At 44.7% G+C, this 97,410-nt stretch carries 83 protein-coding genes (1 of these 83 cut by a window edge); 58 read left to right on the top strand and 25 right to left on the bottom strand.

Annotated features, from left to right (window positions below; genetic code table 11):
• Positions 1-636: 636 nt before the first annotated feature.
• The gene (gene wrbA, locus DFP75_RS15035; protein ID WP_110576877.1) at positions 637-1,233 is read left to right on the top strand and encodes an NAD(P)H:quinone oxidoreductase; all 597 of its coding nucleotides are present in this window, start codon (positions 637-639) and stop codon (positions 1,231-1,233) included.
• Between the two features lie 101 nt (positions 1,234-1,334).
• Here wrbA and DFP75_RS15030 read toward each other — a convergent pair whose 3' ends face one another.
• Positions 1,335-2,294 (bottom strand): class 1 fructose-bisphosphatase, encoded by a 960-nt coding sequence (locus DFP75_RS15030; protein WP_110576876.1) that lies wholly within the window; start codon positions 2,292-2,294, stop codon positions 1,335-1,337.
• A gap of 148 nt (positions 2,295-2,442) precedes the next feature.
• Between DFP75_RS15030 and DFP75_RS15025 the strand changes: the two genes are divergently transcribed.
• The gene (locus tag DFP75_RS15025; protein WP_110576875.1) at positions 2,443-3,411 is read left to right on the top strand and encodes a zinc transporter ZntB; all 969 of its coding nucleotides are present in this window, start codon (positions 2,443-2,445) and stop codon (positions 3,409-3,411) included.
• Between the two features lie 85 nt (positions 3,412-3,496).
• On the opposite strand, the gene rpiA is transcribed toward DFP75_RS15025, so the two are convergent.
• Positions 3,497-4,168 carry a ribose-5-phosphate isomerase RpiA gene (rpiA, locus tag DFP75_RS15020; RefSeq protein WP_110576874.1) on the bottom strand — a complete coding sequence of 224 codons (672 nt, stop codon included), beginning with the start codon at positions 4,166-4,168 and terminating at the stop codon, positions 3,497-3,499.
• A gap of 298 nt (positions 4,169-4,466) precedes the next feature.
• On the opposite strand from rpiA, the gene ilvA reads away from it, so the two are divergent.
• The 11 genes from ilvA (at position 4,467) to DFP75_RS14960 (ending at position 20,661) form a co-directional block, all read left to right on the top strand.
• Complete coding sequence (gene ilvA, locus DFP75_RS15015) at positions 4,467-5,972, top strand: threonine ammonia-lyase, biosynthetic (protein ID WP_110576873.1); 1,506 nt, start codon at positions 4,467-4,469, stop codon at positions 5,970-5,972.
• 134 nt (positions 5,973-6,106) lie between these two features.
• A complete protein-coding gene (gene argS, locus DFP75_RS15010; RefSeq protein WP_110576872.1) occupies positions 6,107-7,840 on the top strand; it encodes an arginine--tRNA ligase in 1,734 nt (577 codons plus the stop codon).
• Between the two features lie 134 nt (positions 7,841-7,974).
• Positions 7,975-8,943 carry an asparaginase domain-containing protein gene (locus tag DFP75_RS15005; protein WP_110576871.1) on the top strand — a complete coding sequence of 323 codons (969 nt, stop codon included), beginning with the start codon at positions 7,975-7,977 and terminating at the stop codon, positions 8,941-8,943.
• A 23-nt stretch (positions 8,944-8,966) separates the two neighbouring features.
• A complete protein-coding gene (locus tag DFP75_RS15000) occupies positions 8,967-9,836 on the top strand; it encodes a DMT family transporter (protein ID WP_110576870.1) in 870 nt (289 codons plus the stop codon).
• Positions 9,837-10,026: 190 nt separating this feature from the next.
• Positions 10,027-11,769: a PAS domain S-box protein gene (locus DFP75_RS18715; protein WP_110576869.1), complete on the top strand. Its 1,743-nt coding sequence runs from the start codon at positions 10,027-10,029 to the stop codon at positions 11,767-11,769.
• Between the two features lie 339 nt (positions 11,770-12,108).
• Complete coding sequence (locus tag DFP75_RS14985) at positions 12,109-13,398, top strand: HlyD family secretion protein (protein WP_110576868.1); 1,290 nt, start codon at positions 12,109-12,111, stop codon at positions 13,396-13,398.
• Positions 13,399-13,418: 20 nt separating this feature from the next.
• On the top strand, positions 13,419-13,610 hold the full coding sequence (locus tag DFP75_RS18810) for a response regulator transcription factor (RefSeq protein WP_110576867.1): 192 nt from the start codon (positions 13,419-13,421) through the stop codon (positions 13,608-13,610).
• 263 nt (positions 13,611-13,873) lie between these two features.
• Positions 13,874-14,185, top strand: a complete 312-nt coding sequence (locus DFP75_RS14975; protein WP_110576866.1) for a hypothetical protein — start codon at positions 13,874-13,876, stop codon at positions 14,183-14,185.
• Positions 14,186-14,502: 317 nt separating this feature from the next.
• Complete coding sequence (locus DFP75_RS14970; protein WP_220032645.1) at positions 14,503-15,816, top strand: JmjC domain-containing protein; 1,314 nt, start codon at positions 14,503-14,505, stop codon at positions 15,814-15,816.
• Positions 15,817-15,820: 4 nt separating this feature from the next.
• On the top strand, positions 15,821-17,905 hold the full coding sequence (locus DFP75_RS14965) for a peptidase domain-containing ABC transporter (protein ID WP_110576865.1): 2,085 nt from the start codon (positions 15,821-15,823) through the stop codon (positions 17,903-17,905).
• Positions 17,906-18,039: 134 nt separating this feature from the next.
• Positions 18,040-20,661, top strand: coding sequence for a M16 family metallopeptidase (locus DFP75_RS14960; protein WP_181417038.1), 2,622 nt, complete (start codon positions 18,040-18,042; stop codon positions 20,659-20,661).
• Positions 20,662-20,727: 66 nt separating this feature from the next.
• Here the strand turns inward: DFP75_RS14960 and DFP75_RS14955 are convergent, their stop codons facing one another.
• The 6 genes from DFP75_RS14955 to DFP75_RS14930 all read right to left on the bottom strand — a co-directional run bounded on the left by DFP75_RS14955 (position 20,728) and on the right by DFP75_RS14930 (position 26,804).
• The gene (locus DFP75_RS14955; protein WP_110576863.1) at positions 20,728-21,351 is read right to left on the bottom strand and encodes a ubiquinone biosynthesis accessory factor UbiJ; all 624 of its coding nucleotides are present in this window, start codon (positions 21,349-21,351) and stop codon (positions 20,728-20,730) included.
• Positions 21,352-21,389: 38 nt separating this feature from the next.
• Positions 21,390-21,773: a gamma-butyrobetaine hydroxylase family protein gene (locus DFP75_RS14950; protein WP_110576862.1), complete on the bottom strand. Its 384-nt coding sequence runs from the start codon at positions 21,771-21,773 to the stop codon at positions 21,390-21,392.
• A 73-nt stretch (positions 21,774-21,846) separates the two neighbouring features.
• Positions 21,847-23,169 carry an ATP-dependent protease ATPase subunit HslU gene (hslU, locus tag DFP75_RS14945; RefSeq protein WP_110576861.1) on the bottom strand — a complete coding sequence of 441 codons (1,323 nt, stop codon included), beginning with the start codon at positions 23,167-23,169 and terminating at the stop codon, positions 21,847-21,849.
• A 60-nt stretch (positions 23,170-23,229) separates the two neighbouring features.
• Positions 23,230-23,781, bottom strand: a complete 552-nt coding sequence (hslV, locus tag DFP75_RS14940) for an ATP-dependent protease subunit HslV (RefSeq protein WP_110576860.1) — start codon at positions 23,779-23,781, stop codon at positions 23,230-23,232.
• A gap of 120 nt (positions 23,782-23,901) precedes the next feature.
• The gene (locus DFP75_RS14935) at positions 23,902-24,507 is read right to left on the bottom strand and encodes an SPOR domain-containing protein (RefSeq protein WP_110576859.1); all 606 of its coding nucleotides are present in this window, start codon (positions 24,505-24,507) and stop codon (positions 23,902-23,904) included.
• Positions 24,508-24,572: 65 nt separating this feature from the next.
• Positions 24,573-26,804 (bottom strand): primosomal protein N', encoded by a 2,232-nt coding sequence (locus DFP75_RS14930; RefSeq protein WP_110576858.1) that lies wholly within the window; start codon positions 26,802-26,804, stop codon positions 24,573-24,575.
• Positions 26,805-27,072: 268 nt separating this feature from the next.
• On the opposite strand from DFP75_RS14930, the gene rpmE reads away from it, so the two are divergent.
• From rpmE to DFP75_RS14915, 3 genes are all read left to right on the top strand, one after another.
• The gene (gene rpmE / locus DFP75_RS14925) at positions 27,073-27,288 is read left to right on the top strand and encodes a 50S ribosomal protein L31 (protein WP_110576857.1); all 216 of its coding nucleotides are present in this window, start codon (positions 27,073-27,075) and stop codon (positions 27,286-27,288) included.
• A gap of 8 nt (positions 27,289-27,296) precedes the next feature.
• Entirely contained in the window at positions 27,297-28,079 is a 783-nt protein-coding gene (locus DFP75_RS14920; protein ID WP_110576856.1) for a thermonuclease family protein, read from the top strand.
• 170 nt (positions 28,080-28,249) lie between these two features.
• Entirely contained in the window at positions 28,250-29,518 is a 1,269-nt protein-coding gene (locus DFP75_RS14915; protein ID WP_110576855.1) for a malic enzyme-like NAD(P)-binding protein, read from the top strand.
• Positions 29,519-29,675: 157 nt separating this feature from the next.
• Here DFP75_RS14915 and DFP75_RS14910 read toward each other — a convergent pair whose 3' ends face one another.
• Complete coding sequence (locus DFP75_RS14910) at positions 29,676-32,123, bottom strand: penicillin-binding protein 1A (RefSeq protein ID WP_110576854.1); 2,448 nt, start codon at positions 32,121-32,123, stop codon at positions 29,676-29,678.
• A 160-nt stretch (positions 32,124-32,283) separates the two neighbouring features.
• On the opposite strand from DFP75_RS14910, the gene DFP75_RS14905 reads away from it, so the two are divergent.
• The 9 genes from DFP75_RS14905 to DFP75_RS14865 all read left to right on the top strand — a co-directional run bounded on the left by DFP75_RS14905 (position 32,284) and on the right by DFP75_RS14865 (position 45,101).
• Positions 32,284-33,258, top strand: a complete 975-nt coding sequence (locus DFP75_RS14905) for a hypothetical protein (protein ID WP_110576853.1) — start codon at positions 32,284-32,286, stop codon at positions 33,256-33,258.
• Entirely contained in the window at positions 33,230-33,940 is a 711-nt protein-coding gene (locus tag DFP75_RS14900) for a hypothetical protein (protein ID WP_110576852.1), read from the top strand. The genes DFP75_RS14905 and DFP75_RS14900 overlap by 29 nt, the downstream gene beginning before the upstream one ends.
• Entirely contained in the window at positions 33,933-35,114 is a 1,182-nt protein-coding gene (locus tag DFP75_RS14895; RefSeq protein WP_110576851.1) for a type IV pilus secretin PilQ, read from the top strand. The genes DFP75_RS14900 and DFP75_RS14895 overlap by 8 nt, the downstream gene beginning before the upstream one ends.
• A 42-nt stretch (positions 35,115-35,156) precedes the next feature.
• On the top strand, positions 35,157-35,705 hold the full coding sequence (locus tag DFP75_RS14890) for a shikimate kinase (protein WP_110576850.1): 549 nt from the start codon (positions 35,157-35,159) through the stop codon (positions 35,703-35,705).
• The gene (gene aroB, locus DFP75_RS14885; RefSeq protein ID WP_110576849.1) at positions 35,705-36,817 is read left to right on the top strand and encodes a 3-dehydroquinate synthase; all 1,113 of its coding nucleotides are present in this window, start codon (positions 35,705-35,707) and stop codon (positions 36,815-36,817) included. The genes DFP75_RS14890 and aroB overlap by 1 nt, the downstream gene beginning before the upstream one ends.
• 26 nt (positions 36,818-36,843) lie before the next feature.
• Complete coding sequence (locus DFP75_RS14880) at positions 36,844-38,385, top strand: SPOR domain-containing protein (RefSeq protein ID WP_110576848.1); 1,542 nt, start codon at positions 36,844-36,846, stop codon at positions 38,383-38,385.
• Positions 38,386-38,795: 410 nt separating this feature from the next.
• Complete coding sequence (gene gltB, locus DFP75_RS14875; RefSeq protein WP_110576847.1) at positions 38,796-43,247, top strand: glutamate synthase large subunit; 4,452 nt, start codon at positions 38,796-38,798, stop codon at positions 43,245-43,247.
• Positions 43,248-43,365: 118 nt separating this feature from the next.
• Positions 43,366-44,787, top strand: coding sequence for an FAD-dependent oxidoreductase (locus DFP75_RS14870; protein WP_110576846.1), 1,422 nt, complete (start codon positions 43,366-43,368; stop codon positions 44,785-44,787).
• Positions 44,788-44,930: 143 nt separating this feature from the next.
• Positions 44,931-45,101 (top strand): DUF6435 family protein, encoded by a 171-nt coding sequence (locus DFP75_RS14865; protein WP_110576845.1) that lies wholly within the window; start codon positions 44,931-44,933, stop codon positions 45,099-45,101.
• A 72-nt stretch (positions 45,102-45,173) separates the two neighbouring features.
• Here the strand turns inward: DFP75_RS14865 and DFP75_RS14860 are convergent, their stop codons facing one another.
• Positions 45,174-46,760: a cation:proton antiporter family protein gene (locus DFP75_RS14860; protein WP_110576844.1), complete on the bottom strand. Its 1,587-nt coding sequence runs from the start codon at positions 46,758-46,760 to the stop codon at positions 45,174-45,176.
• Positions 46,761-47,049: 289 nt separating this feature from the next.
• Between DFP75_RS14860 and chvE the strand changes: the two genes are divergently transcribed.
• The 7 genes from chvE (at position 47,050) to DFP75_RS14825 (ending at position 56,220) form a co-directional block, all read left to right on the top strand.
• A complete protein-coding gene (chvE, locus tag DFP75_RS14855) occupies positions 47,050-48,111 on the top strand; it encodes a multiple monosaccharide ABC transporter substrate-binding protein (RefSeq protein WP_110576843.1) in 1,062 nt (353 codons plus the stop codon).
• A 133-nt stretch (positions 48,112-48,244) separates the two neighbouring features.
• Positions 48,245-49,783 carry a multiple monosaccharide ABC transporter ATP-binding protein gene (gene mmsA / locus DFP75_RS14850; RefSeq protein ID WP_110576842.1) on the top strand — a complete coding sequence of 513 codons (1,539 nt, stop codon included), beginning with the start codon at positions 48,245-48,247 and terminating at the stop codon, positions 49,781-49,783.
• A gap of 13 nt (positions 49,784-49,796) precedes the next feature.
• Complete coding sequence (mmsB, locus tag DFP75_RS14845; protein ID WP_110576841.1) at positions 49,797-50,996, top strand: multiple monosaccharide ABC transporter permease; 1,200 nt, start codon at positions 49,797-49,799, stop codon at positions 50,994-50,996.
• Positions 50,997-51,020: 24 nt separating this feature from the next.
• Positions 51,021-51,989: an AraD1 family protein gene (araD1, locus tag DFP75_RS14840; RefSeq protein WP_110576840.1), complete on the top strand. Its 969-nt coding sequence runs from the start codon at positions 51,021-51,023 to the stop codon at positions 51,987-51,989.
• On the top strand, positions 51,986-52,753 hold the full coding sequence (locus DFP75_RS14835) for an SDR family NAD(P)-dependent oxidoreductase (protein ID WP_110576839.1): 768 nt from the start codon (positions 51,986-51,988) through the stop codon (positions 52,751-52,753). Before araD1 ends, DFP75_RS14835 begins: the two co-directional genes overlap by 4 nt.
• Positions 52,750-54,510 (top strand): L-arabinonate dehydratase, encoded by a 1,761-nt coding sequence (gene araD / locus DFP75_RS14830; RefSeq protein WP_110576838.1) that lies wholly within the window; start codon positions 52,750-52,752, stop codon positions 54,508-54,510. The genes DFP75_RS14835 and araD overlap by 4 nt, the downstream gene beginning before the upstream one ends.
• A 201-nt stretch (positions 54,511-54,711) precedes the next feature.
• Positions 54,712-56,220, top strand: a complete 1,509-nt coding sequence (locus DFP75_RS14825) for an aldehyde dehydrogenase (NADP(+)) (protein WP_110576837.1) — start codon at positions 54,712-54,714, stop codon at positions 56,218-56,220.
• Between the two features lie 143 nt (positions 56,221-56,363).
• On the opposite strand, the gene DFP75_RS14820 is transcribed toward DFP75_RS14825, so the two are convergent.
• Positions 56,364-57,308, bottom strand: coding sequence for a LysR family transcriptional regulator (locus DFP75_RS14820; protein WP_110576836.1), 945 nt, complete (start codon positions 57,306-57,308; stop codon positions 56,364-56,366).
• A gap of 270 nt (positions 57,309-57,578) precedes the next feature.
• Between DFP75_RS14820 and DFP75_RS14815 the strand changes: the two genes are divergently transcribed.
• The 9 genes from DFP75_RS14815 (at position 57,579) to DFP75_RS14775 (ending at position 65,637) form a co-directional block, all read left to right on the top strand.
• On the top strand, positions 57,579-58,823 hold the full coding sequence (locus DFP75_RS14815) for a multidrug effflux MFS transporter (RefSeq protein WP_110576835.1): 1,245 nt from the start codon (positions 57,579-57,581) through the stop codon (positions 58,821-58,823).
• Between the two features lie 101 nt (positions 58,824-58,924).
• Entirely contained in the window at positions 58,925-60,259 is a 1,335-nt protein-coding gene (locus DFP75_RS14810; RefSeq protein WP_110576834.1) for an MATE family efflux transporter, read from the top strand.
• Positions 60,260-60,622: 363 nt separating this feature from the next.
• A complete protein-coding gene (locus tag DFP75_RS14805; protein WP_146219964.1) occupies positions 60,623-61,009 on the top strand; it encodes a hypothetical protein in 387 nt (128 codons plus the stop codon).
• A gap of 105 nt (positions 61,010-61,114) precedes the next feature.
• A complete protein-coding gene (locus tag DFP75_RS14800; RefSeq protein ID WP_110576832.1) occupies positions 61,115-61,750 on the top strand; it encodes a DUF305 domain-containing protein in 636 nt (211 codons plus the stop codon).
• 269 nt (positions 61,751-62,019) lie between these two features.
• Positions 62,020-62,973, top strand: a complete 954-nt coding sequence (gene corA, locus DFP75_RS14795; protein WP_110576831.1) for a magnesium/cobalt transporter CorA — start codon at positions 62,020-62,022, stop codon at positions 62,971-62,973.
• Between the two features lie 208 nt (positions 62,974-63,181).
• Positions 63,182-63,859, top strand: a complete 678-nt coding sequence (locus DFP75_RS14790; RefSeq protein WP_110576830.1) for a MotA/TolQ/ExbB proton channel family protein — start codon at positions 63,182-63,184, stop codon at positions 63,857-63,859.
• Entirely contained in the window at positions 63,849-64,274 is a 426-nt protein-coding gene (locus DFP75_RS14785) for an ExbD/TolR family protein (protein WP_110576829.1), read from the top strand. The genes DFP75_RS14790 and DFP75_RS14785 overlap by 11 nt, the downstream gene beginning before the upstream one ends.
• Positions 64,271-64,702 carry an ExbD/TolR family protein gene (locus DFP75_RS14780; protein WP_110576828.1) on the top strand — a complete coding sequence of 144 codons (432 nt, stop codon included), beginning with the start codon at positions 64,271-64,273 and terminating at the stop codon, positions 64,700-64,702. Before DFP75_RS14785 ends, DFP75_RS14780 begins: the two co-directional genes overlap by 4 nt.
• Positions 64,699-65,637 (top strand): energy transducer TonB, encoded by a 939-nt coding sequence (locus tag DFP75_RS14775; RefSeq protein WP_110576827.1) that lies wholly within the window; start codon positions 64,699-64,701, stop codon positions 65,635-65,637. Before DFP75_RS14780 ends, DFP75_RS14775 begins: the two co-directional genes overlap by 4 nt.
• Positions 65,638-65,643: 6 nt before the next feature.
• On the opposite strand, the gene mltA is transcribed toward DFP75_RS14775, so the two are convergent.
• Together mltA and DFP75_RS14765 are read right to left on the bottom strand one after the other, a co-directional pair.
• The gene (gene mltA, locus DFP75_RS14770; RefSeq protein WP_110576826.1) at positions 65,644-66,831 is read right to left on the bottom strand and encodes a murein transglycosylase A; all 1,188 of its coding nucleotides are present in this window, start codon (positions 66,829-66,831) and stop codon (positions 65,644-65,646) included.
• Between the two features lie 144 nt (positions 66,832-66,975).
• On the bottom strand, positions 66,976-67,554 hold the full coding sequence (locus DFP75_RS14765; protein WP_110576825.1) for a DNA-J related domain-containing protein: 579 nt from the start codon (positions 67,552-67,554) through the stop codon (positions 66,976-66,978).
• Between the two features lie 113 nt (positions 67,555-67,667).
• On the opposite strand from DFP75_RS14765, the gene DFP75_RS14760 reads away from it, so the two are divergent.
• Positions 67,668-68,345, top strand: a complete 678-nt coding sequence (locus tag DFP75_RS14760; RefSeq protein WP_110576824.1) for a zinc metallopeptidase — start codon at positions 67,668-67,670, stop codon at positions 68,343-68,345.
• A 489-nt stretch (positions 68,346-68,834) separates the two neighbouring features.
• Positions 68,835-70,769, top strand: a complete 1,935-nt coding sequence (locus DFP75_RS14755) for a bifunctional 2',3'-cyclic-nucleotide 2'-phosphodiesterase/3'-nucleotidase (protein WP_110576823.1) — start codon at positions 68,835-68,837, stop codon at positions 70,767-70,769.
• 85 nt (positions 70,770-70,854) lie between these two features.
• Here the strand turns inward: DFP75_RS14755 and betA are convergent, their stop codons facing one another.
• From betA to DFP75_RS14740, 3 genes are all read right to left on the bottom strand, one after another.
• The gene (gene betA / locus DFP75_RS14750; RefSeq protein WP_110576822.1) at positions 70,855-72,522 is read right to left on the bottom strand and encodes a choline dehydrogenase; all 1,668 of its coding nucleotides are present in this window, start codon (positions 72,520-72,522) and stop codon (positions 70,855-70,857) included.
• Positions 72,523-72,583: 61 nt separating this feature from the next.
• On the bottom strand, positions 72,584-74,041 hold the full coding sequence (betB, locus tag DFP75_RS14745; protein ID WP_110576821.1) for a betaine-aldehyde dehydrogenase: 1,458 nt from the start codon (positions 74,039-74,041) through the stop codon (positions 72,584-72,586).
• A gap of 285 nt (positions 74,042-74,326) precedes the next feature.
• Positions 74,327-74,632, bottom strand: a complete 306-nt coding sequence (locus DFP75_RS14740; RefSeq protein WP_110576820.1) for an isoamylase early set domain-containing protein — start codon at positions 74,630-74,632, stop codon at positions 74,327-74,329.
• Positions 74,633-74,929: 297 nt separating this feature from the next.
• On the opposite strand from DFP75_RS14740, the gene DFP75_RS18460 reads away from it, so the two are divergent.
• Positions 74,930-75,073 carry a hypothetical protein gene (locus DFP75_RS18460; protein WP_175404968.1) on the top strand — a complete coding sequence of 48 codons (144 nt, stop codon included), beginning with the start codon at positions 74,930-74,932 and terminating at the stop codon, positions 75,071-75,073.
• 15 nt (positions 75,074-75,088) lie between these two features.
• On the opposite strand, the gene olsF is transcribed toward DFP75_RS18460, so the two are convergent.
• The 5 genes from olsF to DFP75_RS14715 all read right to left on the bottom strand — a co-directional run bounded on the left by olsF (position 75,089) and on the right by DFP75_RS14715 (position 78,835).
• Complete coding sequence (olsF, locus tag DFP75_RS14735; protein WP_175404967.1) at positions 75,089-76,807, bottom strand: bifunctional ornithine lipid synthase OlsF; 1,719 nt, start codon at positions 76,805-76,807, stop codon at positions 75,089-75,091.
• 148 nt (positions 76,808-76,955) lie between these two features.
• Positions 76,956-77,165 (bottom strand): hypothetical protein, encoded by a 210-nt coding sequence (locus DFP75_RS14730; protein ID WP_110576818.1) that lies wholly within the window; start codon positions 77,163-77,165, stop codon positions 76,956-76,958.
• A gap of 81 nt (positions 77,166-77,246) precedes the next feature.
• Entirely contained in the window at positions 77,247-77,429 is a 183-nt protein-coding gene (locus DFP75_RS14725; RefSeq protein WP_024025667.1) for a hypothetical protein, read from the bottom strand.
• 126 nt (positions 77,430-77,555) lie between these two features.
• Complete coding sequence (locus DFP75_RS14720) at positions 77,556-78,254, bottom strand: ChrR family anti-sigma-E factor (protein ID WP_110576817.1); 699 nt, start codon at positions 78,252-78,254, stop codon at positions 77,556-77,558.
• A gap of 5 nt (positions 78,255-78,259) precedes the next feature.
• On the bottom strand, positions 78,260-78,835 hold the full coding sequence (locus DFP75_RS14715; RefSeq protein WP_110576816.1) for an RNA polymerase sigma factor: 576 nt from the start codon (positions 78,833-78,835) through the stop codon (positions 78,260-78,262).
• A gap of 190 nt (positions 78,836-79,025) precedes the next feature.
• Between DFP75_RS14715 and DFP75_RS14710 the strand changes: the two genes are divergently transcribed.
• The 11 genes from DFP75_RS14710 (at position 79,026) to rlmF (ending at position 88,856) form a co-directional block, all read left to right on the top strand.
• Positions 79,026-79,469 carry a nuclear transport factor 2 family protein gene (locus DFP75_RS14710; RefSeq protein ID WP_245927070.1) on the top strand — a complete coding sequence of 148 codons (444 nt, stop codon included), beginning with the start codon at positions 79,026-79,028 and terminating at the stop codon, positions 79,467-79,469.
• A 13-nt stretch (positions 79,470-79,482) separates the two neighbouring features.
• Entirely contained in the window at positions 79,483-80,256 is a 774-nt protein-coding gene (locus DFP75_RS14705; RefSeq protein ID WP_110576814.1) for an SDR family NAD(P)-dependent oxidoreductase, read from the top strand.
• Between the two features lie 37 nt (positions 80,257-80,293).
• Positions 80,294-81,544 (top strand): NAD(P)/FAD-dependent oxidoreductase, encoded by a 1,251-nt coding sequence (locus DFP75_RS14700; protein WP_110576813.1) that lies wholly within the window; start codon positions 80,294-80,296, stop codon positions 81,542-81,544.
• Positions 81,538-82,317, top strand: a complete 780-nt coding sequence (locus DFP75_RS14695) for a DUF1365 domain-containing protein (RefSeq protein WP_110576812.1) — start codon at positions 81,538-81,540, stop codon at positions 82,315-82,317. The genes DFP75_RS14700 and DFP75_RS14695 overlap by 7 nt, the downstream gene beginning before the upstream one ends.
• Before the next feature lie 47 nt (positions 82,318-82,364).
• Positions 82,365-83,624 (top strand): SAM-dependent methyltransferase, encoded by a 1,260-nt coding sequence (locus tag DFP75_RS14690; RefSeq protein WP_110576811.1) that lies wholly within the window; start codon positions 82,365-82,367, stop codon positions 83,622-83,624.
• A gap of 17 nt (positions 83,625-83,641) precedes the next feature.
• Entirely contained in the window at positions 83,642-84,154 is a 513-nt protein-coding gene (locus DFP75_RS14685) for a DUF2878 domain-containing protein (protein WP_110576810.1), read from the top strand.
• Between the two features lie 5 nt (positions 84,155-84,159).
• A complete protein-coding gene (locus DFP75_RS14680; RefSeq protein WP_110576809.1) occupies positions 84,160-84,909 on the top strand; it encodes a hypothetical protein in 750 nt (249 codons plus the stop codon).
• A 39-nt stretch (positions 84,910-84,948) separates the two neighbouring features.
• A complete protein-coding gene (locus tag DFP75_RS14675; protein WP_110576808.1) occupies positions 84,949-85,500 on the top strand; it encodes a DUF3833 domain-containing protein in 552 nt (183 codons plus the stop codon).
• A gap of 185 nt (positions 85,501-85,685) precedes the next feature.
• Entirely contained in the window at positions 85,686-87,239 is a 1,554-nt protein-coding gene (locus tag DFP75_RS14670) for an EAL domain-containing protein (protein WP_110576807.1), read from the top strand.
• A gap of 100 nt (positions 87,240-87,339) precedes the next feature.
• Entirely contained in the window at positions 87,340-87,690 is a 351-nt protein-coding gene (locus DFP75_RS14665; protein WP_110576806.1) for a DUF6164 family protein, read from the top strand.
• A gap of 185 nt (positions 87,691-87,875) precedes the next feature.
• Positions 87,876-88,856 carry a 23S rRNA (adenine(1618)-N(6))-methyltransferase RlmF gene (rlmF, locus tag DFP75_RS14660; RefSeq protein WP_110576805.1) on the top strand — a complete coding sequence of 327 codons (981 nt, stop codon included), beginning with the start codon at positions 87,876-87,878 and terminating at the stop codon, positions 88,854-88,856.
• 28 nt (positions 88,857-88,884) lie between these two features.
• Here rlmF and DFP75_RS14655 read toward each other — a convergent pair whose 3' ends face one another.
• Both DFP75_RS14655 and DFP75_RS14650 read right to left on the bottom strand, forming a co-directional pair.
• Positions 88,885-89,790, bottom strand: a complete 906-nt coding sequence (locus tag DFP75_RS14655) for a pseudouridine-5'-phosphate glycosidase (RefSeq protein WP_110576804.1) — start codon at positions 89,788-89,790, stop codon at positions 88,885-88,887.
• The gene (locus DFP75_RS14650) at positions 89,787-90,863 is read right to left on the bottom strand and encodes a carbohydrate kinase (RefSeq protein ID WP_110576803.1); all 1,077 of its coding nucleotides are present in this window, start codon (positions 90,861-90,863) and stop codon (positions 89,787-89,789) included. Before DFP75_RS14650 ends, DFP75_RS14655 begins: the two co-directional genes overlap by 4 nt.
• Before the next feature lie 170 nt (positions 90,864-91,033).
• On the opposite strand from DFP75_RS14650, the gene DFP75_RS14645 reads away from it, so the two are divergent.
• On the top strand, positions 91,034-93,340 hold the full coding sequence (locus tag DFP75_RS14645; protein WP_110576802.1) for a putative bifunctional diguanylate cyclase/phosphodiesterase: 2,307 nt from the start codon (positions 91,034-91,036) through the stop codon (positions 93,338-93,340).
• A gap of 52 nt (positions 93,341-93,392) precedes the next feature.
• The gene (locus tag DFP75_RS14640; protein WP_110576801.1) at positions 93,393-94,112 is read left to right on the top strand and encodes a 1-acylglycerol-3-phosphate O-acyltransferase; all 720 of its coding nucleotides are present in this window, start codon (positions 93,393-93,395) and stop codon (positions 94,110-94,112) included.
• A 10-nt stretch (positions 94,113-94,122) separates the two neighbouring features.
• Here DFP75_RS14640 and DFP75_RS14635 read toward each other — a convergent pair whose 3' ends face one another.
• Complete coding sequence (locus DFP75_RS14635; RefSeq protein WP_110576800.1) at positions 94,123-95,490, bottom strand: DUF3482 domain-containing protein; 1,368 nt, start codon at positions 95,488-95,490, stop codon at positions 94,123-94,125.
• Between the two features lie 3 nt (positions 95,491-95,493).
• The gene (locus DFP75_RS14630; protein ID WP_110576799.1) at positions 95,494-96,819 is read right to left on the bottom strand and encodes a DUF2868 domain-containing protein; all 1,326 of its coding nucleotides are present in this window, start codon (positions 96,817-96,819) and stop codon (positions 95,494-95,496) included.
• Positions 96,820-97,164: 345 nt separating this feature from the next.
• Here DFP75_RS14630 and DFP75_RS14625 point away from each other — a divergent pair, with 345 nt between their 5' ends.
• Positions 97,165-97,410, top strand: the beginning of a protein-coding gene (locus DFP75_RS14625; RefSeq protein WP_110576798.1) for a methyl-accepting chemotaxis protein. Its footprint extends 1,368 nt past the window's final position; the window shows 246 of its 1,614 coding nt (coding positions 1-246); its start codon is at positions 97,165-97,167; the stop codon falls past the right edge of the window.

The raw sequence follows: 97,410 nt of genomic DNA, 5'->3' as shown, positions 1-97,410 counted from the left end.
CATGTGATTACACGATGCACCGAAGGTGCTAGTGGAAGACATCCGCAGGATGCCCGAAGGGGATGAAGCACCGCTTCAGATCATTGTGGTCGTCGTATCGTGCTCCAAAGCCAGGTTTTTTCGTTTTGGTGAATCAATAGGCTACGCTGTAATGGCTTGCTCTTACTGCAACTGTGGCCTTGCTCCTGCAGCAATGGCTTGCTCTTTTGTGCCCCGCTTGCGCCTGTCTCATTCTTCGACGCGTCTGCGCGGGTCATCAAAAGAGCGCGCCTTATGTCGTCTATCTGAATTCATGCCACGTAGTAATGGCTTACCCTCTCGTACTCAGTTTGTGCCTGTTTCATACTCCGACGCGTCTGCGCGGGTCATCAAAAGAGAACGCCTTATTTGTCTATCTGGGCGCGTCATTAAAAGAGATTGCCTGTGCCATCTATCAGAATAGGTTGTCCCTTATTACTCGCTTCTCTATTTGCTCACCAATTCACTTATGTTTGTCTTGTTAGGTTGGTTTTTGAAGATAGTCTTCATTAATGTCCAAATAAAGTTCAAATAAGTTTGAACTCTAACTATTCCCTTTAATTTTTGGAAATCAGGTCTACAATGAAATGACATTTTAAATAAAGGAAGGAGTTTGAGATGACAAAAGTATTGGTTCTTTACTATTCAAGCTATGGTCACATCGAAAAAATGGCACAAGAGGTTGCCGAAGGTGCTCGCAGTGGCGGTGCGCATGTCGATGTTAAGCGCGTGCCTGAGTTGATGCCGGAAGATGTGGCGAAGAATGCGGGTATCAAGTTGGATCAGCAAGCTCCCGTTGCTAAGCCTGAAGAGTTAGCGGATTATGATGCTGTTATTTTTGGCTCGCCAACCCGCTTCGGTAATATGGCGTCTCAAATGCGTAACTTCCTAGATATGACTGGTGGTTTGTGGGCTCAAGGCAAGCTCGTTGGTAAAGTGGGCAGTGTCTTTACTTCCACTGGTACGGGTGGCGGCAATGAAACCACTGTACAGTCTTTTCATACGACTTTATTTCATCATGGTTTTGTCGTTGTGGGATTACCTTATTCTTGTCCAGAATTGGCGGATATAAGTGAAGTCAAAGGGGGATCACCTCTAGGAGCGGGAACCATTGCAGGTGCTGATGGTAGTCGTATGCCTTCAGATAAAGAAATAGCGATGGCTCGATTCCAAGGTAAGCATGTGGCTGAGATTGCGGCTAAATTAAGCGCATAAAGCAATTTAAAATAAAAAAGGGCAAACGGAAACGCTTGCCCTTTTTTGATTTGGTCAACCTATCCACAATGGACTACAAAAAGCCCATTATTTCTGTTTTGTTAATAACTTAGGCACTTATCCACTTCATTTGCTGCGCCTAGAATGACGGCGACACGTTGGTGAATGGCCTCTGGTTGGATATCTAGAATACGCTGCGTGTGCGAGTGTGCTTTACCGCCAGCTTGTTCTAGCAGCATGGCCATTGGGTTAGCTTCATACATTAGACGTAGCTTGCCAGCTTTAGATGGATCTTTGTTATCCCAAGGATAGATGAAGATACCGCCACGACAAAGAATACGATGTACGTCACCTACCATGGCAGCGACCCAGCGCATGTTGAAGTTCTTAGCACGTGTTCCATCTTTGCCTTTTACTAAATCATTCACGTAGTTCTGCATATTGGCAGACCAGAAGCGCTGGTTCGACATGTTGATGGCAAATTCTTGGGTGTCTTTTGCTACTTGAACGTTCTCGTTAGTCAGTGTAAAAATCTGATTAACTGGGTCGAAAGTAAACATGTTTACGCCATTGCCAGTGGTAAGAACTAACATGGTTGATGGGCCATATAGAACATAGCCAGCAGCTACTTGTTCTTTACCAGGGATCAAGAAATCTTCTTCAGTTGCTGGCTTATCACCCGTTTGGCGGTAGATGGAGAAAATGGTTCCGACCATAGCGTTAATATCGATATTCGATGAGCCGTCTAATGGGTCAAAGGCGATAAAGTATTCACCATCCGTGTTAGCAGGAACAATGTAGTCCTCTTCTTCTGAGGCAATGGCTCTAACAGCAGGGCAGGCAAGTAGGGCGTCTTTTAGCATGTCGTTAGAAATAACATCCAGTTTCTTTTGTTCTTCACCCTGAACATTTTCATTGCCGGCCATACCTAAAATTCCTGCTAGCGAGCCTTGTTTTAGTGCGTCAGATATCGCGATACAGGTATCAGTTGTTACTGTTAACACGGCTTGTAATGACGTTGGTGTCGCGCTGGATGCTAAAACATCAGGTAGGTTTTGCATGATCTGGCATTTCCTTGTTATTTGAAGTTGTTTAAATTATGCCACTCTAGACATTGGGTGTCAGCCAAGGTAGGAATATGTAGGCAAAATAAATAGGGGAAACAGATGTTTTCGGATAATCTATGCAAAATACTGAAAAGGAATCTTTATGCCTGATTTTATCGTTCATCATTTAGAATTAAACGGTCAAGGTGGCGCGACGGCTTTATCGCCACTTGATTTGCCAACAGTTGTTCCTGAAAGTGGTTGTCGCTGGATACACTTAGATTGTCTTGAAGAGGCAGGGTTCGATTGGCTTTCAAGTTTAGAGGGGATTCCCGAGACCGCAGTAGAAGCGTTATTCGCAGAAGAAACGCGTCCTCGCGCAGTGAGAATGGGGAACGGTTTATTGCTGACATTACGAGGGGTGAATTTAAATCCTGACTCGAATCCTTCAGACATGGTGTCATTACGTCTGTGGGTAACGCCTAACTTTATTGTTTCTAGCCGTCGCCGTCGGTTGTTGTCTGTGCAAGATACCGTGAAGAATCTTGTTAATAACGAAGGTCCGCTGAATACCGGCGACATTGTGGCTACGTTAACCGAAACGCTGACTGGCCGAATGGCGAAAATAATCCATGATCTTGAAGATGAATTATCAGACTTAGAGGAAAGTATTGGAGAGGGAATTGAAGCTGATCAGCGTGATTCTCTTGTACAGCGTCGACTTGAAACTATTCGTTTAAGACGTTTTCTTGTACCGCAGAAAGAAGCCATTAATAAATTAGCACAAGAGTCGCTTACTTGGATGACACCGGATCAAACGTCACAAGTGCATGAAGCTGCCAACGATATAACACGATATGTTGAGGGGCTAGAGTCGCTACGTGAGCGTTGTTTGTTAATGCAAGAAGAGTTTGCCAACTTACAAGGCGAGAAGATGAATGCTCGTATGTATGTACTGTCTATTCTATCGGGTATTTTTATGCCACTTGGCTTTTTAACGGGGTTGTTTGGTATCAATATTGGCGGCATGCCAGGTACAGACAGTGGTGCAGCTTTTTGGGTGTTCTGTGTGGTTTTGGTGGCACTAGGCGGCGGTCAGTTTATATTGATGCGCAAAAGCCGCTGGTTTTAAGTCATTTTAGGCGCAGCGTGCTAATGCTGGATTATTAAAGTATTGCAAAGCCTCAATAACTTTCGAGGCTTTGCATGCAGTCAGGTTACTTTTTGATTGTCTTGATGCCGTCTTTTGTCGCCAGCAACAAAATGTCCGCAGAACGCTTTGCGAACAAGCCATTTGTAACCACACCAACAATACCGTCGATGCTTTTTTCAAGCGCAATAGGATCAAGGATTTCTAAATTATAGACATCCAAAATATGGTTGCCGTTGTCTGTAACAACGCCTTCACGATAAACCGGATCCCCACCTAGTTTGACTAATTCACGTGCGACGTGACCGCGAGCCATTGGAATGATTTCTACAGGTAGTGGAAAATCACCCAGTAATTTTACTAGCTTGGATTCATCTGCAATACAGACAAACTCGTCACTGCATGCTGCCACGATTTTCTCTCGAGTTAATGCAGCACCACCGCCCTTAATTAAATGTAGATGATCATTTGATTCATCCGCACCGTCAACGTACACACGAATGCTATCCACGCTGTTGAGGTTATAAACAGGGATGCCGTGTTTTTTAAGTCGCTCTGCTGACGCTTCTGAACTTGCTACTGTGCCATCAAATAAATTTTTGTGTTTGGCCAGTTCGTCAATAAAAAGATTGGCAGTGGAACCCGTGCCAACCCCAACGATGGTGTCGGTCTCTAACATTGGCAGAATGTAAGCTACCGCAGCTTCAGCAACGGCTTGTTTTAATTCGTCTTGGGTCATGGCGGTGTGCACCTTTTATTTATCATTTTCTAGGGGGCGGTCAATTTGACTTATCTTTGTTGGTAAGTCACCTCTTATGGTGACGACATTATAGGCGCTTAAACAGGCGATTGTTACCCCTCCTTGATCGCCCAATTTAACGATTCTATGCTTTTTTCATATCGATTTAGAGGTTATCTGTCTTTGCGCCAAGAGAGTTGAAAGAGTATATTTCCTACTCGGTTTTTTTTGACTAGCAGTCAGCTTAGATGTCGCTAAGAACATCATGTTGTCGATTTATATTCGTTTAGGAAGCACTATGCCTCATACCATGATTAAAAAAATTCTACAGGCACGCGTTTATGACGTTGCTGTAGAAACACCACTGTCTCGAGCCAATCAATTGTCTAACCGATTGGGCAACGAGATTATTTTGAAACGAGAAGATTTACAGCCAGTTTTCTCTTTCAAAATTCGTGGGGCATACAACAAGATTTGTCAGTTAACGCCAGAAGAACGTGCTCGTGGTGTGATTGCGGCTTCAGCAGGTAACCATGCCCAAGGTTTGGCATTGGCGGCGAAGAAATTAGGGATTCACGCCACTATAGTAATGCCTGCAACTACGCCAGAAGTAAAAGTTAGCGCGGTAAGAAATCATGGCGCAGAGGTTGTGTTGTTCGGTGATGCCTTTGATGAAGCGTCGGCTAAGTCTCGCGAAATTATGGAGCAAACAGGCCAAGTTTATGTTCATCCATTTGATGATTTAGACACCATTGCAGGCCAAGGTACGATTGGCATGGAAATTCTGCATCAGCATGAAGGCAATATCGACGCTATCTTCATTCCTGTTGGCGGTGGCGGTTTGATTGCAGGTGTTGCGGCATATGTAAAATATTTGCGCCCTGATATTAAAATCATCGGTGTTGAGCCAGAAGACGCTGCTTGTTTGAAAATTGCTATGGAAAAGGGTCAGCCTACACGCCTGCCTACTGTAGGCATTTTCGCAGAAGGTGTGGCAGTGGCGGAAATTGGTCAAAATACTTTTGCTATCGCCAAAGATACTGTCGATGAAGTCATCACAGTGACGACGGATGAAATGTGTGCCGCGATTAAAGATATTTACGATGATACTCGTGCGATTACAGAACCTGCAGGTGCGTGTGCTTTGGCAGGTTTGAAAAAATACATCGAGCGAGAAGACGCGAAAGGCCAAACGTTAATCGCCATTAACAGCGGTGCGAATGTGAACTTTGACCGCCTCCGTCACGTGTCTGAGCGGGCGGAGTTGGGTGAAAAGCGTGAAGCCATCATTGCGGTAAAAATCCCAGAGCAACCTGGTAGCTTTAAAGATTTTTGCCAAGCCTTGGTGGGGCGTAACATCACTGAGTTCAATTACCGTTATGGAGATGACCAGCAAGCCGTTATTTTTGTTGGCGTTGCTTTGGGCGGAAGCCCACACAGCCGTAAAGAATTACTGGAAGACCTGAAAGACTATGGAATAGTCGACCTAACCGACGATGAAACCGCCAAAGTGCATGTGCGTCATATGATCGGTGGGCATTTACGCAGCGATAAAGGGGAGTTGTTGTACAGCTTCGAATTTCCTGAGCGTCCTGGTGCTTTGCTGAAGTTTTTGAACACTCTAGGCGGACAATGGAATATTTCCATGTTCCATTATCGTAATCATGGTGATGCTTATGGCCGAGTACTGGTGGGATTACAAGCGGTAGGTGAAGAAACAGATGTGACGCAATTTTTAGATGAGTTGGGCTATCCGTATCAAGACGAAAATAACAACGAAGCCTGTAAGCTGTTCTTTCGCTAAAAGCGTGAAAATCGGTTATCATTAGCGCAACGTTTTTTTGAATTCAGCCCTCTGACTGTCACCAGTCAGAGGGCTGTGTGATTCTGATGTGTCGCCATCACTAGCGGCATATATACTGTTTAAAGGTCTCCCTTGTGAATATTCAAACTCTTCTAAATCAGCGCATTCAAGCGGCTATGGTTGCGGCTGGCGCACCTGATACTGCGCAAGCGTTAGTTCGCCAGTCGGCAAAAATTCAATTTGGTGATTACCAAGCCAACGGCATTATGGGGGCAGCTAAGGCGCTGAAAATGAACCCGCGTGACTTCGCTCAAGCCACTTTGGATAAGTTAGATCTCTCTGACCTTACCGATAAGGTCGAGATTGCAGGACCAGGGTTCATTAACATTTTCCTGAAAAATGCGTGGCTAGGTGCTGAGCTGAAGCAATTACGCACCAGCGAGCGTTTAGATATTCCAGTGGTAGAAGCGCCAGAAACTGTTGTTGTTGATTACTCTTCGCCAAACCTTGCCAAAGAAATGCACGTTGGTCATCTTCGTTCAACGGTTATTGGTGATGCTGTTGTTCGTACATTGGAGTTTTTAGGCCATCACGTGGTTCGCCAAAATCACGTGGGTGACTGGGGAACTCAGTTTGGTATGTTGTTGGCGTACATGGAGCGTTTGCGAGCACAAGACGCTAAGATCAGCATGGCCTTGTCGGACTTGGAAAGCTTTTATCGCGCGGCGAAAACCTGTTTCGATGAAGATGAAGCCTTCGCTACTCGCTCTCGTGAGTTAGTTGTTGCCCTTCAATCTGGTGATGAAGAGTGTTTGGCGCTTTGGGATGAGTTTATCAATATCTCTCTTACGCACTGTGAAGAGACTTATAAGATGCTCGGCGTGTCTTTGGAACGCCAACACGTGATGCCAGAAAGTGCTTATAACGATGATTTAGCGAATGTTGTTAACGAGCTGAAAGAACAAGGTATGCTGCAAGAATCCAACGGTGCACAGTGTGTATTCATGGAAGAGTTTGCCAATAAAGAAGGCGAAATTACGCCTGTTATCGTTCAGAAAACTGGTGGCGGTTTCTTGTATGCCACCACTGATTTGGCGGCCGTGCGCTTCCGTCAGCATACGTTGAATGCTAATCGTGTGTTGTATTTCGTTGATGCTCGCCAGTCTTTGCATTTCCAACAGATCTTCACTTTGTCTCGTAAAGCCGGCTTTGTGAAACCAGAAACACAATTGGAACACATGCCGTTTGGCACCGTGATGGGCAGCGATGGCAAACCCTTCAAAACTCGTTCTGGTGGCGTAGCGAAATTGTCATCTTTATTGGAAGAAGCGCAGGAACGTGCTTACCAATTGGTGGCGTCGAAGAACCCAGAAATGAGTGAAGAAGAACTTCGTAACATTGGTCGTGTGGTCGGTATTGCGTCGGTGAAATACGCGGATTTGTCGAAAAACCGTACCAGTGATTACGTCTTCAATTGGGACAGCATGTTGAGCTTTGAAGGCAACACAGCGCCTTACTTGTTGTACGCTTATTCACGAGTGGCAAGTATTGTTAAACGTTCTGAGATCGATCTAGCGAGCCTGACAGGTGATATTTCTGTTGAAGAGCCGCAAGAGCGAGCCTTGGCGATGAAATTGTGTCAGTTCGAAGAAGCTATTCAACAAGTCGCGAACGATGGTATGCCACACTTCTTGTGCTCTTACTTGTACGATTTAGCCGGTACCTTTATGACTTTCTACGAAGCTTGCCCAATTTTGAATGCCGAAGACGACGTGAAGCATAGTCGTTTACAATTGGCGTTGAATACCGCTTCTACACTGAAGCTTGGCTTATCTTTGCTAGGGATTGAAACACTAGAGCGTATGTAAAATCTCTCTATCGTTCTGTTTTAATGAAGATAATAAAAGGCGCTTTTCTAGTGGATTAGCGCCTTTTGTATTTTTAATCTTAAGTGACATAATCCGCACATAAAAGAGGATTAACAAAGAGGAAGAATCAGCAGATGAAGATTTATATTGCCTATACAGGCGGCACGATTGGTATGGTGCCTTCGGATCAAGGCTTAGTACCCGATGCGGCATTTGCTGACCATCTAGCTCAACACTTAAACGCATCCGATGAGCTTGCCCACGACTTTGTGATTGCCAGTTATCCAACTTTGATCGATTCATCCAATGCGACGCCGAAAGACTGGCAAACCATTGCCCGTGATATTGAAAGCAAATGGCATGATTTCGATGCCTTTATCGTGCTGCATGGCACTGACACAATGGCGTACACATCGGCGGCGTTGTCTTTTATGTTTGCTCACAGTAATAAACCCATTATCGTGACTGGCTCGCAAGTACCTATGTATAAAGTGCGCACCGATGCAATGATTAATGTGATGGGTGCGATTTCAGCGTGTGAGGAAGGCGTGCAAGGTGTCTTCTTGTTTTTTGCAGGACGCTTGATAGAAGGTGATCGCGCCCATAAAGCGCACACCAGTGACTGGCAAGCTTTCAGTTCTCCGAACTGCCCAGAGCGCGGTGTATTAGGCATTGATTGGCGTTGGGGATCTAATGAGAGTGCGCAAAAGCCAGTGGTCATTCAAATCCCAGAGATGGAAGAGGGCGCTGTGACTATTTTGCCGGTGTTTCCTGGGGTTCAGGTTGCGCACTGGCAAGGCTTGCTTAACGACCAGGTAAAAGGTGCTGTGCTATTAAGCTATGGTGCAGGCAACGCTCCGGATAAGGACCCAGCTCTGCTAGCACTGTTGAGCACGGCCACAGAGCGCGGTGTGGTCATTGTGAATGTGAGCCAATGTGGCGCAGGTAGTGTGGCGGCTGGAGCTTATGCTGCAGGATCAGCTTTGGTTAAGGCAGGAGTGGTTTCTGGGCAAGACATAACCTATGAAGCCGCGTTTGTTAAGTTGAGTTTTTTGATAGGGTTGGGTCTGTCGAGCGAAGAAATTAAACACAGCTTCGTATAAAGAAAAGCGAAAAGGGATTTTGCATGGCATTTTTATATGTGCTTTTAGTACTGATTTGGTCAACTGGTTTTATTACGGGCAAACTCATCGTCGGTCTGATTGATCCTAACGTTTTTTTGAGTATCCGTTTCGTTTTGTCGGGTTTGTTATTTCTTGCTATTGCCCTAGGGCAGCGTCGGCGCTTTCCAATGTGGAATGAGCTTCCCAAGCACATTATTGCGGGTATGTTGATGAATGGTTTTTACTTGGGCTTTGCCTATGTGGCCATTGCAAAAGGCTTGCCCGCTGGCGTTATGGCCTTAATTGGGGCGTTGCAGCCTGCATTGGTGACTTTGCTTGCCTTCTTGTTGATCAAAGAGAAAACCTCTCTGAAAGGCGTAATCGGCATGTTGGTTGGTATTGTTGGGCTAGTGTTAGTAATCAGTCCCGCGCTAGAGCTGGATATGAGTCATGGCGGCGTGACTTTGCTGACGTTTGCCTTAGCGTGTGCAGCGATATTTACCTTGTCTCTTGGTGTGACCTATCAAAAGATGTCCATCTCATCGTCTGATATTTTCAGTTCCATGGCGATTCAAAACCTCGCTGCGAGTGTCGTCTCGATTGGCTTTATGCTGTTACTCGGTGAGACGTTGTTTGTCGTGCAGCTGGAATCTTTCTTATTAGTAATTTGGGGTGTGCTGGTGTTATCTGGCGGTGGTGTTTTCTTAATGGTGTGGTTATTAAGAAAAGTCCGAGCATCACAAGTTTCCACTATGTTGTTATTAGCGCCCCCGCTAGCGGCACTAGAAAGTTATTTTTTATTTAGTGAGTCCATGACAGCGGTTCAGATTATCGGTTTTGTGATTACGATTCTTGGGGTTTACTTTAGTCGGGCAAAATCCAGCGATAAATGAAAGGGAAAAGAACGTGTTTTCCTATGATAATCCATTGAGCTTCGTTTTGGTGTGTTTAAATAAAATCACGATATGCTTTAGCTTCTTATAAAAAAACTACATTGCTTAACATGCTATTTGTTATTAAACGACTACTATTAAATTTGTTTGCATTTTATGTTTTTAATGATGGATTTTAGTAGGTGGGTATATGGGGTTGTTTGCAAATAGTAGTGAAAAACAAGCGCTAGAGCAGAGTATTATTGCGGTCATTACAATCGATACGAAAAATACGGTGACTTTTTTTAACCCCGCTGCAGAGAAACTGTGGGGTTATAGCCGTAAGGAAGTGATTGGGCAAAATGTAGCGATGCTTATACCTCATGAACTAAGAGCAAATCATGATGGGTATGTTCAACACCATAGAGACTCTGGCGATGATAAAATTGTCGGCAGTTCCCGAGAAGTACAACTACAAAGAAAAGACGGCGTAAGAGTTTGGGTGCAATTATCTTTATCTCAGGTGCTGGTGGGTAAACAGAAACATTACACGGCATTTGTTAGAGAAGTCACCAATGAACGACGTGAACAAGAGATAACAAGGCAAACGCTAGAACAAGCATTAGACGCGGTTGTCTGTATTGACTTAAAAAACTGTGTGACGTTATACAATAAAGCCGCTGAGAAACTTTGGGGTTATACGAAAGAGGAAGTGATTGGCAATAATGTTAAAATGCTTGTGCCTGCCGCAATACAATCCCAGCATGACGAATTAATTGATCGAAACCGCCGTACAGGTGTCGATAAAATTGTTGGCACTAGCCGAGAAATTAAAATCGAACGCAAAGATAAGCAGGTGGTCTGGGGGCAATTATCGCTATCAAAGATTGAGCTTGATGAAGGTACGTTGTACACGGCTTTTGTCAAAGACGTTACCGAAGAAGTTAAACAACGAGCTGAGCGAGAAATGTTGTCCTTGGTGGCAAATGAGACCGATAACGCCGTTATTATTACTAATGCTTCAGGTTTGATTGAATATGTTAACCAAGGGTTCGAACGTTTAACTGGCTATGAAATGGATGAAGTTCGTGGCAAAAAGCCAGGGACTATTTTACAAGGTCATGAAACTAATCCTGCAACAGTAGACAATATACGCCGCCATATTGCTAAAAAAGAGCCTTTTTACGATGAAATCCTTAACTACGCTAAGAGTGGTGATCCGTATTGGGTTTCTCTTTCAATTAACCCAGTATTTGATGATGAAGGAAACGTTAAAAACTTTATTTCCGTGCAAGCAAATATTACCCAAGTTAAGCAAATGGCGCTGGATTTTACACGCAAGCTAGATGCCATTAGTGAAGCGTTGGTAATGATTGAGCTTGATACGAAATTCTCCCTAATCAAAGCGAATACCCTGATAGAGAGCAAACTTCAAGGTCTCATGAAAGCCGCAGATTTTGGTTTGTATATCATGAACAGATTAACGGACAACCAGAAATCAGAGCTAAACAAAAAGGGTAGTTTAAGTTTACAGACGGATATAAAGAGTAATGGCGAGGTACTCAGTATCGATGCCAAATTATGTGTTTTGCGAAACTTTAAGGGTGAAGTAACCCAATATGTTTATTTTGGTATTGATATTACAGATCGCAAATTGACGGTTATCAAAACTCAAGAAGCAATGTCTGAAGTGGTTGCGGTGAGTAATAAAATCAGTGAGATGGTTAGCACCATCAACGGCATTTCTGAGCAAACTAACCTACTGGCTCTAAATGCGGCTATTGAAGCCGCGAGAGCAGGAGAGATGGGGCGAGGTTTTGCTGTCGTTGCTGACGAAGTGCGATCTCTGGCTGCTAACTCTAAGAATTCAAGTAATCAAATTGACGGTTTAGTGAGTGATACGCTCTCAAAAGTGGATGAGCTTGCTGAGCTACTGAAGAAGATAGACAACTAAGTTCTGAGTGAAGAATCAAAAGTCAGGCTAACTTAGTTAGCCTGACTTTTTCTTTTTTCAAGGATTCTCAACTTAGCTTCAGCGCGATCAATCAAGGTGCCGAAGCGTTCTACTCTTCCCAGTTAAAATTATTCTATGCCTTGTCATTAGGGCTTGAGCATTACCTTGAAAGTGTAGGTCACCGTCAAAGAAACCATCGCCATTCAATAATTTTCGATAGGACGAACTTGGTTTTGCGCCAGTATGCGAGATGATGAACTTAATGATAATGGGTTTTATTACCATTATATTTATGTAAAACTATCAAAATTGATAGGATGTCATTAGTAAATTGTATTTATGGATAAAACAAATCGCCAACCAAACTCTTCTCTATTTAGGCAAGAAGTCTTACATGAGAAGCAGCGCTCTCATATGGGGCAAGTGCTTATTCATCAGCCTGCAAACTATGTATGGGTTGTACTCGTTGCAGTTTTGCTCGTTATTCTTGTAATAGCATTTGTACTCTTTGGTATTCATACTCAAAAGGTGAGGGCTCCGGGTATTCTAGTTCCAAGTCAGGGTGTGCTTAGAATTCTAGCTCCAGTACAGGGCCAAGTCGAAGAGGTAAAGGTCAGAGAAGGTCAGTTTGTTAACGCTGGTGATCCCTTATTCACAGTCGCTGATGAGCGAGTTTCCAGTATCGGTGAATTACAAAACCTTTTAGCGGAAACGCTGGCACTGCGAGAGTCTTTAATAAAACAAGACAAAGAACAGGCCAAAGTCAGATTTGCTCGCCAGAAAAAATTATTCGCACTTCGCCTTTCTTCGATGGAATTGGAAAAATCGCAATTTGACGTTGAAATTGATTTGTTAGAGCGAAGAGAGGGGCTAGCAGAAAAGAGTCTTAACCGTTTGCGAGTCCTACATGATCAAAGGCATGTTGCTGAATTTGAATTACAAAATGCAGAAGCAGAGTTATTAGTTTTAGCTAGCCAGAAGCAATCTCTCATACGTAGCCAAAGTAGCTTAGAAAATAATCGTTTAGAGTTAATCGCTCAACGCCAAGATCAAGAAGAGCAATATCAACGTCAGATGACGGACGCTGAACAAAGATTGGCGTTATTACAGCAGGAAATAGCTGAGAACACTGTGCGCTCAAAGCAAATAATACAAGCGCCTTTTAGTGGAAAAGTAACAGGTTTAAATATTCAAGCAGGTCAGCAAGTCACGATCAATACTTTAATGGCTAGTCTAGTGCCCCAGAATAGTAAGCTACAAGCTGACCTATACATCACTCCCAGTCAAGTGGGTTTTATAGCCATTGATCAAAGTGTTTCGCTCCGTTACACAGCCTACCCATATCAGAAATTTGGCATGGCGCAAGGACGTATTATGAATATTGCCAGCAGTCCATATTCACTCCAAGAACTCCCCACACACATTGCTAGTATTCTGCAGAATACTGTAGTCACGCAAAATCAAGCGCAGAACTTTTATAAGGTTACTGTGGCGATAAACTCCCAGCATCATGGGTATTCTCAGCCTTTACTCCCAGGTATGCAGCTTGAAGCCGATATTAAGCAGGATACGCGCAGAATTTATGAATGGATACTCGATCCTATTTATTCAGTTGTACGAAAGATTTGAATTGAATCAGTGAGAAAATAATGAATTTAACAAGTCGGGAAAAGGAAGTTCTACAGATTTTAGCCGAGGGGAAAAGCAATAAAAAAATTGCTGCTGAGCTTAATATCAGTCATTTCACAGTGAGAGATCATATTTCCTCACTGCTTCGAAAGAAGCGGGTTTCATCTAGACAGCAGCTGGTATCAATTTATTACGGTGAATATTTTAAATAACGACGACTTTAAACCCCCTACATCTGTAGGATTTTATTTTAATTTTATGTCTGTAATAATACATTCTTTATGACTAGTGTTAGTGATATTTTTACGAAAATATAGTTTTTTATTTTGGAGTCACCTTTGGGAATTAAAAAAAATATTTTTTTTAAATCGGTTTTAAAGGTTTTATTAAGAATTATTTTTGTAGGTGTGATTAGTGGGGTCTTAGGAAGTCTCATTGTTGATTTTTTATAAATGTTTTCTTGATAGGGGGATAAATGAGAGAGCTTAATATAGCTGATTTAGAGTGTGTTGGCGGAGGTGTTGGTCCATTAGTTACGGTTCCTGTAAAAATGGCTGTAGGTGGTGTGTCGAGTGCTTTGGGTTATACCATAACTAATGCAATTCAAGGTCAAGAGATAACACAAAAAGGCCTTATTACATCTTTTTCAGTTGGGGCTTTGTCAGGAGGCGGGGCGAGTTCTCTTAGAACGTCTGTACTTTCTTCTACTGGTGGAGCGGTAGCTGGAAATGTTTTGGACTCTATGGATGGCTCGAATTATTGTTCTAGCGATGGTACAAGCTACTAAATATATGATGAATTCAATGCATTAAATTTTCTAAAGGTAGTGCGCTTTGAAAAATAAGTCATATGATCTTTTTATAATGGTTTTCAAGGTAATTCTTGGTGGTGTCGTCGGAGGTATCATTTTATCTTTTACTAGTTTCTTTGTTTTTTATTGTAGTGGCAGTTAAAGCAGTAGTAGCTGATGTCGATTATCTAACTAATAGTTAATTCAATTCAAGGTAATCAGCCAACAGTGCAAGGAGCTACGACAGCTGCAGTTGTTGGTGGAACTGCTGCTTTGGTAAGCCCCTTATCCCCCATATTCTTAGGACGACAGTGTTGTCTTCTATTGCTGGAGGGGCTGCAGGAAATGTAGCTGATGGCTCTGATTATTGTTCGGATGTTACAAAATATAATCAGTATGATTTTCTTATTGATCTTAAAAGGATTTTGATTTTGTTCGATATCTATAGGGATAAATTTTTTTCTAACCATATTTATAAAAAACCTTTCCTTTTTAAAAATATCGTATCTGATATTGATTTGTCTTGGAAAGATATTAGTGAAATGTATGAGAGGGCAGACGCATCTGATCCTAGCTTTAAACTAATGAATGGTCATGAGGTACCAAAATCAAAGTATTTAGAGTCCTATATTAATGTAGGAAGAGTGGAATATCGTTATATAAAACCTGTTATTTATGATTATATGAGAAATGGGGCAACTCTGGTTTATAATCGTATTCGAAATGAGCCCTTTATAAGCAATATTTCTCGGGAAATAGCTAATTTCGCTCAAGCGCAGGTCATTACCAGTGGTTATGCTGCATTCAGTGCTAAGCCCTCCTATCGTTGTCATTGGGATACGCGTGACGTCTTTGCGGTTCAGTTAAAAGGCCGTAAGCGTTGGATTTTAAAAGAACCAACCTTCAAACTCCCTTTGTACATGCAGCAAACGAAAGATATGCCAGATGCTGAGGAACCAGAAGAGGTTTATTTAGATGTTGTGCTTGAAGAGGGCGATATTTTATATGTACCTCGAGGCTGGTGGCATAATCCTATTCCCATGGGAGAAGAAACGTTTCATTTAGCTGTTGGAACTTTTGCACCAACGGGTTTTGACTATATTAATTGGCTTATACGAAAAGCTCCTAATATTATCGATGGTCGTCATAATTTACATGGTTTTCAAGAAAGTAAGAAATTATTAGATCGATTCGGAAAAGAGTTTGCCTTATTAATGTCTGATGAATCGACTTATGAACAGTTTATGGAAGATTATATAGGGCAGCATCGAGTTGATTCGCCAATATCACTTGGTACTCTTGCCAATGGTAAGATAAGTCAACTGGAAATGACTCAAAGAATTAGACTTAATGTGAATTTACTCTATCCGTTTTCTAATAACTTTGTGATAGTGAATGGTAACAAAATAAACTTAGATGAGATTAGTCAGAAGCTTATTAACTATATAAATAAGCATCAGGCTTGTACCATCAGCGATGTTCTATCTGTATTCTCAAACTATCCTAGAAATAAACTTCACGAATTATTATTTCAACTTGCATTGAATGATGTACTAGAGTTGATTTCAGTTTCTGACAGTGTGGTCATTGGTTCGGAAGACAATAATGCTACCCTGAACATGGTTTGATAAAATGAAAGCTATTCTTCAATCAGAAAGCCATGAATGCGGACTTGCTTGTCTTGTTATGATTGCCAGTGCTTATGGCTCGTACTTAGATCTTCCAACCCTACGGCGACGCTTTTCTATCTCAGTTAAAGGTACCAGTCTTCCACAAATCCTTCATTATGCGCAGTCATTAGATTTTTCTAGTCGCCCAGTTCGGTTGGAATTAGATGAGTTGAAGCAACTTCGTCTGCCTTGCATCCTCCACTGGAGCTTGAATCATTTTGTTGTGCTAGAAAAGGTAGGGGCGCAGAAGGTGACGATTCTGGACCCTGCTGCGGGACGAAGAACATTAACAATGGACGAGGTCTCTCGTTGCTTTACTGGGGTTGCTCTAGAACTGACGCCAAATTCAAGATTCCAGTCTGCAGAAAAGAAGCCTCGTTTACGACTTCGCGAATTAACTGGACATGTTCTTGGTTTAAAACGGGCTCTGGTAAATATCCTTATGCTTGCTTTGGCTTTAGAAGTTGTTGCTCTGTTATCGCCACAAGTTATGCAATGGGTTGTTGATCATGCCTTAGTTTCGGCTGATTATGATTTATTGTTGTTAGTTGTCATCGGTGGTTGCCTTTTGTTGGTGATTGACTTTGCCTTGCGTATGGCAAGGGGATGGATGGGGCTCAGGCTAAACCAACAGCTGACGCTGCAATGGACCAGCAATTTCTTTCACCATTTATTGAGACTACCTTGGTCTTTTTTTGAAAAACGGCATTTGGGTGATATTACGGCCCGCTTTCAATCCTTAGATGCTATTCGTGCCGTTATTACAAATGGTGCTGTGACTATCTTGCTTGATGCACTGGTTGCCTTGATCACGCTCACACTGATGACACTCTACAGTAAAATGTTGACTGTTATCGTTCTGACTGCGGTTGCGTTATATGTGCTTCTTCGTTGTGCTTTTTATGTGCCCTTACGACATGCTATGGAAGAGCGTATCGTTTTAGCGACAAGAGAAAATGCGTATTTTTTAGAAACTATTCGTGCTGTCCAGCCTCTGAAACTCTTCAATTCAACACCCTTACGATTGGCTACCTGGCAAAACTTACTGACCGATGTGCAGAATCGAGATCTTAGAACCCAAAAAATGTTGTTGGTATTTGGTGGCTGCAATACGTTGATTTTTGGTTTAGAGGGAATGTTGCTTCTGTACGTCGGTGGAGTTGCGGTTTTAGGTAACACCCTAACGTTAGGGATGTTGTTGGCGTTCCTTGCTTACAAAAGTCAATTTACTACTCGCGCAAGCAAGCTGATCGATCTTGGAATTGAAATCAAAATGCTATCTTTACATGGAGAGCGCTTGGCTGATATTGCTCTTGAAGCACCAGAGTCAGATATTGCAATCGAAACGGACCTTAGCAGGATAGAGCCACGTATCGAGTTTAAAAATGTATCTTTTCGATATGCTGATGGCGAGCGTTGGGTCATTAAAGATCTATCCTTCACAATTGAGGCTGGTGATGCGGTTGCCCTAGTCGGTCGTTCTGGCTGCGGCAAGTCTACTTTATTTAAGCTCATGTTAGGGCTGTTAGAACCAACCGAGGGTGATATTCGTATCGGTGGTATTTCGATTCGTCAGCTGGGACCAACGGCTTTAAGGAATATAGTTGGTGTGGTGATGCAGGATGATCAGCTCATGGCTGGTTCTCTTGCTGAAAATATAGCGTGTTTCGAGGCTGGCTCAACCCAAGAGCGTATCGAAACCGCTGCACAGCAAGCCAATATTCATAAAGCTATTATAAATATGCCAATGGGCTACCAAACGTTAGTCGCTGAAATGGGGAGTGGTTTATCTGGTGGACAAAAGCAGCGGCTTTTATTAGCAAGAGCGTTGTATAAGCAACCTAGTATTTTGGCATTGGATGAGGCGACCAGCCATTTAGATTTACATGGCGAACAGCATGTTGTGAGTAACTTACAGTCATTGTCCATGACACGAGTCGTTATTGCCCACCGTAGAGAAACGGTTGCCATGGTTTCTCGGATTATTCATCTCGAGCAAGGAAAGATAACAGAAGACATTCGTCTAGATGCGGACGAAGTTGCATAATAGCTAATAAGGATAAGCTAATGTTGCGGTATATAGTGTTTGTTTTATTCGTTTTTGTTTTTTCTCAAACAAAAGCCTCACCCGAGCTGATCAGAAGTTGGGATGGAATTTACGAGTACCGGTTAAAAAATGGCATGAGCATTTTGTTAGCCCCCGATTCTGATCAGAAAGTCATTCATGCCGACCTTGTGTATTTGACAGGCAGTTTAGCTGACCCTGAAGGCGCTTCTGGTACGGCGCATTTTCTTGAGCACATGATGTTTAAGGGTACAACGCAGCGCAAAGGGCCGCAGCTTCTGGCGGGTTTGCAAGAGCAAGGCATTCAGTTCAATGCAACGACCAGTTTTGATCGAACTCGCTATTCCGCTAGATTAAATGCAGATTATAGAAAGTTGGATTTTCTGTTAGAGCTGGAAGCAGAGCGTATGTCGGCTCCCGTTTTTTCAGAATCTGATATGAATGTCGAAGTAGAGGTTATTCGTCAAGAGATTGCTAAAGCAAAAAATGATGTGGTAGCCATGTTTAGTCAGCAGTTGCTAGCAGAGGCATGGAGTGGAAAAGGATACGGACGTTCTGTTCTTGGCAGCTATGATGAATTACAAAGTGTTAAGCTGCAAGACCTGCGTCAATTTCATACCAACTATTACCATCCTAATAATGCTGTGCTTGTGTTAACAGGTGGTTTTGACTTAGATCAAGCCCTTTCATCCGTGCATGATCGATTCGCGAAAATTAAGCCTTCTGCTCATGCTATCCACAGCATCAAATATATTCCTTCGAAAAATACAGAAAGTACTATTCACGTTCAGCAGGGAGGGCTGAATATATTGGCTTTGAGTTATGAGTTACCACCTAGTCAGGATGAGCGTAATACCGCATTGGTTGCACTTGCCGAAATGTTAGCAGGTGAACCTCATGGACGGCTTTATCAATCACTTGTTGTCCCAGGAAAAGCCCAATCTGTTTTTGTCATTCCCCAATTTTTTCGGCAAGGAGGGCAAGTGATAATTGGGGCAGTATTAGGGCAAGGGCAATCGCCGCAGGTTATTCAGCAAGAGTTTATCGCTCAAATAGAACGGCTACGAGAGCAACCAATACCGATGGAGGAATTAGCGCGTATTCAGACGATGAGACGCCCACTTAAAAACTTGATCTTAAATGATGCTGCCAGCCTATCGGACGTACTGTCTGAAGCCGCTGCACAGGGGAATTGGTTGCTCAACTTTCAGCGCCATGATCAAGTTGAGAAACTCACACCTGTACAATTACAAGTTCACGTTGAGACTCTATTGGCTGATAAAAAGCCTGTTGTGGGTTATTTGCTAGCGCTGCAGGAAGAGAATAGTGTTTCAGATAATACTAAAGAGCCGCTAAGTAGTGACAGAAGTGCAACATCAACAAAGAGGCATTCAGGGGTGTCTGCTGGTGAAAAAGCAGCGATAGAGTTAGATATGCCAGATGTTGAGGAGTTTAATGCTTATATTAGAACAATAGAAAATAGCATTCTGCGTGATAAACTGAGCAATGGCATGAAAGTGGCGTTACGTCCCTTACCAGACAGTAAAGACCTGATTAGAGGGCATCTTAATCTACGTTTTGGTAACCCAGACACTCTGAAAGGAACCCAAGCTGTATCAGACCTTGTTGGCACTTTGCTGATCAGAGGAACACATAAGCGCAGCTATCAAGAACTGATAGATAGAGTGAATCAATTGGGCGCAGGTTTTCATGTTATGCCTAAGCGCGGAATGTTAAGTGTTCGCTTTGCTAGTCCACCTGGTAAGGTAACAGAGGTGCTAGGCTTGATCGCTGAGGTGTTAAAAGTTCCTGCTTTTACTGAGAGAGAGTTTGATCTGGTTAAAAGGCAGCAAATGCAAGCCTTAATGACTCCGGTTACTCAGCCTGTAGATATCGTAAATAGAGCGTTGCGACGCTATACAGAACAACACTATTCGCAACAGGATGTTAGACGCCATCTAGAGCCAAAGGAGATGCAGCAGCAGCTTGAAAAGGTAACTCGAGAAACGGTACAACAATTTCATAGAGACTATTATGGTGCCCAGCATGGGGAGGTGGCGATTAGTGGGAATTTTGATTCTGAGCAAATAAAAGAAGCGCTAGAGGTACTGTTTGGCAACTGGATGAGTCGATCAACCTACGAGCCAATCGTCATAATGCATAATAATCATATGCCTATTCGTCAGTCACTCAAGTCGAGCTCGAACTCTGGTTACTACAATGGACGTATTTACTTTGCAGCAAATAGTAAGTCGGTAGAAGATGCTGAGCTTTTTATTATCGAGCATGTGCTCGGTCGACATCCACTAGCGTCTCGTGTGAGTAGACGATTGCGTGAGCAAGAACAACTTTCCTATGACATTCGCTCATCGATACGTGTACCAACTCAAGGCGACTATGCTTTTGTGAGTATCCGAGGAGACTTTTCCGCTGGGCAAGGTATGCGGTTAGCCGATGCTGTTAAAGAGGAAGTTGCTCGAATAGCGGACTTTGGTATCTCTCAATATGAGTTGGATCTAGCCAAATCAACGATATTGGATAGTCGCCGTCAAACCTTAAACAACGAAATTAAGGTTCTTGGTCTATTATCAAAACAACTGGCTGAAGGGACGACAATGGAATCTTGGATTGACCGCAACAATGAATACGCAGGCGTGACTTTAGACGGAGTCAATGAAGTAGCTAGTCGTTATTTTAAAGTGGATGAAATGGTAGAGATTTTGGCTGTGCCGAAGTAAGGTTAACGTTTAAACGCATTTCCAGCATGAGAGTCATACATTACTTTCATGCTGGCTAATATTACTTTAAAGACGGCCTCTCTCAAGTATTCTCAACTTAGCTTCAGCGCGATCAATTAAGGTGCCGAAGCGTTCCATTTCATCGACGAAGTGGTCGAATTCAATTTTGCTTGGTAGCAGTTGGCTATCGGTTTGTAGATGCTGAACTAGTTGCATTCTAGCATTGGTGGTGAATTCTTTGCTCCAAGACCACTGAGCGCGAAGCAAGCGTGCTAGGGTTGCTGCTGGTAAGTCGCCGATGTGATCTGCTAGCAATCCTTCCCAATCGAATTCGAAGTTTTCCATTACTTTGTGAAGTGTCATCAAGGCTTGAGCATTACCCTGTATGCGTAGGTCGCCATCAAAGAAACCATCGCCTTCTAGCAGTTTTCTGTAGGCTGCACTCGGGCCTTTAACAAGGGTATCTAGTCGTGGGTCGAGCTCGATTTCATCCAAACTTTCTGGGCGGTCTAGCATCACTCCCTGTTCGAGGATATGAATTTGCAAAATAAAAGAGAAGTCTTCTATATAAAGAAAAACTTGTTGTCCTGCTAATTTGCTTAGACGTTCTTGGGACGGTGTGTCTTGTTTAAGGGCGAGGTTGATCGCATTTTCAATGGCGCTGAGTGCCGATAAACTGAGTGAGCCCATAAAATATCTTCCCAATAGTGGCTTGAATACGGTTAAAACTAAAGCTGGTGGATTTGAATCACTGAAGTGTCACGCGTCTGACCTTCTTTTTCAAGGCGGTCTAGGTACATTTGCCACAGCTCATCATGATTTTTGCCAATGTTGTAGAGATACTCCCAAGTATAGAGTCCAGTATCGTGCCCGTCATCAAAGGAAATTTTTAGAGCATAATTGCCTGCGCCTTCGATGTTATTGATAGCCACGTGTTTTTTGCCATATTGCAGAATGGGCATTTGTAACCCATGCCCACGAACTTCGGCTGAAGGTGAATGCACTCGCAGATATTCAGCACTAAGGCGAAAGCTCTGCCCATCCGCAAAGGTGATGGCCAATTCACGGGATTGCTTATGATAGTTAATCGACGTTGGCGCAGGTGTTGCCATGGTTTTGTCCTATAAAGCCCCTTAACGGGGCTGTTTTTCAAGAAGAACTTGTCTTTTTAGAAAGATGAGTCAATTACAGTATGTATTGGCTCAAATCTTCATTTTTAACAATCTCACCAAGCTGCTCATCAACGTATGCCGCGGTAATATCGACAACTTGATCATCAGGCATGTCGCTGGCGGAATAAGAGACTTCTTCAAGCAAGCGTTCAAGCACCGTATGCAAGCGGCGAGCACCGATGTTTTCTGTACGCTCGTTTACTTGAAAGGCGATCTCAGCAATACGATGAATCCCTTCTTCAGTGAAGTTCAAATTGATATTTTCTGTTTTTGCCAGTGCCACATATTGTTTCGTTAGAGAGGCGCTTGGCTCGACCAAAATACGTTTGAAATCGTTGACTGTAAGCGCATCTAGCTCAACACGAATCGGTAGACGGCCTTGTAGCTCAGGAATCAGATCTGAAGGCTTTGATAAGTGGAAAGCACCAGACGCGATAAATAGGATATGATCGGTTTTTATCATGCCGTATTTGGTGCTGACAGTACAACCTTCGACTAATGGTAATAAGTCACGTTGTACGCCTTCACGTGATACTTCACCACCAGAACGTTCTGAACTTTTGGCAACTTTGTCGATTTCATCTAAGAAGACGATACCATTTTGCTCCACAGCTTCGACGGCGCGGGCTTTCAATTCTTCTTCGTTGACCAGTTTTGCCGCTTCTTCATCACGAACCTGACGCAAAGCTTCTTTTACTTTCATTTTGCGCTTTTTGGTTTTTTGCGAGCCAAAATTAGAGAACAGGTTTTGCAATTGGCTGGTCATTTCTTCCATGCCTGGTGGGGTCATGATTTCGACGCCCATTGGCGCATCGGCCACGTCAATGTCGACTTCTTTATCGTCTAGTTGGCCTTCGCGTAATTTCTTACGGAAGGTTTGACGTGTGCTGTTGTCTTCTAATTCTGGGTCGCCGCCACGGGCAGGTGGCAATAGCACATCAAGAATGCGGTCTTCTGCGGCGTCTTCGGCTTTGTGACGCAACTTGGCTGTTTCTTGTTCGCGCAGCATTTTAATTGCCATTTCAACTAGATCACGAATAATGGATTCTACATCGCGACCCACATAACCCACTTCGGTGAACTTAGTGGCTTCGATTTTAATGAAAGGCGCATTGGCCAGCTTCGCTAAGCGACGAGCAATTTCGGTTTTACCAACCCCTGTTGGTCCTATCATTAGAATGTTTTTAGGGGTGACTTCTGTTCGCATCTCTTCTGGAAGTTGCATGCGACGCCAGCGATTGCGCAGCGCGATAGCAACAGCGCGCTTGGCTTTTTGTTGGCCAATAATGTGGTTGTCTAAGGCGTTAACCGTCTCTCTTGGGGTCATGCTGCTCATTATCAATTCTCTTCTCTATTCTTGAATTATGTTGACTACGTCGCTTTGTTAGCAGACATCCTAGGCGGATTTGTCTTCAAGCTGTGGGTCTATTGTAATTTCTTCGATGGTTAGACTGTGGTTGGTAAAGACACAGATGTCCGCAGCAATGTTAAGGCTTTTCTCGACGATGTCTTTGGCGCTTAACTCTGTGTTGTCAATTAAAGCGCGCGCAGCGGCTTCTGCGTAATTGCCACCTGAACCAATGGCTAATGCACCGTGTTGTGGCTCGACTACATCGCCAGTCCCTGTGATGATTAGGGTGCTTTCTTTATTGGCGACGATGAGCATGGCTTCTAATTTGCGTAGTGCACGGTCTGATCGCCAGTCTTTAGCAAGATCGACGGCAGCACGAACAAGATGGCCTTGGTGTTTTTCAAGTTGGCCTTCAAAGCGCTCGAATAGGGTAAAAGCATCCGCTGTACCGCCAGCGAATCCAGCGATGACTTCACCATGGTATAAGCGGCGTACTTTACGTGCGTTGCCTTTCATCACAGTGTTGCCTAAAGATACTTGTCCATCGCCGCCTACGACGACTTGGTTGCCTTTACGTACAGTTAGAATCGTTGTCATGGGTCTACTCCAGTTTCGATTCTAATAAAGTGGGGGCGAGCAGAAGGATTTCAAGCAAGGATTGCATACAGAATCTGTTTCCATTTTCTGTATGCAATCTATACGAGATGGAGAGGAACGTTATTGTTCTTTTTTGACCTTGTAAGAATAGGGTGCGATGTCCATTGAAACGAGCTTGTCTTCGGCGCGATTCATTTTGGAGCGCGATTCATAAGGGCCTAATACCACGCGGTACCAAGGTTGTTCATCTTGCCCTATGGTTTTACGTATGCTGCTTTCAACAAGTCCAGATAGGATGAGTTGCGCTCGCATGCGATCTGCGTCTTCAGGGTTTCTGAAAGAAGCCGCTTGCAGCATGTAATAAAAGTCTTGCTCGCCACGAGGCGTTGATTGATAAGCGTCTACATGACTGGTATCCACTTTGCTGTCTTGCAGTATTTGGTAGAACTCGAAGGTGTCTTTCTTCGGAACAACCTTGATAGGCTCTTCTTTCGCCGGTGTTGGCTTAGGTTTAGGCGCTACTTTCGTTTTCTCTACTGGTACAGAGACCGATTTTGGCGCGACTTGGTTAAGTTGCATTAGACCATAAATAAATGCGACAAGGATGGCGGGTACTAGCAGCCATAACCACCACGCTGTTTTGCGTTTTTGTGGGGGAGGCGTTCGACGAGTCGCCCCTTTTTTGGGACGGCTGCCTTTTGCTGCAATTTGAATGGGGCTAAACATAATTTGGGCTTTTTGCTATGTGTAAATAGGGTGCTGAATCGATTGCGCACATTATGCGTGCAAGATCAGTAAGTTTCCAGTGGATCTACATCAATTGCAAAACGAATTCTATGCTGTCGAGTCGACAGCTCTAGCCAATCGCTGATCATTTGGGTCGCTTGATGCAAAGGTGCTCGGTTAGCCGCTTTAATCGAGATCAGTGCTCGGTGTTGCCCAGCCTTACGAACAATGATGGCTGCATAAGGCCCAACCAAATAAACTTCTTTTGCGAAGTGGGGTTCAAGGTCATTTCTCATAGCGGATAATAGCTGCATAGCTTCTTGTTCATTACCCGATTCGGCTCGCACTATAACTTGGTGATAAAAGGGTGGAAGCGCAAGCGATTTTCGCTCTGCCAAGCCGTCTATAGCAAAATGCTCATAGCCAAGATTGCACAAAGATTCGATCGCGGCATGGTCTGGGTGATACGTCTGTAGCAAAACGTGCCCAGGTTTTTTGGCGCGACCAGCACGCCCTGCGACTTGGGTAATAAGCTGAGCTGTTCGCTCCATACCCCGAAAATCAGACGAAAATAACCCCGCATCAGCATCCATGATGATCACCAAAGTGACGTTGGGAAAGTGATGGCCTTTGGCTAGCATCTGTGTACCGATGAGAATCGCTTGGTCATGTTCATGAATTTTTTGGGTGAGCTTCGCCATAGCCGATTTACGCTGAGTGCTGTCGCGGTCAATACGTAAAATGGGCACGTCTTTAAAAAGCGTGCTGAGCTGAGTTTCAATTTGCTCTGTGCCTTCGCCAACAGTAAACAGTTCTTCTGATTGGCACTCTGGGCAAGTATGGAGAAGTGCTTTTTGCGTGTCACAATGATGGCAATGTAGCTTATTCGCGCGTTTGTGCACGGTGAGATTAACATCACAATGATCGCATGCCGCGATCCAGCCACATTGGTGGCACATTAATGTGGGCGCGTAACCTCGACGGTTTAAAAAGACTAGGACTTGTTCTTTGCGTTCTAAGCACAATTTCATGCTCGCAAGCGCTTGTTCGCTGAAACCATGAACGAGGCTTTTCCCTCGCAGGTCGACTCTCTCCATTTCTGGAATATGTGCATTGCCTGCTCGTTGACGCAGTTTTAACCAAGCAAAACGTTTTTGCAGTGCATTGGTTAGGCTTTCATATGATGGCGTGGCGGAGGCCAGTAGTACGGGAACATTTAGTGTTTGAGCCCGCTTTATCGCAAGGTCCCGAGCATGGTAGCGAAAACCCTCGTGTTGTTTGTAAGAGGTATCATGCTCTTCATCGATAACGATCATGCCAAGGTTGGGGGCGGGAATAAAAGCGGCAGAGCGTGTGCCTATAATGATTTTTGCATGGCCACTGGCAGCTAATAACCAAGCGTCTAAGCGCTCTCTATCGCTCATGTTGGAATGCATTAAGACGATGTCAGTGTTAAACCGAATTTCAAAGCGCTTTAGGGTCTGTGGGGTTAGACCGATTTCTGGCACCATCACCAGCACTTGTTTACCTTCTTCAATCAGGCGCTCCATAACGCGCAAAAAAACTTCTGTTTTGCCGCTGCCCGTCACGCCATCCAATAAAGAGACATTAAACTGATGGCGATAATCTAATAGATGTTCAGTTGCTCTCATTTGCTCTGGGTTAAGCGTTGGTGGAACCTGAGTTTGGTGTGCGTGCTTTTCTCCACCTTTGTTGAAGGAGCGAGGTTCGCGCCGTAATAAGCCTTTTTCTTCTAAACTTTTGCCTGCCGCCGGAGCAAGGTCTAATACTGACGCCGCATGTTGGCTTAGGCCGTTTGGGTGCTGTTGCACTGCTTTTAGAAAATCTTGCTGACGGGGCGCTCTACTTAGCTGTTCAAGATCGAGAGATTGTCCTTGTGGCGTGGTGAACCACCAATTTTCCGTGCGAAACTCTGCGTTTTCACCTTTACGAAGTAGGACTGGCAAGGCATGAAATATCACATCGCCAATTGGGTGGTGATAGTATCGTGCAGCCCATTCACACAGTGCCATTAACTCTGCAGTAATGACCGGACTTTCATCTTGGAGAGAGGTTAGCGGCTTAACTTGTTCAGGATCCCAGTCACAAGTGTCGCTAAGGGCTACGATAACACCAAGACGGCTGCTTTTACCGAAGGGAACTTTCACGCGCATGCCTGGCTTTAACTCATGCCTCAGCGCTATCGCTTTGGGTACTTTATAGTCAAAGAGTGTCCGCATTGGCACGGGCAAAGCGACTTTAATGTATGGGGGAAGTGTAAGAAGCGCTTCAGACATGCGTTAGATTGAACCTTTTAGTAGAGCAAAAATGACAGTTCTTAATGATTTAGATAAGTGTACGTCAGAGTGGTGACTAAGGGCGAGTCACAATTTTATAAGAAAAGCGTTATAAAAAGGTTGCTGATTGGATCATAGATCCCTAAAATACGCCGTTCTTGGATCCACTGTACAATGTCTGTACAACGAAACGTGCGGTGCTTGGCGAGGCGATAGCCCATTTATATATCGATCAAGTGGCGGCACACCAAACTTTAAGGTAACTACGATGAAAAAAGATATCCACCCAGCTTACTCTGCGCTTACTGCAACTTGTACTTGTGGTAACACTTTGAGCTTGAACTCAACACATGGTCAAGACATGCACATCGACGTATGTAGCAAATGTCACCCTTTCTACACAGGCCAGCAAAAAATGTTGGACACTGGTGGTCGTGTTGATCGCTTCAACAAGCGTTTCGGAGCGCGTCGTACTACTAAGTAATTGGTGGAATGACTGTGATCCCTTTAAAAAAGCGCCAAGTTCTCTTGGCGCTTTTTTTGTTTTTGTCCTTTGTGGTTCAAGCAGAGGCGCTTTGTGTCGCGAATGGTCCGCTTGAAAAAGCCAAGATAAAACGCATTGTCGATGGCGATACAATCCATCTTGTTGATGGCCGAAAAGTCCGGCTGGTGGGAATCGATACTCCCGAACTCGATCACAAAAAAGGCAATCATGAGCCTTTTGCGGTTGAGGCAACAGAGTTTGTCCGCTCTCGTCTCGACCAATTTGTTTATATTCAAACGGCAAAAGTCGACAAAGATAGATATGGTCGTAATTTGTACTATCTTTTCGATAAAGATCGTATTTCGTTGACAAGTCAGCTACTATCCGAAGGCCTTGGTTATCGTATTGCAATCCCTCCAAACTTAGCTTATCAGGCTTGTTTTGAGGCATCTGAAAACATAGCTCGCAAAGCACATAAGAAATTATGGCAGCAATCTTTGCAGTGGCAGCCAAAAGCTGGTTTTGCAATTTCTCGTGTTAACATCACCTCAATTACTAAGAACCGAGGGGGTTGGTGGCTAGAAACCGATCAGGATCTAGTAATCAATTTGCCACCTAGTGTTATCGACTATTGGCCAGCTCAAGAAATATTTTATCTTGAGGGGCGAGAGATAGAAGTACGTGGTTGGCAGCATCGAAGGAAAAGTCGACATTCAGACTTTAAATCTTGGGTACTTTCGGTAAGGCACCCTAATGATTTGCTTGAGGTGAAAGACTCTGTCAGTCCTTGATTAATAGGATATTCCTATGGTCTTACGCTTTAAAGTATTAGATATATCGATTATTCTGACGACACAAAATTATAAGGTGCCACTTTCGAAGCTTTTGTAGGCTTGGGAACAAGGCCCAATTTGGCTATGATAAAACTAATGAATTACACCAAATAGACGGAAACATAATAATGGCAGAAGACATAAAACAAGCTGCACTGGACTACCATGAGTACCCAGTTCCAGGAAAATTGAGCGTTACTATTACTAAGCCAACAGCAACGGCTCGTGATCTTTCTCTTGCATACAGCCCAGGTGTGGCTGAGCCTTGTCGTGAAATTGCAAAAGATCCAGAGAATGCATATCGCTATACTGGAAAAGGCAATTTAGTCGCTGTTATTTCTGATGGTTCAGCGATTCTTGGTTTAGGTAACCTAGGTCCATTGGCGAGCAAGCCAGTTATGGAAGGTAAAGGTTTATTGTTTAAACGCTTCGCTGGCATTAATTCTGTTGATGTGGAAGTTGAATCTGAAAGCCCACAAGCCTTTATTGATACCGTTGCTCGTATTGCGAACACATACGGCGGTATTAACCTAGAAGACATCAAAGCACCTGAGTGTTTTGAAATTGAACGTCAATTGATCGAACGTTGTTCTATCCCAGTGTTCCATGATGACCAACACGGCACAGCGATCGTTACGGCAGCAGGCCTTTTGAATGCGCTTGAGCTTCAAGGCAAAGACATTGCTGAGGCTAAAATTGTTTGCTTAGGTGCTGGTGCGGCGGCAACGGCTTGTATGAAACTGATCATCGCTTGTGGTGCGCAACGTGAGAATATCTTCGTTCTAGACCGTAACGGTGTTATCCATTCTGGTCGTACAGACTTGAACCAGTTTAAAGCAATGTTTGCGATTGATACTGATAAGCGCACGCTTGATGATGCTATTGATGGTGCTGATGTATTCATCGGCGTATCTGGTCCAGATCTATTGTCTGCTGATCAGCTTGCTAAAATGGCGGCTAACCCAATCGTTTTTGCTTGTTCAAACCCAGATCCAGAAATCAATCCAGAGCTTGCTCGTGCAACTCGTGACGATTTGATTATGGCAACAGGCCGCTCTGATTATCCAAACCAAGTGAATAACGTGCTAGGTTTCCCTTTCATTTTCCGTGGTGCTTTAGACGTTCGTGCGACTAAGATCAATGAAGAAATGAAGATTGCTGCGGTTCACGCACTTAAAGATCTTGCGAAAGAAGAAGCGCCAGCGGATGTTGTTGCAGCATACGGCGGCGGTGCATTGACGTTTGGTAAAGAGTACATTTTGCCAAAACCAATGGACTCTCGTTTGCTTAACGTAGTGTCTGCAGCGGTTGCACGCGCAGCGGTTGATTCTGGTGTGGCAATGCTTCCATACCCAGATTTCTACCCACTAGAGAACCTTGATCACTTCGGTGCTTAATCGAATCGTGATCTGCTAAAAAGGCGACTCCCTAATAAGGAGTCGCCTTTTTTATGGCTGTGATTTTCGATGAACAAGCAGCAATAGCTTGGATAGTGTTGGAGGCCATAAAAAATGCCAGCATAAAGCTGGCATTTTCACATCTTACCAAGGTGTATTAGAACAAATTCTCTAATACGTTATTTTCTCGTTTCTCTTCTTGTGCTTCGTTGTCATTACTAGAGTTATTGGATTGTGGTAAATCCAGCTCTCTTTGTGCTGGCACGTGGTCTCTTCTAAATATTTCGAAAATGGCATTAGACTGCCCAGGCAGTGCTCGTTCGCCTGTGTTCGGGTCGATTCTGACGGTAACCAAAGAAGACGGTTTTGCAACATAGGAAGGCTCTGTGCCTTTCAGTGCTTCGCGCATGTAATCAATCCAAGGCGGCAGCGACACAGAGCCACCCCATTCACCGCGACCTAGCGGAGATGAGTTGTCAAAGCCACTCCATACGGAGGTGACTAATTCGCCATTAAAGCCAGAGAACCAAGCGTCGCGTCCATCGTTAGTGGTACCTGTTTTGCCGGCAATATCATCTCGTTGGAGCACACGAGCACGTCGCCCTGTACCGTATTTGATGACATCTCTCATCATGTCATAAGTGATGTAGTTCACTTCTGGGTCAAGCACTTGCGGTGCGACTGGTAAGCTCTTAATGCCTTCAGGAGTGCTAAACAGCCCCATCTGCTGTTCGTCATCATTGGTTTTTTCCAGCATAGTACAGGTTTTACAAACGGTGACTGGGCTTGCTTGGAAAAGCGTTTCATTGTTGCGGTCTATCACTCTATCAATAAGGTAAGGCTGTACTTGGTAGCCACCATTGGAAAACACGGCATAACCTGTTGCGATCTGTAGTGGCGATAGGTTGGCACTGCCCAATGATAATGACAGGTTATGTGGTAGCTCATTTGGATCAAAGCCAAAGCGTCTTAAGAAATTAAGAGTAGGCCGAACGCCCAGCTCATCCAATAGACGAACAGAGACGATGTTTTGTGAGCGATACAGTGCTTGGCGTAAACGTGTCGGCCCATAGAATTTGCCGCCGTCGTTGGTTGGACGCCAAGCGGATGCCAAGTTTGAGTCATTAAATACAACAGGCGCATCGTTGATAATGCTGGCTGCTGTGTAGCCTCTATCTAATGCGCTGGCATAAATAAAGGGTTTAAAGTTGGAACCAGGTTGGCGCTTAGACTGAGTGATACGGTTGAACTTGTTTTCATAAAAATTAAAGCCACCGACAAGTGCTTGAATTGCGCCATCTTTACTGTTCAAAGAAATTAATGCGCTTTGAACGGTTGGCTTTTGGGCCAATATCCAGCCAAGTTGGGCGTCTGGTCGCAGGCGCACAATATCACCGGGAACTAAGACATCAGCGACGGTCGTTGGCGCTGGACCCTGTGAATCTTCATTGATATAAGGTTTCGCCCATTTTATTGCATCCCACGCTAGCGTGGCGCGTTTACCATCTGCTAGTCGAACGTCGGCTGTCTTGTTGTCGGTGCTAATAACCAGAGCGGTTTGCCAATTATAAAAGCGCTCTATGTCTTGTAAGGCTTTTTCTTGTTCTTCGAGCGGTGCTTCAACCAGGTCCACTCGGGTATCAATGGAGCCTCGGTAGCCATGACGAGTGTCGTAGCTTAAAACCCCATTAAAAATAGCGCTGTTAGCGGCTTTTTGGCGAGTCGAATCGATGGTTGTATAGACGGTCATTCCCGTGCTGTAAAGGTCATCGCCGAAGGTGCTGTATAGTTCTGCTCGAACCATTTCTGCAATGTAACCTGCTTCAATGTCTGGCATGACGCCGTGGTTCTTAGCGGTAATAGGTGCTTCAACGGCTTCTTGGTAGGCATCTTTATCAATCATGCCTAGGGACAACATGCGTTGTAGAATCCAGTTGCGGCGGATCAAGGCGCGAGAAGGGTTTACGATAGGGTTAAAGCGAGAAGGTGCCTTTGGTAGGCCCGCTATCATTGCTAGTTGCGCAAGATTCAGCTCGTTGAGATTCTTACCATAATAGACCTGAGCTGCGGCTTCGAAGCCATAAGCTCGATTACCTAAGTAGATTTTATTCACATAAAGTTCAAGGATTTCATGCTTAGTGAGCTCTCGCTCCATTTTTAAGGCAATAAAGATTTCTGTGAATTTACGAGTGTAGGTCTGTTCAAACGAAAGGAAATAGTTACGTGCCACCTGCATGGTAATGGTACTGCCACCACCTTGCTTTTGTCCGGTAGTAATAAGCTGCATCACGGCTCGTCCTAGGCCAAGAATGTCTACCCCCGGGTGATGATAAAAGTTGGTGTCTTCTGCGGCTAAAATGGCGTGTTCTAAATTGGTTGGAATCTCTGCGTAATTAATCGGCGAGCGGCGTTGTTCTCCGAATTCACCAATTAGTTGGTCGTCAGCAGTATAGATGCGCAGCGGTATTCTTAGTTCTATGGCTTTAAGTTCATCGACTGTGGGAATGCGGTCTTTAACGTTGTAGTAAATGGCATAAGTGATGCCGACAGCGCAAAGGGCCCCAAAAAGACCGAGAAAGAAGAGAATTTTAAATGTCTTGGCCATATGAATCTAATCAATACTGAGTGAAAAAAAGCCATTATACCTAAGATTATCCTAGAATAGGCGCTTAACTTTGCATCAAATCGTGTTATCTTGGTAAAAATTTGGCACGGATGTCAAATGAAGCTTTGTATTGAATAACCTATAATTTCAAGGATGAATGATGCGGTTGGTTCCTAGCTATGCTGTTGCTGTTTATACGGCTGAGCAGTGTAGGTTTTATGATTCTTGTAAAGCGGCAGAATTAGTCGCATTACAATCGATTGATCAGGACAGCTCTGTGCCTGATACTTTTCAATTATCTGCAATACATCAAACTTTACCTCTTGAATCGTTGTCTCAACATGTTCCTGTGCTGGTTTTAGTGCCCGATGCTTGGCTTACTGTTTCTCGATCTCAGGTAGACCACTTAATTCCTGTCTCGTTGTTGCCTTTGGCTGCGCTGAGTTATGCGACGGAAATTACTTTTTTGCCACCTGAGGCGGTGCAGTTCAGTTATTCGCAGGTTTCCTTGTCGGATAAACGTTCAGAGTTAACTGTGTTTGCTTGTTCGAGTGAATGGGCAGAGCAGCTTTGTCGCCCTTTTCATGGCATGGCAAAAAACTGTGTGATTATGCCGTTTAGTCAATGGCAGAGGATGAAGCCGTCATCACGATCGTGGTCACATTGCAAAAAGCAGGCTTTGTCTACTTATCAGCCAGAAAAGGTGAAAAGCCAAAAAACACGCGTATTGTTAAGCTACTTGTTGGCGTTGAGTTTGCTCGTTCAAGGAAGTGCACTTGGGTATCTTTTTTCGCTGCATAAACAAACGGAAGATGCATTCTTAGCCCGTCAGGAAATATCGGAATTACAAGCCGCTTGGAAAGCGGTTCGGATCGAAAATGATTTCACTCAGTCAGTCCTAAGTGCAGTACAAGCGTTTCCTAGAAGGGTTCAGTTGTTGGCAGTGAACAGTGACGGTGTGAAGGCTGAGATTCGAATGATGTTGCCTGAGTCTGATTTAGATACCATTTTCATTGGCTGGCAGCATCAATTCCCGCAATGGCTCTGGGAAGTAAACCACACCTCTCAATCCGCTGTTTCTATGCACAATAACGCGGAGGTATTGGATGTCTCTATTTCCATTTTTTCCGGTTAGCAAAGGCTCTTTGTTACGCGTCAATCTCTTGTTTGTGCTGTTGTTGGTTATGTTGCAGTTGGCGGTTTGGTATCCCTTTCTTTCTGCTGCTCAGAATAACGCAGACCGGCAATTTAAGCTGAAACAAGGCGCACAGCGATCATGGAGTGCCATACAACGACAAAGTCGCGCGTTAGCAAGGGTTCAATTGACGGATCACCCTTGGTTGCAGCACCAAATAATCGATACCGCGCAAAATATGGCCTCCGCGTGGGAAGTCAAAGGCACAGCGTCTCTGCCGCAATGGCAAGCGGCATTAGAGCAAATTGAGGAGCGATTTGCCTTAACCTTGTTATCAGTGTCATGGCAAAAAGAGAGCAACGGGCAGTGGCAAGGAAAAATGCACTTTTCGATTCAGGCTCCAAAAATGAACCGTGAGTACCACAATTGGTTACCAGCGCGCATTTTGATCGAGCGTTTCAATCAAAGGGATTGGCAGCTGCTGTCGACGATGCGTACGTCAGAAAATACCTCTGCCTTGGTTCAATATAAAAATCATCGCTACTGGGTACAAGAAGGGAGCTGGTTACCTTCGGCGGGATTGTCAGTTGGGACAGTGTCGTTAGATCAAGTGACCTTAATTGCAAACGATAGCTCCTTACAGACCTTGGTGATACGCCAAAAAGGAGAAGCTGATGATTAGTGTATATTTGCGGGTTTTGGTTATTCTTTCTGTGATCAGCGCGCGCTCTGTTTATGCAATGGATGTGTATTTTGAATCTCGCTCCTTGCAAGAAGTACTACCTTGGCTCGCGGCACAAATGAATGAGAGTGTAGTCATAAGCCAAGAAATAGACGATGTAATAACCTTATCTATAAAAAATGCAAGTTGGAAAGAGGTGATGGAGGCGGTTGCTCAACCGCCGCATTTGCGTCTCGAATGGCAAGGATCTGTTGCTGTATTAATGCCAAATGTTATTAAGGATGAGTCTGAGGGCAAGGAAGCGAAAGCCATTTGTCAACGTGCTTACTGGGTATTAAAGCACGCCAAGGCGGAAGTTGTTGGTGTGCACTTACAAACATTGTATCCGTCACTTTCTTTAATTGTTGATAGTCGTACGAATTCGATTGTTGCTTCTTCGTGTGAATCATTTGAAGGTATTCGTGAGACATTGGTGTGGTTAGATGCACCGCTCCGACAAATAGAAATCAGTGCGCAAATTGCTCAGGTGAGCCGTACCGCGCAATCTCAGTTTGGTGTTAACTGGCAAGCCAAGTTGTCTGACGGTGTTCGATCTTCAATGGGCGGTGCGGTGGATTTGGGTGCTCTTACACCGTCAACCAGTTTAAGTTTTGCCAATGCTGGTGGCTCTGGATTGTTGGCTTTCACATTGGAGATGATGGAAGGGGAAGGTTTGGCTAATGTGGTGTCCAAACCTAAAATCGTCACATCCGAAGGTCAGGCGGCTCGAATTGAGTCGGGGACAGAAGTACCTTATCAAACCGTAAATGATGACAAAGTGAGTATCGAATTTCGCCAAGCAGCGCTGATGTTGGAAGTGACGCCCTTTGTAAAAGAGGGAGGAAATATTTTGTTGTCGCTTAATATTCATCAAGACTCTGTGGGTGACCTAGTAAATGGTGTTCCTAGCTTGAAAACCAATCGTTTAAAAACGCAGGTGGTCGTGAAAAACCAAGAAACGCTTGTTTTAGGGGGGATTTTTCGCGAAGAACGCTTTGAATCAGAGAGCCGAGTACCTTTCTTTAGTGCGATTCCATTGTTGGGCGAGCTGTTTAAAAGACGATCAGAACAGCAAGAAAAGGTTGAATTACTTGTATTTATTACGCCAAAGCTGCTACAAATGTCAGTTAACTAGGCCGCAGTCTAAATCTGCTTAATTCCGATGTAATTGAATACAATGATAAAAGCCCCCAATATTATTTTAGTAGGCCCCATGGGCGCAGGAAAAACGACAATAGGCCGTTTGATTTCTCAATCAATGGATAAAGACTTCTATGATCTAGATAAAGTCATAGAAGATAATGCTGGTGCAGATATTCCTTGGATTTTTGAGAGGGAAGGCGAGGACGGTTTCCGTAAACGTGAAACCCAAGCCTTGGCGTCTGTTGCACAGTCAGATAAAGGCGATTCTGTCTTGGCGACTGGTGGCGGCATTGTGATGCGTGAAGAAAACCGAGACATTCTTCGTGAAAATGCTCTGGTTGTATACCTGTATGCTTCTGTCGCACAGCAGTTATATCGGACATCTAAAAGTAATCACCGTCCGTTATTGCAAACCGGTGACCCCAAAGCAACACTCAAAAAACTGTTTGAAGTTCGTGATCCTTTATACAGGGAAGTGGCGACCCTGGTGATTGAAACGGATTCTCGTCACCCCAGATCTGTTGCTAACAAGGTGTTAGACGCTATTAAGCGCCATTTAAAAGAGGAGACAACTACATCCTAATGCGTACATTAACCGTTGATCTGAACGAGCGCAGCTACCCCATTTATATTGGTCGTGGCATACGTCAGCAAAAAGCCCTTTTTGATGAAGCGATTCATGGCAAACAGGTCATGATAGTGACCAATGACACGATTGCCCCACTTTATCTAGATGCGATGGTTGACATGTTGTCAGCTGACTACAAGGTTGATACTTGTATATTGCCAGATGGAGAAGAGTTTAAAACACTCGATACTTACGGCACGATAATGACATCACTGTTGGAAGCCAAACACAATCGAACCACGACAGTGATTGCTCTAGGTGGTGGTGTTGTTGGTGATATGGCAGGTTTTGCCGCAGCGACGTATCAGCGTGGTGTGCCTTTTATTCAAGTGCCAACTACCTTGTTGTCTCAAGTGGATTCTTCTGTTGGTGGTAAGACAGGCGTTAACCATCCTCTTGGTAAAAACATGATTGGGGCATTTTATCAGCCTCAAGCGGTGATTATTGATACCGATAGTTTGTTAAGTTTGCCTCAACGAGAGTTGTCGGCAGGTATGGCTGAAGTGATTAAGTACGGCCTGATTTGTGATGTGCCATTTTTTGATTGGCTAGAACAAGAAATGCCGGCTTTGATGTCATTAGATAATGACAAAATTAGCGAAGCTATTTATCGCTCTTGCTTGGCTAAGGCCAATGTCGTTGCACAAGATGAAAGAGAGGGCGGCGTTCGTGCTATTCTCAATTTAGGCCATACCTTCGGTCACGCTATTGAAACCCAAATGGGCTATGGCAACTGGTTGCATGGCGAAGCTGTCGCAGCAGGAAGTGTGTTGGCAATGGATCTTTCATGGCGCATGGGCAATATCACTGATGAGGATTTTAGACGCACGGTTGATCTCTTTAAAGCCGCTAAACTGCCTATCTTGCCGCCAGTAAACATGACCTTGGCTAATTTTGTTGAACGTATGGCATTGGATAAAAAAGTGTTGGATGGCAGTTTGCGTTTGGTGCTACTTGGCGCTTTAGGCGAAGCCATTGTAACATCAGATTTTCCAATGGAAGACTTCAATGCTTGTCTAACGGATGCGCTTGAAGCGAGTAAACAAGCTAACCTTGCCATTTCTTAATGGCAACTTATTGTTGAAGGACGATTATGGCAAAGCCAGACTTTCAGTTTGATTTAGAGGATGCGCTTAATCAGCCGCCAAAAGCCACGCTGAGGGATCCTTTTGGCTCGAAAGACGCATCGGTTTATTTTGCGTCTGAAGAAGGCAATCAGCAATTGGCTTTGCTAGAACATTTAAGTCGTTACAGCAATTTATTGTCTGTTGTGCAAGGACCACAAGGTAGCGGTAAAAGCCGTTTCCTTATGGAATTCGCGCGTCACCAAGACGAAACAACCATAGTTAGCCATGTTAAAGCCACAATGTTAATGACGGCAGGCCAGTTGCTACAGGCTATATACGCTGGATTCTCTGGTCATTTTACTCAGCCACCAAATGAAACCACGTTTGGGCCTTTGCTTAAGTTCTCTCATGATTTAGAGGAAAAAGGCCAAGCCGCATTGGTGTTGATTGATAATGCGCAAGAGTTAAATACAGATGCTGTCAGCATGCTATTAGATATGATGTCTTTAGCGACAGACAATCAAACTGTGCCACATGTGGTGCTGTTCAGTGAGTATTCACTTGCTAGGAATCTAGACTCTTATCAAAGCGCCCGTTATGAGCAATTAAGTCATTCTTTTACGCTCGCACCTTATTCACTTGAACAAACAAAAGCGTATTTATTACATCGTATTCGCGCGGTGAGCGGTGGTATTAACCTGCCTTTTAATGACAAGCAGGTGAAACAAATCCACCAAGAATCGGGCGGCTACCCTGGACGAATAAACCAGGCTGCACAGGCATTAATGGGGAATGGTAATAAGCCAGCGAAATCCGGCATGCGTTTCAATCTTGCTATGGGATTTCCGCTAGCGCACATGGCGCTTTTGTCTGTGGTGATGTTGGGTATTCTGGTTGCCGTGTTATTTTCTGATAAGCCAGATAAATCAACCGCGACAGCAGACAGAGCCAGTAATGTTATTCCTTTGAGTCCAAGACAAGGCCAGTCATCGGCGGAAACCATTGCTAGAATTGATGCGATGCAGCGTAAAATTGGTCAAGAAGGGGATGTCGTTCTGCCACCCATTCCTACTGACTCATCGTTGCCTGCTATTAGTACTTCGCGGTCATTGCCCGCCACAACGCCCGCAATGACAAATTCTACCATCTCTACGGCACCGATTCGCTCAGAAGCGCCAGAATTGGCAGCTGCGCCAATCGTCGAGGAAGCGCCAGAAGAGGTTGCAACGAGAACCGAACAAGCTAACCTGAAAGTAACGAAAGACCCTTTTGATAAGACGGAATGGTGGCTTTCTCAGAATCCTAATCGATACACGCTGCAGCTCTTAGGAACGCATAATAAAGGTACAGTACAGGACTTTATTCGCGACCAAGGTGGCGTTGATGCATTTGGCTACTTTAAATCGAAACATAACGGCAAAGACTGGTTTGTCGTGGTTTATGGTATGTATCGTAATCGCAGTGAAGCCATCGCCGGTGCCGAAACGCTTCCAAAAGATATCCGCGATTTGAATCCTTGGGCTAGAAGTGCTCGAGGTATTCAGGACGATATTCGAAAAGCCCAGTGATTTGACTGTGGAATGAAGTAGAAAACGCCGCATAAATGGTTTTTTGTGACGCTTTTGTATAGCCATTACCTAAATTTAGTAAAAATCACTGTAATTCTCTGAAAAACATGAATGAACAGTGGAATTTTCTGTTTGCAAAAACTCCCGCCATAGATAATTCTCTAAGTCGCCGCTATTTGCCGGTAAAACCCCTCCAAAAACCGTCTAAATAACATAAAACAGGGCTACGTCAGTTTGAGTAGTGCTCTTCGTCAGGGTAGTATGATCATCCATTTCGGTGGTGTTTTGGGTAGATGATAGTCATTCTCGAAGCGAGATCATTCGCGTTTTCGCTTTTTAGCCCAGCCACCTGATAATCGAATTTATATCTAATCTTTATTTTTTTACGTTTCAACTGTGGGAGTTGGTGTATGAATGCAGGCCTTTATCGTCCTGGCGAGTTCAAAGACAACTGTGGCTTTGGCTTAATTGCGCATATGGAAGGCAATACCAGCCATGAGCTACTTAAGACAGCTATTGAGTCTTTGACATGTATGACACACCGTGGCGGTATCGCTGCAGATGGTAAAACAGGTGACGGCTGTGGTCTTCTGATCCAAAAGCCGGATCTATTTTTACGTGGTGAAGCGCATGCTTTATTTAATCACACCTTGTCCGACCTTTACGGTATCGGCATGGTGTTTCTTGATCAAGATGAAACACTAGCAAGCGAACAGCGTAATGTACTAACGCAAAAGCTAACAGATGAAGGTTTGAATGTCGTGGGTTGGCGTGAAGTGCCAATCGATGCGTCTTGCCTTGGTATGATTGCGATGGATTGCTTGCCTCGTATTGAGCAAGTGTTCGTTGATAGTAATCGTATGGACGCACGCACTTTTGCAACACGTTTGTTTGTGGCGCGTCGTCAAACTGAAATCGCGTTGGCGCAATACGAGAATTTCTACATCTGTTCTTTGTCAGATAAAGTTCTGGCGTATAAAGGTTTGATGATGCCAGTGGATTTGCCTTTCTTTTATAAAGATTTAGGCAACGAAAAAATGCAAACTGCGATTTGTGTTTTCCACCAACGTTTCTCTACTAATACCTTACCAAAATGGCCATTGGCTCAACCGTTCCGCATGTTGGCGCATAACGGCGAGATCAACACTATTGAAGGTAACCGTAACTGGGCATTGGCTCGTACTAGCAAATTGCGTACACCTTTGATCCCTGAGCTACAAGACCTGCAGCCGTTAGTGAACTTAACGGGTTCCGACTCTTCTTCTATGGATAACATGTTGGAAGTTTTGGTAACGGGTGGTGTTGATATCTTCCGTGCTGCACGTTTGATTATTCCACCAGCGTGGCAAAACGTTGAAAACATGGATCCAGAGTTACGTGCTTTTTATCAGTACAACTCCATGCACATGGATCCTTGGGATGGCCCAGCTGGCTTGGTAATGACCGACGGCCGTCATGCTATTTGTATGCTTGACCGTAACGGCTTGCGTCCTGCGCGTTGGGTAATCACTAAGAACGGCTTTATTACGCTGGCTTCTGAAGTGGGTACTTATGGCTACAAGCCTGAAGATGTTGTATCGAAAGGTCGTGTTGGCCCTGGCCAAATGCTAGTAATTGATACGCAAAACGGCAAAGTACTTCATACGGATGACATCGATAATCGCCTTAAATCCATGCACCCATACAAAAAATGGTTGAAGCAGGAAGCGATTCGTATTGAATCATTGTTGGAAGAATCGTCTCTTGAATTCGAACCTTTCACTAAAGAAGAAATGCTGACCTATCAGAAAATGTTCCAAGTCTCTTTTGAAGAGCGCGAGCAAATTTTCCGACCATTGGCAGAAAGTGGCCATGAGGCAGTGGGCTCTATGGGTGATGACACGCCTATGGCGGTTATGTCTAGCCAAACTCGCCCAGTGACAGATTACTTCCGCCAGAAGTTTGCACAGGTAACCAACCCACCAATAGATCCGCTACGCGAATCGGTTGTGATGTCGTTGGAGACGTGCATTGGTGTAGAGCGTAACTTATTTGAAGAAACGCCAAAGCACGCAAACCGTATTATTTTGTCGTCACCAGTATTGTCACCGCGTAAATACAGCCGTTTATTGGCGTTAGATGATCACCGTTTCCGTTTGGTGCGTTTGAGCACGAACTACAACCCAGAAGACGTTTCCCTTGAGCAAGCGATTAAAGACTTGCAAGTAAAAGCGGAAGAAGTCGTGCGTAATGGCGCGGTAATTGTTGTCTTGACTGACCGTGATATCGCCAAAGGCCATTTGCCAATTCCTTCGCCTATGGCGGTGGGCGCTGTGCATCATCATTTGTCTAAGCAAGGTTTGCGTTGCGATTCAAACATCATTGCAGACACTGGCTTTGCGCGTGATCCACATCAGTTTGCTGTGTTGCTAGGCTTTGGTGCAACAGCGGTTTACCCATACCTTTCTTATCGTTTGATTAACGATATGGTTGATAAAGGCGAAGTCTTGGGTGATCCAATCGCTTGCCACGTGAAATACCGTAAAGGTATTAACAAAGGCTTGATGAAAATCATCTCTAAGATGGGGATTTCAACAATCGCGTCTTACCGTGGCGCGCAGTTATTTGAAGCGGTTGGTTTGGATACTAAGGTGGTTGATCTTTGCTTCAAAGGCGTACCAAGTCGTATCAAAGGCGCACGTTTTGAAGATTTCCAAAAGGATCAAGAATCTATCGCGAATAATGCTTGGAAATTACGCAAACCGATTCAACAGGGCGGTTACTTAAAATACGTCCATGAAGCGGAATATCATGCGTTTAACCCAGACGTTGTGCGCAATTTGCAAACCGCTGTGGGCAGTGGTCGTTTTGAAGACTTCACCAAATACACAGAGCTAGTAAACAACCGTCCAGCGTCTATGTTGCGCGACTTGTTTAGCTTGTCAGATAAGGCGAAACCGATTGCCTTGGATGAAGTAGAATCCATTGAAGAGATTCTGCCTCGTTTCGACTCTGCTGGTATGTCCTTGGGTGCCTTGTCACCAGAAGCACACGAAGCCCTAGCGCAAGCGATGAACGAATTAGGTTGTCGTTCTAACTCAGGTGAGGGTGGTGAAGATCCAGCTCGTCACGGTACAGAGCGCCGCTCTAAGATCAAACAAATTGCATCAGGTCGTTTTGGTGTAACGCCTGAGTACTTGGTGAATGCTGAAGTATTGCAGATCAAAGTTGCTCAAGGTGCGAAACCAGGTGAAGGTGGTCAGTTGCCAGGCGGTAAAGTAAACGGCTTGATCGCTCGTCTACGTTACGCAGTTCCAGGTGTTACCTTGATTTCACCACCTCCGCATCATGATATTTATTCTATCGAGGATTTGGCTCAGCTCATTTTCGATTTGAAACAAGTAAACCCAGATGCTTTGGTATCGGTGAAACTGGTTTCTGAACCGGGAGTTGGTACGATTGCGGCGGGTGTTGCAAAAGCTTACGCGGATTTGATTACCATCTCGGGTTACGACGGTGGTACTGCGGCATCGCCAATTACTTCTATTCGTCATGCTGGTTCTCCTTGGGAGTTAGGTTTGGCGGAAGCACAACAAGCCCTTCGTTCTAACGATCTACGTGGCAAAATTCGTCTACAAACAGATGGTGGTTTGAAAACGGGTCTGGATGTGGTGAAAGCGGCGATTCTAGGCGCTGAAAGCTTTGGTTTTGGTACCACACCAATGGTGGCTATGGGTTGTAAGTTCTTACGTATTTGTCACTTGAACAACTGTGCGACTGGGGTTGCGACTCAGGATCAAATGCTGCGTGATGAGCACTTCATTGGCACAGTGGAAATGATCAAAAACTTCTTCCGCTTTATGGCAGAAGATACGCGTCAATGGTTGGCTAAACTCGGCGTAGCTCGTCTGCAGGACTTGATCGGTCGTACGGATCTATTGGCTATTTTGCCTGGTGAAACGGACAAACAGCGTAGCTTAGATCTATCACCAATTTTGAAAAATGATCTGATTCCAGCCGATAAAGCACAATACTGTGAGTCACCATTCAACCCGCCACACGACAAAGGCTTATTGGCTTTGAAAATGTGGGACACAGTTAAAGATGCGGTTGAAGAAAAAGAAGGCGGTGAATTTGCCTTTGAAGTGACGAACTGTGACCGTTCTATTGGTGCGCGTTTGTCTGGTGAAATTGCTAAGCGTTACGGTAACCAAGGCATGATTGATGCACCACTAACACTTAAATTGACAGGCACAGCGGGTCAATCCTTTGGTGTGTGGAACGCTGGTGGTTTGCATATGTACCTAGAAGGTGATGCTAACGACTACGTTGGTAAAGGTATGACTGGCGGTAAGTTGGTTATTCGTTCACCAAAAGGCTCGATGTTCAAGTCACAAGACTCAGCCATTATCGGTAACACCTGTTTGTATGGTGCGACGGGCGGTAAATTGTTTGCCGCAGGTACGGCTGGTGAGCGTTTTGCAGTTCGTAACTCTGGTACGCACACTGTTATCGAAGGCGCAGGTGACCACTGCTGTGAATACATGACAGGCGGTATGGTGACTGTGCTTGGTAATACAGGTTACAACTTTGGTGCGGGTATGACTGGCGGTTTCGCTTACGTACTCGATTTAGACCGTACCTTCGTGGATAAGTACAACCACGAATTGGTGGAAATTCACCGCATCGGTACGGAATTAACGGAAGAGTATCGTTCACACCTTCGCTCTGTGATCGAAGAATACGTCCGAGAAACTGACAGCGAATGGGGCCAAGAGATCTTAGAAAACTTCTACGACTACATTGGCAAGTTCTGGCTAGTGAAACCAAAAGCAGCAAGCTTAGGCGCGCTATTGGCTAACACTCGTCAACGTCCGGAATAAAACACGCTGTTATGGGGCTTGGTTTGATTGAATTTAGATCAAGCCCTGTGAACGAATCAGTCTGACCCATTTGAGAGAAGCGCCGCTTGTTTACAGGCGGCCGAGGAGATAGCAGCTTATGTCTGAGCGCTTGAATAACGCATTTCAATTCGTCGAAGTGGATCGAAAGGATCCTAAGAAAAAGCCTTTAATTACACGTAAAGGGCAGTTCGTCGAAATTTATAAACCATTTGAAGAAGCCGGTGCGAAAGATCAAGCACACCGCTGTCTAGAATGTGGCAACCCTTATTGTGAGTGGAAATGCCCAGTACATAACTACATTCCAAACTGGCTTAAGCTAGTGAGCGAAGGTAGCATTTTGGAAGCGGCTGAGTTGAGCCACCAAACCAACTCTTTACCAGAAGTGTGTGGCCGTGTTTGCCCACAAGATCGTCTTTGTGAAGGTGCTTGTACCCTTGGTGAGGGTGGTTTCGGTGCGGTAACCATTGGTTCTGTTGAGAAATACATTACAGACACAGCGTTTGCTTTAGGCTGGCGCCCAGATATGTCTAACGTCGTACCGGTAAACAAAACCGTTGCTATCGTTGGTGCAGGCCCTGCTGGTCTAGCTTGTGCAGACATCCTAGTGCGCAATGGCATTAAGCCTGTGGTATTTGATAAATACCCAGAAATCGGCGGTTTGCTAACCTTTGGTATTCCAGAATTCAAACTGGAAAAAAGCGTCATGACACGTCGTCGTGAAATTTTTGAAGAAATGGGCGTTGAGTTTGTACTTGGTACTTCGGTTGGTGACGATGTGCCATTTGAACACGTATTGGAAGAGTACGATGCCGTGTTTTTAGGCATGGGTACTTACAAATACATGAAAGGCGGCTTCCCTGGTGAAGACCTTCCAGGCGTTCACGATGCCTTGGATTACCTGATTTCTAACGTCAACCATTGCCTAGACTTCGAAGAAGACGAAGCTGACTACGTGAACTTAAAAGGCAAACAAGTGGTTGTCTTGGGCGGTGGTGATACTGCGATGGACTGTAACCGTACCGCAATTCGCCAAGGTGCGAAAAGCGTGACGTGTGCATACCGTCGTGACCAAGAAAACATGCCAGGCTCTCGTAAAGAAGTGCAGAATGCCAAAGAAGAGGGCGTACAGTTCCTTTTCAACCGCCAACCAGTGGAAATCATTGGTGATGGCAAAGTAGAAGGCATCAAGGTGGTCGAAACGCAAATGGGCGAGCCAGACGAAAACGGTCGCCGTACAGCGGAGATTGTTGAAGGCAGTGAGCAAATCATTCCTGCTGATACGGTATTGATCGCCTTTGGTTTCCAGGCAAGCCCTGCGCCTTGGTTTGAAAAATTCGGTATCGAAACAGACGCTCGCGGTCGTGTTATCGCGCCGAAGAAAGGCAAATTCATGTTCCAGACAACCAACGAGAAGATCTTCGCTGGTGGCGACATGGTGCGTGGTTCAGATCTTGTGGTAACGGCCATTGATGAAGGTCGTAAGGCGGCGGAAGGGATTATGGATTTCCTAGACGTGTAAACGCGACCTTGTCGAGTTTTGAGTCAAAGCGCCAATCAGAGCAATCTGATTGGCGCTTTTGTTTTGGTGATTTGGAATGGAAAACGATCTAAATCCCAGTCCGTGCCGTATGTACTACATCAACTCATAACAACAGGCTAATTATGTTTTCCTTTCTTAAATCTGACCCGATTAAAAAACTCGACAAAGAATATGGCGAGTTACTAGAAAAAGCCATGCAAGCCCAACGCAGTGGCGACATCCGACTTTATTCAGAACTGACAGAGAAAGCTGAGTCTTTGAAAGCCAAGATAGACGAAGCTAAGTCTGCATAGGTCGAGTGATAAAAAACGCGGAACCAGAATGGTGCCGCGTTTTTAGTTTGATTAGATGGCCTTATTAAACCATTAAGACGGTGTGGCGTTGTCCATAGGGCGAATCAGCGCCAAGCTTTCTTCTGCGAAACCTGTACCCGCTTCGGTGTAGAAGTTGAAGACGTTGTCTATGCCGCTGTTGATGAGGATTTCTCTTTCATCTTGGTAACGGGCAATCGCGGCGATTTGTCCTGTGTAATTGGCTTTACGCAGTTGTATGGCGACATTGGTGGTGTCTTCTGCGGCAGGCAGAGCCAGCAAGACCAAATCAATTCGGGAGGTGTCTAAACGCTCCCATAAGTCAGCGTCTTCACCGTCACCGTAGAAGACGTTTTCTTGGTCGGCTTGCATTTGGTTTATACGATTGCGATCGGCATCCATACCGGCAACAGTATCGCCCACAAACCCTTTCAACGACTCGAATGCACCGCGTCCAACTCGACCTAAACCTACCACCAGAATGTCGCTATTAACCGGCTGTACGAAGCGGTCTTCAGGTAAACAGTCTGTGCTTTCAAAACGACGAATGAAATCTTTGTTTTTGCGGTACATACGGTGAACGTTACGGTAAAGCACGCTGGTGATGACGAAAGAGAAAGACACGGCTAGAGCCAAAACAACCAGCCATTCTTTTTCTAACCAGCCGTTTGCCACACTTAGAGCAACAACAATAAGCCCAAATTCGCTGTAGTTAGACAGAATCATCGACGACAGGAAGGACGTTCGTCCGCGTAGCTTCATCTTGGTTAGCAACAAGAAGAAGAGTGCGAATTTGGCCAAAATAACTAAGGTAATGATCAGGCTTATGCCGACCATGCTTAGTGTAGGTAATGCCGTAAAGCCAATGGATAAGAAAAAACCGATCAAAAATAAGTCTTTAAAATTCATCAGTGATTTGTTCATTTCTGCGGCTTTTGGGTGTGACGCTAATAAGATGCCGAAGATCAGCGCCCCTAAATCGCCTTTCACGCCAACCAAATAAAACAGTTCATAGCCACCTAGGGCAAGAAAGAGTCCTGTTAGAGGTAGCATCTCCCCGTGACCCGCCTTATCGACAATCTTATTGATGACTGGGCGGACGAGTAACAGTCCAAACAGAGCCAATGCCCAGATGGATGGTATTTTGCCTGTGGCTGCGACAAGGAAAATAACCGCCACTATGTCCTGCATAACCAAAATGCCAAGGGATAATTGTCCGTGACGAGTTTTTAGCTCGCTACTTTCTTCCAGCAGTTTCATCACACAAACGGTGCTGGAAAAACTAAGAGCAAAACCAAGCAAGGCAGCGGTTTTAAAATCTAATAGACCGAAATACGGTAAGCTCAATGTGCCAAGTAGTAAGGCAATACCGGCAAATATTATGGTGCTTATGCCCATATGACTTAGTGTCGATGCCCAGACTTCGCGCTTTAGGAGGTCCTTAACATGCAGCTTCAAGCCGATGCTAAACAACATGAGTGTAATGCCTATATTGGCAAGAGAATCCAGAGTATTACTTGGCTCTAACCCTGCGTAATTAAGGAGAAATCCTGCCAACAAAAAACCAATTAGTGGTGGTAAGTTGATTAACTTGACGGCCAGTCCACAGGCAAATGCGAATAAGATCCAAATGAATTCCATAGATTCCTTCTGATATTCAGAGTGGTAAAGGGAGGTTTTATCATACGGAATTTGACCAAGCCGCGCAGCACGTAATATAGAAAAATACCCGTTCCCGCCGAATTAATTGACATATCAAAAATGATATAAAGACAAACATTTATTCTATTTGATTGGTATGTTCATTTTGCCTACTCTGAATGATAGGTTTTTCAAGACCTGATTGGCTCGAAAAAATAATCATAAAAAATATACGGTCACTGAAGCGTGTTCCTTATGGTGCTTGCCTTGACTGTAACAGGAGAAGCTAATGAACTATCTAAAAAATGCCATTGCTGGTTTAGTACTGGGTGCCACTGCATTGAGTTCCGCTAGTGTCTTGGCTGCTGAGGGTTATGTTGGTATTGCGATGCCAACCAAGTCGTCCGCGCGTTGGATCACTGATGGTGATTCCATGGTGAAACTCTTCGAAGATGCGGGTTACAAAGTTGATCTGCAATACGCAGAAGATGAGATCCCGAACCAACTTTCTCAAATTGAAAATATGATCGTAAAAGGCGTTGATGTTCTTGTCATTGCTGCGATCGATGGTACGACTTTATCTAACGCATTGGAAAATGCTGATGCGGCTGGCATTAAGGTTATTTCTTACGACCGCCTGATCAAAAACAGTCCTTATGTTAGTTACTACGCGACATTCGATAACTTCAAAGTAGGCGTGTTGCAAGCCAAGTCTTTGGTGAGCGGCATGGAAAAACGTGGTAAGGGTCCTTACAACGTTGAATTGTTCGGTGGCTCTCCTGATGATAACAATGCTTATTTCTTCTACAACGGTGCTATGTCAGTGCTTCAGCCAATGATTGACTCCGGTAAAGTGAATATTGTGTCAGGCCAAATGGGCATGGACACAGTAGGTACATTGCGCTGGGACGGTGCGACTGCTCAAGCGCGTATGGATAATTTGCTATCAGCTCATTACACAACCAAACGTGTAGATGGCGTATTGTCACCCTATGACGGTATTTCTATTGGTATTTTGTCCTCTCTTAAAGGCGTAGGTTACGGTTCTGGCAATCTAAAAATGCCGATTGTGACAGGTCAAGACGCGGAAGTGCCTTCAGTCAAATCCATCATCGCAGGCGAGCAATACTCCACTGTTTTCAAAGACACTCGTGAATTAGCCAATGTGACTGTTGGTATGGTGCAAGCAGTATTGAATGATGCTAAGCCTCAAATTAATGATACCAAAACCTATGATAATGGTATCAAGGTCGTTCCTAGCTATTTGCTTGAGCCTGTAACAGTAGACAAATCCAACTGGCAAGATGTGCTATTGGGCAGTGGCTACTATACGAAGTCTCAGATCGAATAAGCGCACGATTACTGTGCTTATCAATACTCTATAAGAACTTTTTATTTGTCCTAACTCAACAATAATAAAGCAGCAAGTGCGCTATTGACCGTGAATCAATACGGTAATGGCGCACCTGCTAATGGGATGTTTTATGGAAAATATTATTTTGGAAATGCGCAGCATTACCAAGACATTTCCTGGAGTAAAAGCCCTCGACTCGGTGAACCTGAAAGTTCGTGATGGCGAGATTCACGCTTTAGTGGGTGAAAATGGCGCAGGTAAATCAACTCTCATGAAAGTGTTGAGTGGGGTTTATCCACACGGAAGTTATGAAGGTGATATCCTTTTTAATGATGAAACCGTCGCGTTTTCCGGCATACCGGACAGTGAAGAAAAAGGCATCATCATTATTCACCAAGAGCTAGCACTAGTGCCGCTCTTATCCATCGCTGAAAATCTTTTTTTAGGTAATGAGAATGTCGAGGCTGGCGTTATAGACTGGCCAAAAACCTATTCTCGTACACTCGGTTTATTAGAAAAAGTCGGACTAAAAGAATCGCCTTCCACTTTGGTTGGTCAGTTAGGTGTGGGCAAACAACAGCTTGTTGAGATTGCCAAAGCCCTTGCCAAAGATGTGAAATTATTGATTTTGGATGAGCCAACAGCAGCGCTGCAAGAGAACGACAGTGCCAAGTTGCTTGACCTATTGCTGGAATTTAAAGCTCAGGGTATTTCCTCCATCCTGATTACCCACAAATTAAACGAAATCAGCCGTGTAGCAGACAGCATCACAGTAATCCGTGATGGTGCCTCAGTCTCCACGCTAGATTGTCGTGCGCAAAGCATCAGTGAAGAAGACATTATTCGCGATATGGTTGGCCGTGATATGGCACACCGTTACCCAGTAAGAAAGAACCCGACCAAAGAAGGTCACTTAGGCAAAACCTTAATGGAAGTTAGCAACTGGAATGTTTGGCATCCTGAAGCCGTCGATCGTCAAATAATCCATGACATCGCTTTCAATGTGCACGCTGGAGAAATTGTTGGTATTGCGGGGTTGATGGGGTCAGGTCGCACAGAATTAGCGATGAGCCTATTCGGACAAAGTTACGGCAAAAATATCCAAGGTGAAGTGCGTTTACGTGGCGAAATCGCCGATTTGTCCACGGTACCTAAAGCGATAAAAAGTGGTTTGGCGTATGTAACGGAAGACCGTAAAGAACTGGGTTTGATTCTTGAAGAAACCATTCAAACCAATACCACGTTAGCCAACTTAGATCGAGTGTCGTCGAGCGGTGTGATTGATGAAAACATCGAGCGCCAAGTGTCGGAAGACTATCGCAAAGCACTCAATATTCGTACCCCAAGCGTATTCCAGAAAGTGATGAACTTATCTGGCGGCAATCAACAAAAAGTGGTGTTGAGTAAATGGCTGTACTCACAGCCTGACGTACTGATTCTAGATGAGCCAACTCGCGGTATTGACGTGGGGGCCAAGTTTGAGATTTACAGCATCATCAATGAACTTGCCGATGATGGCAAAGGTGTGGTGATGATTTCTTCAGAGATGCCGGAGTTGCTGGGCATGTGTGATCGTATTTACGTGATGAACGAAGGCCGCTTTGTTGGTGAGTTAGACAAAGCGAATGCGAGCCAAGAAAAAATCATGTCAATGATAGTGAAAGCGTAACGGAGTAATAATAATGACAACAAAAGAAACCTCTACAGTGGTCCAATCGGCACCTTCTGTTACCAGCTACTTGAAGTCGCATATGCGTGATTACGGTATGTTGATCGCACTGGTTGTGATCATGGGAATGTTTCAGTTTTTGACTGATGGCACTCTGATGCGTCCGGTTAACTTAACCAATTTATTCTTACAAAACAGCTACATAATCATCATGGCCATTGGCATGTTGCTGGTTATCGTTGCGGGTCATATCGATTTATCGGTTGGCTCGGTAGCGGGTTTCATTGGCGCATTGGCGGCCGTGATGTCTGTTAACTATGATTTGCCAACCATTCTTGTTGTGCCTGTGTGTTTGGTAGTTGGCTTGATCATTGGTGGCCTTCAAGGCTATTGGATTGCCTATTGGAAAATTCCGGCCTTCATCGTGACCCTGGCGGGCATGTTGGTGTTCCGTGGTTTGACGTTGGCGTTACTTGAAGGCCAGTCTGTTGGGCCATTTCCGAAAAGCTTTCAGCTATTAAGTACGGGATTTATCCCTGATGTTTTTGGTGTGGGGCGTCCTAATGTCACCGCGCTGGTTTTAGGCGTGTTAGCTGCGAGTGCCATTGTGTTTTTGGCAGCACGTAGCCGATCTAGAGCATTGAAATACGGTATTCAAGATGAGCCTTTCTCTTTCTTTATCGTAAAAAATGCTTTGGTTGCCATCGCTATTATTTATTTGTCTTACCTATTAAGTACTTACCGTGGTTTGCCAAACGTTCTAATGACAATGGCTGTATTGATCGCGGTTTATACCTTCTTAACCAACAGCACCACAATTGGCCGTCGTATCTATGCTTTGGGTGGCAATGTCAAAGCCGCCAAGCTTTCGGGTATTAATACAGAGCGTTTAACGTTTTTGACGTTTGCCAACATGGGCATGTTAGCCGCACTGGCTGGTTTGATTTTTGCGGCTCGTTTGAATACAGCGACACCAAAAGCCGGTTTCGCCATGGAGCTAGATGTTATCGCCGCTGTCTTTATCGGTGGTGCTTCCATGACGGGTGGTGTGGGTAAAGTCATCGGTGCGGTGATTGGTGCCTTTATCATGGGCGTAATGAATAACGGGATGTCGATATTGGGTATAGGGATTGATTGGCAGCAGGTGATTAAGGGCTTGGTATTGCTCGCTGCGGTTATCTTCGACGTCTACAACAAACAAAAAGCGCGCTAAGAACGCGGGTTAAAGGAGTAATTTATGTTGTTTTTATCTCAAATTAAACAAGGTGGTGTGGTGTGTCGCGAAGGCAATGAAGCACACCTTGTACTTCATGCATCGAGTGTTTATGAACTCGCAAAAGAAGCCGTTAAAAGTGGCGTGCCGCTGAAGTCTATTATCGAAAAACATGGTTTAGGCGAATCTGTGGATTTGTCTGAGTTGGCGAAAAATAACCAGCTAGATTGCCCTGTGCGCCATCCAGATCCAGCACACATGTACTTGACTGGAACAGGATTGACGCATTTAGGTTCTGCTTCGACACGTAATGCTATGCATGCGAAAAGCGAAGAATTAACCGATTCTATGAAGATCTTCCAAATGGGTGTTGAAGGCGGTAAGCCGAAAGACGGTGAAGAAGGCGTTCAGCCAGAATGGTTTTATAAAGGCAATGGTGCTGGCGTGGTTGCACCGGGTGATGCTCTGCCTTCACCATCTTTTGCATTAGATGGCGGTGAAGAGCCAGAAATCGCGGGCTTCTACCTAGTGGGTGATGATGGCAAAGTGCATCGTCTAGGTTACACCTTGGCGAATGAATTCTCAGATCACGTAACAGAGCGCCAGAACTATTTGTACTTGGCTCATTCAAAATTGCGTCCAGCGTCATTTGGTCCTGAATTGCTAGTGGGCGAATTGCCAATGCACATTGACGGCCATTCACGTATCGAGCGTGGTGAGAAAACCCTATGGGAAAAAGGCTTTTTATCCGGTGAAGACAATATGTCACACACCTTTAAAAACTTAGAGCACCATCATTTCAAATACTCTATTTTCCGCCAGCCTGGGGATCTGCATGTGCATATGTTTGGCACAGCGACCTTATCGTTTGCGGATGGTGTTCAGGCTCAAGAAGGCGATGTGTTTGAAATTTCATCACCAACTTTTGGTTTGCCATTACGCAATGCCTTGGCGAAAGAAGCAGAGTTATCGACCGAGGTAGATGTGCTATGAAAAAGCCAATGGCCGTTTATCCAGATTTAAAAGATCGTTCCGTCTTCATTTCCGGCGGCGCGACAGGTATTGGTGCCGCGATTGTTGAAGCGTATGCCAAGCAAGGCGCAAAAACGGCCTTCGTAGATTTGGATGAAAAAGCGGGCTCTGCGCTTGCTAAACGTCTGAATAAAGAAGGTTATGAGGTGCGTTTTGAGGTCTGTGACATCACGGACATCCAAGACTATCAACGTAAAATCCGCGCGGCCGCAGAAGCGTTTGGCCCGATTTCAGTGTTGATGAATAACGCAGCCAACGATGTGCGCCATTCTTTGGAGTCACTGACGGAAGAGCGTTTTGATGAATTAGTGGGTGTGAACATCAAGCATGCCATGTTCGCAGCGCAAGCTGTTGCGCCGATGATGCGCAAACTAGGTGGTGGTTCGATTATCAATTTTGGTTCTGTGGGTTGGATGATGCCGACAGCGGGTTACCCAACTTATGGGACAAGCAAAGCCGCTACGCATGGTTTAACGCGCTCTCTTGCCCGTGACTTAGGTGGCGCTGGCATTCGAGTGAATACCCTAGTTCCTGGTTGGGTGATGACAGAAAAACAGCTGCGCATGTGGGTTGATGATGCGGCAGAAGAAAAGATTAAACAAAGCCAATGCCTAGCAGGCAAGGTGCTTCCTGAGCACATCGCCAATATGGCGTTGTTTTTAGGGTCTGATGCGGCAGCCATGTGCTCGGCGCAAAACTTTATTGTTGATGGAGGTTGGGTATGAGTGATTCTAAGCAAAATAAGTTCGTACCAAAAGCATGGCCCCGCAAATTACGTTCAACGGAATGGTTTGGCGGTACTTCACGTGATCACATTTATCACCGCAGCTGGATGAAAAACCAAGGCTTACCAGCGGATTTATTTGATGGTCGCCCAGTCATTGGTATTTGTAATACTTGGTCGCAACTTACCCCTTGTAACGCCCATCTTCGCGACCTTGCTGATCGAGTAAAACACGGTATTTATGAAGCGGGTGGCTTGCCACTGGAGTTTCCTGTGTTCTCTGTGGGTGAAAGTTCACTGCGTCCAACCGCTATGATGTATCGCAACATGGCGGCGATGGATGTGGAAGAAGCTTTGCGTGCTAATCCGCTTGATGGTGTTGTCTTGTTGGCGGGTTGTGACAAAACGACCCCAGCGCTTCTTATGGGCGCATGCAGTGTCGATATTCCAGCGATTGTTGTGTCTGGGGGCCCGATGTTGAATGGCTACTTCAGAGGCGAGCGTGTAGGTTCTGGTACGGCGTTGTGGCAAATGTCGGAAGACATCAAAGCGGGCAAGATGACCCAAGAAGATTTCCTTGAAGCTGAGCAATCTATGTCTCGCTCTGCGGGCGGCTGTAACACCATGGGTACAGCCAGCACTATGGCATCTATGGCCGAAGCCTTGGGTATGGCGTTATCGGGTAACGCCGCCATTCCTGCGGTAGACAGCCGTCGTCGAGTCATGGCGCATCTTACTGGCCGTCGCATCGTCGATATGGTTAAAGACGATTTGAAACCGTCTGATATTTTGACTCGCCAAGCGTTCGAAAACGCGATTCGTGTCAACGGCGCGATAGGTGGCTCCACCAACGCGGTCATTCACTTGTTGGCCATTGCTGGTCGTGTTGGCGTAGATCTAAGCCTAGATGACTGGGATAAGTTAGGCCAAGAAATTGCCACTATTGTTAACCTAATGCCGTCCGGCAAATACTTGATGGAAGAGTTCTTCTACGCAGGCGGCTTGCCTGTAGTCATCAAGCATTTGGCAGAAGCAGGTAAGCTTCATAAAGACGCTCTTACCGTGTCTGGTGAATCTATTTGGGAAGAAGTGAAAGAGGTTCGCAACTGGAACCCTGACGTTATTTTGCCTGTTGAAAAAGCACTGACACAAAAAGGTGGCATCGTTGTATTGAAAGGCAACCTTGCACCACAAGGTGCGGTATTGAAACCGTCTGCTGCGTCAGCGCATTTGTTGCAGCACCGCGGCCGTGCTGTGGTGTTTGAAGACATTGACGATTACAAAGCCAAGATCAATGACGAGGCGTTGGATATCGATGAAAACTGCGTCATGGTGCTAAAAAACTGTGGGCCGAAAGGTTATCCAGGTATGGCTGAGGTTGGCAACATGGGCTTGCCGCCAAAAGTATTGCGCAAGGGCATTAAAGACATGGTGCGTATTTCAGATGCTCGTATGTCTGGAACCGCGTATGGCACTGTGGTTCTGCATACTACGCCAGAAGCCGCCGCTGGTGGACCATTAGCCGTGATTCAAAATGGCGACATGATTGAATTAGACGTGGAAAACCGTCGCTTGCATGTAGATATTTCTGATGAAGAAATGGCAACACGTTTAGCGAACTGGAAAAGTCATTTGGAACCGCCAAAAAGTGGTTACATCAAATTATTCCATGACCACGTACAGGGTGCCGATACCGGTGCCGATTTTGATTTCCTAAAAGGATGTCGAGGCGCTGCGGTACCAAAAGATAGCCATTAGGATGCAATAAAACGGCCAGTGAATGGTGAGCTAATTGAGAAAGTAACCCCATCCTAACCTTCCCCTTGATAAGGGGAAGGGACTAGAACGCAGTACTTAGCTCCTCCCCCTGCTAAGGGGGAGGTTGGGAGGGGGTAAAAGTTCGAACTGTCACAATGCATCATAGATTTATTGATATTTTTATTAAAGAGAGGAGTGAGTATGTTAACGGGACAGCATTTTATTGCCGGTAAATGGGTAAAGGGCGACGCAACATTTTCTTCAACGCCTGCTACAGGACCTTCTCATGAGTTTGCCGTTGGTCGCGTATCTGATGTGGATGCCGCAGTAGAAGCCGCCGAAGCGGCGTTTGAAGAATTTGGTTATTCTTCTCGTGAAGAGCGTGCGGCTTTTTTGAATGCGATCGCTGATGAAATTGATGTGTTAGGCGATCAAATTACAGAAATTGGCGTGCAAGAGACAGGTTTGCCTGCGGCACGTTTGCAAGGTGAGCGTGGCCGAACCACAGGCCAGTTACGTTTATTCGCTGAGCGTATTTTGTCTGGTGAATACTTGGATCGTCGTTTTGATGAAGCCTTGCCTGATCGCGCACCGTTGCCACGTCCTGATATGTACATGGTACAACGTCCGATTGGTCCTGTGGCAGTGTTTGGCGCTTCTAACTTTCCATTGGCGTTTTCAACGGCAGGTGGCGATACGGCGGCGGCTCTCGCGGCGGGTTGCCCAGTAGTGGTCAAAGGGCATTCTGCTCACCCAGGAACAGGTGAACTTGTCGCGCAAGCGGTTGAAGCGGCGATGAAACGTTGCAAGATGCCAGCGGGCGTTTTCTCCTTGATCCAAGGCGGTAACCGTCAAGTTGGACAAGCGTTAGTACAGCATCCGTTAATCAAAGCCGTTGGTTTTACTGGCAGTTTGGCAGGTGGTCGTGCTTTGTTTGATTTGTGTGCGGCGCGTCCAGAGCCGATTCCTTTCTTTGGTGAGTTGGGTTCTGTAAACCCAATGTTTGTCATGCCAGAAGCGGTAAAAAATCGTGCTGAGGAATTAGGTAAAGGCTGGGCAGGTTCATTGACTATGGGCGCTGGTCAGTTTTGTACTAACCCAGGGATTGCGGTGATGTTAGACAATGCCGATTCGAAAGCCATGATAGCCGCAGCGAGTGCAGCACTCTCTGAAATCTCTGCGCAAACTATGCTGACGGATGGCATTGCTGATGCGTACCGTTCTGGTGTGGCGGCGATTGAGAAAACAGGCATTGAGTCGGTGGTTCGTAGCGCAGACACAACGGATCGAACGGCATTGCCAAACTTGTTCACGGTAACGGGTCAAACATGGCTAGATCATCCAACACTGCACCAAGAAGTCTTTGGTCCTCTTGGTTTGGTTGTGTTGGCGGACAGTGTTGAGCAAATGGTCGAATTAGCTCGTCATTTGGAAGGTCAGTTGACGTGTACCATTCATCTTGACGAAGGCGATCATGCCGCGTGTCAGAAACTGTTGCCTGTGTTGGAGCGTAAAGCAGGGCGATTGTTGGCGAATGGTTTCCCAACGGGTGTTGAAGTGAACGATACCATGGTGCATGGCGGGCCGTACCCGGCATCGACAAACTTCGGTGCAACCTCAGTCGGCACCTTGTCGATTCGTCGTTTCTTGCGTCCAGTTTGTTACCAAAATATTCCAAAAGCTTTACTACCAAAAGACTTGGTAGATTAATGCTTAGGCGTTAGATCTTATTAATCGACTTTGATAGGTCGGTTTGTATTGAAAGTAAGCCCAAGGCGGGTTGTTGAGCGAGTTCGGTTTTGAAAGCAGCCGACTCGCTTTTTTTGCTTCTTGGTCAAGTTAATAGCGAAGGGTTACGCGTTCGCAGGTTTTTGTTCCAACTCGGCAAGCACCAAACGCTTGAGTTGGTTGGCAAGAGGCGATAATTGGCGGCCACGCATTTGCAGTAAATAGTAAGGACTCATAACAATCTTTCGATCTAGTTTGAGCGTTTTTAAATCCGCTTTTACTTTATGGCCAACCAGCAAGTCGCTTACTTCCCTTGCCATAGGCGCAATGGCGTTGGATGAAACAAGAATCGCGATCAATGCCAGTAATGACGTACTGTTGGTGATACTTAATGGCAGTTCGGAACGCTCTTCCATAAAGGCGGCTTCAACGGCCTCGCGTATCGGTGCGCGGTGAGATTGCATGACCCATTCAAAATGAACCAAGTCTTTTACCCTTACCACATCTAAGTGAGCCAATGGATGGTCTTTACGAACCAATAGGTTGACCGATTCTGTGCGCGCTGGGTAAATTTCAAATTCGTTGGCATCGTATTGTTTGGGAATACGGGCTAGCACGAAGTCATTGTGTCCTGCCACTAAATCGCGCACCAAAACATCACTTGTGTCGACGTTTATATCGATCTCAGCTTTTGGTGCGATCGCGCGCAATTGCTGAATAGCAGGAATAACAAAACCCACCGCCGCTCCAGTTACTGCGCCAATGGCAGTCGTTCCACCGCCGCCTTCTTTTAGCTCGTCGACTTCACGGGCAAGATCGCGCAGCTCAACTAAAAGGTTGTGCGCCCGACGGGCTACGGCTTGACCAACCAAAGTAGGTTCCATGCCTTTGGCATGACGAATAAATAAACGTGTGCCAATGGTTTGTTCAATTTCACTCAACATGCGTGACGCAGCGGGTTGTGTCATTGCCATTTCATCGGCAGCAATCCCCAGTTGACCATGCTCGGAAATAACCGAAATTAAACGCAATTGATTGAGCTTTAAATGCTTGGCCAGACCTATGTCCATATCGACCTCTATTATTGTTTTTAATAGAGATATCTTACTCTAAATAGAAGCTATTAGCGTCTAAAATTGACAAAAAAGCCCAAATAAATGGACTTTTTAAGAGTTTTTGATTTCAGTAAATGAGGGCGAAAAGTTGTTCGCTGAAAGATTCGCTACTGTGTTTTGATGTGCGAATTGCAGTGTATCTTTGAGTGCTTTTATTAAGTGATTGGTAGATATCGTAAGAGGCGAGTAAACTATTGATCCACTTTATCAATGCTAAGGAAAAGGATGTCTCTGCTAAATTCACAATCGACTGCTGGAACTCAAGTAAAACGCTTGGCTGAAAAAGAGCTGGTGGCGCTGTTTGCTCTGATGATGTCGCTTACTGCGTTAAGTATGGACGCTATGTTGCCAGCGTTTCCGCATATTGCTGAGTCGTTGGCGATTGTGGATTATCAAAAAACTCAGTGGATTGTCTCGGCAATGATTCTGGGAATGGTATTTGGCGAGATCATTTTTGGCCCGTTGTCGGACGCGATTGGTCGCAAAAAAAGCATTTTAATTGGCATCAACATTTATATTGTCGGTTCGGTTATTGCGCTGTTAGCGTCGTCCATCGAGGTGTTTTTACTGGGACGTTTTATCCAAGGGTTTGGTGTGGCGGGGCCAAAAATTGCTTCTCGTGCCTTGATTCGAGACATGTATAAAGGCGCTGCCATGGCGCGAATTATGTCTTTTGTGATGATGGTGTTTATTCTTGTCCCCATGCTTGCGCCTTCCTTGGGGATGTTGGTGATTAAAGTGGCCGATTGGCGCTGGATTTTTGCCTTATTAATGATACAAGCCGCTGTTGCCGGTGGTTGGCTTTTGTTACGACAACCTGAAACATTGTCAAAAGAAAACCGTATCCCATTGAATAGAAAGCGTTTAATGGCTGATGTACGTTTTATTTTGAGCCGCCGTGATGTGATGGCGTTTACCATTTTGTTAGGTTGTATTTTTGGTGCCTTGATGCTGTATATAAGTACGGCGCAGTCTATCTTCCAAGATGTGTATGACACGGGGGATCGTTTTCCTTTGTTTTTTGGCATGCTGGCGATAGGTTCTTCGATTATCAATTTTTCAAACGGTAAAATTGTCCTACGAGTCGGTATGCTTCGCTGTGTTTTTGGGGCGTTAAGCGTTATGTGTTCGACTGCGTTTATTCTTTTGCTCGTGGCGGTGTTTTTTGCTGGTGTCCCGCCTTTTGTTTTCTTCATGGCCTTGGGGATGATAATGTTTTCTTGCCTAGGTATGGTGTTCGGTAATGTGAATGCCATGGCGATGGAACCGTTAGGGGCTGTGGCTGGACTTGGAGCATCATTGATCTCGTCTTTATCAAGTTTTCTTGCCATTGTGTTAGCAACGGCAGCAGGTCAGTTCTATAACTTTACGGTTATTCCTTTGGCCAGCAGCTTTGCTATTTTTTCCATGATTGCTTTAGTCATGTTGAGATACGGTCATAAGTACAGCCAGCGTCATACAGAAGAATGAGACTTTTCATCGCATAGTGTATTTGCTGAAGACGAGTGTCATCCAGTTGTCCGTAAAGTAGGTTAGAATATAGGCTCAGTTTTTTAGTATGAGCCACATCTATGTCCTCCCAAGTATCCTCCTCTGATTCCTTAGCTAAACAGCTCTTTTCCATGACATGGCCAATGTTGTTTGGCGTTTTGTCGTTAATGAGTTTCCAGCTGGTGGACAGTGCTTTTATCGGACAATTGGGTATTTTACCTTTAGCGGCGCAGGGTTTTACCTTGCCGATCCAGATGATTGTGATTGGTTTGCAAGTGGGCTTAGGCATTGCGACGACGGCCATTATTTCTCGTGCTTTAGGCGCAGGTGACAAGCGTTATGCCAAGCAATTAGGCGGTTTGGTGCTCATGATGGGAAGCATAGGGATTGCTTTCTTTAGTGTGATTATTTGGCTGCTACGTCATCCTATTTTGGCGCTATTGAGTGCGCCAGACTCTGTTTACCCTGTTATTGATTCTTACTGGCCTCATTGGCTGCTCAGTGCATGGGTGGGGGCGTTGATCTATTTTTATTACAGCATTTGTCGTTCCAACGGTAATACCTTATTGCCAGGGATTATGATGATTGTGACCAGCGTGCTTAACTTGGTGCTGGATCCCATCTTTATCTTCACTTTTGATCTTGGTTTGAATGGCGCCGCGATGGCAACCACAGTGGCGTTTGCTATAGGTACTTTGATTGTTGCGCCGCAAGTGGCGCGCAAACATTGGCTCACTTTTGATTGGCAAGATCTTCATATAGGCAAAAGCTTGGCGTCGATTGGTCATATTATGGGACCTGCGATGGTTAGCCAATTGTTGCCTCCGGTTTCTTCTATGTTGGCGACTAAGCTGATTGCTGGGTTTGGTACGGCAGCGGTAGCGTCTTGGGCACTAGGCTCGCGCTTTGAATTTTTTTCTATCGTGGCGGTGTTGGCGTTGACTATGTCTATGCCACCCATGGTAGGGCGTTTGTTAGGTGCAGGCCGTCTAAACGATGTGCGTTACGTCGTGCGTTTAGCTTGTCGTTTTGTATTGTCGCTTCAGTTGGTGATCGCTGTGATTACTTTTCTTGTCTCTGGTATTTTGGCAAATCTGATGACCAGCGACGAAGAAGTCTCGACGATCTTGCATTGGCATTTGATGATAGTGCCGGTGAGTTTAGGTCTACTCGGCATCTGTATGTTGATGGTGTCTATCTCTAACGCCTTAGGTAAGTCCTACACTGCTCTAACAATCTCGGCATTGCGCTTGTTTGCTTTCTTCTTGCCTTGTTTGTGGGTTGGGTCGGAAATCGCTGGGCTTAAAGGGCTGTTCTTCGGCGTCTTGATCAGCAATGTTCTTGCCGGTGTTTGTGCTTGGTACATGTATCTCAGAGCGCTTGAGCAGGTTGAGAAAAAGCTGAGTAAGGCCTAATACCGCAATATCGTCCAATCTTTTTTAGTTTTTCTTCGCTAATCTATAACTATGGTTTAGGTTGGTTTTGAGAGGTTGTGATGTCGTATGTTGCCTATCGATTTATTGTTCATTCGTAAAACACACTGAAAACTAAGGTCTTTTCGCATGTTTACGCAAAGACCTTGGTATCATGCAAGACGGATTCGAAGCAGAAGTGGGTAAAGGCAATCTATTCACTTTGATCAAAGAGTTGAGTGTTTTCTCAAAAGTAGAGGCCGTCAAAAAGAGTCGTGTTCAAGGGGAGTAATTCACCTTAGTAATGTTTGTCGATTTCGAATTTGAGGAGTATGCTGCTTAGATGTTTTTGATAGGTCTGATGATGTGTTGAACGTACCGCGAATCGTTTGGATTATGATGTGTTGTTTGGCTGGGTTGTGGCTGTTTTTATCCGCTTCAACACAGGTGACGTCTTATGCATCCTTTTCCTATACAAGTGCTTCACACACGGTACATCAGGACATGGCGTCATTGTCTAAGGCTGTAATGTCTGATGTGAACCTTGCTTCTGCCTCGCATGATCATGCTAAAGACATGGGTTACTCTGATTGTGTTGATCATTGTGCTTTGGCTGTTTTGCCTCCTCTGTTGTTACTTTTGGCCATTGCGGTTATTTATTGGCCTGCCTTGTCGTTGATTGAAAAATGGCGACATAATTTCTTAGAGCTTGTCACTCCTCCTCCCCGTTTGTCTACGTTAATTGCCAACTAGCTGTCTATTTAACAGCATCCAATATCACTGATGGTCTTAGTGTTATTCATAATGCTGAATAACGTCTGAGCTGTTTATAAGTAATTAATAACGTGAGATATAACTATGACACTTTTTAAAAAATATTTTTCTGCTGCTGCCATTCTAATCATGAGTTCGGCGATTGCTGGCTGCGTTACTTCGTCATTAACGGACGATATGGATCATCATCAAATGGATCATTCGGAGCATGCTTCTCAGTTTATGCAAGGCAACCAGAAAATGATGAAGGATATGCATGCAACGGAACTGACTGGTGATGTTGATTACGACTTTGTTGTCGGCATGATTCCTCATCATCAAGGTGCAATTGATATGGCGACGCAGTTGCTTGCATCTGCGGATGTTTCTGACAAATTGAAGCCTTTGGCGGTCGATATTGTAGCGGCGCAATCGAGCGAGATTATGTTTATGCGAGATTGGCTTGCAAGTTATGGGGAAGCGAGACCATCCGCTGACGCTGAGCAAATTAAAGCCGCGTATGCTGCTATTAATGCAAAAATGATGGCGGATATGCATCAGCTTCTTGCAAGTGGTGATGTGAATCGTGACTTTGTGGCAGGTATGATTCCGCATCATGAAGCGGCTGTAGCCATGGCAAAAGTGCTTTTAGAGTTTAGTCGTGATCCAGCGCTTATAAAAATGGCGCAAGCGGTTATTCGTGATCAAAACCGTGAAATTGCCTTCATGCAGCAGTACTAAGTACTTCTGTTGTCGATAAGCACTCACAATAAATTCCCGCTCAATATTACTATCGAGCGGGACTTTATTGAGCATTTGTTGAACTTATTAATGACTCTTTGCCCTGCTGTTTCTCTCAGACGTGAGATACAATACTTATTCTTGCAACCACACAAACCTATTTCAACGTCATAAAACACACATCTCCAGCGTTTATTCTATAGGTTGCGAGCCGTGCCAAATTACGTGATTAGGCTGAAATAAGGTGCCGAGCATATCGAGGAAGTAGCATGTTAAGATTTTTCAAAATCCGCAATGGGTTGATTCAAGAAATTTCCAAAGACGATGAGAATTTTGCCACCCTTCAAAAAGAAGCGAACTGGATTGATGCCGCAGAACCCGATGACGATGAGCGTTTACTGCTTAAAGCGTTGCTAAGAACCGATCTTCCTGAATCGGATGATGTGGAAGAGATCGAAGCGTCCGCTCGTTGTTTCGTTGACCAAGCAGGCATCCACGTTCACTCATTGTTTTTAAATCAAACAGAAGGGCGCCATAAAACCGCCACGGTTGCTTGTATCTTGCAACAAGACAGGCTGATCACCATCCGTGAAACAGAATTAGCCGATTTTAGATTGCTGCGCATGCGTGCTCGCCGAGGGCACATTTTGGTTGATTCTCCAGCGCATTTGCTGGTGACCCTGCTGGAAAACAAAGTAGAGAATCATGCCGATACCCTAGAGGACTCTCATCGCCAGTTAGAAGAGGTGAGTCATCTCGTGTTAGAAGATGATGAAACCGAGCTGGATACCATCATCGAAAAATTAGCTCGCCAAGAAGACAGTAATGGAAAAATCCGCCTTTGTTTGATGGATACACAGCGTAATATTTCCTTCTTGTTGCGTCATTTGCCCAACAAACAAGAGTACTCGGAAACGCTACGCGAGGTAATGCGTGACGTTGAAACCTTGATGTCTCATACCACCTTTTTGTTCGACAAAATTAACTTCTTGATGGATTCGACTCAGGGCTTTATTAACATCGAGCAGAATAAAATTATTAAAATTTTCTCCATTGCCTCTGTGGTGTTTTTACCGCCAACCTTGGTTGCCAGTATCTATGGGATGAACTTTGAAATAATGCCAGAGCTGGGGTTTGATTACGGCTATCCGGCGGCACTAGGTTTAATGGTGTTTTCTGCGTTTGCGCCTTATTGGTACTTTAAACACCGTGGTTGGTTATAGGCCCGTTGATATTTTACCGCTATAACATGGCATGATTTAATAGAAAACTATTTGATCATGCTGTGCTCCTGCCTCATTCTCATACGTATTTTCCGGTTACTAGGACTGCTCTAATCTGTCTATCTTCTTATTTCAGTAATTACTTATTGAAAACGTGGTTGAGAATGACTACCATTTGTTTGGTGTTTTTTATTCATTGGAGAGTATCGTGGAAGATTCAGTTCAACAGAAAATAATCGACTTTTTACAGGTCGGTGGACCTGTAGTATGGATATTGATGGTTTTTTCTGTCGTTGCTCTAACCATTGTCCTACTGAAGTTGTGGCAGTTGTCTTCCTTGCGTGCAGAAAGTCTTAAAACCAGTAATCTTGCCTTAAACGATTGGCGTGCAGGCAATTGTGAAGAGGCACTCGAAAAGCTAGATGAAAAACGTCCAATAGATTCATTAGTGGCTTATACGATGCGCGTGCTATTAGAGACGAGTACTCAAGCGGAGTTGATTCGTGAAGAAGTAGAGCGTCGTGCGATGAATCAACTAAACCAGCTGCGCTCTTATCTTCGTCCATTGGAAATTATTGCTACCTTGAGCCCATTACTAGGTTTGCTCGGTACGGTATTGGGGATGATTACCGCTTTCCAACAGATGGAAGGTGCGGGTAATCAAGTTGACCCTTCTGTTTTATCTGGCGGTATTTGGCAGGCCTTGCTCACGACAGCGGTTGGTTTGGCAGTGGCGATTCCAGTTGTGACATTGCAAAGCTGGCTAGAGCGCAAGGTCGAGCGTATTGCTCACAATATGAATGATGCTGTTACGCAAGTATTTACCAGTAAACAAACAAAAGAATTAGTAGAAAAGGCTGACGAAGAGTTATTGCATGCCGCTTAATTTGCCTCAGCCTAAGCGTAAGAACGCGATTAGCCTGACGCCACTGATTGATGTGGTGTTTATCTTGTTGTTGTTTTTCATGCTGACCTCGACTTTTGTGCCTTGGCGACTTGTCGATACGCCTTTGTCTGTTTCTAGTGATCAACAAGATCCGGCTCAAGAAAAACCAGACAACCTTGTGCTGACGTTAAAGCAAAATGACGATCAAGTTTGGGTTGACGGGCAAGCTCTGAGGTTCTCGGATCAGGCCGCTTTTCAAACACTCATCACAGATCATAACGAAGGTGTTTTTGTTATTAAGGCTGAAGATGGTGTGACGTTGCAGACATTGATGCATCTTGCTGATCGCTTAAAGCTTAATGGTGCAAAAACCGTGTCTATTGCGAATGCCTTTGCTATGCCGGAGTCGAAATGAAAATAGGCGAAAAATACGCCGCGAGAAACGCCAGCAACGATGACAACATGGTGCCGCTGATTAATGTGGTGTTTTTGATGTTGGTTTTCTTTATGGTCGCAGGACAAATCCAAAAAGCAGACCCTGTAGCCGTTATTCCTCCTCAATCGATTAACGAAGCTCGAGCGACAACCGATCCCAATGTTGAGATCGTTTTAGGCGCAGATGCCAGCTTGTATGTGGACGACGTCTTATTTGTCGTTGATGACATTCAAGCTTACCTAGAACAAGCCTTTGCTTCATCATCGAACCCAGACGCTTTTTGGGTTCAAATTAAAGCCGATGGTGCTATTTCGTTAGAAAAACTACGTCCTATTTTTAATCAAGTGCGTTTAGCCGGTCTTACAAAGGTTAGCTTGGCAACCCAGCTAGAGCGAGGAAACGAATGATTTCCACGCGGCATTGGATTATTGCGGGTGGGCTTGCTGTTTCTGTCCACGCAGCGGCTTTTTATGCGGCATTTTATGCGCCAACGGAAGGCAGTCAGTCTGCTGGTTCGCAAGGCATTGAGTTTGACTTAGGTATGGCTGGCGACCTCGGCGCTTCAGCACAAACCACTGTGGCCCAAACAGAAAGCAAAGAGACTGAAGAAGTAATAGAAGAACAGGAAGTAATAGAAGAGCCGATTGAAGAAGTTCAAGAGGAAGTTGAACCAGAAGTCGAGCCAGAGCCTGTTGTTGAACCAGAGCCTGTTGTTGAACCAGAACCTGTCGTCGAACCCGAGCCAGAGCCCGTTGTTGAACCTGAACCTGTCGTCGAGCCTGAGCCAGAACCGGTTATTGTGAAGCAGGAATCTCCAATTGAAATGGTGAAGCCAGAGCCAAAACCTGAACCTAAGCCAGAACCAAAACCTGAGCCTAAGCCAGACCCAAAACCGGAACCTAAGCCAGACCCAAAACCTGAGCCGAAAAAAGAAGCACAAGTCGTAAAAAAAGCAGCGTCTAAGCCTGTTTCCGCGCCATCTGCAGCAAACCAACAAGCCACAACGGGTAGCTCTAATTCGGCAACGACAGGAGGTAACCCCGGCGCGACGGCAAGCTACTTCACTAAGCTAACATCAGTGTTGGCCAACAATAAGCGCTATCCAAGAGCATCTCGCCATCGTAATGAAGAAGGGGTTGTTTCCTTATCTTTTGTCGTTCATGCGGATGGCTCCGTGTCGAATGTGGTCATTACAAAAAGCTCAGGTCATAAGCGTCTTGATAAAGCCGTATTGGATATGATTAAACGCTCAGTCCCACTACCAGCTTTCTCTAAAGACATGGCTGAAACTGAGCTAAAAATTAACCTTCCTGTGTCCTTTACTCTCAGCGAACTTCGTTAGGCTTTGTTACTGAGCGATGAGCTTTACGGGTGCTGGGTTCTTAGGAAGCAGTAACCAAACCTTACCAAAATGCTTCAGCTGGCCTGCGTGGAAGTGGGCTTCTTCCCCAATGCCCTGATACCAATCAATATGCCCTGGCCCTTTAATTGCGCCGCCTTTATCTTGAGCGAGTAGTAGGCGGAACTCATGGCCAATTAAGTTGCCATAGGTGTCTAGCTTAGGAACTTGCGCCAATAAAATGGAGCCAAGTGGAATGACGTTAGGGTCGACGGCGGCGGAATACAAAGGTGTTAAAGGTACATTGGCAGCCCCAATGGGCGACGTTGGGCCTTCACTGAAAAACAAATAACTAGGGTTCGTCGATAAAATTTCACGGTTGCGATCTGGGTTATTGCTTAACCACTGACGAATACTTTGAGCGGAAATGTCAGCTCTATCTATCTCGCCACGCTCAATCAGTTCTTTACCTAAACTGCGGTAAGCATGGCCGTTTACACCGCCCCATGACAGCAGCTTTTGTTCGCCATCCTCATATTCAATCACGCCGGAACCTTGCACATGCAAGAAAAAATTGTCGATCAAGCTTGAGGTGTAAGCAATTTCCAGCCCTTGTCCTGCTAGCGCATTTTCAAAGTCTATTTCTTCACGAGAAGGGTACTTTCCGTCCGCATTTCGTTGTGCAGGCTTGCGATAAAGCGGGTAACGATAGACTTCATCAGGTAAATGTCGGACCGGCAGAATGGGCACATAGTAACCTGTTATTTGAACGTTACCTCTTTGATCTTGTCCCGCTAATTGATGGGCAATAAGTTGGGGTTGCTTAGCTGGGTTCTGTAGCCAATTGTTTATTTCTTCGGCAACGATTCTTAAATCAGCCACGCTGGTTTGGGTATTTTCTAATAATAACGTTTTATCTTGGATGCGATTTAAGTAGGTGATTTGCTGTTGCAGGCCACTCTGAAAGCTGTCGTCCGGCATCGGCAAACCTGGTGGTAGGCTTTCTTTTAAATATAGCGTTTCCCGCTTAAGCGCAGTGGTGTCACGGCCGTTGTTTTCGAAGTCATTGGAGCTGTCTATTTCATTGACGCTACAGCTGCTAAGGAGCACGAAAGAAGCAAGGCAAAGTGGGCGAAGTAGAAAGCGGTGTGATGCTTTGGTGGGTAAAAAATGTCGTATAAAAGATGAAAAAATCATAAGCCCTATTTCTATAAAAAAATCGATAAAGTAACTGTATGTGATGTTTTGACCGCACAGAAAGAGCGAGGTTCATCTTGAATTTTTATAGAAGCGAAAGCAATCACTAGACGAGAGTTTTACACTTTGCCAATGCGCTGTCGTCTAGAACATTAAATACTCGTAGGCTTGTCTTAGACCAATGAAAACGTCTTGGTCGCCACCTCTGTCTGGGTGATGCTTCTGAGCCAGTTTTTTATATTGCTGTTTAATGTCTGTCTTGCTGGGATTTGAGGTGGTTATTTGCAATGTTTTGAGTGCTGAATCTCTATTGCCCGGTAAGCTGATGCCTTTGTAGAAACTATTTAGTAGCTGGACCACGGCGTCGGCATCGGTTTTTTCGTATTCTTCCCAATCGAGGTAGTAGGCTGCTAGCTTTACGTCTACGCTGTCGTTTAAATGGGTACTGGTGGAATGCTGAATTTGCGTTGTGCTCTGAAGGTTAATGCGTAATGCGCTAATATTCAGTAAGAGGTTTTCTTCTTGCCATAAGCTGCTTTGTAGCTGATATAAGGCGTTCATGATGAGAAAATGCTGACGGAAAAGTTGCAGGTTCATATCGTCAGCGAGTTGACTGAACTCGGGTAATTGTTCTTTTAGTGCCTTAAGAATATCGAACTCACTGATACCATCAGGGTGAAGTCGAAGAATTTCGAGGATGGGGCCGACTAAAGGATTTTTCATATCTGTCTCGTTTGCTTAGGCATTTATTCATTACAGTGTATGTTACCAATCTGAAAAGGGTCAAAGTTGCGCCGCGTATTTTTTAATAATGGGATCTTTTAAAAGACAAAACTATGTTGTGGATTATCGTCATACTGGGTGTTATTGCGTTGATCGTTGGACCAAGCGCATGGGTGAAATTTACCTTGAAACGTTATGCAACCGACCGAAAGGATCTACCCGGAACGGGAGGAGAGCTGGCGACTCACTTGGTGAAACGCTTTGAGTTAAATGAAGTGAACATTGAAACCACACAAGAAGGCCACGACCATTTCGATTTTGGGCAACATGTTGTTCGCCTCAGCCCTAGTGTATTTAATGGACGTTCTTTAACCGCCGTTGCTGTAGCGGCTCACGAAGTAGGGCACGCCATTGCGCATGAAAAGAAACAAAAAATCTCCCATTTAAGCACGCGCTACTTGCCCTTGGCGCATTTTGCTCACCGTATTACAGCAGGCTTGTTACTCGGTTGGCCAGCCCTGAGTTTGCTGTTGCATATTCCCTATGCTGTGCCTTTGCATGCGCTGGTGGTTGGTCTATCTGGGTTATTGGCGGTTATCGTGCAACTGGCGATACTGCCAGAAGAATGGGATGCCAGCTTTAACAAAGCACTACCCATATTGAGAGAAGGTAACTACATCCCACAGGAAGACCTACCCAAAGTGAAGAAAATCCTCACCGCCTGCGCCATGACTTACGTGGCTGCCGCTTTGCTTAGAGTACTCTTTGTGTGGCGCTGGTTTAAGCGATAACTCCTTTTTCGCCTCCGCCTCGTAGGTCGGATGAGGGAGGCACGACCGTGTTGATGTAAGTCGCGCCTTCAGACCGACAGATCGCTTCATCACAAGACTCGAACCAAACGGCGTTTTTCTTCGAAACTACCGCCTACCTCATCAAAACGCCGTTTTGGTTCTCATTGTATGGATGTATTAAGCCTTGTAGGTCGGATGAGGGAGGCACGACCGTGATCCGACATATCTGCGTAAGCCGCGCCTTTAGGCTGATAAGTCACGTCAAACGGCGTTTCACTTCGAAACTACCACCTACCTCATCAAAATGCCGCTTGGTTCTCATGGTGAATGTGTTTAAGGGAGCTGCCTTCTTTATTTGTCGAACTACATAATCTATAAACAATTGTCATAAAAAAGGCATGAACTTCGCATAAAATCGTCTTACTATTAAAAGCTGACTTTTTGGTTAGTGCTTAGATAAGCCGTTGTTTGTATGAATGGAGTTTTTTCATGAATTTTTTTGTTCCTAAGGGCGCGTCAATTTTCGCCTCTTCTTTGTTGTTTGCCGCGATGGCGCAGGCTTCTACCATTGACCTGCGAGTCATGGAGACCACTGATATACATATGAATTTGGTGGATTACGATTACTACGGCGATAAGCAAAGTGATGCGGTTGGATTATCTCGAGTGGCGACTCTTATCAAGGCGGCGCGCGCTGAGGTGACGAACTCGGTGTTGGTAGACAACGGTGACTTATTGCAAGGTACGCCATTGGGCGACTATGTTGCCAAAGGGCGAGTATTGCGCTTCGGTGAGACCCACCCAGCGTTTAAGGCGATGAACTTGTTGGATTACGATGTGGGTAATATCGGTAACCATGAGTTTAACTATGGCTTAGACTTTTTAATGAAGAGTTTAAGTGGCGCTAATTTCCCTTATATTAACGCAAACGTGTATGTCGACGATGGCGATGACGATGCGTCAAACGATCAACCTTATTTCCAACCTTATATTATCAAAGACAAAACTTTCGTTGATTCTGACGGCAAGCAACAAACGGTTAAGATAGGTTACATTGGCTTTGTGCCACCTCAAATTATGTCTTGGGATAAAGATAACTTAACGCATAAAGTTATTGCCAAAGACATTGTTGAAACGGCGAATAAATACGTACCAGAAATGAAAGCCAATGGTGCGGATGTGGTCATTGCCATTCCACACAGTGGCATGATGAACTCTCCTTATTTGAAAGGTGAAGAAAACGCGTCTTATCACCTAGCGAAAGTCGATGGTATTGATGCGATTCTATTTGGTCACTCCCACCGTATCTTCCCTGGCGACAAGGCATTAGCCGAGTTTGAAGGTGTGGATGGTGAAAAAGGCACGGTATTTGGAAAACCTGCGACCATGCCTGGCTTTTGGGGTTCTCACCTTGGTGTGATTGATTTAAAACTAGAGCCTGCGGGCGATGGCTGGAAAGTCGCTGACGGCAAAGCGGAAGTTCGTGCGATTGCGCGTCGTGAAGGCCGAACTACGGTACCTTTAGTGGAAGCAGATGATGGAATCAACAAAGCGGTAGAAACCGAGCATGAAGGGACGTTGGCTTACATGCGCCGTAAAGTAGGTGAATCTACCTCAGACATCAACAGCTTCTTTGCCTTGGTACAAGATGATCCATCCATTCAGATCGTGAACAACGCGCAGATTTGGTACGTGGAAAATATTGTTCGTGGTACTTCTTACGAAGGCTTGCCTATTTTGTCTGCCGCAGCACCGTTTAAAGCGGGTGGTCGTGGTGGTCCAGAATATTACACCGACGTACCAAAAGGCGACATTGCCCTGAAAAACGTCAGTGACCTGTACATTTATCCGAACGATTTGAAAGTGGTGAAACTCACTGGTGCACAAGTAGTGGAATGGTTGGAAGCCGCAGCGGGTCAATTTAATCAGATCGACCCTAATGCGACTGAGCCACAACAGTTGGTTAATGCTTCTTTCCCAACCTACAACTTCGATGTGATTGACGGTATCTCTTACAAGATCGACGTTACCCAGCCTGCACGTTATAACGGCGAGGGCGAAGTCGTGAATCAAGATGCATACCGTATCACTGATGTTATGTTCAACGGTGAAGCGCTTCGATCTACGGATGAATTCCTTGTGGCAACCAACAACTATCGTGCTGGCGGTGGCGGTCATTTCCCTGGCTTGAATGGTGACACCATTGTTATTGATGCGCCGGATAAGAACCGTGATGTTGTTGCTAACTACTTGTTGAGCCAAAATACCATTAACCCAGCGGCAGACAATAACTGGACATTCACTGGTTTTGGTAAGGCGAAGGTGTTGTTTACTACGTCACCAAAAGCCAAAGACGCAGCAGGTAAGAACATGCAGTATCAATCTTTGGATGACAACGGCTTTGCTATCTTTGAGTTGAAATAATTCAGATAAAGTAGCAACAAGCGCCTAAACGAAAAACGCCTGCTAGGATCTAGCAGGCGTTTTTTTATGGGTTGCTCAGCCGAGCTTAACGTTGTTTGGTTTCAAACTCTGGGTGAATCCAAACAGGGGCATCTAGGCTTGGGAGTTGTGCTTTACCAAGAATCATGTCGGCGGCTTTTTCTGCGACCATGATGGTTGGCGCATTCAAGTTGCCGTTGGTGATGGTTGGGAAAATAGACGAATCCACCACGCGAAGGCTTTCGATGCCGCGGACTTGGCACTGCTCATTCAGAACCGCCATTGGATCGTTATCGTCGCCCATCTTACAGGTACAAGAAGGGTGATAAGCACTTTCCACGTTTTCTTTTACCCACTGGTCGATTTCTTCGTCGCTCTGGATATTCATGCCAGGCTGAATTTCATCGCCACGATAATCGTCTAGCGCGGATTGTTGCAACACTTCACGCGTTAGGCGAATCGTATCGCGCCAGTCTTGCTTGTCTTGCTCGGTGGAGATGTAGTTAAACAAGATGCGCGGTTTCGCGGCAGGATTCGCAGATTCAATCCACAATTTACCGCGACTTTCAGGCTTGTTTGGACCAACGTGTACTTGAAATCCATGGCCTTCTACCGCTGCCTGACCGTCGTAACGCATAGCAGCAGGCAGGAAGTGGTATTGAATGTTTGGCCATTTAAGACCGGCACGAGAGCGAATAAAACCACACGATTCAAAGTGGTTGGTCGCGCCAAGGCCCGTTTTAAATAGCATCCAACGAGTACCGATCAAGCCTTTGCTGATTAAGCCAAGCTTACTGTTTAGTGTCACAGGCTTCTTGCAGTAGTACTGGAAGTAGACTTCCAAATGATCTTGCAGGTTTTCACCCACGCCTGGTAATTCGTGAAGCACAGGAACGCCCGCTTTTTCGAGCACGTCTTTTGGGCCCACACCGGACAGTTGCAATAATTGAGGTGAGCCAACTGAGCCAGCCGATAGAATCACTTCTTTGTTGGCGGTAACTTGTTGAGTTTGGCCATTTTTGCTGAACTCAATGCCTGTGGCTTTTTTGCCGTCAAAGGTGACCTTGTGACTAAGTACACCGGTTTTGAGGGTTAGGTTAGGGCGCTGCATAGCACGACGTAAATAAGCGTTCGACGTTGAAGCACGTACGCCATTTTTCACCGTCATGTGCATCGGGCCAAAACCTTCCTGACGGAAACCATTGTAGTCGTCTGTTTTGCCGTAACCGGCTTCTTCGCCAGCATCAATAAAGGCTTGATAAAGCGGGTTGTAGGTCATGTCGTTGCCGTTGTTAGTCGACAATGGGCCTTCGCCGCCACGGTATAAGTCCGCGCCGCCTTTCCATGTTTCGGCTTTTTTGAAGTAAGGCAGGCAAGTTTGGTAGTTCCAGCCTTTGGCGCCGTTTTCTTCCCATTGGTCGAAATCGCAGGCGTGACCACGAACATACACCATGCCGTTAATGGATGACGATCCGCCTAACACTTTACCGCGCGGGCAATGCATTTCGCGGCCATCAAGACCTGGTTCCTTATCTGTGTGGAACTGCCAGGCGTATTTTTCGGTATTCATTGGATAAGACAAAGCGGTTGGCATTTGGATAAAGATGCTCTTATCAGAGCCACCCATTTCCAGCAGCAACACCTTGTGTTCGCCACTTTCTGTCAGTCGGTCTGCCAGCACACACCCTGCGGAGCCAGCACCGACGATGATGTAATCGTACGTTTCGTTTGCCATGACCATTTCTCATTTAATAAGAGCCTCACTTATTGCAAGGCTCGTTTAGTAAGAGTCTCGCCTAGTAAGGGCTTTGAATGTCGTTCAAATCGACAAAGACGCTCTTGTTTTGTGTGTAGTGGTATAAGGTTTCGATGCCATTTTCACGGCCGATGCCTGATTGTTTGTAGCCACCCACTGGCATTTCTGCAGGAGAAGCGCCCCACGCATTAATCCAGCAAATGCCAGCTTGTAATTGATTAATTACGCGGTGAGCACGAGCGAAGTCTTTGGTGAATACACCCGCTGCCAAGCCAAGTTTTGTGTCGTTGGCGCGAGCAATCACTTCGTCTTCATCGGTAAAGCTCAGCACGGACATTACTGGGCCGAAGATTTCATCGCGCACTTGTGGCATGTCGTCGGTGCAATCGGTAAAGACAGTCGGAGCAACAAAAGCGCCTTTGTCTAAGCCGTTTTCAGTGACTTGGTAACCACCGCACAATAGAGTCGCTCCTGCGTCTTTGGCGGCTTGAATGTAGCCCAAGACTTTTTGCATGTGGTCTTTAGAGATCAAGGCACCGACTTGTGTGTCCATGTTCATTGGGTCGCCAATGATCATGGCTTCAGTGCGCTCTTTTAATTCCTTGGTAAAAGCGTCCATCATATCTGCGTGAACGAAAACGCGTGTACCATTAGTACATACTTCGCCTTGTGTGTAGAAGTTCGCCAGCATGGCGGCAGAAACGGCTTGGTCCACTGGCATGTCTGGGAAGATGATCATAGGCGATTTACCGCCAAGTTCCATGGTGACTTGCTTCAAAGATTGTGCAGAAGCAGCCATGACCTTTTTACCTGTTCCAACTTCACCTGTGAAAGACACTTTGTCGATGTCTGGGTGGTTAGTGATCATTTGACCTGTGCGTGCGTCCCCTTGGATGACGTTAAAAACACCATCAGGCAAACCTGCTTGGGTAAAGATCTCTGCCAGTTTAAGAGCGGTAAGCGGTGTTTCTTCTGAAGGTTTGAAGATCATTGCGTTACCAGCGGCTAGGGCTGGGCCTGATTTCCACATAGCGATTTGGATTGGGTAGTTCCACGCACCGATGCCAGCACAAATACCCAGTGGCTCGCGGCGAGTGTAAAAGAAATTACCATTACAAAGGTCTTGGTAATCGCCTTGGATTTTATCGGTTAGGCCTGCGTAATATTCGATCACGTCAGCGCCCGTTTGAATGTCTACGCAAATAGCTTCTTGAAGTGGTTTGCCTGTGTCTAGAACTTCAAGACGAGCCAGTTCTTCGTTTTTTTCACGTAATAGCTCGGCTGCTTTTTTTAGAATGCGTCCGCGTTCTACAGGGCTCATTGCCGCCCACACTTTTTGACCTTGTTTTGCAGACTCAATAGCGGCATCTAGTTCAGCTTGTCCCGCGTGTTCGACTGTTGCAATCACTTCGCCAGTGGCTGGGTTGATTGTCTCAAAGTGTTCTCCGCTGGTGGATGCATGGTAGCGGCCGTGAATGTATTGCTGCTGATGTGCCATGATGTGCCTCTTTAAGTCTGTTTCAATACTCTGTTTAGAGTCGTTGAGGTATTTGATTTTTATTAAACGCGCGTTTAATAAAAACAATTGTACATATTCTGACTATAAATTGCAGCTCGAATCCATCAATTAGTGGGCTTAGGGCAAAAAAATGACGTTATGATGTTCGCTTTTTAAGGCGCTACTTATAAGAAAAGAGAGGAAAAACGAGAGGTTAAGAAAGATAAACGCCTCTACATAAGAGAGTAGAGGCGTAAAGAGAATTTTTCTTAGTTGCGGTGTTATTTAAAGGCTGATTACACCATTTGATTCATAGCTGATAGGGCTTGGTACATAATCGTCCGCCATGTCATCGTTTAGCCATTCAGTGCCATCAATCACGTATCTGAACTGATAAACAGTGTCTATATCCAAATTGAGTGTTGACGCAAAGACACCAGATTTTTGCTTTTTCATCGGATTAGCCGTGCTATCCCAATTATTGAAGTCTCCCACGACCGCGACATTTTTTGCGTCACCGACGGTTTCTGCAGGCAATGCAAATTTCACTTTGCATTCGGGTTTTGTCTTTAAGTAGGTTTTCTCAATCATGTCCAGCTCCGTTATCTTTGATAGAAAAATGAGTGAAGGCTACGACAAAAAGCCTGAAGGGTAATAATGTGAGCAAGCAAGGCTTGCGCCATCTTTTTTAACTACTTAATTTATTTAAAGAAAAGATTTTCGCTCTGCTTTATTGTGCTTATTTCTATGGGTTTTATTGTGTTGAATGTGTCAGTTGTGCGCTATTTTTGGGCTTACTAATACGTACAATTTGCTGACGTAAATTCACAATTCACTTGCTCCAAATGTTCTACACTAAAATTACAACAAAAATAATGAGGTGTTTGTATGGACCTTCAAATGGGCGTTCTCATTGTGTTAAGTGTGATGCTTGTTATTAAAGTGATTTATTTGGCGTTTTTTAAACGACCAGAACGACACGGTCATCATCGCCATGCGCATCACTCAAGCCACCATCATCACGACTCTTGATAGCAAAGAGTCATATTATTGGTTATGACCTCGGTAGCGTTTGTTTTTCGCTTCTTTGATTGTATTTAGGTCTACGAGGACGAGTCCGTCCACACAGTAGCCAAAGTCGGCATCGACACCAAAATCTAAGAAGCGAACCCCGCCCGGTTCACATAACTCACTGTATTGCTTGAACAAGGTTGGCACACTCGCGCCAAAGTGACCAAGTTGTTCTTTTAGTATTCGAAAGTCTTCTTCGTAGTCTTCGCCACTGAACATATCGGTAATAATGTCATTGTGTTCGGCGTTCACTTGATATGGCGTGAAAGAACGCGCTAGGTGCTCTTGGTCGGCAAAGTAGAGCTTATAAAAGGAAACGATAAAATCTTTCGCGACTTGTGGGTAGCTGTTGCTTAGGCTTACTGGGCCGAACATATAGCGAATTTCAGGGTGTTTATCTAAATAAGCCCCAATGCCGTACCACAAATAATCTAAGCTACGCTTGCCCCAATATTTTGGCTGAATAAAGCTGCGACCAAGCTCGATGCCTTGCTCAAAATAGGGTTCCATGTCACAAGAGTATTGAAATAACTCGGCACTGTAGATGCGATTTGGCGTTTCTGATTTCATGTATCGAGCAACTTCGCCAATACGGTATGCACCGACGATCTCTAGTTCTTCTTCATCCCATAGAATCAAGTGACGATAATATTGGTCAAACTTGTCTAGATCAGAGCGTTCGCCAGTACCTTCACCCACTTTACGGAAGGCGATTTCACGCAAACGCCCGATTTCTTTCATGGTGACGGACATTGGATCGTAATCAAACAGATAGATCTGTTTGTTGTCCTTGGTGCTGCCAAGGTGTTCTGAGATTTTCAGCTCTTGTTTGATCATTTGTCTGTTTTGCGGGTGCTCCACCGTTTTTTCGGTTTTAAGCAGTGGCTTTTTGCCTTTAGCAATACGGTACAAATGACGTTTTACTAATTTGTTTTTCTCTTTGTCGCTTAATGGCAGTTTGGCTAATTCTTGAATCGGAATCGCTTGACCAACTTGCATGGGAATTTTGCGGTTACGCTGGCGAAACATCTCATTAGCAAGCTGTACGGTAGAGAGCGGACGGTATAGTAAGGAGCTGGTGTAAAACAACATCGAGTTACGTCCGCCGATGTGGACAGGCAGTAATGGGCTGTTGGTTTTTTGCGCCAGCTTAAGATAATTTTGATTCCATTTCTGATCTCTTACGCCACTTGGTGACATGCGCGATACTTCGCCAGCGGGGAATATGATGATGGCTTCTTCATTGTGTAGGCAGTTCATGATGGCTTTAAGCTGCTGGCGCGCGGTTTTTCCGCCAAGATTATCCACGGGCAACACCAGCTGTTTTAAACCATCAAAGCCCATTAATAAATCATTGGCGACGATTTTGACATCGGGACGAATTTCGCCCACTAGGCGCAACAGCGCTAGCCCATCTAAAGCGCCAAGAGGGTGATTGGCGATGATCATCACACGACCACTGGCAGGAATATTTCGTCGATCAACTTGGCTAACGTTATAGCTAAAGTTGAAATGATCCAGAACGCGATCAATAAATTCGAAGCCGACACAGCCGTGGTTTTTTTCCAGGAATTGGTTTACTTCACTTTCGTGGAATAAGCGTTTGAGGACGCTTAACGTCGGGCGAGTGATTAAAGGGCTTTTATCGAAAAATTGAGGAGATTTACTGGCAATCATTTGTTCGACTTGTATCACAGTGGTGCTCCGCTCTAATAAGTTTTTGGATATCTTATTAGTGAGAGTAGAGCGTCAGTATGACAAAGGCGTGACGTTTATATGGCGGATGTGTGACGCACCATAAACAAATAATACACAGGTCGTAAGGCAGAATGGATTAGCGTGGCTAACTTGCAGTAGTGTTGTCTTCGTCTGTTTTTTCTTCAAATTTATAAAAGAAATTCCATAGGCAATAAACTGTGATGCCTGCTGAAATCATGGCCCAAATAGGTTCGTCTGCCGTCCATTCAATAATGGCCCAACCAGCACAGAATAAAGTGGTAACAACTCGACGCCATTTAGGGCGAAAAAACGCGCGATCAGATTCAGACAGCATAGTTTTCCAGTGTCAATTAAACAGGTAATTATCAGAGCCAATAGCAGGGGATATCTACGAAAAGTAAAATATCCCTTAAGCTTATTGAGCTTTCGTTTTGCTATTTCCTAGGGAAATATGACGTGATCCCGTTAGCTGAGATTGTCCGCTAACCCCTGAATCGATTTTATCTATCTGCCCACCACGAGCTAGAAACTCTTGCATTTGCTTTTCAATGGATTCCGAGGTTTCCGAAGCTGCCGGCTGTTTCTTCTTAGTTGCCATGATAAATAGTCCTTGTTTTTAGATTGAACAAGGACTATACCAGATTTTCACAATATTTGCTTGTTATTGGCTAACGTCTGCAATCGTGTGTCTATCTTATGCGGCACAGTGCTGCGAAGCATGGCTTTAATGTGGCGAATAAGGGTGATGTCGACGAATGAGAGGGTTCAATAGTCGTGTTAACCAACCCGTAAATTCAATAGGTGCATCCAAGACAGTAAGACAAATACACTCTGCGTCTTTGGTGACGATAGGCTTGTGCTTATGGCTTGCATCTCGGTTAATAAAGTCACCTTGGCGGTACACACCGCTTTCATCGGAAAAAGCACCTTCTAGCACTAGGGTGATTTCATCGCCAGTATGGGTGTGAGTTGGCATGTGCGCACCCGCTTTGACCCGCGTTAGAGCAACTTGCGCGCCGCCTTCTTCATTGTAGAGTGTGGCAATTTTAAAAGACGGTGATAAGCGCATCCAATTTAGATCATCGTAGCTGCTTTTGATGAACTGTCGTAGGCTGCGAGGAATACGATACTCATCTTTCCAGCTTTGTTCTGGCTCTGTTGCCGTTTGCTCTTTTTTCAGAATGTCTTGCTCCGGTAGCTCTGCTAGCTTTTGGAAGAAGCTGTCTTTTAAGCTATCAAGACGACGCTTTTCGGTCTTGGCTTGTTCAAACAGATGCGTTCCAAGCATTTCGAGTTTACGAATCTGCTGTTGGCATTCTGAGCAATGCTCTATGTGAGTAGACACACAAAGAGAGTGCGCTAAAGGCAATGAGCCAGCGGCATAATCGGTCAATGTTTCAATCGATGGATGGTAGTTAATCATCGATACTACCTCTTAACGTAAATAGTGAGTTTGTGCAAAGCGAGACGGACGCGAGATTTTATCGTTCCAAGGGGAAGTGATAACTCTTCTGCCGCTTCCTTGTGGGTTTTGCCTTCTAAATAGACTTTGGCCAAAACCTGCTTTTGATCCTTGGGTAATTTATCTAAACCCTGTTTAATGCGTTCTTGATCTCTTTTTTGCTGAGCGTCTTTAAATGGGTCTGCATTTTCATCGACCACGTTTTGCCAGAGGAATTCTGGGTCGATATCCGATTGATGTCGGCTATTCTTGCGCAAGTAGTCGATACGGGCATTTCTTGCCAAAGTAAAAACCCAAGTATTGAGTGACGCGGACTCTGGCTTGTATGTGTGCGCTTTGTTCCAGATTCGAATCATCACTTCTTGGGCGATATCATCGGCCATTAAATTGGCACCGGGTTGAGCCGCAAGACAGAAACTTCGGATCTTAGGAACATAGTAATCGAACAAGCGTGCAAGAGCCGCTTGGTCTCTTGTTTCAGCCACGGCAAGCATGTCTGCAGCGCGCTCTTCATCGTATTCTAGTTGGGTTACGCGTTCCATTTTGGCTCCATTAATGAAAGCTATCTCGACGCCTTGTGTGCGTTATAAATGTATTTACGTCATTTGGCTAAGTGTGGATCACTTTAACGATCAAAAACAATGAAAAAATAATGATCCAAAGTTCTGTGTTTTGCGTTTAAATCAAAGAATCAAACACCTGACAAGGTAACAGCTAAGGTAAGTGATGAATATGGCGGACGCTAAAGTAGATCCCAGTTCTTTGTTAATAGAACGCTTCAAGGCTTTTTATCTCGATGTGAAGCACCCACAGCTCGACAAAATTGATGATATATACACAGAAGATGTATTGTTCAAAGATCCCGTCCATGAACTGCGCGGCGCAGAAACCTTGCATGCTTATCTTTCCGAAATGTGTGCCAACGTTCACAGTGGGCGTTTTGAGTATTTGGATCAGACTGTGTCTGAAAATACGGCTTACATAAAATGGAATATGCATTTCAAACACCCTAAATTGGGTAAGAAGACCATCACAGTGCGCGGTATTAGTCAGGTGCAATTTGATGAACGTATTTACTTTCATGAAGATGTTTATGATCTAGGGCAATTAATCTATGAGCATGTGCCCTTATTAGGTGTTTTTGTGAAAGGATTAAAAAAGCGTTTGGCAACGTAGGGAGAGTGTTCAGATGAATCAAGCAACACAAAAAGACACAGTGTGGATCACAGGTGCCAGTTCAGGTATTGGCTTGGCGCTTACCAAATGTTTTTTAGATGCTGGTTGGAAAGTCATTGCCAGCGCACGAGGGCCAGGCGAGCTAAGCGCCTTGATAGACGCCAATGAAAACCTTTCTTTTGTTCCTTTTGACATGACAGACGAAAGCCAAATGGACACTGTCCGAGAGGCATTGAGTGCCCAAACCGATAAGCTGGATTGCGCGGTATTAAACGCCGGCACGTGTGAATATTTAGATATAACAGAGACAAATCCTGACTGGAAAATGATGGACCGGATCATGTCAGTGAATTTTATTGGTTTGGTGAACAGTGTCGAAGTGTCTCTCCCGCTATTGAAAAAATCACCGCGAGCGCATTTGGTTGGGGTAAGTTCGCAAGCCGTGCAAGCAGCTTTTCCTAAAGCTGAAGCTTATGGTGCCAGCAAGGCGGCAATTCGCTATTTTTTGTCTTCCTTAAGAATGGATTTGAAGCAATATAATGTGGATGTGACTTGTTTGCTGCCCGGTTTTGTTGATACACCATTAACGCAGAAAAATACTTTTGATATGCCGTTTCTTATGTCCGCTGATGACGCGGCAAAGCGTATGTTTACGGCTTTAAAATCCCGACCTTTTGAATACGCCTTTCCTAAGCGTTTGACTGCTATGTTGTGGATTGGTCGACATTTTCCAAAATTGTGGCTGTCTAAATTAGCGCCTAAAAAATCATCTTCTACTTCAGCTTAGCTGGGTAATGACAAATTACGTTTTAAGGGGACAATGAGTGAAAATTGCCATTATTGGATCAGGGATTTCCGGATTAACCAGCGCTTACCTTTTGCAGCAACAACATGATATTACCGTATTTGAATCTGCAGAGCGTATTGGTGGTCATACAGCCACCGTCAATGTAGAAGAAAACGGTAAAACTCGTGCTATTGATACTGGTTTTATTGTATTTAATGATTGGACTTACCCTAACTTTATCCGCTTGATGGATGAGCTGGGCGTGAAATCAAAACCAACAGAAATGAGCTTCAGCGTAAGTTGTCAGCGTACAGGGCTGGAATACGGCGGGAACAATCTTAATACTCTGTTTGCGCAACGCCGTAATTTGTTGAATTTTTCTTTTATTGGCATGTTAAAAGATATTCTGCGCTTCAACAAAGAAGCCATCCAAGACTTAGAAAACGGCAGTCTAAAAGAAGGCGTGACGCTGGGTGAATACCTTAAAGAAAAAGGCTACGGTAGCCGTTTTGCAAGTCATTATTTGATTCCCATGGGGAGCGCTATTTGGTCATCTACTTTGGATGAAATGATGGACTTCCCTTTGGTATTTTTTGTTCGCTTCTTTAAAAATCATGGCTTACTGAGCGTGAATGATCGTCCACAATGGCGAGTGATTGAAGGGGGTTCATCCGCTTATTTACAGCCTTTAGTGTCTAAATTCGAAGACAGAATTCAGCTGGGCGCGGATATATCGAAAGTAGATCGTTCAGCTGAAGGCGTGGTGATACATTTTGCTGATGGTTCTACACAAGATTTTGATCAAGTCGTGTTTGCTTGTCACAGTGACGAAGCGTTGGCGTTATTGGCTGACCCTTCCACAGAGGAGCAAGCCATTCTTTCGGCCATTCCTTATCGTAACAATGATGTTGTATTGCATACTGATACAAGATTATTACCGAAGAAAAAATTGGCATGGTCGAGCTGGAATTATCATTTGGGATCTGACCGAACTAAGCCAGCCACGCTGAGCTACAATATGAATATTTTGCAGCACTTTTCCAGCGATACAACGTATGTCGTCACCTTGAATCAGACGGATATGATCGCAGAAGACAAAATTGTTGGGCGTTTTCAGTATTCTCATCCTACTTTTACTTTAGACGGTATTAAAGCGCAGGATCGTTGGTCAGAAATCAATGGTGTGAACAAAACGTGGTTTTGTGGTGCTTACTGGCGTAATGGCTTCCACGAAGACGGTTGTTGGAGCGGTGTTCGCGTCGCAAATGGATTGGGGATTTCATGGTAGATTTTGTTCCTAAGCACAGCGCAATTTATCAGGGCATGGTACGTCATCGTCGTTTTACACCTCGCACACATGCCTTTCGCTATCGTGTTTTTATGATGTATTTCGATTTGGATGAATTGGATGACGTGCTGGCGATGAGTCCTTGGTGGTCAATGAAGCGCTGGTCTTTGGCTCGATTCTCTCGAAAAGATTATTTTGGTGATGATTCTATATCGATCAAACAGGCCGTATTGTCTGAAGTGAATAGTCGCTTGGGGCTAAGCCTCACAGGCCCTGTTCGCATGTTGACTAACTGTCGCTATTTTGGATTCATCATTAATCCCATTACCATTTATTACTGCTTCGATGAAAACGAACAGTTGCAAGCTATGCTGCTGGAAGTCACCAATACCCCTTGGAATGAAAAAATCGCTTATGTGTTAAAGAGTGATCCAAATTTGCAAAGCCAGCGTATTCAATTCAATAAGGAAATGCATGTGTCTCCATTTCATCCAATGGAACATTACTATGATTGGCGAAGTAATACGCCTCACCAGAAACTGGCAGTGCACATGCAGAATAAAGAGTTAAAAAATGAGCAATGTGTGTTTGATGCCACGTTATCGCTGACTCGGCAGCCCCTCACATCTCGTTCCATGGCGAAGGTATTGTTCAATTATCCTGTGATGACAATGAAGGTAGCATTTGGAATCTATTGGCAAGCCCTTAAGCTTTGGGTGAAAAAGGTGCCTTTTTATTCACATCCAAATTCGTCTTCTACAATGACGAAATAAGACGATTATATTAATAATTAGCCAAACACATTAGGGGACCAATAACTATGAACTCCGTTAGTATGAGTGATCGAAAAGTGGTGAAAAATCGTACAGTAACATGGTTTGATAATCTAGCACGCAAAATGGTTTTTACAATGTTGGGCCGATTAGAGATAGGTCATCTTACATTAGAAGAAAACGGCGAAACCTACACATTTGGTGAACCGAAAGACAATACTCAATACATTGCTCATATTCATGTTCATGACATCCATGCTTACCGAGATGTGTTTTCAAACAGCAGTATAGGTGCGGGTGAAGCCTATATGAAAGGCTGGTGGTCATCTCCAGACATTGTGTCTGTTATTCGTTTGATGGTTGCGAATCTAAATCTGATTAATAAGATGGACGCCAAGCGTCCTATCTGGAGTCGTGTTGCGACCAAAATTATTCATAAGTTGAATGCCAATACGAAGAAAGGCTCGAAGGATAATATTTCGGCGCACTATGATTTGGGCAACGACTTCTTTTCATTATTCCTCGATCCTACCATGATGTATTCCTCCGCCGTTTATCCTCAACTTGATTCGTCATTAGAGGAAGCCTCGGTTAACAAGTTAGATCGCATTTGTCAGAAGCTACAACTGAGTGAAAACGATCATTTGTTAGAAATTGGCACGGGTTGGGGTGGCATGGCGATTCATGCCGCTAAGCATTATGGCTGCCAAGTGACCACCACCACGATATCCAAAGAGCAATATGAGTTTGCTAAAGCGCGGGTAGAAGCTGAAGGCTTGCAAGATAAGATTACTTTACTGTTGGAAGATTATCGTGATCTACAGGGGCAATATGACAAGCTGGTGTCGATCGAGATGATTGAAGCAGTTGGTCACGAATACTATGACAGTTACTTTTCTAAATGCAGTGCCTTGCTAAAGCCTCATGGCGTTATGGTGATTCAAGCCATTACGATTGCCGATCAACGTTATGATTATGCGCGTCGCTCTGTGGACTTTATTCAGCGTTATATTTTCCCCGGTGGCTGTTTGCCGTCAAATCAGGTGATTGCTCATAAAATCGCCTCCAAAACAGACATGCAAATTGTTGGGCTAGAAGACATCACAGAACATTATGCGAAAACCTTGGCTGATTGGCGCACACGCTTTCACGCTGCACGCCATGAAATCACTGATATGGGTTTCGATGATGTGTTTTGCCGTATGTGGGACTTTTATCTTGCTTATTGTGAAGGCGGCTTCAAAGAGCGTGCTATTAGCACAGGTCAGTTCATTTTTGCCAAGCCTGATCACCGTTTATCGATTTAAAACATAGAGAGATGGCTATGAAACGCTTTGGTAATGCCATTTTATTCCAGGTTGTCTGGTTTGTTTGTGTGCTAGCTGGAAGCGTTTGGGCGCTGGTCGCCACGGGCTGCTATTTGCTTATACATGATCGATTTTTCATGCATTCACGCAAAGAGTGGCGCTTGCTGTTCTTGTTCCTTGGGCTCGGAGTCTTGATAGACGGTACGCTGTTTCAGATTGGTCTGTTTTCGATAGCAGGCGCAGTAACAGAAGACAGTCTTTTACCGCCTATTTGGTTGTTGTGTCTTTGGATAAGTGTTGGGACCCTGTTTGCGCATAGTCTGTCGATGTTACGCACCCGTTACCTTTTGATTGCTCTAATGGGCATGGTGGGTCCACCCTTAAGCTATATCGCAGGCGCTAAGCTATCCGGTATTAGTTTGGCTGAGCCTATGTATTTAACCTTGTCTGTGGTGGCGATCATTTGGGCGTTGGTGTTGCCTTTAGGTATGTGGTTTGGTGAAAAATGGACAATATTCTCCCAGGAGTAGTAAAGATGAAGAGATCCGCCGTTTTATCGCTTAATTGTGCTTCAGTGCTGATTACTGGGGCGCTGTTGTTTAGCTCATTGAGTTCGGCAGAAAGTATTTCAGATAATCCCGCCAACGCGACTATTTCGAAGGTGGTGGGCAGTGCTTATAGTTTAGATGACAAGACACTACTTTACCGCGAAACCCACACCAAGCTGAATGATTCCACTTACACTGTGGAATATTCAGAACCAGATGGCGAAGTCTTTGCCACGAAGACACTTGATTATTCTCAGTCGTTAATCGCCCCGAGCTTTTCTCAGTTGAACAAACGAAACGGGGAAAAAATTGATGTGTCACAGTCGGGGAACCAACTCGAAATTAGTTATAAAGAAAACACTCAGGCAAGCATAGAAAAAGACTCGATACCATTGGTTGGTGGCGTGGTCGTTGATGCCGGTTTTAATGCGTTTGTCACCCAGTACTGGGACAGCTTAGTAAGCGGTAAAGAAATGGATGTTGAATTTCTTGTGCCCAGTAGACAATCAACTTACAGCTTTCGTTTTGGTCAATCCGATTGTGTTGACGGAACCCAAAGTGATGCTGTGTGCTTTTCTTTGAAACCTGTTTCTTGGTTCGTGAGAATGGCTGTCGATCCTATTGTTGTTGCGTATAGCCCAGAAGATAAGCGTTTGTTGCGTTTTACAGGGCGAGGCAATATTAGTAATGAGCAAGGGAAATACCAAAGTGTCGATATCCAATATCGTTACTTCTAATGAATGCTTCTATACAGTCCAATGCTTAAAGGAAATCCTATGAAGAATGTTTGTCGCTCAATCATGCTTAAACTCACCGCGGTATGTTGCCTGTTATTGCTGACCGCGTGTTCTACACCAGATGTGTCTTTGTACGCTAAAAATGAACCTAAGTTCGAATTGCAGTCCTTCTTTTCAGGTCCTCTCACGGCGCACGGTATTTTAAAGAACCGTAGCGGTGAAGTGACTCGCTATTTTAATGCCACACTAGAAGGCAGTTGGGAAAATGGTGTTGGTACACTAGCGGAAGTTTTTGTATTTGATGACGGTGAAGTACAAAAAAGAACTTGGATAATGACGCCGGACGATCAGGGGCGCTATTCAGCGACGGCGAATGATGTGGTTGGCTCAGGTGATATTAAAATTTCTGGAAATGCGCTGTTCATGAACTATGTTTTGCAAGTGCCTTATGATGGCGACTTGCTTGAGGTGAATGTCGATGACCGTATGTATATGGTCAAAGAGGGCGTGGTAATTAATGAATCTGTGATGAAGAAATTTGGTGTTGAGGTTGGGTATCTATCCATTGTGATTGAAAAAGCCACGCGCTAATTGAGCGGTTTACATAATACCTAAAGAAAATGGTCTGTATTTTATGTTATATATGAAAGACTACCTACGGGTGGTCTTTTTTTATGGGCTTAATAAGTGCTTTTTCTAAGGCGGTTTCTGCTATTTTTGTTGACGAGCCGTGATGTCATATTAGTGAGCAGATAAGGTTGAGAGGAAACTATTATATGTTCGGCAGTGTTACTGCATTGGTTCCTTACAAGAAGAAAATGTTATTTTATTATGGTTTCCTGTCTTTGCTTATTAGCGTTTTCCTATTTACCGTTAGCCTTTATTTTTTCTTATTAAATGACTTAGACAACAAAGCCAAAGCCGCTGAAAATATACTGATAAGTCAGATGGAAGGTATTTTTTCTGAATTAAAAAGAGTGGTTGATAATGCACAACTTTCTTGCGAAGAGGATGATGTTAAGCGTTTAAAGCGATTAGCGTTTTACTCAGATACGTTCAAAGAATTCGGACTTTTTGATCGGGATTTTCGCGTGTTCTGTTCTAATTATGGGGCAGTGGATATTCCTATATTTTCATCGATTGTTAATCGTATAGAAAGAGCTGCTGAGAGAAAAACCGTTTCTTTGGTGCATTCAAAGTCGCTAGGAAATCCAACATTGTTTGCCTTTTATCAGGGAGAAAATGGTATAGGCGCAAATGGCTTGGCGCCACCAGTTCGATTCTCTACTCTCATCGATCCTATAATATTACCTAATTACTTTTATGAATTGACTATTGGTAAGCGAATATTGTCTTCCAATCGTAATGGCATAGATTCAGATATCTGGAATAAAGAGGTGGTTTCATTAGACGATTGGTCGATGAGATTAGATGTTTACCTCCCTTCTAATTTATATTGGCAACGTCTGCACTCCTTGATTCCCTTCATATTCATTGGTTGGTTGTTTCTATTTTTTGCTTTTTACAATGCGCATTTAATCGGTATTTACTTTCGGCGCTCACTACGTCATTGCGTTCGGCGAGCCATTAAAAATGCTGAAATTGAGGTGTACTTTCAACCTGTTGTTTCGCTAAACCCAGGGGAGCCTCTTGAGCTGGAAGCATTGCTTCGCTGGAAATCATTGAATCATGGGCAGGTGTCGCCTTTGGTGGTGGTGAAAGTTGCCAGTCAATTGGGGTTGATGGACGAGCTTACTTGGCTGGTTATTCGTAAAGTCGGCGCGTTTTATCGGGAATATCCTGATCAACTTATCGATATCAAAACGTCCGTGAATGTGGATAGGTTTAGTTTACTTAAAGAAAGCTTTGCTCCTAAATTGGTCAGTATTTTAGAAGAGTATCCTGAATTAATAGGCCGTTTAGGACTTGAGGTAACAGAAACCAGCGCGCTTAATCATGAAGAGTTACCGGTAATGGTGAGTCGTTTTGAACAGATCACCGCCTTGGGTATTGGGCTGTCGGTGGATGATTTTGGTACAGGCTATTCTGGTTTAGATTTTCTTCGTCGTTTCCCATACGACACACTAAAGCTGGATCAAGTATTTATTGCCAATTTGAAAGATGACCAATTTACGCGCCAAGTATTAACGTCGATTTCCATCTTAGCGAAAGAGCTGGGTATGAAGTTGGTCGCAGAAGGCGTAGAGCGTGAAGATCAACTCAATGATGTTAGGCTGTTAGGAGTTGATAGGGTTCAAGGTTATTATTTCTGTAAGCCGCTTCCAAAAGATCAAATTATTACCTGGATGACGTTCAATAACGCGGTGTAAAATACAGCAAAATAAAGCATTAGAAGGGTTGTAAGATTGTATTCTTAGAGCGCTTCTCTTACTCTCTACCGCTTAATTTCTTCAATGCAAGGCTCACAATATGTCCACTCTGGTTTTTCGTCTTAAATACGTTCCTGAAGAGGAAGCGGATGAAATCCGTCAGTTGTTAGCTGATAATGACATCGCCTTTTATGAAACCACAGCAGGGCGTTGGCAAATTTCCATGGCTGGCTTATGGGTGAAGGACAAAGAGCAAGCCATCAAAGCAAGAGAGTTGATTCGCGAAGACCAAATTGCACGGGCTAAAACCATGCGTCCTATCACTTTTGGGCAATGGATATTGGGTTATTTACAACACGCGCGACAAAATCCTGCGGAAGCTTTTTTCACTCTTGTTGCGGTGCTGTTAATATTGAGTGTATCTATTTTGCCTTTTACCCTGTGGTTATGATCTCTTTAACCTTATCATGACGCTGTGACTGGTAGGCTTTCTTGATAATACTTCTTTGAGTTGCCCAAAGAGCGCATATCTTATCCTTCGTCGTTACTTTACATAGCCATGCAGATGCTGCACATTTAGTCGAAGCTGAGCAATTCGGTTATACTCCCATTTTGGTTTAAAACAATGGCATCCCTGTGGTCTTAAAAAGCAAGAATACGAAAAGTAAACGCTCCAATAAATTAGAACTACACCCTCGTAACCCGCACCGTGCGCGTTATGACTTTGCTTTATTGGCGGATTCTTGCCCTGAACTTTCTGGTTTTATTCAACTCAATCAATACGGTAATGAGTCAGTGGACTTTGCCAATCCGGATGCGGTGAAAACCTTAAACCGTGCCTTGCTTAGTCATTTCTATGGTGTTGCCTTTTGGGATATTCCACCGGGTTACCTTTGTCCTCCGATTCCAGGTAGAGCCGATTACATTCATTATCTGGCAGATCTATTAGCAAGTTGTAACGACGGCGTTATTCCACGTGGTAAAGGTGTGAAAGTGCTAGACGTTGGCGTTGGGGCAAATTGCGTGTACCCGATTATTGGTCATCAAGAATATGGCTGGCAGTTTGTTGGTTCGGACGTTAATCCGGTGGCAGTGGCAACCTGTGAAACCATTGTTAAATCTAATGCTTGTTTGAAAAGTGCCATTAATGTGCGTCTGCAAACTCAGCCTGCCAAGTTATTTGACGGCGTGTGGAAGGAAAAAGATCGTTTTGATTTGACCCTTTGTAATCCACCATTCCACACCAGCGAATCTGCCATGACCGATGAGTCCCAGCGCAAATGGCGTGGTGTGAAAGGCAAAACAACCGCTGCCAAGCCGTTGCTTAATTTTGGCGGTACCGCCGCCGAGTTATGGTGTGACGGTGGTGAAGCAGGTTTTGTGTCTCGTATGGTCAAAGAAAGTGTGCAATACGCAGATCGTTGCTTTTGGTTTACGTCTTTGGTGGCACGTCAGGGTAATTTAGAGGCGATTTATCGGACATTAAAAGAGGTTGGTGCTCGCCAAGTGAAAACGATTGAAATGGCGCAAGGCCAGAAAATCAGCCGATTCGTTGCGTGGAGTTTTCTTGGCGACGATCAGATTGACTATTGGAAGGACAACTATTGGCAAAATTAAATGCGTGCCAATAGTTGTCTCGCAGAATTTATAGCGCCGCTGCAATCTCGGCAGCAAGGCGAGCGTTGTTAAACACTAGCTGGATGTTACTTGCTAAGCTGTCTCCACCTGTTAGCTCCGCAACTCGTGCTAGTAAGAATGGCGTGGATTCTTTACCTGCTACACCTTGTTCTTCCATTTCCGCTAGAGCTTGATTGATGGCCGCGTCGATAGCGGTTTTATCCATGGCAAATTCTTCCGGAATCGGGTTGGCGATGATCGCTCCACCATGCAGTTGCATTTCCCATTTTGCCTTGATGAACTCGGCAATGTCGCTGGCAGACTGCATGTTGTAATCTACCGTTTGATCGCTTTCACGCGTATAAAAAGCAGGCAAAGTGTCTGTTTTAAAGCCTAAAACAGGTACACCTTGAGTCTCCAAATATTCCCGTGTTAGTGCAAGGTCAAGAATCGATTTTGCGCCAGCACATACGACAGCAACATCGGTTTTTGAAAGCTCTTGCAGGTCGGCAGAAATATCAAATGTTTGCTGAGCGCCACGGTGAACACCACCAATGCCGCCAGTGGCAAACACTTTAATGCCTGCCATCGCCGCAATAATCATTGTCGCTGCAACTGTGGTTGCACCGTGTTGTTTTTGTGCGACAACAAAGGGTAAGTCTCGACGAGAACATTTGGTCACGGACAATCCAGCTTTTGCTAACGTGTCAATTTCGTCATTGCTTAGACCCGCTTTAAGGCGGCCATCAATGATCGCGATTGTGGCTGGGACTGCGCCATTATCACGGATAATTTGTTCAACTTTTTTTGCTGTCTCGGCATTTTGTGGCCAAGGCATGCCATGAGAAATAATCGTGCTTTCTAAGGCAACAACCGGTTTTCCTGCTGCAATCGCTGCGGCAACATCTGGGTTGATATCTAGGTATTGATTCATAATTTTTCTATCCATTGAGTGACATGTTGAATGGTAAGTTCTGGGTGATTGGCGTAAGGGCTTTCCAGTGTCATTGCGGCACAAGCTAAAGCGAAAGATAAAGACTGGTCGAGATCTTTATTTTGCTGACGAGCGCTTAAATAGCCCGCCAGTAATGCATCACCCGCTCCGCTGTCGCTGACAGGGGTGCTTGGATGGCAAGCTTTACGTTGACACTCGGTTGCGCTGAAAAATAAAACCCCTTGACTGCCTAAACTGAGCAATACTTCTTCTACGCCAGAATCAAGTAAGGCTTTTGCCAGTTTTTCAGGGTCTGTTTCGTCGCAATTTAGAATGGCTCTGGCTTCATCCTGATTGACTTTTAATAGTGCTAGCTGCGATAAGATAGGGCGTAAGCGAGGCGCTTTTGCTGTAGAGACCGCATCGGCAATGAAACGAGTAGACAGGGTCTGCTGGCTTAGCCAAGAAATGACGTCGGCAGATAAATTCGCATCGACAATAATGCGATAAGCGCTCTGTAGTAAAGACAGCTTACTGCTTAACTTTTGCTGGTCTAGCGTGTCAATTATACGCATGTCTGCAATGGCGGCTTGCAGTTCGCCATTGTCATTATTGATAGCCAAATAGGTGCCTGTGGGCAAGGTATCAATACGTAGCACATGATGCATGTCGACACCGCTCATGCGGGTTTGCTCAATGAGCCAATCACCGCGCTGGTCTAATCCAATTGGGGCTAACAGATGTACATTTTCTCCGAGCCGAGCCAGATTTTCAGCGATATTGCGGCCGACGCCACCAGGGCTTTGGTTGATGGTTCCTGGGTTCGAGTCATAGGCTTTTAAGTCTGTAGTGCTGCGACCATGGATGTCGACATTGGCACCACCTATAACAACGTATGTATTTTGTTCAGCAAGTAGGTAGCCTTTCCCTAGAATATACCCTTGGCGAGTGAGTTGCATGATGTGGCCAGCAACGGATTCTCGACTCATATTGAGTCGATCTGCAAGGGCTTGCTGCGATGCCAAAGGGTCGAGCTTGATGGCTTCGTATACGCGAGAAGTTTGGTCTTTCATAAGCTTGTTAACAAAAGTTTAAAATAATAACTTATGTTAAAGCTGCTAAATATACAAGAGCTTTGGGCTGATATGGTAAAAAAATGTTATAAATCTTATTATTCGATATTCCTTGTTGAGTTTTGTCTCGTCAGCTGGCCATTTAAGGACAGCATTAAAGAGGTTTTATAGTGCTAAAAAGCTTTCAAGCTCGATTAATCATGTTCGTCTTATTGTTGCTGGCATTGGCGCAATTGGGCACAGCGTTGGCAGTGTTAAAATCGTTAAAAGCAGACAACTACAAACAAGGGGTGCAATCCATTGACGTGTCCCGTAATGTTTTCGACCTATTTTTAGCCGCACGTGCCGAGCAGCTTACCAAAGGGGTCGAAATATTAACCTCGGATTTTGGTTTTAAACAGGCTGTTGCGACCAGAGAAACGGGAACAATACGTTCTGTTTTACAGAATCATGGCGCACGAATTAATGCGGACATTTCCCTACTCGTCTCACCTCGCGGTGAACTGATTACTGCCACTCAACCGTTAAATATTACAGATACTGTTGCCGACTTAGTGTTTGCGGCGCGTCGCTCTCGTGGGTCGTCTATTAGCACGACGGTGGCGTTAGATAACCGTGCTTATCAACTTGTTTTAGTGCCGATCAGAGCACCAAATGTGGTGGCTTGGGTTGGCATGGCGTTTTTGTTGGATCAGGCGTTGGCCGAACGTATTAAAAATGTAACAGGCTTGGACATTAGTTTTGTCTACGAAACGAAAGATACAAATATGCTGTCTGGTGCATCGACATTACCGTCTATCGAAAAAGAAACCTTGTTAAATGAGATTGGTAATATCAAAGACATTATCACGTCACCTGTGTTCTCAAACGATGAAAAGTATTTATCTCTGGGTGTTGATATCGGTGTGCCTAATCAGTGGGGCATTATTCATTTGCCTTATGGTCCTTGGTTAGAAAGTTATCGCGACACGCGTACTCAGTTGATATGGATCTTTACCGGTGCGCTTGCTTTAGCCTTGTTGTTTGGTATCGCACTGGCGCGAAATATGACCAAACCGATTGGCCGATTAGTGGATTATGCAACTCAGATTGGACTAGGCGTTACTAAGGAAAAAGTGACCGCGCCGGAAATAGAGGGCGAATTTGGTGTGCTATCTAACACCATGAAAACAATGCAGAATTCCATTATCAATCGCGAAGAAGAGCTGACGTATCGAGCTTCTCATGACCAGCTTACGGGGTTATTTAATCAAAGTGCGGTTGAGTTTTATTTGTCTGAGGCTCTGCCAAGAGAGCAGGGTAGTTTGGTGACTATTAACGTCCGACACTTTAAACGTATTAATAATATGTTGGGCTTTGATGTTGGCAATATCATGTTATCTAAAGTGGCTGAGCGACTTAAGTTATGGGGTCATGATGCAACCATGATCGCGAGACAGACGGGAGATAAGTTCTTAGTCCTGTTTGATCGTACGATTAACGAACAAGATTGCTTTAACCTAAAACAGCTTTTTAATGTGGATTTCGAAGTTGAAAAAGGCTCCAATATCCATCTTGATATTAGTATCGGCGTACTCCCTTTTGAACACGCCACAGCCAGTGTGAATAGTGCAATGCGCCGTTTAGAGATCGTCTCGGACAAAGCGCGTGAAGAAAGCGATGGGGTTGTGTTTTATGTGGTGGGCCAAGATGAGAACCACCGTCGACAATTAACCATTATTCGCGACTTGCCAGCTGCGCTAGAGGCAAATCAGTTGTTTGTGGTTTACCAACCTAAAGTCGGTGTTGCTTCAAATGACTGCCAAGAAGCGGAAGCCTTGATTCGCTGGATTCATCCTGAGCTTGGCTTTTTGCCACCGGATGAATTTATCGCTGTGCTTGAACATGCCGGTAGTATTCAGCAGCTAACCAAATGGATAGTTAACTCGGTGCTATCTCAGCTAAGCCAGTGGTGGGCGGCTGGGCATGAAATACGTGTTGCAGTGAACTTGTCCGCTCATGATCTTCTGGACGAACGTTTACCAAATACGGTAGCGAAAGCCCTAAAGAAATACGATTTACCCGTGCGTGCTTTGGCGTTAGAAGTTACTGAAAGTGCGGTCATGAAAGACCGAGAAAAAGTGATTGGCGTACTAAAGGCATTGCAAGAAATGGGGGTTCATTTGGCGATTGATGACTTTGGAACAGGACAATCTTCTTTGTCTTATTTACGCGAATTGCCTGTGAATGAAGTGAAAATAGATCGCGCCTTTATTCAGTTTATTGATACCAATAAAGGGGATGAGTTTATCACTAATGCGACAATTGGTTTGTCGCACAGCCTAGGGTTTCAAGTCACTGCGGAAGGGGCCGAGAATGCCGAAGGTGTGGCGCTTTTAAGACAATATCATTGTGATAAGATACAGGGCTATTATTTTTCTAAGCCTTTGGTTGCAGAAGACTTCTTACGATGGCGAGACACTTTTAATAAGCATTAAGCCATTTTTTCTAATCAATCTTACACGCTGTTAATGTGAGGTTAATTTCAATATGTTGCTTTTGATACGGATGACATTGCTGCTATTGCTGATTGTGAGTGTGACGCTATTTGGCATTGTGTTTTGCTTGTTTACATTATCTTCAAAAAACCGTGTTTACTACCTAGGACGGGTATTTGCGAAGGTTGCTGCGTTGTTTGGATTGTCGGTTGAACCACGTGTTTCTGAGCTGGCGAAAACCGTTCCCCAAGCGGTTTACGTTGCTAATCACCAAAATAATTTTGATTTATTTACGCTCGCCGCCGTTGTGCCAGAAGGCGTGGTGACGGTCGGTAAAAAGAGCCTACGTTGGATTCCCTTCTTTGGTATTTTGTATTGGTTAAGCGGTAATATTCTTATTGATCGAGCCAATCGCAAAAAAGCCATTGAGACGATCAGCCAAGTTGTAGAAAGCATGAAAAAAACAGGTCTTTCTATTTGGATGTTTCCTGAAGGGACTCGTAGCCGAGGTCGCGGCTGGCTTCCCTTTAAGCGAGGTGCGTTTCATGCAGCCGTTCAGGCTGGAGTGCCTATTATTCCCATTGTGTGTAGCAGTACACACGATCAGGTTAATTTAAACCGTCTGCATAATGGCAAGGTTATTGTGGAAATGCTGCCTCCAATCGATACGACTGGGCTACATGAAACCGACGTTGTGAAGTTGATGGCTACCTGCGAAACCTTGATGCATGAAACCAAGCAACGTCTCGATCAAGAGCTCGCCCAGCCTTAGACAATGGCGACTAACTTTTGACGTTAGGAAGTGAGTCTAGGGTTTCTTCTAGTTGTTTCTTGATGCCCAGCTTACTAGGGTGATCGTCTGGTAAATCTTGTTGTGACCATTCTGGGTGTTGTCGAGCCTGCTTACAGTAAGGTTTGATTCGATCCATTAAGTCATTACTTGGGAATGAAGGCGACAGTTGGTATGCCTGTTGAGAGGCGTGTCCCCGTTGATGGAAGTGTTCAATAGCGTTGACGCCTCGTAGGCATAATAAGGTTAAAGTGGCTTGGTCGAGGCACAAAAAATGTTGTTTGGTGAATTTGCTTTTCAACGTGTCTTTGTAATGCTGGCCCGTTTTCCAGGTAGCGCCTAAGATCGCACCAATTGTGGTGGCCGTGCCTAACGTTAGGCCAGCGGACATAACATCAATACCAGCTCCTATAGCCGCACCAGTTAATGCACTGGTGCCCGTTTCAACGCCCCATTCTTTTAGTGTGTCTGCATCAAACAGATCTTGTTCCCAGCGAGCGTTTTGAATGTCCAGCGGTGATGCAATAAGGTCTTCCTGTTGGAATTCATATAACCGCAAAAGTTGGCTGGTGTAGCCTTGTTCAAGAGCACGTATTTTATCTTCAAAAACACGCATTTCTTCGCTCTTAGGAGGGTAGCTGGAACACTCTAAACGTGTGCTGGCCGCTTTTAATAGTAAATCAGACAATAGGTTGCAGGCCATCGAACGGCGTAATTGTGCGGCTTCTTCTCGGTTTTGAATGAGATGTTTGATTGCGTCGTAGTCTTCAGGCATTAAGCTCTGAATGCTTTGATAGAGACGCTTTTCATCTTCAAAGTAAAACGCGACAGTGTCGTATTTAATAACCGCATGTAGGTGACGTTCTGCCAAAACTTTGCGCCATGCCTCTAAATGCGCACTGGGCGACGCGCTGAAATTCAGGATAGGAATAATGGGTTTATTGGCGCTAGCCAGTAACGCTAATTCATCAAGGTATTTACCAAGTGGCGCTTGGCGAATATCAATCACATATAAAATGATATCGGCTTGGCTTAATTGTTTAAGAATCTTTGCTTCTTGTTCAAATTCATCCTGTGCAAAGTGACTTTCACAGAATGGTTGTAGCCAGTCTGAACCTTGGTAAGAACGGAATGCATCTGAATGACGGATTTGCCAAAGGCCGATCGAATCTTCAAACCCTGGTGTGTCCGTGAGCGTAATCACAGTTTGTTTGCCGATTTTGATTTTCACACTTTCAACGTGTCGAGTCGTACCAGCTCGGTCACTGACGTCGCCAAAATCTTGCTTGCGCAACAAGGTGCGGATTAGCGAAGTTTTGCCCGTGTTGGCGTGGCCAACGACCAAAAGGGAAATCGACACGGTTTAGTCCTTTTGCTTTATTTGTGTAAAGTGAAGACGTGTTTCTCTGGCAAGGCGCTGCCAATCCTCAATAAATCTAGCGTTTTCATCGCCTGCTATCACCAGAAACAATAACGGGTAGGTCATGCTTGCTCGTGAAAAAAATCGTCTCGTGCCACGATCAGGGCTTTGCTCGGCATTAACTAAAATATAAACCGGTTCGTCGCTGGATGATGCTAAAAAGCGATCTTGTTCTTCTCGGTTGTTTAATACTGATAAAGAACGTGCAGAGCGCAAATAATCGGGCTTAGCTTGGCTCCATTCAAATAAAGCCCATTGTTGGGAAAATGCGCTGTCTGTAAGCGAGTCATCGCTTGCTCCGTTTGCGCTTATCGCAGAGGCAGAACGTTTGTGATGATCTGCATCTACAATGTTTCGGCTCTGGCTTTCCTGCTGACGATAACGATTTTGAATGATTTTTTCCTGGGTGCTCAGAGGTTGTGTTGCGCGTTTAAGGTGATACATACCCAAACAAATAATAGTAAAAACTACCCTTGGCAACACGCCATAAATAAAAATACTGGCGAGTAGAAAGTTAGCCCAATGTTGTCTTGTTGTCGCGGTTTGCGAAATAAGGTCGACGCGACTGGCGAGAATGTCTAATTGGTTCGGCAAGGAAACACCAAACCATTGAGGAATGATGCTTAAAGCTTGCGTCAGTTGAATAAAAGCATCGTCGCTTAATAACGTGGTTTCCCAGACAAAATTAACTTGATTGGTAAGCAGCAAAAGCAGAGTCATTACCCAGCCTGCCAGCAAATAACAGCCCCACGCACCATGGGAAATACTGCTGACTAACCATTTGTTTGAGTGAGCAGGGCATTGCCAATGGATATAAGCAGTGCTCACGTCTGTGTTGATATGTGAGTGCTTACTTATCTTTTTGTTGAGGAAAATCAGCAGGCTTAACAGCATGCCTTTGTTTTCAGTTTGTTGCTTCATGGTGGCCATAATGGTCACGAACCAGACGACAAAATTTAGCGCATGAAACCCTAATAAGATAATAAACAACCAAAAAATATTCACCTGATTGGATTGGTTTATCGCAAAAGCGGGCGGTACAGCCATAAAACCTAATAGCAGCGAAGCGCACAATAAACCTAAAATCGTGCGATTAAAGTAGCGTTTTAACAAAGCAAACTGAGCCGAGTAGCTGGTAGTTTTAGGTGAGGTATCTAACTCTTTTAGCGCACTAGGCAGGTTGTTCGCCTGAGCAGGCAAACGAAAATCGCTATGAGTTTCTAACCAAGCCGCAAGAGCAAGTTTGGCGCTGGGTGTTGGAAAGGTCATGTTATCGCATTGCTCTTTTCATTTATTACTCTTCTATTCGTTGTAAGGCGAATACTTGGAATGACGACATTATCCTCTTTGTTTTACTTGATGTTGTCGATAAAGGCAAAAACCACAAGGTTTTTCTTGAATATTTTCATAATGCTATCTGAAAATACTTCTTCATCAATCAGTTAGAGGTAATGTGTTGTTTTATTGCGCTATATCAAGAGGATGTTATTTATTGGTTATTATGTACAGTATAAATGTAGGTAATTGTTAATGCTGATTGATTCATTGTGCTGCGCCACTCTACTATCACCTTACATACCGTAGACACGGTGGTTTTTGTTAGGGGACAAAATTATGCGTTTAAATTCTATTAGAGTGAAAAGCTCTTTGCCCGTACTTGTGATGAGTATCACCTTTGTGATCGCTATGATTGCAGTGGTATTTATCATCAATCAACTAACGGTTGCTCTCAATACACAAGCCGACTCTTATGGAAAAGCGTCTGCGGTTATTCTGAATGCGGATAGAGATCTTTATCAAGCGAAGCTCGCAGAGCAGCGCCTTGTCGTAGGTGTTGGTAAGCGTGATGACGAAGAAAAG

The organism is Marinomonas alcarazii (assembly GCF_003208215.1).
GTDB lineage: Bacteria > Pseudomonadota > Gammaproteobacteria > Pseudomonadales > Marinomonadaceae > Marinomonas > Marinomonas alcarazii.
This window is presented reverse-complemented; position numbering and strand designations above follow the sequence as displayed.

Bases quoted from the DNA above. Each gene is read 5' to 3' on its own strand.
- wrbA (WP_110576877.1), top strand. From the start codon at position 637: ATGACAAAAGTATTGGTTCTTTACTATTCAAGCTATGGTCACATCGAA.
- DFP75_RS15030 (WP_110576876.1), bottom strand. From the start codon at position 2,294: ATGCAAAACCTACCTGATGTTTTAGCATCCAGCGCGACACCAACGTCA.
- DFP75_RS15025 (WP_110576875.1), top strand. From the start codon at position 2,443: ATGCCTGATTTTATCGTTCATCATTTAGAATTAAACGGTCAAGGTGGC.
- rpiA (WP_110576874.1), bottom strand. From the start codon at position 4,168: ATGACCCAAGACGAATTAAAACAAGCCGTTGCTGAAGCTGCGGTAGCT.
- ilvA (WP_110576873.1), top strand. From the start codon at position 4,467: ATGCCTCATACCATGATTAAAAAAATTCTACAGGCACGCGTTTATGAC.
- DFP75_RS15005 (WP_110576871.1), top strand. From the start codon at position 7,975: ATGAAGATTTATATTGCCTATACAGGCGGCACGATTGGTATGGTGCCT.
- DFP75_RS15000 (WP_110576870.1), top strand. From the start codon at position 8,967: ATGGCATTTTTATATGTGCTTTTAGTACTGATTTGGTCAACTGGTTTT.
- DFP75_RS18715 (WP_110576869.1), top strand. From the start codon at position 10,027: ATGGGGTTGTTTGCAAATAGTAGTGAAAAACAAGCGCTAGAGCAGAGT.
- DFP75_RS14985 (WP_110576868.1), top strand. From the start codon at position 12,109: ATGGATAAAACAAATCGCCAACCAAACTCTTCTCTATTTAGGCAAGAA.
- DFP75_RS18810 (WP_110576867.1), top strand. From the start codon at position 13,419: ATGAATTTAACAAGTCGGGAAAAGGAAGTTCTACAGATTTTAGCCGAG.
- DFP75_RS14975 (WP_110576866.1), top strand. From the start codon at position 13,874: ATGAGAGAGCTTAATATAGCTGATTTAGAGTGTGTTGGCGGAGGTGTT.
- DFP75_RS14965 (WP_110576865.1), top strand. From the start codon at position 15,821: ATGAAAGCTATTCTTCAATCAGAAAGCCATGAATGCGGACTTGCTTGT.
- DFP75_RS14960 (WP_181417038.1), top strand. From the start codon at position 18,040: ATGAGCATTTTGTTAGCCCCCGATTCTGATCAGAAAGTCATTCATGCC.
- DFP75_RS14955 (WP_110576863.1), bottom strand. From the start codon at position 21,351: ATGGGCTCACTCAGTTTATCGGCACTCAGCGCCATTGAAAATGCGATC.
- DFP75_RS14950 (WP_110576862.1), bottom strand. From the start codon at position 21,773: ATGGCAACACCTGCGCCAACGTCGATTAACTATCATAAGCAATCCCGT.
- hslU (WP_110576861.1), bottom strand. From the start codon at position 23,169: ATGAGCAGCATGACCCCAAGAGAGACGGTTAACGCCTTAGACAACCAC.
- hslV (WP_110576860.1), bottom strand. From the start codon at position 23,781: ATGACAACGATTCTAACTGTACGTAAAGGCAACCAAGTCGTCGTAGGC.
- DFP75_RS14935 (WP_110576859.1), bottom strand. From the start codon at position 24,507: ATGTTTAGCCCCATTCAAATTGCAGCAAAAGGCAGCCGTCCCAAAAAA.
- DFP75_RS14930 (WP_110576858.1), bottom strand. From the start codon at position 26,804: ATGTCTGAAGCGCTTCTTACACTTCCCCCATACATTAAAGTCGCTTTG.
- rpmE (WP_110576857.1), top strand. From the start codon at position 27,073: ATGAAAAAAGATATCCACCCAGCTTACTCTGCGCTTACTGCAACTTGT.
- DFP75_RS14920 (WP_110576856.1), top strand. From the start codon at position 27,297: ATGACTGTGATCCCTTTAAAAAAGCGCCAAGTTCTCTTGGCGCTTTTT.
- DFP75_RS14915 (WP_110576855.1), top strand. From the start codon at position 28,250: ATGGCAGAAGACATAAAACAAGCTGCACTGGACTACCATGAGTACCCA.
- DFP75_RS14910 (WP_110576854.1), bottom strand. From the start codon at position 32,123: ATGGCCAAGACATTTAAAATTCTCTTCTTTCTCGGTCTTTTTGGGGCC.
- DFP75_RS14905 (WP_110576853.1), top strand. From the start codon at position 32,284: ATGCGGTTGGTTCCTAGCTATGCTGTTGCTGTTTATACGGCTGAGCAG.
- DFP75_RS14900 (WP_110576852.1), top strand. From the start codon at position 33,230: ATGTCTCTATTTCCATTTTTTCCGGTTAGCAAAGGCTCTTTGTTACGC.
- DFP75_RS14895 (WP_110576851.1), top strand. From the start codon at position 33,933: ATGATTAGTGTATATTTGCGGGTTTTGGTTATTCTTTCTGTGATCAGC.
- DFP75_RS14890 (WP_110576850.1), top strand. From the start codon at position 35,157: ATGATAAAAGCCCCCAATATTATTTTAGTAGGCCCCATGGGCGCAGGA.
- aroB (WP_110576849.1), top strand. From the start codon at position 35,705: ATGCGTACATTAACCGTTGATCTGAACGAGCGCAGCTACCCCATTTAT.
- DFP75_RS14880 (WP_110576848.1), top strand. From the start codon at position 36,844: ATGGCAAAGCCAGACTTTCAGTTTGATTTAGAGGATGCGCTTAATCAG.
- gltB (WP_110576847.1), top strand. From the start codon at position 38,796: ATGAATGCAGGCCTTTATCGTCCTGGCGAGTTCAAAGACAACTGTGGC.
- DFP75_RS14870 (WP_110576846.1), top strand. From the start codon at position 43,366: ATGTCTGAGCGCTTGAATAACGCATTTCAATTCGTCGAAGTGGATCGA.
- DFP75_RS14865 (WP_110576845.1), top strand. From the start codon at position 44,931: ATGTTTTCCTTTCTTAAATCTGACCCGATTAAAAAACTCGACAAAGAA.
- DFP75_RS14860 (WP_110576844.1), bottom strand. From the start codon at position 46,760: ATGGAATTCATTTGGATCTTATTCGCATTTGCCTGTGGACTGGCCGTC.
- chvE (WP_110576843.1), top strand. From the start codon at position 47,050: ATGAACTATCTAAAAAATGCCATTGCTGGTTTAGTACTGGGTGCCACT.
- mmsA (WP_110576842.1), top strand. From the start codon at position 48,245: ATGGAAAATATTATTTTGGAAATGCGCAGCATTACCAAGACATTTCCT.
- mmsB (WP_110576841.1), top strand. From the start codon at position 49,797: ATGACAACAAAAGAAACCTCTACAGTGGTCCAATCGGCACCTTCTGTT.
- araD1 (WP_110576840.1), top strand. From the start codon at position 51,021: ATGTTGTTTTTATCTCAAATTAAACAAGGTGGTGTGGTGTGTCGCGAA.
- DFP75_RS14835 (WP_110576839.1), top strand. From the start codon at position 51,986: ATGAAAAAGCCAATGGCCGTTTATCCAGATTTAAAAGATCGTTCCGTC.
- araD (WP_110576838.1), top strand. From the start codon at position 52,750: ATGAGTGATTCTAAGCAAAATAAGTTCGTACCAAAAGCATGGCCCCGC.
- DFP75_RS14825 (WP_110576837.1), top strand. From the start codon at position 54,712: ATGTTAACGGGACAGCATTTTATTGCCGGTAAATGGGTAAAGGGCGAC.
- DFP75_RS14820 (WP_110576836.1), bottom strand. From the start codon at position 57,308: ATGGACATAGGTCTGGCCAAGCATTTAAAGCTCAATCAATTGCGTTTA.
- DFP75_RS14815 (WP_110576835.1), top strand. From the start codon at position 57,579: ATGTCTCTGCTAAATTCACAATCGACTGCTGGAACTCAAGTAAAACGC.
- DFP75_RS14810 (WP_110576834.1), top strand. From the start codon at position 58,925: ATGTCCTCCCAAGTATCCTCCTCTGATTCCTTAGCTAAACAGCTCTTT.
- DFP75_RS14800 (WP_110576832.1), top strand. From the start codon at position 61,115: ATGACACTTTTTAAAAAATATTTTTCTGCTGCTGCCATTCTAATCATG.
- corA (WP_110576831.1), top strand. From the start codon at position 62,020: ATGTTAAGATTTTTCAAAATCCGCAATGGGTTGATTCAAGAAATTTCC.
- DFP75_RS14785 (WP_110576829.1), top strand. From the start codon at position 63,849: ATGCCGCTTAATTTGCCTCAGCCTAAGCGTAAGAACGCGATTAGCCTG.
- DFP75_RS14780 (WP_110576828.1), top strand. From the start codon at position 64,271: ATGAAAATAGGCGAAAAATACGCCGCGAGAAACGCCAGCAACGATGAC.
- DFP75_RS14775 (WP_110576827.1), top strand. From the start codon at position 64,699: ATGATTTCCACGCGGCATTGGATTATTGCGGGTGGGCTTGCTGTTTCT.
- mltA (WP_110576826.1), bottom strand. From the start codon at position 66,831: ATGATTTTTTCATCTTTTATACGACATTTTTTACCCACCAAAGCATCA.
- DFP75_RS14765 (WP_110576825.1), bottom strand. From the start codon at position 67,554: ATGAAAAATCCTTTAGTCGGCCCCATCCTCGAAATTCTTCGACTTCAC.
- DFP75_RS14760 (WP_110576824.1), top strand. From the start codon at position 67,668: ATGTTGTGGATTATCGTCATACTGGGTGTTATTGCGTTGATCGTTGGA.
- DFP75_RS14755 (WP_110576823.1), top strand. From the start codon at position 68,835: ATGAATTTTTTTGTTCCTAAGGGCGCGTCAATTTTCGCCTCTTCTTTG.
- betA (WP_110576822.1), bottom strand. From the start codon at position 72,522: ATGGCAAACGAAACGTACGATTACATCATCGTCGGTGCTGGCTCCGCA.
- betB (WP_110576821.1), bottom strand. From the start codon at position 74,041: ATGGCACATCAGCAGCAATACATTCACGGCCGCTACCATGCATCCACC.
- DFP75_RS14740 (WP_110576820.1), bottom strand. From the start codon at position 74,632: ATGATTGAGAAAACCTACTTAAAGACAAAACCCGAATGCAAAGTGAAA.
- DFP75_RS18460 (WP_175404968.1), top strand. From the start codon at position 74,930: ATGGACCTTCAAATGGGCGTTCTCATTGTGTTAAGTGTGATGCTTGTT.
- DFP75_RS14730 (WP_110576818.1), bottom strand. From the start codon at position 77,165: ATGCTGTCTGAATCTGATCGCGCGTTTTTTCGCCCTAAATGGCGTCGA.
- DFP75_RS14725 (WP_024025667.1), bottom strand. From the start codon at position 77,429: ATGGCAACTAAGAAGAAACAGCCGGCAGCTTCGGAAACCTCGGAATCC.
- DFP75_RS14720 (WP_110576817.1), bottom strand. From the start codon at position 78,254: ATGATTAACTACCATCCATCGATTGAAACATTGACCGATTATGCCGCT.
- DFP75_RS14715 (WP_110576816.1), bottom strand. From the start codon at position 78,835: ATGGAACGCGTAACCCAACTAGAATACGATGAAGAGCGCGCTGCAGAC.
- DFP75_RS14710 (WP_245927070.1), top strand. From the start codon at position 79,026: ATGGCGGACGCTAAAGTAGATCCCAGTTCTTTGTTAATAGAACGCTTC.
- DFP75_RS14705 (WP_110576814.1), top strand. From the start codon at position 79,483: ATGAATCAAGCAACACAAAAAGACACAGTGTGGATCACAGGTGCCAGT.
- DFP75_RS14695 (WP_110576812.1), top strand. From the start codon at position 81,538: ATGGTAGATTTTGTTCCTAAGCACAGCGCAATTTATCAGGGCATGGTA.
- DFP75_RS14690 (WP_110576811.1), top strand. From the start codon at position 82,365: ATGAACTCCGTTAGTATGAGTGATCGAAAAGTGGTGAAAAATCGTACA.
- DFP75_RS14685 (WP_110576810.1), top strand. From the start codon at position 83,642: ATGAAACGCTTTGGTAATGCCATTTTATTCCAGGTTGTCTGGTTTGTT.
- DFP75_RS14680 (WP_110576809.1), top strand. From the start codon at position 84,160: ATGAAGAGATCCGCCGTTTTATCGCTTAATTGTGCTTCAGTGCTGATT.
- DFP75_RS14675 (WP_110576808.1), top strand. From the start codon at position 84,949: ATGAAGAATGTTTGTCGCTCAATCATGCTTAAACTCACCGCGGTATGT.
- DFP75_RS14670 (WP_110576807.1), top strand. From the start codon at position 85,686: ATGTTCGGCAGTGTTACTGCATTGGTTCCTTACAAGAAGAAAATGTTA.
- DFP75_RS14665 (WP_110576806.1), top strand. From the start codon at position 87,340: ATGTCCACTCTGGTTTTTCGTCTTAAATACGTTCCTGAAGAGGAAGCG.
- DFP75_RS14655 (WP_110576804.1), bottom strand. From the start codon at position 89,790: ATGAATCAATACCTAGATATCAACCCAGATGTTGCCGCAGCGATTGCA.
- DFP75_RS14650 (WP_110576803.1), bottom strand. From the start codon at position 90,863: ATGAAAGACCAAACTTCTCGCGTATACGAAGCCATCAAGCTCGACCCT.
- DFP75_RS14640 (WP_110576801.1), top strand. From the start codon at position 93,393: ATGTTGCTTTTGATACGGATGACATTGCTGCTATTGCTGATTGTGAGT.
- DFP75_RS14630 (WP_110576799.1), bottom strand. From the start codon at position 96,819: ATGACCTTTCCAACACCCAGCGCCAAACTTGCTCTTGCGGCTTGGTTA.